The following is a 102656-nucleotide window of genomic DNA, read 5'->3' on the forward strand; positions in this document are numbered from 1 at the left end:
GGCCCTCGTACTGGTCATGAAAACGTCGATCCGAATCTCGCCCCGCGTCAGGCCGATTTGCTGTGAACCGGTGGACTCAACTCAGCCTGACACGCGGGGCCAGTGCAACACGGACCGGTACCACCTCGACAAGCACGGGCACGGATTTGTCGCTGACCCTGAGAATGTTAGTGATCTGCGCCGACGGTGCCTCATCTGTCGGCAGCGCAAGGAATCGACGCCGCAGTTCTGCCCGCAGGGGCATGAATACACCCCCGAGAACAAGCGAATCGGCACGGATGGCAAACGATATTGCCAGCAATGTATCTGGGACCGAACACACCTCCCGCAATTCGGGCACTCATTTGTGCCAGACCCGTCCGGCCCGGTCAAGAAACGACGTTGCCTCACCTGTCGCAAGTTGAACCCGCCGCCGACGCATTGCGTCAACGGCCACAAATTCACTAAGGCAACAACGGAATACTCCGCAAAGGAATGGCGCAAGTGTGTGCTATGCCGCCTCAATGCTGACCACGTTCTGAAGCATGGGCACGAGTATGTGATTGACACGAGCAATCCGACGACGGTGCGCCGGTGTCGAGTGTGTGTCCAAGCGAAATATGCAGAGGCGAGGTTTTGTCCGTATGGGCATGAGTTCACGCCCGAGAACACGAGACTCAAGAATGGGTGGCGGAACTGTCGATCATGTGAACGGAATAGAGGTCACCGCAAGCTGTTTGACCACGATTTCGTTGCAAACCCAAATAGCGGCAAACAGGCGCGCTGCCTGACTTGTGCCCAAGCCCGTACGGCCCGCTAGAGACTCCCGCGCGGCGGGATTTTTCGCCGTTCCAGCGCTCGCACGATGAGCGCGCGGGCGGCGTCGTTGTAGGCGGCCCGGTCGGCCAGCAGGGCGAAGGTCTTCTCGTGCAACGCGATCTCCGAGGGCTGGGTGATGGTCAGCTCGGCGCTCACGGTCTCGGTGATGACCTGGGCGCGGTCGTACATGACGAAGTTCGTCGCCGGGGCGCGGTATTCGGCGTCCAGCGGGATCACGCCGAGCCGAACGTTTGGGCGGTCCAGTTCGCCGAGTAGGTGTTCGAGCTGCGCCGCCATCACCGCGCTGTCCCCAACGGTTCGGTGTAGCCCGGCCTCGGCGATGAGGATGTGGAAGCGGTGCCCGCCGCGCTGGAGGACGCGCTGTCGGACCATCCGCATAGCGACGGCCTCGTCCAGGTCGTCACGGCCTCCAGTGATGGCGATGCAGGCGCGCAGGATGGCGCGGGCGTAGTCCTCGGTCTGCAACAGACCGGGCAGGGTATCGGGGGCGAACCAGCGGATGAGCCGGGCCTGGCCTTCGAGCTTGATCGACTGGCGCTGTCGGTGCGCGTGTCCGGCGGCCACGGTGCGCTGCCACTCCAGGTACATAGCGCGCAGGTTGCGCAGGCTCGCTACCAGGTCATCCAGGACGTTGATAGCGCCGCACGCCTCGCACCAGACGGCGAGGTCGGCTTCGGACGGCGCTTGCTTCCCGCGCTCGATGCGGCTGATCTTGCTGGAGTGCCATCCGCACCGAGCGGCGAGATCGACGCCGGACAGGTGGGCGGCCCGGCGCAGCTCCCGAAGGCGTGCGCCGAGCGCGGCCCGTGCGTCATCGACAGCTCTCACGGCGCGTTCGCGTGCTCACTGTCGGCGTACCGAGATCGCTCAGCTAGACCGCATGTAGCTGGTATTGGCCCGTGAGGTTGCCGTGGCTTGTGTCGCTGGTGACCTCGGTTTCTTGAGCGGTTCGCAGTTCGGCGCCGAACGTCAGCGCATGGACGTCGCCGACGGGGAGATTCAACTCGTTGGCGACTATCCGGGCGCTGACCTTCGAACTCGATCGGTTGAACACTTGCGGGAACACCCGAGACATCTCGTAGTTCGGCATCCCGCCGGGCTCCGATGATCGGAATCCTCGGGTGGACAACTCGATACAGATCTGACGGTAATTCCAGTCGCTGATCCAGCCGGTTTTGTGTGCCGCCATCGCCAGCGCCATCGCCGATACCTTGAACTGGTCGCGCACCGTCAAGATGTCGGTGACCGACGGGTTCGACGGCAGATATTCAACGATGCTCGCGGCTGGTACCAAGAACTCCGAGGCGAATGCGTCGGCCTCCCGCTCGATGGCAGCTGTTTCGCACGGCTCGCCGTCGTGCAGGACGAGGTGGCCGATCTCGTGGGCGAGGTCGAACCTTATTCGTTCTGGGGATTTGCGGCGTGCCAGGAACACATACGGGGTTCCGGATCGCCACATCGAGTATGCGTCGACCGCATCGGCGAATGGCGGCAGGCTGTAGACACGGACACCACGAGATTCGCACAGCTGGACAAGGTTGGGCAGGGGCTTGGTTCCCAGTCCCCAGACGCCGCGCAGCAGTTGCGCGGCCGTCTCCGGGGCATTGCCGGCCAGCGGGGGCAGCGTCATCTCGGGGAGAAGGAACCGTTTGGAGATCCAACGGTCGATCTCCACTCCCGATATCCCGGCTGCGACTGCGGCGTCGCATTCCCGAGCGCTGGCTCGCCGCGCAGCGCGGAAACGAACCTCGTTCGAGTCGAACACCGGCGCACCACCGCGATCGAAGTAGCCGACCGGGAAATCCAAGGCGCCCGCGAGCGCTGCGGCCACATGCTGCGGCGCTTCGCCTGCCTCATACCGGGCGATCGTGCGGGGAATGACCGACAGCTGTCGCGCTAGTTCGGCTTTGGTCATTCCCCTACGCATCCGTGCGATCCGGATCCTGTCCGGGTTAAGGTAGGCCTCAGCCGACTTCGACGACCTTGAAGTTGACGTCTTGTCCTCCGACGTCGCGCGGCCTCGCGCTGTCACTGTCCGGCCTCCATTCATCGAGGATCACTCGCACATTCCAGCCTGTGAACTGGCCGTCTTCGAACCCGAGCGGCAGTGATATTTCCATACGCACAGCGTTGGTGTCTCGGTGGTACACAAGGAACCACGGTCCCTGTGGCGGCTGCTTGCGCACGTCACTTTCATCAGCGCGGGTGCCGCCGCGAAGTGCCTGGACCGTGATCAGCGGCACCATGTCGTTCACAGCCTCTTCAGTGGCTTTGCCTCTGCGGCGTGCCGCAGACGGGCCTCTCAGATTGTCGATGACGCCGGTAATCTCGTTGCCGCCGACCACGGACAGCGTGTATGAGCCGTCCGTTCGTTGGGAGATGGGACGATTCTTCGGATCGTCACCAACCCACAGCTTCGTTACGGCCAGTCGTTCACGCATCGTGCCCACGACATAGATCCACCGCATGAGGCCCGCCGCCGTGACCGGATGGTGCGTGGTCATGTTTCGGGCCGAGATATCGCCCGCCTGGATGGCGGATGTGACGTCCGGCACGGTGATACCCATGTGGCTGAGATACTCGGGGGCGTCCGGAGGTTCGATCACGATTGGATGATGAAACGGCATTGGCTGGTTCATGGCGGTGATACCTCCGTGGCGCCTCAATTTTCTGTTGAAAACCGGTCAATGACCAGGTCACACGCAGATTAGCACGCGCGTCTTAGTGTTCGTGGGCTATCAGAGCCATTGACGCGTCACGGAGATGCGAACATTGGAGCGCCTGACGAAAGCCCGAATCCCGTCGCCCCGGACTGATCCGATCCGATGCGAGGCAAGGGGCGATTGCTGTTGGGACGCCGCCGAGGAAGGCGGAGGCGCGCTGAATTGGCGCGTTTTTCGGGGGGATTTCGTGGCGAATTCGCGGGGGAAATTCGCACCCCCACTGCGCCCTGCTCTGGGGCGTTTCACCACTTCATGCCGCTGGACGATGGAAGGCCGCGCAGCTGCGGATCTTGCTGCAGATCGCCTATGGCGGCCCGCCTTGTGTCGGCGGGCACGGCGATGGCCGACTGAATGTCGCGGTGCTGGTAACAGGCTGGGCTTAGTCCACCGATTGCAAGTCATGGCAACGTCAGATGGTTCCGATTGCACAGTGAGTGACGGACCACACGAGGGTGTGTTTTGGCACCCAGACACCCCGCAGCGCCGCCGAAACGGTCGACTGAGCTATGTCCGAGGAGAGGACGCTGTGCTCACCCTGGCCGGACCGGTGGTTGATGAAGCTGGGATTACCTATGAGTTCAAACCGAACGAGATTTCGATCCGCATCGGGGGCAGCGCGGAAGAGAGAGTCTCTGCATGGGAGCCGATCACACTTCACGGTGTACTCGGAGACGGAACGTTAGCAACAGTCCTATACGCGCAGGGTGGCTATGACCAGAGCGCCGGCACCCTTGGGCAGCGGTATCAGAGTCGGTTCGTTGTTCACGGCGATCACGTGCCTGGACCGGATCAGCTCTATGACTCCGTGCGCTACCAGATTGGCGGTTGGCGTTGGTGGGATGGGATCGACGTTGGCGATACTGTTCCGGCCGGGGAGGGATCGACGCTGACCGTAGAGGAGAGTGCGGGAGCCGTCTGGCTCCGCTACATCCCGAGTGGACCAAGGACGCTGAGGGGGCTGCTGAATACGGCTGTTACGGGCTGCCAGGCGCTCGCTGCGCTGGTGGTCGACGAGACTCCAAGCGTTGTAAGAGTTCAAATACGCCTTGACGCGACGAGCCCATGGCTGGAGATAGTCGGTTCTCGAACCCGTGACAATCTCGAGACCACGAACGCGAGCAAGCTGATGCCCTGGGCTGTGCTTACCGCTGACAGGTTGGGGAGATGGATTCAGCTCAACGCGCACTTGGACGGTCTTGCGTGGGGCGTAATTGAACCGCCTGAGGGGCCAATTCAGGTCGAACTACTCACGGTAGCTTCGGTTGCGGAAGGACTGCATCGCCGCTTGCGGCCAACGCAGCGGAAGCGATTCGAACTCTCCAACGGGGCGATCGATCGGATTCGTAGGGCAGCTCGGGACGCTGGCGTTGAACGCTTTGCCCTTGAGGGCTTCGCAGACCGTGTACGGGCTGCGGAGGTGTTGAACGAGGAACTCGCACACATCAACGAGATTTCGTTTCGTCAACGTATCAGCGAGCTGGTCGAAATCGCTATCGGCGTAGTGCCGGAGACTATCGAATCCTTCCCCGATTACACCAGCCAGCTGGTCCAAGCTCGAAACGAGCTGGCACACCACTTGTTGCCGAAGGGGGACGAGACGCTGGACGTCCGAGTGCTCCGGTGGGCGACGTTGTCACGTGCCGTGCCCTGGGTGCTCCGGATTGTCCTACTCACGGAGGCCGGAATACCAGCCGCCGAGATACGCGAGAGCGTACTCATGAGCAGTCGTTTCAAGTTTCACCGAGCGAACTCGCGCCAGATGGCTCGCGAGCTTGGGTGGGACTTTACCGATCCCGCGACTGCCGCGGTCTGTGGTTGACAGTCGGGTTGCGCGCGGCGGCTCCGTCTGCGGGGGTGACATCGCTCGATGCGCTGCGGGGCATTGCCGGAGTAGAGCGGGCTCGTAGCGACGCTACTTGTTGGCGGTGCCCCATGTTTGCCCCACAGCGTCCGTCGCCTCAATGTGGCTGCCCCACGGAAAGCGGCGTCTACCTCAATGTTCAGTTGTGGGCGCAGAGGGGTTCGAACCCCCGACCGCTGGTGTGTAAAACCAGAGCTCTACCACTGAGCTATACGCCCGGGATCCGTCGGTGGGTGACCGACGGGCCGGTTTAGGACTTTAGCGCGGCGAGCGCTTTCTCCCAAGCCGCCTGGTCACGGGGCTCTCCGGGGCCGTTCATTTCGGCGAAGCGGATGATGCCGTCGCGGTCGACGACGAAGGTGCCGCGGTTCGGGTAGCCGGATTTCTCGTTGAAGACGCCGTAGGACTGGGCGATGGCGCCGTGTGGCCAGAAGTCGGACAGCAGCGGGAAGATGTAGCCCTGTTCGGCGGCCCAGATCTTGTGGGTGGGCGGCGGGCCGACCGAGATAGCGAGGATCTCCGCGTCGTCGTTCTGGAATTTGGGTAATTCGTCGCGGACCTTGCACAGCTCGCCCTGGCAGATTCCGGTAAAGGCGAGGGGATAGAACACGAGCAGCACGTTCTTCTTGCCGCGGTAATCCGAGAGCGTGACGTCCTGGTTGTTCTGATCCCTGAGTGTGAAATCCGGCGCGAGCGTGCCGACTTCCAGCGGGCCAACCTCGACTGGCATCACTGATCCTCCATCGTGTCGGGCTACACCGGGCGGTGGAGTACCGCCCGGCGAAACCATAGCGAAAGCGGTCAGCGCTGTTTCGAGGGTGCCTTGGGCTGCACGAGGCGGCTGCCCGACCAGGCACCGAGGCTGATCGCCGAGGTTTGCGTCAGACCCGCGGTGGGTGCCGCTTCGGCGATATCGCTCGGATCGACATGACCAGGTTGTCCGGTCTTGGGAGTGAGGACCCAGATGAAGCCTTCGTCGGCCAGCGGGCTGATGATCTCCATCAGCTCATCCGCCAGATCGCCGTCGCCTTCTCGCCACCACAGCAGGACAGCGTCGACTACCTCGTCGGAGTCTTCGTCGACCATCTCCCCGCCGCTGGCCTCTTCGACATCGGCCCGCAGGTCGTCGTCGGTGTCCTCGTCCCAGCCCAACTCCTGGACAACCATGCCGTGTGTAATGCCAAGCTTCTGAGCGTAGTTCTGCGCGTCCGCCGCGGCGACCACGGTGGTGTCCTCCTCAACTCCAGACAATAGGTATTGCAAGCGAACATGGTTATCGCCTCGAGCGCAAGCTGATCGGACGAAAAACCGATGGAATGTCGCGTGACAACCTCGCGCCATTGACCGATTTTCGCCACTCACCCCCGATTCATGGGACGAATTCAGCGTTTCGGGCAGGTGTCTTTGACCGCATTGCGCGCGTCGTTGACCCGCTTGCTCGCATCGTTGAGCGCGCCGACCGGGGCGGTGTAGGTCATCCTGCGGGTCTCCGCGGCGAGCTGGCGTGCGGCGGCGACGTATTCGGCGAACTCCGCCTGTAGCTCCGCGGGCAGCGCGCCGTTGGCGTTGCTCACCCCGGTGTCGACCTTGTTCGCGGCGTCCTCGAGGGTCTTGGCGGCGGTATCGCGCTTGGTGCTGTAGTCGGCTGCGTTCGCATCGTGCGCATCTACGAATTCGTTGTACTTCGAAACGCCGACACCCGTAGTTGTGGGGAATTGACCACAGTTGTCGCTGATCGCCTGCGTCTGGGCCGCGGCCTTGCGCGAGGAGGTCGCCGCGGCGGAAGATGAAGCCGCCTCGGTCTTGTAGGCGGCTAGTTCCGAGGCATTCGGATTGGCAACGCCGTCAACGTGTTTCGCGCAGCCGGCGATGGTCAGCCCGACTACGACCGCCGCTGCCGCGCACACCGCTGCGAACCCGCGTGGGTCCAGCACCTTCATCGTCCTCCGCGCCTCTCTGTGTCGCCGGCGGTCCTCGACTCACGTTCCCTGCGGAACCGTACTGCAGATGCCCCTGACATGATGACCTGGGCCACAACTTCCGCAAGGATGGAGGTGCGCCCCAACCTTTCGTAAAACGGGTGGTCCGCCGACCAAGTGTGCCGCCCGGGGAAACAGACGCCTATCAGCTTGTCCACCCCTGTACGAGGAGCAGATTTGACCGACCTGATCCACTCTTCCGCGCCAGTGAAATCCGCTGGCACCGACTCCGCGCCACGCGATCCGAGCGGATCGCACGTGCCGCCAACCGGCGAGCGGGTGCGGGTTATCCGCGAAGGGGTGGCGTCCTACCTACCGGACATCGACCCGGAGGAGACCTCCGAATGGCTCGAATCGTTCGATGACATGCTCGACCGGGAAGGTCCGGGCCGTGCGCGTTACCTCATGCTCCGGCTGTTGGAACGCGCCGGTGAGCGTAGGGTCGCCATTCCTTCCCTGACCTCTACCGACTACGTCAACACCATCCCCACCGAGAACGAGCCGTGGTTCCCCGGCGACGAAGAGGTGGAGCGACGCTACCGTGCCTGGATCCGCTGGAACGCGGCGATCATGGTGCACCGGGCCCAGCGTCCCGGCATCGGTGTCGGCGGTCATATCTCGACCTATGCGTCCTCGGCGGCGCTCTACGAGGTCGGCTTCAACCACTTCTTCCGCGGTAAGGACCATGCCGGCGGCGGCGATTCGATCTTCATCCAGGGTCACGCCTCGCCGGGCATCTACGCCCGTGCCTTCCTCGAGGGCCGGTTGAGCACCGACCAGATGGATGGCTTCCGGCAGGAATACAGCCACGGCGGTCCGGGCCATGGCCTGCCGTCGTACCCGCATCCGCGGCTGCTGAACAACTTCTGGGAGTTCCCCACGGTGTCGATGGGCCTGGGCCCGATGAACGCCATCTACCAGGCGCGGTTCAACCACTATTTGCACGACCGCGGCATCAAGGACACCTCCGATCAGCACGTCTGGGCCTTCCTCGGCGATGGTGAGATGGACGAGCCGGAGTCGCGCGGCCTGATCCAGGTGGCGGCGAACGAGGGTCTGGACAACCTCACCTTCGTGATCAACTGCAACCTGCAGCGTCTCGACGGCCCGGTGCGCGGTAACGGCAAGATCATCCAGGAGCTCGAGTCGTTCTTCCGCGGCGCGGGCTGGAACGTCATCAAGGTCATCTGGGGCCGCGAGTGGGACGCGCTGCTCGGCGCCGACCGCGACGGCGCGCTGGTGAACCTGATGAACAGCACCCCCGACGGCGATTACCAGACCTACAAGGCCAATGACGGCGCCTACGTCCGCGACCACTTCTTCGGCCGCGACCCGCGCACCAAGGCCCTGGTCCAGGACCTCTCGGATCAGGAGATCTGGAACCTCAAGCGCGGCGGTCACGACTACCGCAAGGTCTACGCCGCCTATGCGGCCGCGATGGCGCACAAGGGCCAGCCGACGGTGATCCTGGCCAAGACCATCAAGGGCTACACCCTCGGCAAGCATTTCGAGGGCCGCAATGCCACGCACCAGATGAAGAAGCTGACCCTGCAGGACCTCAAGGACTTCCGTGACCTGCAGCGGATTCCGATCTCCGATGCCGAACTGGAGAAGGACCCCTACCTGCCTCCGTACTACCACCCGGGCATGGAGGCGCGCGAGATCCAGTACATGCTCGATCGCCGCAAGGCACTCGGCGGCTTCCTGCCCGAACGGCGGACCGCGGCAAAGCCGCTGCAACTGCCCGGCGACGACGCGTACAAGTCGGTGCGCAAGGGTTCCGGCAAGCAGAACGTGGCCACCACCATGGCCCTGGTTCGGCTCATGAAGGAGCTGCTGCGGGATAAGGAGATCGGCAAGCGGATCGTGCCGATCATTCCGGACGAGGCCCGTACCTTCGGTATGGACTCGTGGTTCCCTTCGTTGAAGATCTACAACCGCAACGGGCAGTTGTACACGTCTGTCGACGCGGAATTGATGCTTGCATACAAAGAGAGTGTCGTCGGGCAGATTCTGCACGAGGGCATCAACGAGGCCGGATCGACCGCATCGTTCACCGCCGCGGGCACCTCGTACGCCACCCACGGCGAGCCGATGATCCCGCTGTACATCTTCTACTCGATGTTCGGCTTCCAGCGCACCGGCGACGGATTGTGGGCGGCGGCGGATCAATTGGCCCGCGGCTTCGTGCTCGGAGCGACCGCCGGGCGAACAACGCTGACCGGTGAGGGGCTGCAGCACAACGACGGCCACTCGCTGCTGCTGGCATCTACCAACCCGGCGGTGGTCACCTACGATCCGGCGTTCTCCTTCGAGATCGCGCACATCGTGCGAGATGGTCTGCGTCGCATGTACGGCGGCGGAACGCCGCAGCCCGGTCCCGGCGCACTGCCCGGCACGCATCCGCACGGATCGGCGGGCGAGTTCGGCGGCGAGGACATCTTCTACTACATCACCCTCTACAACGAGCCGTATGTACAGCCCGCCGAGCCCGACGATCTCGATATCGCCGGACTGCTGAAGGGCATCTATCTGTACAAGCGCGGCGGCGAGGGCACTGTGCGTGCCCAGATCCTGGTCTCGGGCGTCACGGTGCCCGACGGTGTGCGCGCCCAGGCGCTGCTCGCCGAGGAGTGGGGTGTGCAGGCCGATGTGTGGTCGGTGACCTCGTGGGGTGAGCTCCGCAAGGAGGCGCTCGACAAGGAGATCGCCCAGCTGCGCAATCCGGGCACCGATGCGGGCGTTCCGTACGTCACCCAGGCGCTGGCCCGGGTCGAGGGTCCCTATGTGGCCGCGACGGACTGGATGCGTGCGGTGCCGGATCAGGTCCGCAAGTGGGTGCCCGGCGACTTCACCACGCTCGGCACGGACGGTTTCGGTTTCTCCGATACCCGCCCCGCCGCGCGTCGCGTCTACAACGTCGACGCGCAGTCGATCGTGGTCGCGGCCCTGGCCGCACTCGGCCGCACCGGCAAGATCGATCCGGCCAAGGCCGTCGAGGCGGCGGCCAAATATCGCATCGATGATGTCGCCGCCGCGCCGAAGTCGGCGCCCGGCACCGAAGACGAACTCGCATAGCGGACGATTGGATGGTGGAACGTAAACCGCCGCGGCCGCGTCGGATCTCCGAAGGCTCTTCCGAGCATGAGGTGTATCTGCCGACGGGCGCACTCTCCCCGAACCGGCAAACCCGCGACCCACTGCCGGACACGCTGCTGAAACGCGTGAAGCAGTTCTCCGGACGGCTCTCCACCGAGGCGGTCGGGTCGATGCAGGATCGGTTGCCGTTCTTCACCGATCTGGACGCCGCGCAGCGCGCGGGCGTCCAGATGCTGGTGCAGACCGCGGTGGTGAACTTCCTGGAATGGCTACAGGATCCCGATAGCGATATCCGGTTCAGTCTGGACGCCTTCCAAGTCATCCCGCAGGATCTGGCGCGGCGGCTCACGCTGCGCCAGACCGTGGACATGGTCCGCGTGGCCATGGAGTTCTTCGAACAATGGCTGCCCGCGCTCGCGCGCAACGACCGGCAGCTGGTCGCACTCACCGAGGCGGTGTTGCGCTACGGGCGCGAGCTCGGATTCGCCGCCGCCTCGGTGTACGCGAGCGCCGCGGAATCCCGCGGCGCATGGGATACCCGGCTCGAGGCACTGGTCGTGGACGCCGTCGTCCGCGGCGATACCGGCCCGGACATGCTGTCGCGGGCCGCGACCCTGAACTGGGACGCCACCGCGCCGGCGACGGTGTTGGTCGGCACGCCACCGGGGGATCAGGGTGTTTCGATGGTCGGCTCGGTGCACTCCATCGCCGCGCGGCACGGTCGCGCGGCGCTGGCCGTCGTCCAGGGTTCGCGGCTGGTGATGGTGGTCAGTGGGAATCTGGGCGATACCTCCTATGCCTCACCATTTCTCGCGGATCTACTGGCCGAGGTGTTCTCCGACGGTCCGGTGGTGATCGGCCCGACCATGCGCACCCTCGGCGCGGCGCATGCCAGCGCGGTGGAGGCATTGGCCGGAATGGAGGCCGTTGTCGGCTGGCGCGGTGCCCCTCGACCGGTGCACGCTGCGGAATTGTTACCCGAGCGAGCCCTGTTGGGTGACCGAGCTGCAATCGACGCGTTGAACGAGTATCTTGTCCTTCCGTTGGCCGCCGCGGGGTCCGCGCTTGCCGACACTCTCGAGGCCTATCTGGATTGCGGTGGCGCGGTCGAGACGTGCGCACGTCAGCTGTACGTTCATCCAAATACCGTTCGCTATCGCCTCAAGCGGATCGCCGAGATCACGGGGCGTGATCCGATGAATCCGCGGGATGCCTACGTGCTTCGGATCGCCGCGACAGTGGGTCGTTTGACACGAACCCGTAACGAATCGTCAACTCCCACCCCAGAAGTCACTCAATTCTCGGTGGGTCACGAAAGCCTGTAACGGATCCGGCGAAACGGTCGATCAGGACAACTCACATGCGCTTTTGTGGAACCCCCACAAAAGCGCTGCGCAAGGTTCATTCGCGTCGACATCTCGGGCGGCGCACCTCACAGTGTTTTCTTAGAGATGTGATCGCGTTGTTCGCCCCTGGACAGGGGTCCCAGACACCCGGCATGCTCGCGCCTTGGCTCGACCTTCCCGGCGCGACTGAACGCCTCGCCCTCTGGTCCAAGGCCTCCGGCCTGGATCTGATTCGGCTCGGCACCATCGCGACGGCGGAGGAGATCACCGATACTGCCGTTACCCAGCCGCTTGTGGTCGCCGCCGCACTGCTGGCTTTCGCGGAAATCAAGCCGGATGCACTTCCGGCTACTACTATCGTTGCCGGGCATTCGGTCGGTGAGCTCGCCGCCGCCGCAGTCGCCGGAGTCATCTCCGCCGACGATGCGGTGCGGCTGGCCGCCATCCGCGGTGCGGAGATGGCCAAGGCGTGCGCGCTCGAGCCGACCGGCATGTCCGCGGTGCTCGGTGGTGATGAGGCCGCCGTGCTCGCACGTCTCGAAGAGCTCGACCTCGTCCCGGCCAACCGCAATGCCGCGGGTCAGATCGTGGCCGCCGGACGATTGACCGCCCTCGCGGAACTCGCCGCCAACCCGCCTGAGAAAGCGCGGGTGCGTGCGCTGCCCGTCGCGGGTGCCTTCCACACCGCGTTCATGGCTCCGGCCCAGGATGCTGTGACCGAAGCCATAGCCACGATCGCGCCGAACGAGCCGACGCGGACCCTGCTTTCGAACTTCGACGGCAAGCCGGTTACCTCCGGAGTCGATGCGGTCGCTAAGCTCGCGGCGCAGGTCACCCGGCCCGTCCGGTGGGACCTGTGCACCGAGACCGTCCGGCAAGCGGCGGTCTCGGTAGTGGCGGAGCTGCCGCCGGCGGGCACGCTCGTCGGCATCGCAAAACGGGAACTGAAGGGCACGCCAACATTGGCCCTGAAGACCCCTGAAGACCTCCCCGCGTTGGCCGGGCTCACCATTTCCGGCTAGCTTTCCCCCGGCGATTGTGTAACCCAATGCACGATCGTGACCGAGCAGGCGGTAACCATCGGCTCGCTCGATTCGAAAACAACAGTGAAGCCCTACAAAGTAGATAAGAAGGGAGCCACGAAGTGGCCGCTCTGACCCAGGAACAAATCGTCGAGGAACTCGGCAAGATCATCGAAGAGGTGACCGGTATCGAGCCCTCCGAAGTGACGCTCGAGAAGTCCTTTGTCGATGACCTGGACATCGACTCGCTGTCCATGGTCGAGATCGCGGTTCAGACCGAGGACAAGTACGGCGTGAAGATCCCGGACGAGGATCTGGCCAGCCTGAAGACGGTCGGCGACGCCGTCGCCTACATCCAGAAGCTCGAGGCCGAGAACGCTGACGCGGCCGCGGAGCTCAAGGCCAAGTTCGACGCCGAGTAGGGCCGACACTGTGACCACTCCTTCCACCTTGAACGGGAACTTCCCCAACGTCGTCGTTACAAGCTTGGCGGCGACCACGTCGATCGCTGGTGATGTCGATGCGACGTGGAAGGGACTCCTCAACGGCGAGAGCGGAATCGACGTACTGGAGGATTCCTTCGTCGAGGAGTACGAGCTTCCGGTCCGCATCGGCGGTCACCTGAAGGTTCGGCCCGATACCCTGCTGAGCCGTGTCGAATGTCGGCGCATGGCCTACGTCGAGCAGCTCGCGACCGTTCTCGGTCGTGAGGTCTGGCAGAACGCGGGCAGCCCCGAGGTCGACCCGGACCGTCTGGGTGTGGCGATCGGCACCGGGCTCGGTGGCGGTGACGCGCTCATCGACTCGGTCGACAAGCTGAAGAACGGTGGCTATCGCAAGATTTCGCCGCTGGCTGTTCAGATGGTCATGCCGAATGGTCCGTCGGCTGTGGTCGGTCTCGAACTGAAGGCCAGGGCAGGAGTGGTCACTCCGGTCTCGGCATGCTCATCGGGCTCCGAGGCCATCGCCAATGCATGGCGAATGATCGTCATGGGTGACGCCGATATGGTCGTCACCGGTGGCGTGGAGGGTTTCATCGACGCGGTGCCGATCGCGGCGTTCACCATGATGCGCGCGATGAGTACCCGCAATGACGACCCGAAGGGCGCCTCGCGTCCGTTCGACAAGGATCGCGACGGTTTCGTCTTCGGCGAGGCCGGTGCGCTGATGGTCATCGAGACCGAGGAGCACGCCAAGGCTCGTGGCGCGACGATCCACGCGCGCCTGCTGGGCGCCGGTATCACCTCCGATGGCTTCCACTTGGTCGCACCCGATCCCACTGGTGACGGTGCCGCCCGGGCGATGACGCGGGCGATGCAGACCGCGGGTCTTACGCCCAAGGACATCACCCACATCAATGCGCACGCGACTGCCACCCCGATCGGCGACACGGCCGAGGCGAACGCGATCAACAAGGCCGTGGGCAACCACGCCTCGGTGTACGCGCCGAAGTCGGCACTCGGTCACTCGATCGGCGCCGTCGGTGCGCTCGAATCTGTGCTCACCGTGCTCAGCATCCGGGACGGCATCGTCCCGCCGACGCTGAACCTGGACAACCAGGATCCGGAGATCGATCTGGATGTGGTGCACGGCGAGGCCCGCCGCCAGGAGATCGAGTACGCGATCAACAACTCGTTCGGGTTCGGTGGGCACAATGTCGCGCTCGCCTTCGGTCGGGCATAGCCGCGCGGTATCCGATTCGGTCTGTGCGTAGCTTCCGTGGTTACGCATGCTGCCCCTCCGGGCTCGAGCGCACAGGCCGGGCAGACTGCACAACGATCCCCGGTGGGGTCGACCGACGCCAAAGTCGGTCGACCCCACCGGTGTTCGACATACCCAGCCGCGGGTAGCGGCGCACTTGCATGAGGTGAGGAGAAAACGCGATGACAGTTGTGGCTCCCGCGTTTCGACCAGACACTGCGACCGATCCGCGTGATCCACTCGGGCGGCTGCAACGCTTTTTCGACCCCGGAACTGCGCTGCCGCTGCACCCGCGCGACAAGTCCGGTGTGTTGGCCGCGATCGGCGAGGTGGACGGTGTTCGCACCGTTGCCTACTGCTCCGATGCCACCGTCATGGGCGGCGCGATGGGCGTGGAGGGCTGCAAGCACATCGTCGACGCGATCGATACCGCTATTGATTCCTCGATTCCGGTGGTCGGCATCTGGCACTCCGGCGGCGCCCGCCTGGCCGAGGGGGTCGAGGCACTGCACGCGGTCGGCCTGGTCTTCGAGGCCATGGTCCGCGCGTCCGGTCTGGTACCGCAGATCTCGGTGGTGCTCGGCTTCGCGGCCGGTGGCGCCGCCTACGGGCCCGCGCTGACCGATATCGTGATCATGGCGCCGGAGGGCCGGGTCTTCGTGACCGGTCCCGATGTGGTGCGCAGCGTGACCGGCGAACAGGTCGATATGGCCACCCTGGGTGGTCCGGAGACGCACGGTAAGAAGTCCGGTGTCGCGCACATCGTCGCCAACGACGAGGCCGATGCGCTGCACCGTGGTCGGCGCCTGGTGTCGATGTTCGCCGAACAGGGCGAATTCGATCTGGTCGCGGCCGCACACGGCGATGTCGATCTCAAGGCGATGATGCCGGAATCGGCGAAGCGTGCCTACGACGTCAAGCCGATCATCCACGAGCTGCTCGACAATGTCGACGGTGAGTCCTCGTTCGAGGAGCTGCAGGGTGGTTACGCGCGCAGCATAGTCACCGGTCTCGGACGGCTCGGCGGGCGCACGGTTGGTGTGCTCGCCAATAACCCGATCCGCCTCGGTGGCTGCCTGAATTCCGAAAGTGCCGAGAAGGCAGCGCGTTTCGTTCGGTTGTGCGACGCGTTCGGCATTCCGCTTGTGGTGCTCACCGATGTGCCCGGGTACCTGCCCGGTGTCAGCATGGAGTGGGAGGGTGTGGTGCGGCGTGGTGCGAAGCTGTTGCACGCATTCGCCGAGGCGCGGGTGCCGCGGGTCACGTTGGTCACCCGCAAGATCTACGGTGGCGCCTACATCGCGATGAACGCCCGTTCGCTGGGTGCGACCGCGGTGTACGCCTGGCCCGGTTCCGAGGTCGCCGTCATGGGCGCCAAGGCCGCGGTCGGCATCCTGCACAAGAAGGCTCTCGCCGCCGCGCCGGAAGATGAGCGTGAGGCGCTGCACGAGCGGCTGACTATCGAGCACGAGCGCATCGCCGGTGGTGTCGAGCGAGCCATGGCGATCGGTGTCGTGGACGAGGTCATCGACCCGGCCAAGACCCGCAGCACCATTGCCGCGGCATTGGCGGCGGCGCCGGTGCGCAAGAGTCATCACAAGAACATTCCGCTGTAAATTCGGTGGTTAGAGCGGGCCTCGGGATTTCCGAGGCCCGCTTTCATTCGTATTGTTCTCGGTGCACCGGATCCGATGCTGCGGCGGTTTCGATCGTCACGCTCATGCGCCAACATACGAGCCATTCGTATCGCCAAGGTTCGATCGGGTTCCGGGCGGCAATAGATCGCAAAAGCCTTGGTGCCGCTCGCTATTCCTGCAACTGCTGGTGGCGATAGTGGCCGGAATTCTGGTCGGCAATATGGTGCAGCCGGGTACGGGCTGTATTTGTTCTATCTGCGTGCTGTTCTTGGCGCATGCGCTCCGGGTGGATCTGAGTCTCGGCGAACAGATCACGGCGGTCGGCATGCTGATGTTGACCTCGAAAGGTACGGCGGGCGTGCCGGGTTGGTCATTCCCGGCGCTGTCGGCGACGATCAGTGCGATCGGACACGGTCTGGTTTCGGAACTGGCGAGTTGGGAGGCCGCTTCCTTACGTTCATGCTGCGTCGCGTTCGTGGAACCGGTCGGGTGCATGCGTATTGACCAGGCACGATAGCGAAGTCGATTGGCTCACTGCGGGTTACGCCGCACGTCGGATGTCGGCGGTGCGGGCTCGGGTGATCGGGCCAATTCGGTGAAAGACCCCATACGGGTCCGATCCGGCTTGTAGTCTCCGACTAGAGTGAAATGTTTGTGTTCCTGATTTTGGGAGGGGGATGTGTTGAAGGTTTGTCTTGCAACAGTGTTCGCCTGCGGTGCAGTGCTTCTCGGTGTCACCGGATGTGGTGGCGGGACCGATTCGCGCGGCGATCACACCCCCGCCAGTGCGCCGGTTCAGACCAGTGCACCGGTGCCGACCAGCGCCGCGGCTCAGTCGAGCAGCGCACCCGAAGCCCCGGTTCCGCCCTCGCCGGAAGCGACATCGGTAGCACCGCCGCCTGCCGCGGCGCCGGAACCGCAGGCGCCACCGGCCGCGTCGGCGCCGCAGCCCGAACCCGTCAAGCCCGCACCGACATTGACCGCACCCGGATTCGAACCGCGCGCGGGCTACTGACAGCGGAGGGAACCACCGTGACCAGCAAGCTCGCTCGCCGTTGTGCCCGGTGGCTCGGGGCGGTGACGACGACCGTGGCGGCTCTGGCCGGGGTGCCCGCGGCACAGGCTGCCCCGCCCGCCGCGCCGGGTAGCACCCTGGTGGTGCTCGGGGATTCGTTCGCCGCCAATGGTTTTCGATGGGAAGCCGATGCGAAGGAGTGTCTGCGCGGACCGACCTCATGGCCGACGCAGCTGAGCCGATTGATGGGTGTCGTGGGTGGCTCCGACTTCGTCGACGTATCGTGCTCCGGCGCGGCGATCGAGACCGATCGGGGCTATTCGCTGGTACAGGAGGCGATCAATGCCGATAAGGCGGGGGCATTCGGTCCGCGAACCACATTGATCGCAGTGCAATTCGGACTCAACGACGTCTGGGGTGCGAATCCGACCACACTGTGGACCTCGCTGATCCCATGCGTGTTCAATCTTGCCGAAGGGTGTGGTTTGGAGGCCGCCGAACAGGGGCGGATCACCGACTATCGGGGCGTATCGGGTGCGCTCTACGCCGAACGCATTCGCGCGGTCGTCGAATATCTGCGGTACTACGCGCCGCAAGCGAAGGTTGTGCTGGTGGGCTATCCGGAACTGTTCCCGGCCGGGCAGAGTTTCGCCTGTTTCAGTGTGCTCGGCATCGGGCAATACGTGCAGCCACGGGCTGCCGGGCTGGTCGAATATCTGGACCGCATCGATGCGGCGCAGCGGGACGCGGCGGCGCGGCTCGGAATCGAGTTCTTCGACTCCAGGGCGCGGACGGCCGGGCACGGATTGTGTTCGGAGCAGCCGTGGTTGAACGGTGCGCTCGATCCGCGCGCGGATCTGGTCGGAATTCCGTTTCATCCATCGGCGCACGGCGATTCGATGATCGCGGAAGCGTTGTACGAGCGGTACGGCAAGTGACGGCCGAGCGCGCGGCGGATCCCGAGGCACGGCCCGCACTGCCGTCACTGACCGGGGCGCGGTGGTGGGCCGCGTTCGCGGTATTCGTCTTGCACGCCTTGGTATTTCTGCCGGTCTATCCGTTTCAGAAGTCCGAGTTGTTCCGGCATATCCACCAGGTAGTGCCGATGCAGTTGGGGGCGGCGGGGGTCACGTTCTTCTTCGTCTTGTCCGGGTTCATCATCTATTGGTCGTTCCGGCCCGGGAATTCGGTGCCGTGGTTCTACTGGCGGCGGGTGTTGAAGATCTATCCGACGCATCTGGTGGCGACGGTGGCCTTCATCGTGGTCGCGAGCGTGCCGCTCTCGCGGTTGGTTGTGTGGGCGCCGAATGTGCTGTTGATCCACACCTGGGTGCCGAAGTGGACAACGGTCGGTGGGCTCAATGTGCCGTCCTGGTCGCTGGGCGCGGAAATGCTTTTCTACCTGAGCTTTCCGCTCGCACTGCCGTTGGTGCGACGCATTCGCGGGGAGCGGGTGTGGTGGGTGCTGGCCGGATTGCTCGTGCTGATCCTCGCGCTGCACACGGCGTACTTCCTGTGGGTGCCCGGCCCGAAGGGCATCGCGAATGCCTTTGCGCCACGGCTCGTTCCGGGGGATGTGTCGCCGTACTTCGAGCTACACGCATCACCGGCCTGGTTCGCACAGCCGGATATCCCGGTGGCGCCGTCCTATTGGCTCAGCTACACGTTTCCGGCGTCGCGGCTGCCCGAGTTCTTCCTCGGCGTGTTCGCCGCGCGGCTGGTGCTGGAGGGGCGCTGGCGCAATACCCGGCTGGACTTGCCGCTGCTGGCGTTGGCCGTCGCCTTCGCGGCCACCTGGGTCGTACCGGTGAACTACAAGATGTCGGCTCTGCTTCTCGCGCCGATGACCGCGGTGGTCGCGACCCTCGCGACGCGGGATCTGGCTGGTCTGCACGGCCTGAACGCCGCGCCGAGGATGGTGTGGCTCGGCAATATTTCCTACGCCTTCTATCTGATCCAATTCCCGGTAATGGTGCTGATCACCCGGCTGTTCATCGGCGGCCGACAGTTCGGTCTACTCGGCTGGCTCGGGTTCGCCGGGCTGAGCCTGATCGTCGCGGTAGCGGCGGCGGCCGGGATCTACCGGTGGGTCGACGAACCGCTCATGCGTCGCTTCGCGGGCCGCCGCGCCGTGCGTCAGGTCGCGACGACGCGCGATCCGGTCGACCGCATTACCGCCGCGATGGCGCCGTGACGAGGCAGAATTCCAAACATGAATCGCGGCGAGCGTGACCGCAAACGGCACGGTAGGCACTACACGCCACCCGCCCTGGCGCGCTTTCTCGCGCAGCGGTTGCTCGAACATGCGCCGGGCGGTGCGGTGTTGCGGGTGCTCGATCCGGCTTGTGGTGATGGTGAATTGCTGCTTGCCGTGGATGGGGTGGTGCGGGAGTTATCGCCGGGGGTGCGGGTCGAGTTGGTCGGGTACGACCTGGATGCGGCCGGGGTGGCGGTGGCGCGGGAGCGTGCGGTGGTTGCGGGGGTCGCGGTCGAATGGCATGTCGGAGATTTTCTGACCGAATCGGCGGGGATCGCGGCGGGGTCGTTCGATGCGATCATTACCAATCCGCCGTATGTGCGGACGCAGCAGTTGGGTGGGCCGACCGCGCAGTTGCTCAGCAAGCAGTTCGGATTGCAGGGGCGGATCGATCTCACCCATCCATTCGTCGCGGTGGCGCCGCGGCTGCTGCGCTCGGGCGGGGTGCTCGGGTTGCTGTGTGCCAACCGGTTTCTCACCACCAAGGCCGGTGCGAACATTCGGAGCCTGCTGCGCACCGAGTTGGCTCCGGTCGAACTGTACGATCTCGGCGATACGAAATTGTTCGAGGCGGCGGTGCTGCCCGCGGTCACCATCGCCACCCGCACGGCGGCACGCGCGGTCTGCCGCTATGTTTCGGCCTACGAGGTGGACACGGACGAAATCATCGGCGGGACAGATCTTTTCGAGGCGCTGGCGGCCGAACAGAGTCACTGCGTCGAGCACTGTGGGCGCACTTTCGCGGTCGAGGTCGGTACGTTGGCGACCGGAGATCGGGCGGTGATCCGTTGGGCGCCCGGCGCTCGAGCGGCGACGCCAGGTAGTCGAGCGGTGCGCGGCGATCCGGTGCTGCCGGGACAGGCGGGTTCGGCGGCTGCGTGGGGCGGCGTATCGGGTCGGGATGACGAGATGGGCGCGCGGTCCTCGGAAACCGATGTCGACGCGGACGGGGACGGCGGCGCTTGGCGCATGTCCCGCCCGGAGGTCGACAGATGGTTGGCGGAGGTGGAGGCAGGGACCTGGCGGACATTCGGTGCCGTGGGGCGGATTCGAGTGGGGATCAAGACAACTGCGGATCGGGTATTCATTTCCGATCGGTGGGCGCAGGTGCGGCCACGGCCGGAGGGGGAGTTGCTATTCGATTTGATTACCCACCAGGATGTCGATCCGTGGCGGATCTCGCGAGAGCGCGACGTGCGGGTGCTGTATCCGTATGACACGGCGGTACCCGCGCGGATGCCGGTTGACCTGCGGGAATATCCGAGGGCCGCGGCATATTTGGAGACGCATCGGGAGATGTTGGCCGGCCGGAAATATCTCACCGACAGCGGCCGGGAGTGGTTCGAGATCTGGGTGCCGCAACGGCCGCATCTGTGGCGGGTGCCGAAGGTGGTCTTTCCCGATATCAGTGAGCGGCCGCGATTCGCCCTGGATCGGTCCGGGGCGGTCGTGAACGGCGACTGCTATTGGATATCGCTGGCCGATCTCGGGCTGGACGGCGCCGCGGAATGGCTGGCGTATTTGCTGATGGGCGTGGCGAATTCGGCGCTGGGGCTGCGGTTCTACGATGCGGTGTGCGGGAATCGGCTGTATTCGGGCAGGCGGCGGTGGATCACCCAATATGTGTCGCGACTGCCGCTGCCGGATCCGACCACGATGCGGGCGGGTGGCGTCGTCGAGCTGGTACGGGACTTTGTCGACGGCGGCAGGGTGCCCGACCCGAACTCGCTACGGCTGCTCGACGAATGGGTGGCGGCCGCATTCGGCACCCGGTTATTCGACATGCGTTGAACTCGCAGATCGCTATGCGGTAGCGCGGACACCGACCATGGGCAGCAGCGTGCGTCGCGCGAAATCCCGACCCGCTGCCACATCATCGATCGGAATGAGCCCGTCGGGCGTCAATGCCAGCGACAGTGCCAGTCGCGCCATGATCTCGGCGACGAGTTCGAAGTCGAAGCCGTCATCGGCACCGCTGCGCAGTTCGCGCAGTTTCTCCGCCAGATAGGTGCGCCCGACCGCGATGATCGGTCCGGCCTCGGTGGTCAGCCGGGGCAGGATGAGATCGGGTTCGGTGCGCAGCAGCCGCCGCAACAGCTCGTTACCCGCGATCTCGGTGATGACCGCGACGAAGATCTCGATCAGCTGTTCCTCGCCGCCCTCGACCTTCTGCACCCGCTTATCGATCTCGGCGACGAAACGCTGTGCCTCACGGACGCTCACCGCCTCGACCAGGTCGTTCTTCGATTCGAAGCGGCGATACAGGGTGGCCGGGCTGATTCCGGCGCGGCGGGCGATCTCGCCCATGCTGGTGCGTTTGATGCCGAAATCCAGAAATGCCGACAGCGCGCTCTCCAGCAGCTTCTCGCCATCGCTGACGGGCTTTTCCAGAATGCGCTGGAGGATGGGCGGAACGGTCGGCATCGAGGCTCCAGTCGGATCGGCTCGGGACGCCGATGGTGCCTGGGCGTCGCGGCGGTGCGGGTGCGTGCCGTTCATTATTTCACCGGGTCGCGGCGGTTCGCCCGCGGATCGGCACCGGAGCGCGACGGACGGCAGGCAGGCGCGCATCAGGTGCGCGGCAGATCCAATTCAGCCATCTCTTTTTCGATCGCATTGGCGGCGAAATCCACTCCACTGGAGCGCAACTCGTGCACTCGCCGCTGAAGCGCCTCGATCCCACCCGGCTGGGCCGCGATATCGGCCACACTGATCCGCCCCGACGGCCGGTGCATACCCTGCTGCACGTACGCCATCGTGATACCTCCTACTTGCACGCTCGGCGGCCACCGATCCCGGTTGGCTCGTCGTCCGCGTTGCTGATCACTCGACAGCTGTGTCGGCGGGAGACCCCGGGGCACCGGGCACGCTGGCAAAATGCTATCAGCGATTTAGTTTGGTCAATTGATCAGTGTGCGCGGTCTCACACCCGCTTCGCGTCTCGGTGGTTGGCCATGTTGTGCAGGTACACAGCACCGTTCAGCCGGATGCGGTCCAGCTCGGCCTCGCTCAGTTCCCGGCGCACCTTGCCTGGCACGCCCGCGACCAGCGAGCCGGGCGGAATCTGCGCACCCTCCGGAATCAGGGCATTGGCGGCGATCAGACTGCCCGCGCCGATGACCGCCCCGTTGAGGACCGTGGCGCCCATGCCGACGAGCACATCGTCACCGACGGTGCAGCCATGCAGGATCGCATTGTGCCCCACCGAAACTCCGGTGCCGACGGTGAGCGGGAAGCCCGGATCGGCGTGCAGCACGCAGCCGTCCTGAATATTCGTGCGCGCGCCGACGCTGATCGCTTCGAGGTCGCCGCGCAGTACCGCGCTGTACCAAATGCTCACCTCGGCGGCAAGTCGCACACGTCCGATTACTGTGGCGTTCGGTGCGATCCACGCGGTTTCGTCGATTTCGGGCATATGTCCGCTTATCTCGATCCTCATGCCGGAAATCTACGGGGATGGACACTGGCGAAGATGGTGGGGTGGGGGCGCGGGGACCGGCGTGCCCGCAAACAGCGCGCGGTGCGCGGCCGGGCTGGTGCCGAGGATGCGATGGAAATGGTGGCGCAGGCTCACCGCGGTGCCGAAGCCGGTTTCGGCGGCAATGCGATCCATGGTGTCGGTGGTGGATTCCAGGAGTAGCCGGGCGCGGTCGGTGCGTTGGTGCAGTAGCCATTGCTGCGGACTGTTTCCGGTGCGTTCACGGAAGCGGCGGGTGAAGGTGCGTCGGGACATGAGGGCGATGCGAGCCCAACCGTCCAGGGCGATCGGCTCGCCGAGGTTCGTTCGCGCCCAGACCATTGCGCGTTCGATCGGATCGTCGTCGACGGCTTCGGGTACGGCCACCGGAATGTACTGGGCCTGGGATCCGCTGCGGTGCGGTGCGGTCACGAGCGATCTGGCAAGTTCGGTGGCGGCCCGGCTGCCGAGGTCGTCGCGGACCAGGTGCAGGCAGCAGTCGAGTGCGGCGGCGGAGCCCGCGGAGGTGACGATATCGCCGAGGTCGGTCCAGAGGGTGTCGGCGCGGACCCGGACCTTCGGATAGGCCGCGGCCAACTCGGTGGCCGCGGCCCAGTGGGTGGTGATTTCCCGGCCGTCGGCCAGACCACTCGCCGCCACCGCGAAGGAACCGAGACACAGGCCGACGATCCGGGCACCCCTGGCGTGTGCTCGATGCAGCGCGTCGCGCAGTTCCGCCGAGATTCCCATATCGCGCTGCCAACTCGGGATCACCACCAGGTCGGCGCGCTCGAAGGCGTCGAGTCCGGTGTTCACGACGATGTCGAACCCGGCCGGGGTTCGCAGCGTGCCGGGCCGTTCGGCGCACACCTCGACGTGATAGTCGGGTGTGCCCTCGGTGCCGACCCGGCCGAAGACCAGCGTCGGAACCGACAAATGGAAGGGGATGACCCCATCGAAGGCCAGCGCAGCGACGGAACGCATGGCCTGATCTTATCGATACACGGCTCGCGGGCCACTTATTGATCGGATATCGCGGCGATGAGTATTGGTCCCATGACCGAGACAATTGCACGCACCACCATCGAAGCCCTGCATATCGGCGGGCCCACCCTGCGCTTCCGGTACGGCACCCTGACCTGGCTGACCGATCCGACCTTCGACGCCCCGGGGGACTACCCCGGCCCGATCACGCTGCACAAGCTCACCGGCCCGGCCGTTTCGGTGGACCAGGTGGGACCGGTGGACGTCGTGCTGTTGTCGCACGATCAGCACGAGGACAATCTCGACAACTCCGGCCGCGAATACCTGTCGACCGTGCCGACCGTCTTGTCGACGCCGGATGCGGCCGATCGCATCGAAGGTGTTCGGGGACTTGCGAATTGGGAGACCGTCACGGTGGGCGACGTGCGGGTGACGGCTGTGCCCGCACTGCACGGGCCCGAGGGATGCGAGCCGCAGACCGGCGTGGTCACCGGATTCGTCTTGCAGGCCGAGGGGCTGCCGACCGTGTACGTGTCGGGTGACAATGCCTCGGTCGAACTCGTCGAACAGATCGTTGCGCGGATCGACCGGATCGACATCGCCATCCTGTTCGTCGGTGCCGCGAATGTCGGCCGGTTCGGCGATATCGATCTCACGCTGAACGCCCGCACCGCGGTACAGGCCGCCGAAGCGTTGGGCGATGCGGTGATCGTGCCGGTACATGCCGAGGGGTGGGCGCATTTCAGTGAGACGCTCGAGCGCCTGGAACGGAATTTCGGGTACGCCGGGCGGGGCGACCAGCTCCGGATTCCGAAGCTGGGTGAGACGTTCGCGGTGTGAGCGCCCGCGGAAACCGACGGTGCGCTCAGCGTGGCGGTCATGGCGCCGGGACCGTTGGAGGTCCACGATGGCGATATGAAGATCGCGGTTCCGCGGGAGGTCAAGGAGCAGGAGTTTCGGGTGGCGCTGACCCCGGCCGGCGTCGGGGAACTGGTGCGGCACGGGCATGAGGTGCTGATCCAGGCCGGTGCGGGGGTGGCGTCGGGATTTTCCGATGCGGACTATGTCGCCGCTGGGGCTCGGCTGGTGCCCGCCGTCGAGCAGGTGTGGTGGGAGGGCGAGCTCGTCCTGAAGGTCAAGGAGCCGATCGCCGTCGAGTATCCGCGGATGCGGCGGGAGCAGGTGCTGTTCACCTATCTGCATCTGGCCGCGTCGCGCGAGTGCACCGATGCGATTCTGCGGTCCGGAATCACCGCGATCGCCTATGAGATGGTGCGGGCGGCGGATGGGTCGCTGCCGCTGCTCGCACCGATGAGCGAGGTCGCGGGCAAGCTCGGACCGCAGGTCGGCGCGTACCACCTGATGGCGCCGCTCGGCGGTGCCGGGCTATTGCTCGGCGGCGTACCGGGGGTGCTGCCGGCCGATGTGGTGGTGCTCGGCGGCGGTGTCGCGGGGACGAACGCGGCCACGATCGCCGCCGGGATGGGGGCGAAAGTCACTGTGCTGGATACGAATTCGACGCGACTGCGCGAGCTCGACGCGCAGTTCGAAGGGCGCGTGTCGACGGTGGCATCCAATGCATACGAAATCGCGCGGGCTGTGCTGGGGGCGGATCTCGTCATCGGTTCGGTACTGATTCCGGGTGCGCGGGCGCCGAAGCTGGTATCCGAGGAACTGGTTCGCGGTATGCGGCCCGGGTCGGTGCTGGTGGATATCGCCATCGATCAGGGCGGGTGTTTCGCTGGTTCACATCCGACAACACATGCGAATCCCACTTTCCGCGTAGCCGATTCGCTGTACTACTGTGTGGCGAATATGCCGGGTGCCGTACCGCACACCGCGACCGTTGCGCTCACCAATGCCACCCTGCCGTATGTGCGAGTGATCGCCGATCACGGGTGGCGGCAGGCGTGCACGGCGCATCCCGATCTCGCACACGGGGTCACCGCGGATATGGGACGGCTGCTATCGGCAGAGGTTGCGGCGGCGCACGGATATTCCATACCCGAACGGGTTGGGCTGGCGGGGTGACGTGGTGCGATGGTGGTTCCGGTGCGGACCCGCGGATGCGTGATGAGAAGGGCGAAAGCGGTGACTGCGCAATATCTGCGGCGGGCAGTGGTAATCGCATTATTCCTGGTGCTGTTTCCGTCGGTCGGTGCGGCGGTTGCGGCACCGGCGGCGGAGGGTGTCGATCCGGCGGTCGTGGATCGATATATGTCGGAATACCTTTCCCGGACCCGATTGCCTGGGGCTTCGGTCGCCATCACCCACGGGGATCAGGTGGTGCACGTCGCGGGGTACGGGCACGATTCGAGCGGTGCGGCGATCACCGCCACGACGCGCATGCCGATCGCCTCGGTGAGCAAATCCATGACGGCGTTGGCCGTGATGCAGTTGGTCGATGCGGGAAAGGTAGTGCTCGACGCACCAGTGCGGCAGTACGTCACGGACTTTCGGTTGGCCGATTCGCGCGGTGATCGGATCACGGTGCGGGAGTTGTTGAATCAGACGTCCGGGATGTCGGATACCGCTTTTCCCGATCTGCGGCGGCCGCAGGCGGATTCGCTGGCCCGGGCGGTCGAGCGACTACATGCGGCGAAACTGGCCGCCGATCCGGGGACGGAATTCCACTATCACAACCCCAACTATCAGGTGGCCGCTCGGTTGGTGGAGGTGGTCAGTGGCGAACCGTTCGCCGACTATATGCGGCGAAATGTATTCGGACCCATCGGGATGCGCGACAGCACGACGGTGGATTCGGCGCGCGCCGCCGAGAATGTGACGCACGGATATATTCGGGCATACGGCTTCGCGATACCGGTTGCCGAGCCCGATTGGTTCGTCGGCGGTAGCCACGGCGTGATCACCACGGCCGCCGATCTGGCCGCCTGGCTGATTACCCAGAACAACAACGGTGTGGCCCCGGACGGGCACCGGGTGGTGTCCGCGGCGGCGGTGACCGAGATGCGCAAACCCGCCGGAGTCGGCGACGACGAGTACGGAATGGGTTGGCAGCGTGAACAATCCGATCAGATCTCGCACAACGGCGACTGGTTCACCTATACCGCCGCACAGGTCCTGGTGCCCGACACCGGATACGGAATCGCTGTCATTGCCGATACCGGCATGGCACTCGAGGACGATCCCAGGATTATCGCGCAAGCCTTGGTCGACCTGACCCGGGGCGAGTCACCGGATGTGCATCGCCCGTGGGGCATCTACGCCGACTGGGGTATGGCGCTGCTGACGCTCGCGACTTTCGCTCTCGGGGTGGTCTGCCTGGTGCGATCGCGCCGCTGGGCCGATAAGCAGACCGCTCGCCCCGCATGGTTGATCGCCTTGCGTCAGTTGCCCTATCTCGCGCCGATCCCGATCCTGATCGCATTGCCGCAGCTCGCGGGTCTGGTGTTCCGCGGCCGAGCCGGAACCTTTCGCCAGGTGGTCTACGTTTGGCCTGCTCTCGTGGTGTTTCTCGGCATTGCCGCGATCGGGGGCGTGTGCGTTGTTCTCACCCGCGCCGTGTGGCTCATTATGGTGCGGCGCGATCGATCCCGGGTGGATGTCGAGGCAGCAGCGCCGGTGGCCCAAACGCCTGCCTAGCCGCAGGTGCAGGAGCTGGACCTGTTCGCCGAGGGGCGGCCCGCATATCGAAATGTGCGGGCCGCGTGGGTTACTCGGCGTTCGGGCCCATATACCAGTCGGGGGCGCCTTCGGTGGGGAGGTCGTGCAGCTTATCCGGGTTGCGCACGACGTTGATGGCGACGATGCGGCCGTTATCGATGGTGAAGGCGAAGACACCGGGGTGGGTGCCGTCGAAGACGACCAGACCGGGAGCGCCGTTGACCAGGACCGCGCGTCCCCAAGCGCCCGATGCGGACGGTGCGTGGTACCAGCCGAGCAGCATCTTCGCGATGAGTTCGGCGCCGCGCACGGGCTGGCGGATGGCGGGAACCTTGCCGCCGCCGTCAGCGGTGAGGCTGACGTTCGCGTCGAGCACACCGAGCAGCGCGCTCAGGTCACCGGAGCGCCACGCGACCGCGAAGGCGGAGACGACCTTCTCCTGCTCGTCGGCTGAGGCGGGGAAGCGGGGCGTGCCGTCCTCGACGCGCTTGCGTGCGCGCGAGGCGAGCTGTCGCACGGCGGCCGGTGTGCGCCCGACGACCTCGGCGACCTCGGGACCACTCATACCGAACACATCCTGCAGCACGAATGCGGTGCGCTCGGCGGGCGAGAGGGATTCCAGCACGACCAGCAGTGCCGTGGTGACGCGCTCGTCCTGGGTGATCCGGTCGGCCGGGTCATCCCAGGTGGTGATCTCGGGCTCCGGCAACCATTCACCGACGTACTGCTCACGCCGGGCGCGGGCCGAACCGAGCTGATCGAGGGCCAGACGCCCGGTGACCGTGGACAGCCAGGCCCGCAGATTCTCGATGTCGCCCGCGGTCCCGGCCTCGTATTGGCGCTGCAGCCGCAGCCACGCCTCCTGCACCACATCGTCGGCATCGGTGAGACTGCCGAGCGTGCTGTAGGCGAGCCTGCGCAGATACGGCCGGTGCTCCTCGAAACGCCGAGCCAGTTCGGCCTGGTCGATGGGCGCGGAGGATGGCTGGTCTGTTGTCACTGGTCTCGCCGTTTCGGTCGTGCGGCCCCGTCGGGGGCGAGCTTATGCGTCGTCATCGTGATGACGACGCAGGGCAAGCGAGTGTGACATCTCGGCGCCCAAGGCGCGCTGGCGGGTTGCTGGCGGCGACGGCTACCCTCGCCGGGTGCAAACGGGGACTTCGACGGCGGCCGGGCTGGTGCTCGGGTTCGCGCTCGATCGCGTATTCGGTGATCCACGCCGGTGGCATCCGGTGGCCGGATTCGGTACGGCGGCCACCGTGCTGGAGCGGGTGACCTACGCCGATCGGCGTTCGGCGGGAGCAGTGCACGAACTGGTGTTGGTCAGTGCGACAACGGCGTTCGGGTTCGGGCTACGGCGCGGCGGGGTAGTCGCGACCGCGCTGGCGACGTGGACGGTGCTCGGCGGGCGCAGCCTGGCGCGCACCGGGCGGGAGATGGCCGACCGGCTCGAGTCCGGTGATGTGGCGGGCGCGCGGGCGCTGCTGCCCGCGCTGTGCGGGCGGGATCCGGAGGTACTCGACGCGGACGGATTGGCCCGTGCCGCAGTGGAATCCATCGCCGAGAACACCTCGGATGCGACGGTCGCGCCGTTGCTGTGGGGTGCGATCGCCGGGACACCCGGACTGCTCGGATATCGCGCGATCAACACGCTCGACGCGATGATCGGCTACCGCAACGACCGATACCTGCGGTTCGGTTGGGCCGCCGCCCGCGTCGACGATCTGGCGAATCTGTTGCCCGCGCGCGTGACCGGCCTGCTCACAGCTGCTCTGGCCCCCGCAGTCGGCGGCCGTCCGGCCGATGCGCTCCACGCATGGCGACGAGACGCGTCTGAACACCCCAGCCCGAATGCCGGGGTCGTGGAGGCCGCGATGGCGGGTGCGCTCGGCGTCCGCCTAGGCGGGCGGACCCAATACCGTCATGGCATCGAACTGCGGCCGACACTCGGCGACGGGCCCGCACCACAGGTCGCGGATCTCCGTCGTGCGGTACGCATATCGGAGGCGGTCCAGTTGGGAGCAGTCCTGACCGCCGCGGTCTGGTCGATCCTGCGCCGCTGAGTTCGCTCACGGTCGATTCGGTTCTTGGCGGTGCACTGTTCTCTCGGCGGAAATCGCCTCATCGGCTGTGAATTTGCCGGCTCGGACCCCTTGTCCGGTACAGATTCCATACCGCAGTGCTGACGATCCGATCCCGAGATCCCGTCTCAGCAGTGTGCGGTGAGTATCAGCGAGTACCGCCGTAGCGGTCGGCCAAGCGCTGCTCGTTGGTGGATACCGGTGCCGGAGTCGGGGTTTCGGTCTTGACCGGTTTCGGGGCGGCAGTGGACTTTTCCTTGCGGCGCTCGCGAATCTCGGCGTAGATGAAGTAGCCGAGGCCGAGGGGAGCCATGATGCCGAAGGCCAGCCATTGCAGGCCGTAGGAGAGATAGGGACCCGCATCGAGTTGCGGGAGGGGCGTGGGGGTGAAGGCGCCGGGCTGATTTTCGCTGAGTTGCAGGTAGCCGCCGCGTTCGCCGGTGGGGATTACGGTGAGCGGCGCCTGCAAGACGGCCATTTCCTGGGTGGTGTCCACCGAATACACCTGGCGGTAGCCGTCCTGGGTCATCGGGTCCTTACCGGGGGTGATGCCCTCGGACGCCCGGATTCGCGCTTCGATCCGTTGCGGCCCGGTCGGCGGCTCCGGAATCTGCGGCGGGCGGGAGCCGTCGACGGCCGCGACGAGACCGCGATCGACGAGCAGGATGCGGCCGTCGTCGAGTTTGAAGGCGGCAAGTACCGAGTAGCCGGGCGCGCCGTCGAGATGGCGCAGCCGGACCAGCACGGTCGAGTTCGGCAGGTAGCTGCCGGTCGCCGTGACGCGCCGCCATTCGGTGTGGGAATCGGTGCGCTGATCGTCCAGGACGGTGGCGATATCGATCGGGGCGGCGTCCACCGAATCGGCGATCAGCTGGTTGCGGTGCGAGGTGCTGGTGTTCTTGCCGAGCTGCCAGGGTGCGAGCACGGAGAAACAGAGGTAGGCGAAGGCCGCCACGAGTACGGCCAGGATCAGCCAGCTCGGGCGCAGCAGGAAGGTCAGTCGGCGCATCACGGGCGTCCGTCGGGGACGGGTTCGTAAGAGACTGTTTGGTCTGGTTTGCGTCCGGGCTCATCGGCAGTGCTCGTGCCGGAGCTGTCCGTACGCGTGGCGACGTGCTGGGGCGTGCCGCCCGTGTCCCCATCGCGCGCGGCCAGGGCGGTGCGGACCCAGTTCAACAACCCCGGGATGGCGGCTTCGATCTGGTCGTGGACCAGGTCGAAGCCGGCGGTGTCGCCGTAGTACGGGTCGGGGACGTCGAGGGTGTGGGCATCGGGGTCGAAGCTGCGCAGCAGGCGGCGGCGGTTCGACGGGATGCCGAGCGTGGCGAGGCGGCGTTCATGGCCGGAGTCGAGGGCGACCAGCAGGTCGGCGTCGCGGTGTTGGTCGCCGAATTTCGCGGCGATATGGCCGGTCGGGTAGCCGTGGCGGCGCAGGGTCGCATTGGTGCGGGAGTCGGCGTCCTTGCCGACGTGCCAGCCTTCGGTGCCCGCGCTGCTGACGCGCACGCGGTCGGCGAGTCCCTCGCGGTACAGGTGTACCGCGAACATCTTCTCCGCCATCGGCGATCGACAAATGTTGCCGGTACAGACGAACGACACGTGCAACTCACCCACGACAGCCATTCTGGCCGGTCGCTCCGATGGACCGCCACGTAGGGTGTTTTCTCGTGTCAGCCGAGAGTGTCGATCACGCGAAACTGCGTCATCACGGTGACGTCGACGCGCGACCCGGCATGCTCGATTTCGCGGTGAATGTGCAGGGCAGCGCGCCACCGGACTGGCTGCGGAACCGACTGGCCGCGCGACTCGATGACCTCGGCAAATATCCGAGCGCGGCCGATGAACTCGCCGCACGCGCCGCCGTGGCGGCCCGCCACGGCCGCACCACCGACCAAGTGCTGCTGCTGGCCGGCGCGGCCGAGGGGTTCGCGATGCTGCCCCGACTCACGCCGCGATTGGCCGCGGTACTGCACCCCTCGTTCACCGAACCCGAACTGGCGCTGCGCGCGGCCGATATCCCGGTGGCTCGCGTCGTACTCGAACCGCCGTACACCATCGACCCGAGGCTCGTTCCCGACGCGGCCGACCTGGTTGTCCTCGGCAACCCGACCAATCCCACCTCGGTCCTGCACCCCGCCGACACCATTCGCGCGCTGCGCCGACCGGGCCGCATCATCGTGGTCGACGAGGCCTTCGCCGATGCGATACCCGGCGAACCAGGGTCACTGGCCGCTTCGCCCACTCCGGACATCCTCGTCTTGCGCAGCCTTACCAAAACCTGGGCGTTGGCCGGCCTGCGCTGCGGCTACTTCCTCGGCACACCCGAACTGCTGGCCCGCTTGAATCACGGCCGCGCGCACTGGCCGCTCGGCACACTGCAACTGGAGGCGATCACCGCGACTGCCGAGCCGAAGGCGGTCGGCGCGGCGCAACAGCGGGCACACACGATCGCCGCGGAACGCGATTCGATGATCGAACGACTGACCGCGCTGGGCGTACACGTCCACACCCCCGCCGACGGCCCCTTCCTGCTGCTGCGCGTTCCGGACGGTGAGCTATTGCGAAAGCACCTGGCAGACCAGGGAATTGCGGTCCGCCGCGCCGACACTTTCCCGGGCCTCGGGCCGGACTACGTGCGCGTTGCCGTCCGCGGTTGCGCCGAGGTCGATCGGTTGGTGGCCGGAATTCGGGCGGCAGGAGTTTGATGCCGGTCCAGACGGGTCGCACTTGTGTCGGGTGCGTCATGTGGGCGCGGTGCGAGCGATCCGGACCGGGTGGCGTGCCGGATTCGTGTGGTCGGCTTGGTTTCGGCGGCGATCCCCAGCGCCGCAGCGGAGTACGCCGCCGACCCTGGAGTCGGGGAGCACGGCGGTCCGGTGTGTGCGCCAGGCGTGGTGGGACGAAGCGCGTTGCGGGCCGTCGGGCTGGCCGGTGACATGGTGTGGTCGAGAAATGGAGGTAGGCGAATGGTGACGACGCTGGCGGATCTCATCGGCGTGCTCGACGCGGCTTATCCGCCGAAGTTGGCGGAGTCCTGGGATTCGGTGGGGTTGATATGCGGTGACCCGGGCGATGAGGTGACTCGGGTGCTGTTCGCGGTGGACGCCACCGCGGCCGTGGTAGATGAAGCGATCGATTGGCGGGCGCAGGCTTTGGTGGTGCACCATCCGCTGCTGTTGCGTGGCGTAGACACTGTCGCCGCCGATACGCCCAAAGGCGCTCTGCTGCATCGGCTCATCCGGTCCGGATGTGCGTTGTTCGCGGCGCATACCAATGCGGACTCCGCCGATCCGGGAGTTTCCGATGCGCTGGCTGATGCGCTCGGGCTCACGGTTACCGGCGCATTGGACTCGAAACCGCAGGCCGCCGTGGATAATTGGGTTGTGCAGGTGCCGCGTTCGCATGCGGATGCGGTGTTGGCGGCGCTGTTCGCGGCCGGTGCCGGTGGCAGCGGAGCCTACCGTGACTGCGCTTTACGGGTGCCGGGAGTGGGGCAGTTTCGTCCGGTCGAAGGGGCGAATCCGGCGATCGGTGCCATCGGGGAATTGCAGCAGGTCGACGAGGACCGCCTCGAAGTGATCGCACCGCCCTCGGCGCGCACGGCCGTGCTGGCGGCGCTGCGCTCGGCCCATCCCTACGAAGATCCCGCCTATCACGTCACCGAGCGCGCGGCGCTGCCATCGGGGCTCGGCATCGGCAGGGTCGGCACGCTGCCCGAACCGGAGTCCTTGCGTGAGTTCACCGCTCGGGTCGCTGCCGCGTTGCCCGCGACCACGTGGGGCGTCCGCGCGGCCGGTGACCCGGACCGCATGATCCGGACCGTCGCGGTATGTGGCGGCGCGGGCGACTCTCATCTGAGTACGGCTGCCCGTCTCGGTGTCGACGCCTACGTCACCTCCGATCTGCGCCACCACCCGGTCGACGAGCACCTGCGTCGCGGCGGCCCCGCCGTGATCGATGCCGCCCATTGGGCAACCGAATTCCCTTGGTGCGCACAGGCTCAGACGGTGGTTCGCACCGCCCTGCCCGACCTCGACACCCGAGTCAGCACCCTGCGCACCGATCCATGGACGATCAGCGCCACCGCGTGACCTCTCCGGCACATGTGTTGTGAACTCCGTTGGTCAGTGCGGAGATCGGCACATCCGGTACCGAGTGTGCAGTTCACGCAACCGGTCTGGGGCGCAGGCACGGTCTTCTGAGCGGCGGCACCGGTTGCGGTGAAAGCGACCGCAGCACCGAACCATCCAGTGCGACGGCGTGTTCGGGGCGTGTCGTGCTTCTTGCCGTCGGGGTATGTGGTTCAGGTGAGTTGACGCGTTCGCTCGGGGTACAACTACCGCATGGATTTCCCGGTGGACTTCGGGATCGTGCAGATCGGTCTAATGCTGATCATCCTGGTCGCGGTCGCGTTGCTGATATCGGCGCTCGTCATGGTGCGCAAGGTCGGATTGCGGGTTCTGATCGGGCGCGGCGCGGGCGGATTGGCGTTGCTGATCGTCGCGGTACTGCTGCTGTGGGTGGTGACGCTCACACAGACCTTCCTCGGACTGAGCGGGGAGATCAAGGCGGCGCACGTGGTGGTGAATCAGATCAAGGGCCAAGATCATCGGCTAGAGGTCGACCTCACCCTCTACGGTGACGACCACCATCCAGACAAGCACGAGAAATATCAGGTCGAAGGTGACCTGTGAGTGCTGCAGGCCAATATCGTCGAGTTGGAGCCGTGGGTGAACGCCCTCGGCTTCCACTCCGGCTACCAGGTCACCCGCCTCTACGGCCAGCGTCTCGATGGCGTCGCCACCACTCAGAACCAGATCTTCGTCAACGGCGACGACCAGGACTTCTTCAACGATATGCGCAACCACGAATGGTGGACCGACCCCTTCGTCCGCTCCGCCTACGGCAACGCCGTGATCTCCACCCCCGGCACCTACGACGTCTTCATCTCCCGCGACGCCATCAAAGCCCGCGCCCCCGGCAGCTGACCGCGGAAGTGTCGAGGACCTGTGCGTCGAGGCTCTCGCCCGCACTCGGCTCGCCATGCGCGCGTATGACGCGGGTTGGCGCATATTCACCCGCATGTTGACGTAGAACGCGGGTGCGGGCGCAGCTTCGCCCAGGTGCACCGATTCTTTCCGTCAGCCAGCCGTGTTCGGCATGTGGCCGGGCCGATGGCAAGAACCCGCTATCCGTCCGAGCGTCGCAGTGTCTACGTGGTGCGCCTCGGTTCCACGCGCGTTGGCCGCCTGCCCCCGTGGCCTGGACCGAATCACCGACCATTCGGGGTACGGTTGAAGACTGGCATCGCCACCTCTCGCGGTTCGCGTGCCCCCATCCGTCCACAGCGTCCAGGAGTTTGTCCGCGTTGAATGTCGAACTATCTGTCCAGGCCAAGCTGCTCCAGCTCGCCGCCGTCGACGCCGAACTGACGCGGATCGCGCATCGGCGCACCGTGCTGCCCGAGCAGCAGGAGGTGGTGCGGCTCGAGGGCGAGCGGAATGCGCACAAGGATGCGGCGGTGGCGGTCGAGATCATGCTCGACGATCTCGACCGCGATATCCGCAAGCTGGAGGGCGAGGTCGAGGCGGTGCGCAAGCGCGAGGAGCGCGACCGCGACATTTTGACCGCTGGTTCGGTGGGTGCCAAACAGCTTTCCGAAATTCAGCACGAGCTGGGGAGCCTGGAGCGGCGCCGTTCGGTGCTCGAGGACGAGCTGCTCGAGGTGATGGAACGCCGTGAGGCGTCGGCGTCCGATCATGATCACGCGGGTGCGCGGCTGAGCAAGACCGAGCAGGTGTTGGCCGATGCCCAGCGCCTGCGCGACGAGGCGCTGGCGGATCTCGATGTGGCGCAGGGCCGGTGCGATTCCGATCGCAAGGAGCTGGTCGCGCTGTTCCCGGACGAACTGCTGAGCATTTACGACCGGCAGCGCACCCAGCACGGCGTCGGCGCCGCATTGCTGCAGGCGCGCCGGTGCGGCGCGTGCCGGATCGAACTGGACCGCGGTGAGATCGCGCGGATAGCCAAGACCGCCCCGGATGTGATCGCGCGGTGTCCAGAATGCGGTGCGATCCTGGTGCGCACCAAAGAGTCGGGTTTGTGAGCTTTCCGATGCGGGTATCAGTACTCGCGTCGGTCCGCTCCCAGCGACGGATGGTCGGCTGTCGAAGAGGACGAGGGAAACAATGACCGAGCGCGAGGTGATCGTCGAGGCCGACGGCGGTTCCCGGGGCAATCCGGGCCCGGCCGGTTACGGTGCGGTCGTCTTCGGCGCCGATCACATCCGAATCCTCGCGGAACGCCGGGAATACGTCGGCATCACCACCAACAATGTCGCCGAATACCGTGGGCTCATCGCGGGTTTGGAGGCGGCGGCGGAGTTGGGCGCGCGGGTGGTGTCGGTGCGCATGGATTCCAAGCTGGTCGTCGAGCAGATGTCCGGGCGCTGGAAGGTCAAGCACGCGTCCATGATTCCGCTGGCGGACCGGGCGCGCAGGCTGGTCGCCGGGTTCGACAGCGTGACGTTCACCTGGATTCCGCGCGCCGAGAACTCCCGTGCCGACCGGCTGGCAAATGAGGCGATGGATGACGCCACCCTGATCGGCGAGGTGCATGCCGCCGAGCGGCAGTTGCTCGATGCGGGCGCGCCCGCCGCCACCGTGGCGGAGGAGGTGCGCGAGGCCGAGGAACACCTGCTCAGCTGGACCAGCGAACCCTCGCGCGGCACCGACGAGCAGCCGCCGAGCTGGATCGACGAATTCAGGGACGCGCAGTCGACCGTCGCCGATTCCGGAGTCGCCGAAGGCCCGACACCGACCGCCGCCGAAAAGGCGCCCGGCTGGACCGGTGCGACCGGCCGCCCGACCCGCTTCCTGCTGCTGCGTCATGGCCAGACCGAGCTCTCACTCGAGCGCCGCTACTCCGGCCGCGGCAACCCGCCGCTCACCGATCACGGCCGCGAGCAGGCCGCCCGCGCCGCGAAAATGCTCGCCGCGAAGGGCGGTATCGCCGCCGTGGTCACCTCCCCACTCGGCCGTGCCCGCGAGACGGCCGAAGCCGCCGCCACTGCGCTCGATGTGCCGATGCGTGTCATCGACGGCCTCATCGAAACCGACTTCGGCGCGTGGGAGGGCTGCACCTTCCTGGAAGCGGCACAACGAGATCCGCACCTCCATGCCCGCTGGCTCGGCGATCCCTCGACTGCCGCGCCGAACGGCGAGAGTTTCGACCAGGTCCGGGAACGAGTCGAGGCGGCTCGACGCGATCTGGTGGCCCGGTATCCTGGCCAGAACATCGTCGTGGTCAGCCATGTGACTCCCATCAAGACCCTGCTGCAACTGGCGCTCGGCGTCGGTCCGGCGCTGCTGTATCGCCTGCATTTGGACCTGGCATCGCTGTCGATCGCGGAGTTCTATCCGGACGGCGGTTCGTCGGTTCGCTTGGTCAACGACACGTCCTACCTCTGAGGATTTTGGGCATCCGACTATCCCTATGCTTTCGCAAACCGTGAATTATGGCGTATAGCAAGGGATTCGACCTGTCGAATCGGCCCCTTTGGGGAGAATCTCACACGGTAACGTTTCAGACACGGTAGTAGCGGTAGGCTTCGGATCGGTCAGGCACAGGCATCCCGCCCAGCCTGCCTGGTCGGGGATGACGTAGGTCTTCGAGCAGTGCTGCTCCGGGGGGATGAGAGCTGGCGAGCAGTGTCGCTCGGCGATCACTTCGAAAGATGAAGGCGCCCTGTGCTGCAGAGTGGGTAGATGGAAGCGCAGGTTCGAATGAGTGGTCCGATCAAGGTTATCGTGCTCGGTGCGGGAATTGGAGGGCTCACGACGGCCGCCGCGCTGCGGCAGGCGGGCTTCGCGGCCGAACTCTACGAGGCCGCACCCGAACTGCGTGGCCAGGGATTCGGACTTTCGGTGCAGGCCAATGGGATCAAGGCACTGCGCGCAATCGGTCTCGGCATCGAGGAGGAACTGTTCGAGCGCGGCGGCAAGGTCGAGACCTTCCGCTTCAACAACCCGGACGGCACCCCCATCCGGGTGCTTCCGGTGCACCGCCAGGACGACCGGCTCGGCGCACCGAGCGTCGCCCTGCACCGCAAGGATCTGCACGCGATCCTGCTGCGCGCGATCGGCGACACCCCGACTCATGTTGGCGCACAAGCGACTCGGTTCATCGATGACGGTGAGCACGTGCGCGTCGAATTCGCCGACGGCCGCATCGCCGAGGGCGATCTGCTGATCGGCGCCGACGGTATCCACTCCATGGTGCGCGCCCAGTTGCACGGCCGCGCCGAACCGCGCCCTGGCAATTTCATTGCCTGGCTGGCCTGTATCCCGTTCGAACATCCCGCGGTGCCGCGCGGCTATTCCGCCCACTACTGGGGCACCGGAATGCGTTTCGGCATCCACGATATCGGCCACGGCCGGGTGTACTGGTGGGGCACCATGACCATGCCGGGCGACGAGGCCGCCAATTGGCAGGGCACCAAGGAAGATCTGCGGCGGCTCTATGCCGACTGGGCGCCGGAGGTGCGTGCCTGCATCGATCAGACCGAATGGTCCGATGTGCTCGCTGTGCCCTGTCAAGACCGTCCGCCGTTGACGGGTTGGGGTCGTGGCCGGGTCACCCTGCTCGGTGATGCCGCGCATCCCATGCTGCCCAGTCTCGGTCAGGGCGCCAATGCGGCCATCGAGGACGCGGTCGTGCTCGCCCATACGCTGAAGACCTCGCTGGATCCCGTTGCGGGCCTGCGTCGTTACGAACAGGTGCGTGCCGAGCGCACCGCCATGTTCGTCAATGGTTCGTGGTCGCTCGGCAAGATCGAGCAGACGACCGATCCCAAGCTGGTGCAGGTGCGCGACACCTACTTCCGGTACGCGCCTACGGAATTCTTCCTGCGCGAATTGGGCAAGCCGATGTCGTTCCCGCCGCTGGAGGGACCGACCGCGCGGCTGCCGCGCCAGCTGTCCCCGGTGGAGCGCTGGCACTGGATTGCCGATCAGCTTGCACCGCTGCATATTCTGGCCCGCGTGCGGGTGCATGGTCCGATTACCGCGGAGCAGGTGCGCAGCGGCCTGGACGAAGTGCAACAGCGGCATCCGCTGCTCGGTGTCGCGGTGGCGGCGGAACCCGATGGCACCGCGCCGCGTTTCGTGCCCGTGCCGACGCCGATTCCGCTGCGCGTCGTCGAATCCGCCGATCCGGATGCCTGGCTGACCGAGGTCGACGACGTCGAACTGCGCGAACCCTTCGACTGGCACTCCGGTCCGCTCGCGCGCGCCGTGCTCATCACGGATGCGACCGGTGCGACCAGCGATCTGATCATCACCCTGCACTACGCGATCGCCGACGGCGAGAGCGCGATGTCGGTGGCCAAGCAGGTGCTGCAGGTCGCCGCGGGCGATGATACCGATCTCGAACCCGCCCCGGTCCGGCCAGGGCCGGAGGAGCTGTTCCCGGCAAAGTTCCAGGGCGCCAAGGGATTCGGGCGCACCGTGGGATCGCTGCTGCGCGACCAGAAGTCGCAGCTGACGCGCCCGCACCGACTGGAGCCGACCAGACTTGCCCCGCCGTCGCAGCGCCGCAGCCGGGTTGTGCACCGCAGCTTGGACGCCGATCAACTCGACGCATTGACCGCGGGCTGCGAAGGCCACGGCGTCGGTCTGCAGGCCGCGCTTTCCGCGGCGCTGCTCATCGCGGCCGCCCGCGAGTCGGGCACCTACACCGAATCCTGGTACACCGTCGGCAGTTCGGTGAACTTCCGCGGCCATCTCGACGGTGCGGTCGCCGATACCGAGGTCGGGACCTACCAGGGCATGATCGCGACCCCGGCGAAGTACGCGCCGTGGTCCTCGCTGTGGCAGATCGCCGGCGAAATCGAGCGTGAGTACAGCGCCCGGATGGACCGTCGCGACCATCTCGCGGCATTGAGCCTGCTGAAGGTGGCCGCGCCGAAATCGGTCGCCGCCAGTGCATCCACGGTCAAGCTGATGGACACCCGCGGTCCGGGTCACCTGTGTATGACCTACTTGGGGCGCTATGCGTTCCCGGACAAGATCGGTGCGTGGCAGCTCTCGGGCGCGCAATTCGTCTCGGGTATGTCGGTGAGCGGCTTCACCATGGCCACCGCCAACGCCACGCACGGCGAATTGTCGTTCAACCTCGGCTATGTCGAGCCCGCGGTGTCCCGCGAGCGTGCCGAGCGCCTTGCGGATGAGAGTGTGCGCGCGTTGCTGTCGGTGCTCTGACCGGCCGGGCGGTAGCGACTGCTCGCAGGTCGCTCGAAACGGTCAGCACCCATAGCCGCGCGCGAGATCCGGCATCGATGTCGATGCCGGTAATTCGCGCTACCTGAAAACTGGATACGAGTGGTAACAGCTTTGCGTGTCGGCGTCGTCAGGGGTGAGTCCTGGACAGTTCGCGCACGGTCTGTGCCGCGACTGTCGCGATAGGAGTGACTGTGACGTCGGAAACCAGGACGAATCCCGAAAGAACCAGCGAGGCATGGCCGGTCAGCGCATATCAGCGCGACGTACTCGGCCTGGCATTCCGGCTGGCACCGGAACCCGTTGCGCAGCAGACCTATAGCCTGCGCGTGGATGAGCCATTGGATATCGAACGGCTGCAGGCGTGCTGGCAGCGGGCTCTGATGGGCGATGATGCATTGCGCCTGCGTTTCGCCTTCGAGGACGGCGAGTTCCGCCAATGGATTTCGAATGAGATTCCGCCGGTCGAGGTCATCGACCTGACCGATGCGCCGGATCCCGAGGCCGCGACCCAGGAGTGGCTGTGGCGCGAGGTCGGAGCGCCGGAGCGGCCGGATCGGCCCGCACGGCTGGCCGCGGTGGTGGACCGGCCGGATCGGTTCTTCCTGCTCATCTCGGTCCATCACGCGCTGGCCGACGGCTATGGCATGAATACGGTCATCGCCACGCTCGATACCGGCTACAAGATGAAAGACGTTCCGCTCGAACAACTTGCGGTACCCGAGCCCGCCAATGAGCACACCGATCGTTCCGTGGCCACCTATCGGCGGATCACCGAGGACGACGAGACGTACCGCGCCTCCGAACAGTATTCGGCGGACCGCGACGGTCTGCTCGCCGCACTCGACGGTGTCGAACCGGCGCTGTTTCCCAACCGGACCAGCTCGCCGAGAATCGCCCGCGGACACTACAACACGATGATCTCGGGGGAGTACCTCGATCGCGTCCGCGCCACCGGAGTCACTGTCTTCGCGTATCTGACCGCCGCGCTGGCAACGTATCTGGCGACCATCCACCGCACCGATCAGGTGGTGATCGGCGTCCCGATGTTGAACCGGCACTCCGCGGAGACCTATCGCACACAGGGCCATCGTGCCAATGTCGTCCCACTGCCGGTGCGCGTCGATCGCGATGTGCCGCTCTCGCGGATCGCGGAGCAGGTGACCCAGCAGATCCGAAAGCTCAAGAAGCATCAGCGTTTCCCGTACGGCGAGCTGACCCGGGCGCTGAATCCGGATCCGGCCGCGCCGCCGCTGTACGATGTCGCCTTCTCCCACACCAAGCTGCCGGATGCCGATTACGTCCACGAGCTGCTCTCCGAAAGGGGATGGACGGTACACAATCCGGGTTCGGTGACCAACGCGCTGACCATCGTCACCGCGGAAAACGGCCGCGATGGCTCGTTCAGCCTCCAGCTGTTCTACGACAAAGACATTTTCGACGCGAGCTTCCCGATCGAAGCGGCGCTGCGCAGCTTCGGCGAAATGGTCACCGCTTCGCTGGACCATCCGGAGACGCCGGTGAGCGGGCTGCCACTGCTTTCGAAGCGGGCGAGTGCCGAAGTCGCGGCCTTCGAGGCGGGGCCGCGCGTCGAGTTCCCCTACACCACCATTGATCGGCTCTTCACCGAAAAGGCCGCTGATCACCCGGACCGGGTGGCGGTCGTATCCGCCGACTCCGGCGAACTGACCTACGCCCGATTGTCCGGTCTGGTAGACGGTTTCGCAGCTCGGCTGCATGAACTCGGTGCCACCGGCAACGAGTGCATTCCGGTGGTGCTGTCTCGTTCGACCGATATGCTCATCGCGGTGCTCGGCATCCTGCGTGCCGGATGCGCCTACGTGCCGCTCGACCCGGAATACCCGGCGGCGCGCATCGAAACGGTTCTCACGGACTGCGAAGCGCGTTTCGTGGTCGCCGGAAGTGAACATGCGCGGGTCTACCGGGACCTCGGCGTCACCCACGTCACGGTCGTCGATGCCTTGTCGGGCACCGTCGAAAACGTCTCGCATCCACATGATTTGAGCTATCTCATCTACACCTCGGGTTCGACCGGTGTGCCCAAGGGGGTGATGGTCGAGCACCGCTCGGTGGTCAACCGGCTGACCTGGATGCAGCGCCGCTACCCGCTGTTCGCCGATGATGTGATTCTGCAGAAGACGCCCGTCACCTTCGACGTTTCGGTGTGGGAGTTGTTCTGGTGGGCCATCGCCGGAGCCAAGGTCGCGCTACTCGAGGTCGGCAGTGAGCGCGATCCGCGCCGCATCGCCGAGGCCATCGAGACGAATGCGGTGACCGTTGTGCACTTCGTACCGTCCATGCTGGCGGCCTTCGTCGACGAGTTGGAGGCCGATCGGACCATCGTGGCGCGCATCGCGAGCCTGCGCCGGGTGTTCTGCAGCGGCGAGGCGCTGCCGCCCGCGCTGGTCCGCCGCTTCCACGCGGTCTTCAGCGCGGTCGGGCAGCAGCCGCCGCAGTTGGTCAACCTCTACGGACCCACTGAGGCCACCGTCGATGTCTCGTATTTCGATTGCCCGGCCGCTAGCGACGGCTCGCAGGTCGCTCGAAAGAGCCAGGACGATTCGCTCGATCTGGTGCCCATCGGCCGTCCGATCGACAATATCGATCTGCTGGTACTCGACGAATCCGGTCGTCGCATGCCCATCGGTGTGCCCGGCGAACTCAATATCGCCGGAGCCGGTCTCGCGCGTGGCTACCGCGGCCGCCCGGACCTGACCGCGGCCGCATTCGTCGACGATCTGACCGTGCTCGGCCGTCGCCGGTACCGCACCGGTGACCTGGCGCGCTGGCTGGCCGACGGCACCCTGGAATACTTGGGCCGATTCGACGATCAGGTCAAGATCCGCGGTAACCGGATCACCCTCGGTGAGGTGCAGAATGCAATCCTCGACTGCACGGGGGTGCGCGCCGCGGTTGTCGTCGATGAGCAGTCCGAGACGCATGGATTGCATCTGGCCGGTTATTTCGTCGGCGATGCGGTGACCGGTGACGAGATCGCCGAACAGCTCGTGATTCGCCTTCCGCGCTACATGATTCCGACCCGGCTGCTGCGGGTCGACCGGATTCCGTTGACGCCCAACGGAAAAACCGATCGCAAGGCATTGGCGCGCGCGGCGGTGGTTTCGGAGCGTGCGGACGTCGTCGGCGTGCCGATCGAACCGCGGACACCGGTCGAGGCCGAGCTGGCACAGGTCTGGCGGACCGTGCTCGGTATCGACTCCATCGGTGTATACGACAACTTCTTCACCCACGGCGGCGATTCCATCCTCGCGCTATCGGTACGCACCGCCGCCGAACGCGCCGGACTGTTCTTCGATGTGGATGCCTTCTATGAGCATCCGACCATTGCCGAATTGGCCCAGATCGTCTCGGATGGCCCGGACGGCAACCGGATTCGCATTGCCGATCCCTTGGCGACGGTGCCGCTGATCGACCGCGCCGCCCTGCACCGGGCCGAGGATGCCTTCCCGGCTACCGCGCTGCAGCTCGGCATGCTCTTCCACAGCATCGAGCGCACCGATTCGGTGACCTACAAGGACGTATTCCGCTATCGGCTGGAAATGCCGTGGGATGCCGCGCAATTCCGTGCCGCATTCGACCGATTGGTGCGTCGGCAGCCGGCATTGCGGTCCTCGTTCGAGCTGAGCAAGTATTCGATCCCGCTGCAGGTCGTGCACACCGGGATCGAATACGAACTGGAGATCATAGATATCTCCGACCTCGATCCGGTGCTGGCCGATCAGGACGTCGAGGACTACACCCAGGAGCGCAGGCACGCCCAGTACGACTTCACCCGGGCTCCGCTGCATGCCGTCCGGGTATTCCTGCGGCCATCCGAAAGTGCCCTTCAGACTATCGATCTGGTGCTCAGTTTTCATCATGCGATCCTCGACGGCTGGAGTGTCGCGACCTCGGTGCTCGAGCTGCTGGTCGACTACCTCGACAAGGTGGGACTGATCGAAACCGGCATCGATGACACGCCGCATACGGCCACCGTCCTCGCCGAATACGCTCAGTCCGAAATCGCTGCGGTGCATGATGATTCGGCCCGCGAATTCTGGCGCGCGGCGCTGTCCGGAGCCGAGCCGACCGCGCTGACCACCCTGGGGGTCCATGAGGGTGCGGGTGCGGAGGAACCACAGGCCGCCGCGGTGGTGCCGCGTCGGCTCGCCGAGCGGGTCACCGCGTTCGCGGCCCGGCACCAGGTGCCCGAGAAGGCGGTCTACCTGGCGGCGCACTGCCTGACGCTGCGGACGGTGACCGGTCGCGCCGATATCACCACCGGTGTGGTCAGTCACGGCCGACCGGATCGGGCGGGCGCGGAAAGCATTGCGGGCCTGTTTCTGAACACGCTGCCGATGCGGCTGGACGATACCGCCACCACCTGGCGCGCCGCGGTCGAACAGATAGCGCGCCGGGATCGCGATGCCTACCCGCACCGACGCTATCCGCTGCGGTCGATCCTGGCCGATGGCGGGCCTGCCTTCGAGACGGCATTCAACTTCATCAACTATCACGTCTTCGCTCCGATTCTCGGTGCGGACCGGGTCACCCTGTGCGAGTTCGACGTTCGCGAGGACACCAATTTCCAGCTGTTGGTGACGGTCGCCAATGATCCGCGCGACGGCCGCGTGTGGGTGCGGGTCAATGGCGATCACACGCTGACCAAGGATCAGTGCGAGACGGTCGCGGTGACTCAGCTGCGCATGTTGGCGGCGATCGTCGCGGATCCGGATGCGGCGATCGATCGTGGCACCGGCCCGGCGACCGCGCGCGATGTCGGCACCTTGGTCGCTGACGCGGCCGCGCTCAATCCGCAGACCATCGCCGTCCAAGGCGACGAATCCAGCATCACCTACGACGACCTGATCGAGCGTAGCGAGCGACTCGCGCGGCGGCTCGGCGGTTTGGGCGTCCGGCCCGGCGACCGGATCGGCATCCTGATGAGTCGTCGGCCGGAATTGGTGCTGCTGGTATTGGCACTTATGCGGATGGGCGCTGCTTGCGTGCCGCTCGATGTCAGCTATCCGCGGGCCCGGCTGAATCTCATGATCGACCACGCCCGCCCGCACTGGGTGATCGCCGATGCCGGCTATGCCGAGATCGTCGACAATATTCGACTGGTGCTGGACACCGCGGAGCTGTTCGATCCGACCGACGATAGCGATACGGAATTCGCTGTCCCTGATGTCATTTCGCCCGACGCGGTCGCCTACGTACTGTTCACCTCCGGCTCCACCGGCGAGCCCAAGGGCGTCGCCATGCCGCACCGCGGCCTGACCACACTCGTGGACTGGCAGAATCGCACCCCATCGGGTCTGAACCTGGCCAGCACCTTGCAGTTGGCGCCATTGAGCTTCGACGTGTCGTTCCAGGAAATCTTCACGACCCTGGCGGCGGGTTCCACGCTGCGGGTGAGTTCGGCGGACTTGCGTGCCAATGTCGAAGAATTGCTGAATACCGTTGTCGACGAGGGCATCGAGCGACTATTTCTGCCCTATGTTGCACTGCAGGCCTTCGCGGAGGCCGTGGTCGCCCGGCGCATGTTCCCGGTCGACCTCAAAGTGCTCGCATCCTCCGGTGAGCAATTGCGCATCACCGACGAGATTCGCGCATTGTGCAAGGTGGTGCCGGGCCTGCTCTTGGAAAACCAATACGGCCCAACGGAATCCCACGTCGCGACCATATTCACGCTCACGGGCTCACCCGACGACTATCCGGCGCTGCCACCCATCGGCCGCCCGGTCGACGGCGATGCCGTCGAACTGCTCGACAGCGCACTGCGCCCGGTGACCGATGGTGTTATCGGTGAGATCTACCTCGGCGGCCGTTCCGTCGCCCGTGGCTACCAGGGCCGTGCGGCACTGACCGCGCAGCGCTTCGTGGCTACCCACGGCGGTGGCATCCTTTACCGCACGGGCGATCTCGGTGTGCGGCTGGCCTCCGGCGATCTCGTCTGCCTCGGCCGCAGTGACAGTCAGGTGAAGATCCGCGGCTTCCGGGTGGAGCCGGCCGAGGTGGAGCTCTGCATCCTCGGACTGGTCGAGAAGTATCCGGCCATCACCGAAGCGGCCGTGGTGGCACGGGGCTTCGGCGGCATCGACGGTGCGCTGATCGCCTTCCTGGTCGGCGACGCCGAGCCGGCCGATCTGGCCGCGCTGCGCCACGATCTGCGCGCCGTACTGCCCATGCATATGGTGCCGTCCCGATTCGTCCTCCTCGACGAACTGCCCCGCACACCCAGCGGTAAGCGCGACGACGGCGCATTGCGCTCGATGGTCGAATCGGCATCGGAATCGGATACCGCGCAGCGAGAACCGGCCGACGAATACGAGCACTCCGCGGTCGAACTACTCGCCGAATACGCCGGACTGCGCTCGATCGGTCTCGACGACGATTTCTTCGCCGCGGGTGGCACCTCCATCGGCGCCATGCGCGTAGTGATGGGGTTGTCTCGGCGCTTCGGCGTCGAAGTGCCGCTGGACTCGTTCATCGGCGCTCCGACGGCCGCCCAAATCGCCGCGCTGATCCGGTCCGGAAATACCCGGCGCACGTTCGACCCGCTGGTGCCGATCACCGTCGGCGGGCATAAGCCGCCGCTGTTCCTGGTGCATCCGATCGGCGGAAACGTGCTGTGCTATTTGGCGCTTGCCCGCTACCTCGATCCGGATCGCGCGATCTACGGCCTGCAGGCCGCGGGCGCCGATGCGGGCAGTACACCGGAGAAGACGATCGTCGGGATGGCCGAGTCCTATCTGGCGGCGGTGCGTCGAGTCCATCCAGAGGGGCCATACCACCTGGCCGGCTGGTCCTTCGGTGGCAATGTCGCGCTCGAGATGGCGCGGCAACTGCCCGAGCGGGAGGTGGCCAGTGTGACGCTGCTGGACACCATGGCCTTGCGCCAGCAGGCTCGCGAACCCATTGCCGAGGAGCAGCTCATTCGCTGGTTCTTCCTCGAATTGCTGTGGTACGCCCGCGGAAATCAGGCCGCGCTCGTCGATTTCGAACCCGACGTGCACGGATCCGAAGAGCTCTTCGATGCGATGCTCGCGGAGGCCATTCGGTCCGGCATCCTGCCCGCTGATAGTTCACCGCAGACGATCCGGCGGCTCTACGAGGTGTTCAACGCCAACTACACAGCGTTGCTGGATTACCAGCTCGAACCCTACGACCGCGATATCACCCTGTTGCGCGCCGAAGAGAAGCTGCCACCGGGTGTGGATCTGGCGCACTCCGTCGTCGGCAGCATGTTCGACAGCGCGAACAACGGGTGGCAGCAGTACGCGGCCCGGCGCTTCACGCTGGTCCCGGTGCCCGGCGACCACCTGCACATGATGACCGAACCGCACGTTCGCGAGGTCGCGGTGCAGTTGGATTCGGCGCTCGCGGCGACCGATCCGGATCCGGACCGGGAGCTGGGCGCCGAAATGCTCGACGCGTGATGGATCTGGTTCACCTGGTCTGATCCGCCGACGAGCTGTTCACCGCCGCGAGTCCGCGCAGGGCCGCGGCGGTGAATTCGTCGAGTGGGTAGAACAATTCGATCGCGAGTTCGGACAGCGTGACATCGGCGGGTGCGCCGAAGGTGGCCATGGTGCTGAACATGCGCATTTCGCCGAACGGTGTGCGGATGCGCAATGGGACCTCGAACGGACTCGGTTGTGCCGCATCGTCATCGGGTGCATCGATGAAATCCGGCGGCAGGGGATAGGCGGCGACCTCGTCGTGGAGTGTCCGGAGTTCGGCGTCGCCGGTGGCATTGACCTGGCGAGACAGCCGCTCCAGGAACAACTCTCGCACCTGGGTCAGGTTGGCGAGGCGGGCTGCGAGACCGTCGGGGTGCAGCACCAACCGGTAGACATTCGGTCGCGGCAACATTAGCGCTTCGGGGATATCGGACATGAACAGGCCCATGGCGTTATTGCCGGTGACCATATTCCACAGGCGGTCCACCACGACCGCCGGATAGGGCTCGTGCGCGGTCAGCATGATGTCGAGTGCGGAGCGGACCGAGGCCAGGTGTGTATCGTCGAGACTGCTCTCCCGATAGGCGGGTGCGTAGTCGGCGGCCAGCAACAGGGTGTTGCGCTCCCGCAGTGGCACCTCCAGCGCATCGCAGAGCCGCAGGACCATGGCTCGGCTGGGTTTGGCCCGTCCGGTCTCCATATAGGAGATGTGGCGCGCGGAGCTGTCCGCGGCCAGCGCCAGGTCGAGCTGGCTGAGCCTGCGCCGCTGCCGCCAGTCGCGCAGCAGTGCGCCGACCCGCGATTCCGTCTGATATATCGCCACCTGGGCAGGTTAATCAGCGGCCTGAGCGCGCGGCCATGACCTCGGAGGTTATTGAGACCTTCACCTCAGGCCCGGCATGGTCGGTCTCGGGAGCCGATCGGCTGCCGGATCGATAGGAGAAGAAGATGAGCGCACTCGTCGCGCGTACCGATACCGACTACCTGCGTACCGTCTTGCGCCTGGACGGCTGGGGTACCGGGGTATTCGGCATCATCATGCTCGCCGCCGCAGCGGCGCTGAGCGGTCCGTTGGGGCTGCCGACCGCCTGGTCCATCCCATTCGGTGTCGCAATGATCGGCGGCGGACTGGCGCTACTGCTCATTGCCGGGTACCCGGATCTCGTGCCGAGCCATGCGGTCGCTGTGATCGGGGTGAATGTGGTCTCGGCGCTGGCCCTGATGGTGTTGGCGTTCTCGGGTCTGCTCGAGTTGACCGGGCTCGGAGTCGCGTTCCTGCTGATCGGCGCGGTGTGGGTTGCGGTGTTCGCGGCGCTGCAGATCAACGGGGTACGACGAGCCGGGTTGTCGACGTCACCGCGATGAACGTCTCCTGCTCCAGCCGCTGATCATGCTCGCCGCAGCGCTGTCGGCGCCCGGTGCAGGCGGCCGGACTCTCATCTGGCGATGGTGCACCGACACCACCAGCGCGCGCAATCCCGCGCTGCCGATCAGTCGCCCGACTTGCCGGTCGGTATCGTAGGTGGCCGAAATGCTGCACGGTTGTCCGGCAGTCTTGGCTGGAGGGCCGATCCGGAACGATACGCGCTGAGTCGTCGGCTCAGCGTAGTCGTCCGCGACGAGTCGTCAGTCGTCCGTCGTGCATCGCTTGGTCGTGCAGCGACTCGGTTGTCTCGGTGTCGCGTTCGTGGGCGAGATCCAGCATGGTGAGCCCGGTTTCGCGGATCAGTCCATCCAGATCATCGAGCATTGCGGCAATCGCATCGCTGGCCGTCCGAAGTTCGGCGGGGCTCGGATCCGGGCGATCGAAAACCATGCGGAGTTTATGCAGCCGCAGTCCGGTATCGAAGAGGCGCCGCACCAGCCGATCGCTGGAATCGGTGAACGCGGTTGCGGTTCCGGATAGTTCCCTGTTGGGGCCGAAGGATCGTCGCGGCGTACGCCATGAGCCTCGGCTGCTGCCCACGCGGGCGCCGGTCCGGGAGCTCGACCGCACATCGTCGGGCATCAGAAATCCTCCTGAGTCGTTGATTCGTATTGGTGGCCACGTTTCGGGACCCCGGAGACGTGGCCACTCTACGCGCGCGATTTCGGCGGCAACGGACGGCTCCTTCGGAAACCGATACCTGTATATCCTTCGTACCGCGTAATTGCTTGGTAGGCAACAGGATCACAACCTATCCGAGGTGAGGCGATCGGTGGGGGCTGCTGCGCGTGGCGAAGGGATGGACAGCAGGGGATGGCAGTAGATGGTGTGCGGGAGTCGCGCGAACTGTCGATCGATACGTCGATCGGTAGTTGCTCACAGCTCCGGAATCCTTTCGGGGAGTAGCGGTTCGAGTTTCGCGAGGAAGCGCGCGAAATGCGGATCGGCGTCGGTGCGGTCGAACGTGTCGATTTCCCACCAGCGCGCCTCGCCGAATTCGATCGGGTCCAAGGTGTATTCGCAGGTGCGGTCGCCACGGATGACGTACCAGAGGCTGACATCCTGGTGACCGCTATCGGTTCCGACCGTCGTCGTGACGGTGAGGAACAGCGGTTCGGTCCCGATGACGGTGAATTCGGGATCGATGCCCAGTTCCTCCTCCGCCTCGCGTGCCGCGGCGGCCAGCGGATGTTCTCCCGGCGCGATATGCCCGCCCGTCGGCAGCCACAGCCCGGCGCGGAGGTGTCGGCCGAGCAGCACGCTGCGTGCTCGTGGGTCGACGAGCACCACATACGACACCAGATGCCGTGGGGGAGTGTCGGGTTTGACGCGACGGAACACATCATCGGTCGAGGCCAGCCAGGCCCGGGTGTCCTCGATATGCTGCCGCTCCAGTGTATCGAGCGGCGTGATCCCGTCGAGGATATCGGCGACGGCGGCGGTCGCGCGCTTCATGGGAGCGACTGTAGCCGCACGCACCGACAGGTTTGCGCAGCACGGATCAGTCGAGGACGACCTGGCGTAGCCGGGTGGTGTAAATACCGGCGCGATCGAGCGCATCGGTGGCGGCGTCGGGTGCGATCATGGTCTCCTCGAAGACTTCTGGTACCCCGGCGATGCAGTAGGCCAGGGTCGTGAGTGCCCCGATCCCCTGGGTATCGACCAATATTCTCGAGGCCTGCAACAAACCGTAATCGGCATCGAGCTCGGTCAATTCCCGGCGTAGCTCCCGCAGCCGATGAGACAGCTGCTGCTGCCGCCGAATCTCCAGCGCCAATGGATCGGTCATCGCACGTTCTCACTTCCGGCCGTCGATGTGGCCGTGTGCCGAGCTAGGGCCGCAGCACCGACACCAGGAACTCGGTCTGGTCGTACACCGTCTGCTCGAAGACATCGTCGAAGTAGACATCGAAATGCCCCACCGGATAACGCTTTACGATCGCATGCTTGGTGCGTTCGGCCGCGCGCAGTGTCGGCTTCGGCGGTGTGATGGTGTCGTTATCGGCGACCGCGTAGAAGACCGGCATCTTCAATGCCTTGGCCCGGCGGCCGGGGGAGTCGAACAGTGTCGAGAATGCCACGCGGGCAGCGACTTTCGGCTCGTAGGTCTCGCTCTCATCGGCGAGCCTGCCGTAACCCTCCGGTGCGTCCGGTGCGCTCATCAGCGCCGCGGAACGCTTACGGCCGGCCAGCCGGATGCGAACGGGTTTGCGCCGGATCGGACCGACGAGCAGATCGGTGGCCGCGATGGTGGCCACTTTGGTCAGGCTGGTCGGGCCCTTCGCCATGGCCGAGGCCCAGCCGCTGGTGAACGGAACCTGGGCGACGACGGCCGCGATGTAGTCGTCGTCGGGCGCGACCGACAGCACATGGCCGCCGCCGAAAGAGGTGCCCCACAGCGCGATTCGGGTCGCGTCGAAGCCACGCAGTGTGCGCGCGTAAGCGATGGCCGAGCGCCAGTCCTCGCGTTGCCTGGCGATATGTAGTAGCTGACGCGGCGCACCCTGACTTGCCCCGAAATGCCGGTAATCGAATACCAACACACCCATTCCGGCGGCGGCGAAGCGCCGGGCGTACCTATCCAGCCCCATCTCCCGATTCGCGCCGAGACCGTGCCCCATGACGACGAGCGGACGGGGCTTGGGGATGCCGGCGGGCGGATACAGCCAGGCAGCGCAATGCTCGCTCCCCGAGGGAAAACTGACCTCGACACGTTCCATGGCACCTCACCGTACTGTTTCGGTCCGAACTATTGCCCCCCGACCGGTCGCAAGGTCAGGCCAGTCAACAAGGTACCCCGTGATCGAAGTAGGCTAAACGCTGCGGACGAGTTGGCCGGGCGGCCGCGGTGATGGGAACGGGCGCATGAGTGCCGCAGCCCGTCGCCGAGGAAAGTCCGGACTCCACAGAGCAGGGCGGTTGCTAACGGCAACCCGGGGTGACCCGCGGGAAAGTGCCACAGAAAACAGACCGCCCATGATCCCTCGGGATCATGCGGTGAGGGTGAAACGGTGCGGTAAGAGCGCACCAGCGCCCCGGGTGACCGGGGCGGCTAGGTAAACCCCGCCCGGAGCAAGGTTGAAGGTCGCATCGTTCGCGGTGCGGCTGCGCAGGTGTTCGAGGGTTGCTCACCCGAGCCTGCGGGTGGACCGCTCGAGGCACCCGGCAACGGTGTGTCCAGATGGATGGCCGTCACCCGGTGTGAACCGGGGACAGGATCCGGCTTACAGGCCAACTCGTCCGCCCCTGCAATCCGGTGCTCGCCGGTGCCATGATGGAAGGTGACCGCTGAGCCGGAATTCGGTGCGGTCAGGCACTTCGCACGGGGTGTAGCCATGGATATTCTTACCGTTATCGGGGCGATTTTCGGGGTGGGTGCGATCGCGGGCGGCGTGCTCTCCGCGCTGAGCGCGCGTGTGGTCAGCCAATACGAGAAGGGGCTGGTGTTCCGGTTCGGCAGGGTGGTCGGCACCCGAGATCCCGGACTGCGCATGCTGATTCCGTTCGTCGACCGGATGCGTAAGGTCTCCACCCAGATCGTCACCATGCCGGTGCCCGCACAGGACGGCATCACCCGCGACAACGTGACGGTGCGCGTCGACGCGGTGGTCTATTTCCGGGTGATCGATCCGGTCTGTGCGGTAGTGGAGGTGCAGAACTATCTGTTCGCGGTGGGGCAGGTGGCGCAGACGTCCTTGCGTTCGATTATCGGAAAAAGTGATCTGGACAGCCTGTTGTCCAATCGCGAGGAGTTGAACAAGGGGCTGGAGATCATGATCGATAGCCCGGCGCTCAGCTGGGGTATTCATATCGATCGGGTGGAGATCAAGGATGTGTCGATACCGGATTCGCTGAAGCGCTCGATGTCGCGGCAGGCCGAGGCGGAGCGGGAACGGCGGGCGCGGGTGATTTCCGCCGAGGGCGAATGGCAGGCGTCGAAGATGTTGGCGCAGGCGGGCGCGCAGATGTCAGAATCGCCGGCGGCGCTGCAGTTGCGGTTGCTGGAGACCGTGGTTCAGGTTGCGGCGGAAAAGAATTCGACATTGGTGCTGCCGTTCCCGGTGGAATTGCTGCGGTTCCTGGAGCGCGGTACGCCAGCCGAGGTGACCGCCACCGATACTGCGGCCGAGTCCACCCCGACCGCGCCCGAATCCACACCGGAGATCGCCCCACTCGAGCCGACACCGGCGCTCGGTCAGGGCGACACGCCAGCGGCCGAACAAGACGGTATACGCCCGTAACGCAACGGGCGTATACCGATACGGGTACGGCCGACCATTTCGAGCGACCGGCAAGCAGTCGCCGATTGCGCCGTACGACCGCATCGGTAGTACAACGTAAGGAAACCGGGCCGATGTCCATACTGATTCCCGTGATCGCGATCATCGTCATGATCACCGTGGGGTATGTGTTGAAATACCTGCCCAGTTATTTGCCGTGGCCGAAGGATTGACGGGTTCCGCTCAGCAGAGCATCTTCGCCATCTGATAGATGGCCTGGGCCTCTTCCTTGGAGGCCTCGATGGTGCCCTTGGTGCGCTTGATGACAGCCTGGACGACCTCGTCCTCGCTCTTGCCGTCCTTGATGTCCTTGCAGGTTGCGACCAGGATGTCGCGGATCTTGGTGTCGTCTTTGCCCTCGGCGAGCTTGGGGAAGGCGCTGCGGTAACTGACGACGAACGTCCCCGCCTTGACGTTGTCCAACGTTTCGCTGCCGGCGGTCTCGGCCGCCGAAGTCGTCGCGGCAGCGGGCGCGGCGGAAGAGTTTTTGTCATCGCCACAACCGGCAAGGAAGAGGGCGAAGACGGTAAAGCTGGCCGCGATCGCGGCGGTAGTTCTGGTCACGCAGCGGGATGTTAGCGGTACTTGGCAAACGTCGCCTCCCGTGTGGTTAACGGAAGGCGACGAAGACCGCATCGATGACGGTGAGGTCAGCGCGGGTTGACCACGAACACCTGAGCCCAATAAGACGCCTGCTCGGGACCGAGCAGCGGCATCAGGTAATCGAAAAGAATCGTTGACATCAGTGGCTAACTCCCAGATTGTCGCCGTACGGGTTACTTGCGAATGTGCGGGAAAAATTCGACCCCGCCACGCCGGGGAACCATAGCAGTCGGTGTGTGACGTCGCCGGGCTCGGCGTGTCCGGCATGGCGAATCGGGTGAACTGGCCTAGAACGTGAGCGACGTCATAGAGTAGGCGCCGTTGGCAAGACCCGTTGCCGGTCCGCCACGAAACTCACATTCTTCGATCACGGAAGCAGGTCACAACTCTATGCGGATTGTTCGTTCACTGGTCGCCGGTGCGCTGATCGCCGGGGCCGCATCGGTTTTCGCCATGCTGGGCACCGGATCCGCCTCGGCGGTCGCGGTCACCCCGCTGGCGGGTGGGGTCCAGGTCGACCTCAACCCGGCCGACACCGCCTGGGTGCACCAGAACCACATCGGGCAGGCCATCGCCGGTCTGCCGCATCCGTCGGCGGCGTCGTTCGGCGGGGCGCTGGACGCGGCGGCGGACGTTTCCGCCAGCGTTCCGGGTGGACGGGTGACCTTTACCGTGTACGGCCCGTTGAATGAATTGAACGGCACCATGTTGGCGCTGCAGTAGAGACCGACTGCGCCAGCGTGGAATTCCACCAGCGGATCGTGTCGGCGCCGGTCGATTTCGGCGCCATTCGATCCGAATTCGGATTGGCCTCGGCGTATCCCGCCGAGGCGACCGCGGCGGCCCGCGACGCGATCGACGCGTTCGCGGGCATTCGCGCTGATCGCACCGATATTCCATTCGTCACGATCGACCCGCCCGGTGCCATGGATCTGGACCAGGCGGTGCATATCGAACGCACCTCGTCCGGTTTCACCGTCCATTACGCGATTGCCGATGTCGGCGCCGTAGTCGATCCCGCCGGTCCGCTGGCCAGGGAAGCGGGCGCGCGCGGGCAGACCTTCTACCTCCCCGACGGCATCGTGCCACTGCACCCGCCGATCCTTTCGGAGAATTCCGCGAGCCTGCTGCCCGACCAGACCAGGCCCGTCGCCTTGTGGACCATCGAGTGCGACGAGCACGCGGAGCCGCACCGATTCTCGGTGATCCGAGCCACCGTGCGCTCGCGGGCCCGACTCGACTACGCGAGCGTCCAAGCCGACGCCGACGCGAACCGCCTGCACCCCTCGATCGCGGCCCTGCCGGAATTCGGCATGCGGCGCATCGAGGCCGGGCTGGCACGCGGTGCGATCGGGCTGCGCTTGCCTGCCCAGAGTGTTATCCGTGACGACAAGGCCGTCGGGCACTGGCGTCTGGTGGTGGAACCACGCACCGCGGCCGATGACTGGAACGAGCAGGTTTCCCTGCTGACCGGTATGTGCGCGGCGCGAATCATGTTGAACGGCGGTGGATCCGACGGTGCGCCCAGTGTCGGTGAGCGCATCGCATTGTTGCGGACGATGCCGCCGCCCGCCGATTCGGCGATCGATTCGATGCGCAGGACGGCTGTCGCGTTGGGGGTTGACTGGCCTGCGGATCGGTCGGTCGGCCAAATGTTGGCGGGGCTCGATCCGACTGCGCCGGCGACATTGGTGCTGATGTCCGAAGCGACCGGGTTGCTGCGTGGGGCGGGATATACCGTGCTCGATGGGGTGGTTGCCGCAGGGGCGAATGGTTCCGGGGTGGCGGGTTCTCGGTCGGCGGGCGGTGTGGAGCCCGAGGCCGGTGTGCGATCGGCACCGGCTGCCGAGTCGCCGGTCGGCGCGGGCTCGGTTGGCGGTGCGGGGCCGGTCGGCGGTGCAGGTCCGGTCGGTGGCCCGCGTTCAGTGGGCGATCCGGGTTCGGTGGGCGGCGGGCGGACCGGTGCCAAGCCTGCGAGCAACCATCAGACCATGAACAACCTGCAGCACAGCGCAATCGGCGCGCCCTACGCGCACGTCACCGCACCGCTGCGCCGTCTCGCCGACCGTTTCGCCACCGAGATCTGCCTGGCTCGCTGCGCCGGCACCGAAGTGCCGCAATGGGTTCGCGATGGCCTGGTCCCCACCGCCGAGTCGATGAAGCGCAGCGACAGCCTCGCGGGCAAGGTGGAACGCGCCTGCATCGACCTCACCGAAGCCACCCTGCTCGCCCAACGCGGCGGCTCGATCTTCGAAGCCGTAGTTGTACACGAAGCCAACGGCACTCGCCCCGCCGAGGTCTTCATCGCCGACCCACCGGTAGTCGGCCCCTGCATCGGCGCACCCCCGGAAGGCGCCCAGGTCCAGGTGCGCCTGGTCGCCGCCGACCCCGCCACCCGCAAGATCAGCTTCGGCTACCCCATCTGACAACCCGACACCGAAACACTCGGCCTGGCCCGCAGCACAGAGCTATTTGTCACGGCAGGGCTCATCATCACGCAGCCGCAGAGATCGCGCTGGACGGGCGGCGCATTCGATATCCTTGCCGGGCAGTCGGATACCGGTGCAGCCGCTAGAACGTTGATCAGGACAGCTCTCGACCTGAGGCGAGGAGAGCCTCAGTAATGCGGAGAGCCGGTCAACCCGATACGAACGCGGCGGCAGCGGGGTATTTGGCCAGTGCTTCGCCCGCGGCGATTTCTTCGGCGTCGGCCAATAGTTCGTAGATGGTGGCGTCGACGCCGGTATCGTGGGCTTCGGCGGCGCGGGCCAGGATGGCTATGCGGGAATCGACGGCGTCGCGGTGGTCGCCGAGTACGGTTTGCAGGTGTTTCGCCTCGGTGCCGAGATCCTTTGCGGCACTGCCGAGTACGTCGGTCGCCGCCTCGCATGAGTAGCGCAGGCGCTTGGCGGCCTTGCGGATATCGTGCAGCAGGTCGACGCGTTCGGCAGGTGAGACGGTGGGTTCGGCGTAGACCAATCGCCGTAACCGCTTGCGGTCCCGGCGCAGGATGCGCTCGAAGACCTCGGCGGCGGGCTGCTTCGACTGCTCCGGGTCGAGCGGCGGATCGGTGCGCCAGGCCGAAAGACGGTGGCGCAGTGTGTGATAGCGATGATGGTCGAGGGCGGCGAGGATCTCCGCATGCGCGTTCCGGTACCGTTCGCGTTCCGCGTCGACCAGTTCGGTGCGGACATACTCCGTGGTACTGGGCGCATAGCCGTTGCCCGCCGCCTTCGGCGCGGTCGATTTCGCTGCGAGTCGGGCGAATTCGTCCTGCGGCGCGTGTGCGGCCAGCAGTGCCGTGAACCGTTCCGCCCGCACCTCGGCATCGCGGGCGACACCGAGCAGGCCGGCCAGCCATTTCAGCTCCTGCTGCATCTCGGCGATCGGCGTGGCCTCGAAGAGCGTGCGGTACGAGCGCAGCACACTGCGCAGTCTGCGCGTCGCGACTCGCATCTGGTGCACCGAATCCCAGGCGTCGGCGCGGACGTCCGGTTCGGCGGCCAGCAGCCGGTCGATGTCGTCGCGCAGTGCGGCGACGACAGCGGTTCCGGCCCTGACCATGATCAGCTCACTTTCGCGAATCCGTCGGTCGCCTCGACGAGATGGTGGGTGATTCCCGGTTCCGCCGCGGCATGTCCGGCGTCGTCCACGATATGTAGTACCGAACCCGGCCACGCGCGATGCAGTTCCCACGCGCTGGTCGCCGGGCAGACGACATCGTGGCGACCCTGCACGATGACGACCGGGATATGCGCGATCTTGTGGATATCGCGCAATAGTTGTCCCTCGTCGAGGAATCCGCCGTTGACGAAGTAGTGGTTCTCGATCCTGGCGAATGCCAGCGCGAACCGCGGTTCGGCGCTGTCCTGCACCCGATCCGGGTGTGGCAGTAGCGAACTCGTCGCACCCTCCCAGGTGGACCAGGCGATGGCGGCCGCTTCGGCGGCCTTCTCGTCGGGGGAGTGCAGTAGCCGGTGATACACCTGCACGAGATCGCTGTCGCGCTCGTCCGCTGGCACCGGGGCGAGGAACTTCTCCCACTCATCGGGGTAGATGTTGCCCGCGGCGCCGTTGTAGTACCAGTCGATTTCCTTGCGCCGCAACAGGAATATTCCGCGCAGCACCAGTTCGGTAACACGATCCGGATACTGTTGCGCATAGGCGAGCGCGAGCGTCGAACCCCAGGAGCCGCCGAATACCTGCCAGCGGTCGATGCCGAGGTGAAGGCGCAGCGCTTCGATATCGGCGATCAGGTGGTCGGTGGTATTGGTCTGCAGACTCGCCCCGTCCGCGATGTGCGGGGTGGACCGTCCGCAGCCGCGCTGATCCAACAGCACGATCTTGTATGCGGCCGGATCGAAGAACTGCCGGTGGAACGGTTCGGTGCCGCCGCCGGGTCCGCCGTGCAGGAACACCACGGGTTTTCCGTCCGGATTGCCGCTGACCTCCCAGTACACGGATTGGCCCGCACCGACATCGAGCATGCCGGTTTCGTACGGTTGGATCGCCGGGTAGAGAGTGCGCATCAGAAGGCAAGCCCCGAAGCCAGATCGGGCAGTTCCAGCGCCTCGACCGCCTGCTGGTGCACATCGGCGCAGCTCTTGGTGGTGACCCGGTCGATCATCGCCTTATCGGCGAGGACGTGGCCGTTGATGCCACCATTGCGCAGCGCCCATTCGTGCACAAGCGCATTGAGCCCGATCCGGCCTAGTGTCGGGCCCTGCACCCGCCAATTCGACAACTCCGGGCGGATCATGTCGCACAGCTGGGTGGCCGACGCGTCGGAGATCTCCAGGGGCGTCGTCGGTGCGCTGGTGGTCTTGCCCGCGCTGGTGGCCGTCGCCGATCCGGTGGTCGAGCTCGAACTGCCGGTGGGTGTGGGGCTCGAGTTTCCGCAGGCGGTGAGCGCCGCCGCAGCGAATACGCCCGCCACCAGTAGCGTGCAGCGTGAAATCCAACGGGGTTGCGGCATCGGTACCTCTGCTCGTGTCGGCGTTGTCGGCATCGAGTCTGCCATTATTTGCCGCGTGTGGCCCGCACAAGTTCGCCGGGCGTCGCCGATCAAACCTGGTCAAAGCAGTCGAGCATCGGTTGCGCAGGTTGGCCGAGCAGTGCTTACCCACCCCGCCGGCTTCGCCGGCGGCCATCCGCAAGTGCCGCTGGTGCGTGCACCGCTCGGCCGATCAAGCTGCAGCTCAGAAGCTGTGCTCGGGACCGGGGAAGGTCCCTCGACGCACCTCGTCTGCGTAAGCGGCGGCGGCGGAACGCAATTCATCGCCGATCCGGCCGAACCGCTTGACGAACTTGGCGGTCTTGCCACTGGTGTAGCCCGCCATGTCCTGCCAGACCAGCACCTGCGCATCGCATTCGGCGCCGGCGCCGATACCGATGGTCGGGATGGTCAGTTTGCGGGTCACCTGGCCGGCCAGTTCGGCGGGCACCATCTCCATCACCACGGAGAACGCACCGGCCTCCTGAACCGCGATGGCATCGGCGATGAGCTGCTCGGCGCCGTCGCCGCGTCCCTGCACCCGGAAACCGCCGAGGGTATTGACGCTCTGCGGGGTGAAGCCGATATGCGCCATGACCGGAATACCGGCGGAGGTGATCAGCGCGATCTGCTCGGCGACCCGCTCGCCGCCCTCCAGCTTGACCGCGTGCGCACCGCCCTCCTTCATGAACCGGGTCGCGGTGGCCAGCGCCTGCTGCGGCGAGGATTCGTAGGTGCCGAAGGGCAGATCGGCCACCACCAGCGCATGCGGTGCACCACGGACCACACCGCGCACCAGCGGGATGAGCTCGTCGATGGTGATCGGCACGGTGGTGTCGTAGCCGTAGACGACGTTGGCGGCGGAGTCACCCACCAGTAGGACCGGAATACCGGCTTCTTCGAAGATGCGCGCGGTGGAATAGTCATAGGCGGTCAACATCGACCATTTCTCACCATCGGCCTTCATCTGCTGCAGATGAGGTACCCGCGTCTTGCGCTTGGTCGGCTTGGTCGCCGCCCGGGCAGCGCCGTAGGCAGGGGTTTCCGATTCGGATACGGACATCATCGTCCCTTTCGTGGTTGTCGCCTCGAGGCCCGTCCGGGTCCCCGGGTTTGTATGACGAATTCAGTGTGCACCCTCTGCCCGGCTCGCTTAAGGTCGTGAGCGGTGCAATTGGTCACATCACAATCCCCAGCGCAACGACTGATTTCGCCAATTGTCGGTCCGGCGACCAAGGCTTGACGTACTCCCAACCGGTATGGGTTTCGGGGCGGCGGGTGGCCATGCCAGGATCTTCCATATGTCAGTGGTGCGCAGTGGGTCACGTCGGGTGCTGATCGCGGTGGCGTTGGCGGTGGTGGCGGCCGGATGCAGCGCATCCAAGGAGGAGTCGGGCAACCCGCTACCCACACCGCCCGCGGGCCTCGAGAAGTTCTACAGCCAGACCGCGAACTGGGGTCCCTGCGCCGGTTTCGGTTCCCCGGACGAGCGCACCCCGCCGAATACCGAATGCACCCGCATCACCGTGCCTGTCGACTACGCCAAGCCCGACGGCGCGACCGCGCAGATCGCGCTGTCCCGAATTCCGGCCAGCGGCAAGCGGATCGGCTCACTGCTGCTCAACCCGGGCGGGCCAGGAGTATCGGGTCTGTCGATGGTGGGGATCGCGGGCAAGACGCCGCTGGCCGAGCGGTTCGACCGGGTCGGCTTCGATCCGCGCGGTGTCGGCTCGTCGACCCCGACCATCGCCTGTCTGACCTCGCAGCAGAACGACGCCGAACGCGCCAAACCGCCGACCGGCAACACCCCGGAGGGCATCGCCGAAACCGAGGACGATAACCGTCAGTTCGTCGGCCACTGCGTCGAGCGCACCGGCACCGAATTCCTGGCCCATGTCGGCACCCGCGAGGTGGTACAGGATATGGACGTGATCCGGGCCGTCCTCGGCGATCCGAAGCTCAGCTACCTCGGCTATTCCTACGGCACCAAGCTCGGCTCGGCCTACGCCGAGAAGTTCCCGAACAATGTGCGCGCACTGGTACTCGACGGTGCGGTGGACTCCTCGCAGGATCCGGTACAGGAATCGCTGCGGCAGGCGGCGGGCTTCCAGCAGGCTTTCGACGCCTACGCCGCCCAATGCGCCAAGCAGGCGGACTGCCCGCTCGGCACCGATCCGGTCCAGGCGGTCGCGAAGTTCCGCGCGCTGGTGAATCCGCTGGAGACCAAACCGGCCGCGACCACCGATCCGCGCGGACTCAGCTACGGCGACGCCATCACCGGCGTGCAGCAGGCGCTCTACTCCGACGACTTCTGGAAGGTGCTCACCCTCGGCCTGTCCGAATTGCGGGACGGGCGTGGCGACATGCTGCTGAAGCTCTCCGATCTGTACGACGGTCGCCGCGACGATGGCAACTACGACAACACGCAGGAGGCGTTCAACGCCATCCGCTGCGTCGACGATCCGCCGATCAACGATCGTGCGGTGGCGGGCCGACAGGACGCCGAATATCGCAAGGCGGCACCGTTCCTGGACGACGGCCGCGGCACCGGTGCCGCACCGCTGGAGGTGTGCGCGGTCTGGCCGGTGCCGAACACCAGCACACCGCACAAGGTTTCGGCACCGGGTCTGCCGAAGACGGTGGTGGTCTCGACTACCGAGGATCCCGCGACGCCGTATCAGGCCGGTGTCGATCTGGCCAACCAGCTGGGCGCCGCACTGATCACCTACCGGGGTACCCGACACACCGCGGCACTGGTCGCCGGTGATCAGTGCCTGGACGACGCGGTGATCTCCTACCTCGTCGATCTGAAGGTCCCGGAGGCCGCTCTGACCTGCTGAATCCTCTGACTACAAGACGACCTTGTGTCCCGTGCGAATCATTCGGAATGACGAGATTGCAATCCCTGAGCGCGGATGTAACACGGATTTAACGCCGGATGCTTACGCTCGGCGACATGGATCGCCAGAAGGAATTCGTGCTGCGGACGCTCGAAGAACGGGATATCCGCTTCGTGCGTCTCTGGTTCACCGATGTGCTGGGCTATCTGAAGTCCGTTGCCATCGCTCCGGCGGAGCTAGAGGGTGCCTTCGAAGAGGGCATCGGCTTCGACGGCTCGGCCATCGAGGGCTTCGCCCGGGTGTCCGAGGCCGATATGGTGGCGCGGCCGGATCCCTCGACCTTCCAGGTGCTGCCGTGGTCGACGAGTAAGGGCCACCAGCACTCCGCACGCATGTTCTGCGATATCACCATGCCCGAGGGTTCGCCGTCCTGGGCCGACCCGCGCCACGTGCTGCGGCGTCAGCTCAACAAGGCCGGTGACGTCGGGTTCAGTTGCTACGTGCATCCGGAGATCGAATTCTTCCTGCTGGAGAACGGCCCGCAGGACGGCTCCATGCCGACCCCGGCCGATTCCGGCGGCTTCTTCGATCAGGCCGTGCACAATTCGGCACCCAACTTCCGTCGCCACGCCATCGACGCGCTCGAGTCGATGGGCATCTCGGTGGAATTCAGCCACCACGAGGGCGCTCCGGGGCAGCAGGAGATCGATCTGCGCTACGCCGACGCGCTGTCCATGGCCGACAACGTGATGACCTTCCGCTACCTGATCAAGGAAGTGGCCATCGACGAGGGCGTGCGTGCGACCTTCATGCCCAAGCCGTTCGCCCAATACCCGGGCTCGGCCATGCACACCCATATGAGCCTGTTCGAGGGTGAGGCCAACGCCTTCCACGACCCGGACGATCCGATCAACCTCTCGGAGACCGCGCGGGCGTTCATCGCGGGCATCCTGGAGCACGCCTCGGAGATCAGCGCGATCACCAACCAGTGGGTGAACTCCTACAAGCGCCTCATCCACGGCGGCGAGGCGCCGACCGCGGCCTCGTGGGGCCGGTCCAACCGCTCCGCTCTGGTGCGGGTGCCGATGTACACCCCGAACAAGGCATCCTCGCGTCGCGTCGAGATCCGCAGCCCAGATTCGGCCTGCAACCCCTACCTGGCCTTCGCCGTGCTGCTCGCGGCCGGTCTGCGTGGCATCGAGAAGGGCTACACGCTGCCGCCGGAGGCCGAGGACGACGTGTGGTCGCTGACCGCTGCCGAGCGGCGCGCCATGGGCTTCCGCGAGTTGCCCGGCACGCTCGACGAGGCGCTGCAGTCGATGGAGCGCTCGGAGCTGGTCGCCGAGACGCTCGGTGAGCACGTCTTCGACTTCTTCCTGCGCAATAAGCGCCGGGAATGGGCGGACTACCGCAGTCAGGTGACTCCGTTCGAGCTGAAGGAGTACCTCGGCCTCTAGTCGGTTAAACCGGCGCGTCGGCTACATTTACGACTCTTTCCACCCTGCCCGGGTGGAAACGGAAGATCGGCCAACTAAGTTGGACTTATGGTTCGGCCGCCGTCTGCTCGTTCAGCTGTCCCCGGTGTCGGTCGGCTCGGCTTGCTCGAGCCGACCGCCGCCGCCTCGTTACGAGAGTTGGCCTGGGACAATATCGACAGCATTCCGGTGCTGTGGGCGCTGTCTCGCGCGCCCGATGCCGACCTCGCACTGCTGACGCTGACGCGGTTGCAAGCCGTGCTGGGCGAGGGCTGGTCCGAGCTCGATTCGACGCTGCGGGGCGATACCGCCTTGCGCGGTAGGCTTTTCGCGCTCATCGGATCGTCGAGCGCGTTCGCTGATCATCTGGTCGCCGACCCGGCCGCGTGGCGAATTCTGCTGCGGGACAAGCTACCCGCGCGCGAGGAGCTGATCGCGGACCTGTTGGCGGCGGTGCGGGCCGTACCGGCCGAGAGTCCACACGCGGATGCCGTGCTGTACCGGGCAGAGCTATCCGGTCCTGACGCAATTGCGCTGCTGCGCAAGCGATATCGCGATCAGCTGATGCTCTTGGCCGCGCTGGATCTGGCGGCCACCGTGGAGAACGAGCCGGTACTGCCGTATCAGGTGGTCGGCCGCCATTTGACGGATCTCGCCGACGCCGCGTTGACCGCCGCGCTGGCGGTGGCGGTGGCCCGGGTCTGCAAGGACGTGCCGGTGCCGGTACGGCTCGCCGTGCTCGCCATGGGGAAGAGCGGTGCGTGCGAACTCAACTACGTCAGCGATGTCGATGTCGTCTTCGTGGCCGAGCCGGCCGATGCCACCGCCACCCGGTTGGCCGCCGAGATGATGAGCGTGGGCAGCGCGGCCTTCTTCGAGGTCGATGCGGCGCTGCGGCCCGAGGGCAAGGCAGGCGCGCTGGTGCGCACCTTGGATTCGCATATGGCGTACTACAAGCGCTGGGCCAGAACCTGGGAGTTCCAGGCACTGCTCAAGGCGCGGCCGATGACCGGCGATCTGGCGCTGGGGGACCAATATCGCGCCGCGCTGATGCCGATGGTGTGGACCGCCTCCGAGCGCCCCGACTTCGTCGCCGATGTACAGGCGATGCGGCGTCGGGTGGAGGATCTGGTACCCGCCGATCTGCGCGAGCGCGAACTCAAACTCGGCCACGGCAGCCTGCGCGATGTCGAATTCGCCGTGCAGCTCCTGCAATTGGTGCACGGTCGGGTGGATGAGACGCTGCATGTGCAGGGCACCGTGGAAGCGTTGACGGCATTGGCCGCGGGCGGGTACGTCGGTCGCGACGATGCCGCGAACCTCACCGCCTCCTACGAATTCCTGCGCCTGCTCGAACACCGGCTGCAATTGCAGCGGCTCAAGCGCACCCACACCCTGCCCGCCGCCGATGACGAGGAGGGCATGCGCTGGTTGGCCCGTGCGGCCCATATCCGCCCGGACGGACGGCAGGACGCGGTCGGCGTGCTGCGCACCGAGATTCGCCGGAATGCCGTGCGGGTGCGGCGATTACACGCCAAACTCTTCTATCGGCCACTGCTCGAATCGGTGGTCAAGATGGATCCCGACGCGCTGCGGCTGAGCCCGGACGCGGCGATCCGGCAGTTGGCGGCGCTGGGCTATGCGGCGCCGGAAAACGCGCTCGGCCATCTGAAAGCGCTCACCGGCGGGGTATCGCGCAAGGGCCGAATTCAGGCGCTGTTGTTGCCGACGCTGCTCGAATGGCTCGGGGACACACCGAATCCCGATGCCGGACTGCTCGCCTACCGGCGGGTCTCGGAGGGGCTGGCCGATCAGATCTGGTTCCTGCGCGAATTGCGCGACGAGGGCGCGATCGCACAGCGGTTGATGATCGTGCTCGGCTCCTCGGAATATCTGCCGGATCTGCTGATCAATGCGCCGGACACGATTCGGATGTATGCCGACGGTCCGGGCGGGCCGCAATTGCTCAGCCCGCAGCCGGAAGACGTCGCGCGCGGGATCCTCACCGCCGCGGCGCGTTATGACGATCCGAAACGTGCTGTAGCCGCAGCCCGTTCGCTGCGCAGGCACGAATTGGCGCGGGTGGCCTCAGCCGATCTGCTCGGCATGCTGGACGTGCCGCAGGTGTGCCGGGCGCTGTCCACGGTATGGGTCGCGGTGCTGGAAGCCGCACTGCGCGCGGTGATCCGGGCGAGTGAGGCCGAGCTGGGGGCACCGGCACCGGCCGATTTCGCCGTGATCGGCATGGGTCGATTGGGCGGTTTGGAACTCGGCTACGGCTCCGATGCCGATGTGCTCTTCGTCTGCGATCCGCGTCCCGGCGTGGACGAGACCAAGGCTGTGAAGTGGGCGGTCGGCATCGCCGAAAAGGTGCAGCGGTTGCTCGGTGCACCGAGTACCGATCCGCCGCTGCAGGTCGACGCGGGGTTGCGTCCGGAGGGCCGCAACGGCGCGCTGGTACGCACGCTGGCCGCCTATGCCGCCTACTACGAGCAGTGGGCGCAGCCGTGGGAGGTGCAGGCTTTGTTGCGCGCGCATCAGGTGGCCGGGGACCAGGACCTCGGCGTCCGGTTCCTGCACATCATCGATAAGGTGCGTTATCCCGAGGGCGGGGTATCGGCCGAGGCGGTGCGCGAAATCCGCCGGATCAAGGCCAGGGTGGATGCCGAACGCCTGCCGCGCGGTGCGAATCCGGCGACTCACACCAAACTCGGGCGCGGTGGCCTCGCCGATATCGAATGGACCGTGCAGCTGCTGCAGCTGCGCCACGCCCACGATGTGCGCGCACTGCACAACACCTCGACGCTGCAATCCCTTGATGTCATCGAGCAGACCAAATTGCTTGCGGTCGAAGATGTTTCGCTTTTGCGCGAAGCCTGGATCGCCGCGACAAAGGCGCGCAACGCGCTGGTGCTCGTGCGTGGCAAACCGGCCGATCAACTACCTGGCCCTGGCCGTCTACTATCGGCCGTCGCGCGGGTCGCGGGGTGGCCGAATGATGACGGCAGCGAGTTCCTGGACAACTACATGCGCGTCACGCGGCGGGCGAAAGCGGTGGTGGAGCGTGTCTTCGGGGGCTGAGGTCGTTCAGGGCAGCGTGATACCGGCGCGGTCGGCGCGTTTCTGTCCCCATTCGTAGAGGGCGGTGAGGACCGGGACCAGGCTCCAGCCTTCCTCGGTCAGGTCGTATTCGCGGCGACACCACTCGATATCGCCCTGCGCGACGTGGGTATCGACACCTTCGCCATCGCCGGCATCGCCATGGAGGTCGGCATCGAACCCACCGTCCGGCACAGCCTGGACCTGGGCTATCTGCCCATTGTGGTGACCGACGCGTGCGGCGCCGGCCATCCGGCCGTGGCCGAACGATCCTTGGCCACACTGGCTTTCGCTGGTGGTTCGCTCACCACGGACGCCGCCGTACTCGTCGAGCGGATACACCGCCACTGAGCGGGAGCCGCGCCGGACCGACCCCCGTCAGCACCTGGAACCGGCGCACGAATTCCCGCAGCGCAGTGCGGTCCTCATCGTCGGGCGGTCGGTACCCCCGCTCGGCGGTGACCGATACCGTGCTCCCCGCGCGCACTCGCAATTCATCCCAACACCACGGCAGAACTGGTGTCAGCACGGTGTGCCCATTGCAGGTCACGGTGATCCGCGAGGTGAACCGGCCCGCGGTGTGGGCGAGATCTTCGGCGGCGTCGGCGGTGAGCGCACCCGGCGACGTGAACTCCTCCACATACATAGCGACCACCTCCACTGTCTTCCGTCCAGTGTAGGAGGGCCGCGCTATCCGCACAGGATCTGCACAATCGCCGCACCTGGTCTCCATGGCCGCCGGATAGGGTCGGCGCATGCGTAAATGGGTGGACCGGGTGCTATTCGGGTTGGGGTGGTGTGCCCTCGGAGCGGGCGTGCTCGGGATCGTGCTGCATTTCGGGACGTGGCGGCGGCAGGTTTTGGTGCTGTTGGCGACTGGAGCGTCGTATTTGATGCTCGGGGCGGTGCTGGGGCTGGTGTTGTTCCTGATCGCACGGGGCTGGAAGAGTGCGGCGGCGGCCGGGGTGATCGTCGCTGCGGTGTTGTGGACGCAGGTACCGATGTTCGTGCCGGAACGGCAGGCGGCGAGTGGGCCGGAAGTTTCGGTGATGCAGTCGAATCTGTTGATCGGGGAGGCGGATGCGGCGGCGGTGGTTCGGGCCGTGCGGGAGCACGATGTCGAGGTGCTCACCGTTGACGAGTTGACGCCGCAGGTCGAGCAGCGACTCGCGGCAGCCGGGATCGAAGAGTTGCTGCCACATCAGTTCCTCCAGGCCCGTGGGAACGCTAACGGCACCGGGATCTACAGCCGATATCCGTTGCGGGACACCAAGAAATACGACGACTTCTGGATGAACAATCTGTCCGCCACCATGGACCATCCACAGCGCGGACCGGTCGCGGTGTTCGCATTCCATCCGGTGCCGCCCTCGGTCGACTTCCTGGCGTGGAGTTCGGAACTCGACCGGATTCGCGAAATACTGGACGCGCAACAGGGTCCCGCGATCGTCGGCGCGGATTTCAATGCCACCCGCGATCATTCGGCATTCCGTGCGCTGCTGCGCGGACGGTTCGTCGCCGCGGCGGATCAGGCGGGTGCGGGGCCGCTGCTCACCTATCCCGCGGACCGCCGGTGGGGTCCGGTGATCGGCATCGACCACATTCTGGTCGCCGACGGCACGGCGGCGGAGGTCCGCTCGCTGAGCATTCCCGGATCGGACCATCGCGCGTTACTGGCACAGGTGCGCTTGAACGCCTGACGGAGCGAATGCGCTCAGACGTATACGTGCGCAGGGGTTTCTGCTGATCGCTCGACGGGCAGACCAGACGAGGCGCGCACCCATCGGGTCGGGTTCGCCGAGGACGTCGGCTCCCGGGCAAGGACTCCCGAACATCGCCGAGCTAGCCCTGATCCCATCACCTGTGCACACCGTGCAGCACCCCCGACGTACAGATACAGATCGCGCCAACGTCGCCGGAGCGGGCGGTTTCCCTTCGCACGGTCATATCGGACGACCGCGGGAGAGCCGTAGTGGCCGCAGCAGCGGTGCTTCGCGCGGGCATTGGAAACCAGTCGGACTCCTGAGATATCAACTACCCATTCCTGGGACTACAATCGGGGAAACTGTCGAATGGCTGTACTAGCGTTCCTGGAGTCGCGACGCTTGCGACAGGCCGGAGTTGGAAGTAGTCGAAGGGAAAGTCATGGGCCAGCCGTTGCGTGCGTTGATGCTCGCCGCCATTGCCGGATTGGGAACGATCGCTGTCAGCTCTTGCGGCACCGTCGAGCCGACCCACAGCGAGGACAGCGCCACCTTGCCGCAGCAGATCGCCTCGATTCGGTTGGATATGGACGCCGGGGGCGTCACCGTCGAGGGCCGTGCGGACGCGGGCCCGGTCGCGCTGAAGCGGAATTTCAGCTACCACGGCGCAAAACCGTCCGATGTCACCTATCGGGTAGACAACGGGCAGTTGGTGCTCGGCGGCTGCGGCCAGGACTGCGCGGTGACCTACACGCTGACGGTACCCGCGAACCTGCCGGTGAGCGGCACCACCACCACCGGCGTGATCACACTGTCGAATGTGGGCAGCGTCGATGTGTCCACCCACGACGGCCAGGTGCGGCTGGACACCGTCGCCGGCCCGGTCAAGGTCGAGACGACCAATGGCCGGATCCAGGGACAGGCGATCAACGGCAGCAAGGTCGAGGCGAAGACCAGCAATGGCAGCATCGATCTCACCCTGGCGGCGGCGCAGGACGTGCGGGCCGAAACCACCAACGGGTCCATCGATCTGGTCGTGCCGAATGGCAGCTACCAGGTATCAGCCGAAACCACCAACGGCCGCAAGAACGTTGACGTTCCTAGCACCCCGGCGGGCCGATATCACCTCGACATGCGCACCTCGAACGGTCAAATCACGGTCAAATCGGCCTGATTCGCGTGACACCGAAAGGTCGAGGCCTCGACCTTTCGGTACCATCCCTCAGCCACGGGGCCGAGTTGCCGCTGAGCGTGACTGTCCCCGCCACTGGACCGCACGGACCGAGTCCTCGACGGCGAGCAGACCTGCCTGACGAAATACCGCTAGCGCGGCTCAGTCGTCCGCTACGTGGGCCTGCAGCCATTCCACGACATCGGAGAGCACCTTGTCCTGTTCGGGTTCATTGAAGACCTCGTGGTAGAGGCCCTCGTAGCGGATCACCGTGAGGTCCTTCGAGCCCGCGGCGCGCTCGATCAGATCGGTGCTCGACGGTGCGGCGATGGCATCGGCGGTGCCATGCAGCACCAGCAGCGGCACGGTCAGCTTGTCCAGACGGCTCTTGACGAATTCGGTGGCGCTGAGTATCTCCATACCGGTGCGGGCCGGGAGCTTGCCGCGGAAGACCAGCGGATCATTGTCGTAGGCGCGGATCACGTCGGGATCGCGGCTGATCATCGACGAATCCAGTTTCAGCACACCGAGATTCGGCGCGAACCGGGACAGTAGCGGGCCCGCCAGGCGCTGCAGCGGATTGCCGACGGCGATATCCAGCGGCGGTGCCGACAAGACGATGCCGTCGACGTCGATGGGCGCCCGGACCGCAAGATACACCGTGATCAGGCTGCCCATCGAATGCGCGAGCAGGAACCGCGGCACATCCGGATGTTCGCGGCTCGCGATCTTCAGCATCTCCGCGACATTGTCGGCCGCACCCGCCATCGAACCGATATTCGCATTATTGCCCGCCGACTTGCCGTGGCCGAGATGGTCGAGTGCATAGACGGCGAAACCGTTGTCCGCCAGGCGCTTTCCAACATGGGCATAGCGACCGGAATGTTCGGCGACGCCGTGCACGAGCACGATCACCGCGCGCGCGGTGGTGCCGGGAAGCCATGCGCGCCAAGCGATTCGGCTGCCGATGCCATCGAATTCACCCGTGGTGCCCGGGGTCGGCTCGGGGGACTCGCCGGCCTTCGGATCGGTTGTCATGCATCGGCTCCTCGGGTATGTGGCGGCGCCGCGAGCTGATCGATCAGCCGCCGATTGAACTCGATGAGCCGAGCGTAGTTCACCAGGGAGATGCGCTCGTCGGTTCCATGGATCGTTTCCACATCGGCCTGACTCAGCAGGATGGGGGCGAAATTGCAGCGGGTCGCGGCGAGATCGTCGTAGTGTCGGGAATCGGTGGCGCCGGGGACGATGCCGGTGGTCACCGCGATGCCCGGGACGACGGACTTGGCCAGGCCCGCGATCATGTCGAACGCCGGGCCGGGTGGTTTGCCGGGGGAGGGCTCGGAGGTCATGCCGACGAGTTCGATCCGCACCTGTGCATCGCGCACCACTGTGCGGCAGTGTTCGAGCACCGATGCGACCGAATCGCCGGGCAGGATGCGGAAATTCACCAGGGCCTCGGCCTGCTGTGGCAGCACGTTGGGTTTGATGCCGCCGCGGATGACCGTCGGCGCGGTCGTGGTGCGCACCAGCGCCTCGGTTTGCGGACGGGCCGCGAGTATCCGGGTGATCACCGGCGTGGCCAGTCCGGCGAATCGGAGCAGGCGGCGGCGATAGTCGGGCATGACTTGCCGCAACCTGGTGACCATGTCGGACACCACCGGTGTCAGCCGCAGCGGCATCGGATGGTCCTGAATCCGGCCCACCGCGCGGGCGATCTGTCCGACCGCGGTCTGTGCGCCGGGCATGGAGGAATGTCCGCCCACCGCTGACACCGAAAGGCGAACGGTCGCATAGCCTTTCTCGCCCACCATGATCGAGGCCACCGGCCGGTCGATATCCTCGGCGATGCCGTCGAGAATGACACCGCCCTCGTCGAGCAGGAGATCCGCGTGCACACCGGATTCGCGCAACCGCCGCGCCATGTGCACCGCGCCGTGATCCCCGAACACCTCCTCGTCGTGTCCGAATGCCAGATAGATGGTGTGCCGGGGGCGAATTCCCGCGGCGAGTGCGGATTCGACCGCCTCCAGAATCGCGATCAACCGACTCTTGTCATCGATTGCCCCGCGGCCCCAGATGAATTCGTCATCCACCACGCCCGCGAACGGAGGATGCGTCCACCGCTGCAGATCATCGACCGGCACGACATCCTGATGGGCGAGCAGAATCGCCGACACCCGATCCGGTTCGACGCCCGGCCAGCGATAGAGCCTGCTGTGCCCGAACCGTTCCAATTCCAGTTCGGCGTGGACCAGGGGGAACGACTGTTCCAGGTGCGCGCCGAGCCGGACGAATTCGGCATCGCTGGGTTCGGTATCGCTGGCTGCGGGCTCGGCGGTATCCGGTGGCTCGTGGGAAATCGTCGCGCAGCGCAGGGCCTGTGCGAGGCGTTCGGCGACGTGCGTGTCGACGACCACCGGCGTGGTGTGGGTCGGCGCGGCGTTACCTGTCATCATCGCGGACCGGTCTCATTCGGCAAATTCATCGGCATCACTGCATTGTTCAACACGTCGGGCCCGAGTGCGCGGACCTTCTGGTCACGCCACTTCGACCAGGCCTCGCTGGTGCCGCCGGTGAGGTCGGGGGTACGCGCGGTGCCGAGCAGGGGTAGGTCGAGGCGGGCGGCGAGGACATTGACCTGGGCATTTGCGGCGGCATGGGACCAGACATCGTCGACGACATCGGTGATCCGGACGCCGAGGCGGTGTCCGGCGTTGATCGGCCAGTCCTGCGCCAGCATTCTGATATCGGCGGTGTCGGCGACCGGAGCGATGCCGCGGGTAATGATGGTTCCGCGGCCGTCGGGAGCGATATCGAACAGTTCGACCGCGACCGTCGCGGTCGGCGGACCGGACAGGCGCATCGTTGCCGTCGGAATTCCGGAGATGTGCGCAGTGGTGCTCAGCGGTTCGGAAATGGACCAGATCTCGCGATCGGGTCCGGGAAGCAGGCCGCGATCGGTATAGGTGCCGGTGCGCAGGTCGATCGGAATGCGGCGCGAATCCGTTGGCGGCCAGGCGGTTTCGGAGCGCCAGCCGCCATCGAACTGACCGACCGTGATGCGCGGGCCTGGCACCTCGATATCGCGCCCGGCGACATGCTTATCGAAGTAGGCGAGTAGTTGGGTATCGAAATCCGGTGCGCCGCAGTTGCTGTCGCAATCGCTGTGACCCCATTGGCCGAACCAGGCCCGGTGATCGCCGGGGCCGAGCGCATTCCAGACGTCGAAAATGCGGTACGCCCTGGTGTTGTTATCGAGAAAGCCCTGGCCGACGAATAGCGGAATGGTATTGCCGCGCAGCTGTTCGGTGAGATCGCGTTCGCGCCAGAAGGGGGTGGTCCGGTCATGATTGGTGGTGTTCGCCGCGAGTTGCTCGTAGCACTCGGTCGATATCTGAACGGCGTTGGACTGGTATTCGGGGGAGTCGTCGAGGCGGCCGGGTGTGGAGGCGATGAGCAGATGTTCGAAACCCGTCATTTCGGCTGGGCGAATGCCCTGGTCGGTAACCGGTTTGCCGGAAAACTTCCAGGCAACACCCTGCATGTACATATACGAGTACGGGTCGACATCCGGTCCGAATGCCGCGACGGCGGCCAGGCCCGCGGGTTTGGCGGCCAGCGCCATCATCCCGGTCCATGCCTCGTAGGAGGTGCCGATCATGCCGACCCGGCCGGTCGACCACGGCTGCCCCGCTGCCCACTCCACGGCGGTGGCCGCATCCGAGCGTTCGCCAGGTCCGCCGAAATCCGGACATCCGGACGAGCCGCCGTAGCCGCGCAGATCCACGATGACGTAGGTATAACCCGCGTTCAGGAACATCGCGACGTGCAGGTCGTCCGTGGACGGCCCGTCCTCGATCCGCGGCATGCTCAGATAAGCGGTATGTGAGCGATACGGGCTCACGGTCAGTACCACCGGAGTGCGAGTATCCGCGGAGATGCCCGGTGGCCGCAGGATATCGGCGTGCAGCCGGGTGCCGTCCGGCGCGGTGATGAAGCTCTGCGACCACTGGAACGGCACACCGACCGGCTCTGCTGCCGTCACCGGCGCCAGCACCCCGAGCACCAGCAGAACCCCGGCCAACCCACGCAACAGCGCCGAACCCACAGTCACCCGAGAACTATCGACCGCTGCTGGGCGATTGTCCAGCCCCCGGAACCGGGGGTGTTGCTCAGCGTTCCGCGGTCGAACCGAGGACCGGCTTCAGATCCAGCACCGGAGTGCCGTCGATCGCTTCCAAACCGTGCACAGTAAGCGTGGCCCCAGCAATATCGGCGATCGTGACCCGATGCAGCCCGATCGGATTCGGCCGATGCGGGGCGCGGGTCGCGAACACCCCCGTGACCTGGCGGCTACGATCGCCCCGCGGATGCACCGCGAGCACCTCCCGATCCGCCTGGTGCAACCTGGTGAACACCAATACCTGATCGCCGGGCCGCAAACCCGCCGTGCCCGCGGCGACGTCGGGGTCGAGCACGATCTCGGCGGGCGGTGCGCCTTCGTCGCCTTGCTTCGGCGCATCCGCCGGATCGGTCAGCGGCGAACGCACCCGGCCGATCGGGCGCACGTCATAGGTTTCGGAAGACATGGGTCGATCCTCGCAAGTCGCCTCGATGACGGCTGTATGAGGCCGAACACATTCCCGTCGGTGTGCTCGACCGTTGCGATCCGCTTCCACCGCCGACCTTCGTCGGGCTGCCGGGTCACTTCGGCATCGGCCTCGACCAGGGTGCTCAGCCACTTCTCGTGTCCTCGACGGTCCGGTCGCCGACTCGGCCGGTCATACCTTTTCGTCGCCATTCGGGTCGGGCCGGGGTTGCCACCCGATAGCCGATTCGAGGAGCACCGCACGCATCGGCTCGCGTATCGCATGCTCGGCTCCGGCAGTGCGGCCGATGACGCAGCCGAGAGACCTGGCTGCGGCTCAGCTGCGAGATTGCACGCCCGCATGCGGCGGGCGCCCGTTGCTCGCGAGGTGGCGGGCTATTCGTGTTTGCTCTCGACAGGGCGAAGGTTGTACTAGGCCAATAAGATTCGACTGGTGTCGCAGGCGGCGCGGCGAATGATCTGGTCAGTGCAAGTCCCCGGGGGGAATACGAGCGAGCCGGCCACCCGACGTGCCACTATTCTGTGAGCATGGCAGTAGGCAAGGGCGGCACGCCGTCGAAGGAAGCGAAGGCCGCGGCGAAGGCGGCCCGCAAGCAGCAGTCGAAAGAACGCCGCCAGCAGCTCTGGCAGGCGTTCCAGATGCAGCGCAAGGAAGACAAGCTGCTGCTGCCCTTGATGATCGGCGCCGTCGTCGGCATCACGGTCGTATTCCTGGTGGTCGGCCTGATCTTCGGGCTGCAGTGGTTCCTGCTGCCGCTCGGTCTGCTGCTCGGCGTGCTCGTCGCGTTCATCATCTTCGGTCGCCGCGTGCAGCGGAATGTCTATGCCAAGGCCGAGGGCCAGGCGGGTGCGGCGGCCTGGGTGCTGGACAACCTGCAGGGCAAGTGGCGGGTCAGCAGTGGCATCGCCGCGACCACCCAGCTGGACGCGGTGCATCGGGTGATCGGCCTGCCCGGCGTCATCCTGATCGGCGAGGGTTCCCCGCAGCGGCTGAAATCGCTACTGGCACAGGAGAAGAAGCGTACCGCGCGACTCATCGGCGACACCCCGATCTACGACATCGTCATCGGTAACGACGAGGGGCAGATTCCGCTGAAGGAGCTGCAGAAGCACCTCACCAAGCTGCCCCGCAATATCGATACCAAGCGCATGGATCTCATCGAAGGCCGGTTGACCGCGCTGAGTTCGCGCAGTGGTCCCGCACTGCCCAAGGGGCCGATGCCCGCGGGCGCCAAGATGCGCGGGGTGCAGCGCAGCCTCCGCAGGCGCTGACACCGGGCTGCCGAAAGGCCCGTATCCCACATCGTGGGATACGGGCCTTTCGTTATTTCTGGCTGACTTCCAGGTATCGCCGCAGGTTACCGTGGGATTTACGGCATGGGCGCCGAATTTGTCGGAAAGAAATTTCCGTAAGTGGGAACAGGATCGCCGCTTCTAACCTTTAAAAGATCGATGAGCAGTTATAACTGCTCGCCGAACAAGACGAATAGGGAGAGACACCATGACCGCCGTACGCCACAACACTGTCGAGATCCAGGGCCAACGCGTCTTCTATCGAGAGGCGGGCGATCCGGCCAAGCCGGCCCTCGTGCTACTGCACGGCTTCCCGAGCAGCTCCGCCATGTTCCGCAACCTGCTGCCCTCGTTGGCCGAGGACTGCCACCTGATCGCACCCGACCACATCGGATTCGGCCAGTCGGCCATGCCCGCGCTCGACGAATTCGAGTACACCTTCGACAAACTCACCGAGATCACCCTCGAACTGCTCGACACCCTCGGACTCGACCGGTTCGCGCTCTACATTCAGGACTACGGCGCACCCATCGGCCTGCGCATCGCCTCGCGCCAGCCCGAACGCGTCACCGCGATCATCACGCAGAGCGGCAACGCCTACCTGGAGGGCTTTACCCCGTTCTGGGATGTGCTCTTCGCGCACGCCAGCGATCGCGTCACCCACGAACCGGCGGTACGCGAACTGCTCACCGCCGAGGCCACGAAATGGCAGTACACGCACGGTGTGCCTGCCGACCGCCTCGCACTCGTGAGCCCCGACACCTGGACCCTGGATCAGCACTACCTGGACCGGCCGGGCAACAAGGAGATCCAGCTCGAACTGTTCTACGACTACAAGAACAATCTGGACGGCTATCCCGCCGTCCAGAAATACTTCGCCGAGCACCGTCCGCCGGTGCTGATCACCTGGGGTGAGCACGACGAGATCTTCGGCGCCGAAGGGGCGCGCGCCTACCTGCGCGATCTTCCTGATGCCGAACTGCACCTGCTCGACGCAGGGCATTTCGCGCTGGAAACCCACGGCGCGGAGATCGCGGCGCCGATCCGCGACTTCCTCGCTCGTACGCTCGGCTGATCCGAGCCTCCGAACACGAACGCCGCGCCCAGGTCATACCACCCCGGGCGCGGCGTTCGTGTTCCGGAGCGGCTCGCGAATCAGCGCGCGCGGACGACCGCAGTGCCGGTGGCGCGGTCGTGCATGCCGCGGCCGTCGGCATCGGTGAACAAGGCGGGTACCACGAATACCAGCAGGACTTGACGGGCCAGAGCGCGGACGAAACCGACCGCGACGGGCGCGTCGACACGCACCACGCGCAGCCGCAGGAAGTACTGGCCGGGCGTGTACCCGAACAACGACACCGCGACGACCCCGATCACGAACCAGACGAGCAGGTTGGGAGTCGTGAGTGCACTCACAATCGCCTCGAAATTCGAGGGGCGCGGCTCCCCGGCCGGAATATGCATCCCGCCGATGATCTTGTCCGGGTTCGGCCGCACAATGATCGCGGTCACACCGAGCGAGATGAACCAGTCCACCACGAGTGCGACGATGCGCCGTAACATGCCGACCAGCGACCCTGCACCCGAGCGCGGCAGACCCAGGTGCTGACCGGGGAACTCGGGGGTTGCCGGATCGCCCGGGTCCGCCGGAGGTCCGGAGAGCCAGGATCCGCTGATGCGCGCCATGACCCCCAGGATAGGCCGCTACGACCGGTCGTAGGACATCGCATTAACCGAGCTGACCTCGACGGGCGCTGCTGCGGACGGCACGATTACCATGCTGTTCGAGCCCAGGTGGCCTTCGCCACCCGCCCAGCCGCACGTGTAACACGGGTGAAACACAGCCTTGATAGCTGGGAAACACCGCGTCCATACCGTCTGGACGCGACGAGCCCATGCAATCGACACTGGCTGGGAACCGATCCGTAAGGAGAACAAGTGACGTTCAGCACGGCCGACGAGGTCATCAAGCACATGAAGGAAGAGGATGTCGAATACGTCGACATCCGCTTCAGCGATCTTCCTGGTGTGCAGCAGCACTTCTCGATCCCCGCGAAGGCTTTCACCGCTGACCTCGCTGAGGAAGGGCTAGCGTTCGACGGCTCATCCGTCCGTGGCTTCCAGTCCATCGACGAGTCGGACATGCTGCTGCTCCCCGACTTCAGCACGGCTCGGCTGGACCCGTTCCGCGCGGCCAAGACGCTGAACCTCAACTTCTTCGTGCACGACCCGTTCACCCTGGAGGCCTACAGCCGCGACCCGCGTAACGTCGCGCGCAAGGCGGAGGAGTACCTGCGCTCGACCGGCGTCGCCGACACCGCGTACTTCGGCGCCGAGGCGGAGTTCTACATCTTCGACTCGATCCGCTACGACTCGGCCATGAACGGCGCCTTCTACGAGATCGAGTCGATCTCGGGCTCCTGGAACACCGGCAAGCAGTTCAACCCGGACGGCACCCCCAACCGCGGCTACAAGGTCCGCAACAAGGGCGGCTACTTCCCGGTCGCGCCGTACGACCACTACGTCGACCTGCGCGACAAGATCTCGACCAACCTGCAGAACGCGGGCTTCGAACTCGAGCGCGGCCACCACGAGGTCGGTACCGCCGGTCAGGCCGAGATCAACTACAAGTTCAACACCCTGCTGCACGCGGCCGACGATCTGCAGCTGTTCAAGTACATCGTCAAGAACACCGCGTGGGCCGAGGGCAAGACCGTTACCTTCATGCCGAAGCCGCTGTTCGGCGACAACGGCTCGGGCATGCACGTGCACCAGTCGCTGTGGAAGGACGGCAAGCCGCTGTTCCACGACGAGGCCGGTTACGCGGGCCTGTCGGACCTGGCGCGCCACTACATCGGCGGCATCCTGCACCATGCGCCGTCGCTGCTGGCGTTCACCAACCCGACCGTGAACTCCTACCACCGCCTGGTCCCGGGCTACGAGGCCCCGATCAACCTGGTGTACTCGCAGCGCAACCGCTCCGCCGCGGTCCGCATCCCGGTCACCGGCAACAACCCGAAGGCCAAGCGCATCGAGTTCCGCGCGCCCGACTCCTCGGGTAACCCGTACCTGGCCTTCGCCGCCATGATGATGGCCGGCCTGGACGGCATCAAGAAGAAGATCGAGCCGAAGGCTCCGGTCGACAAGGACCTCTACGAGCTCCCGCCGGAGGAGGCCAAGGGCATCCCGCAGGCCCCCACCAGCCTGGCCTCGGTCATCGACCGCCTCGAGCAGGACCACGACTACCTGACCGAAGGCAATGTCTTCACCCCGGACCTCATCGAGACCTGGATCAACCTCAAGCGCGAAAACGAAATCGCGCCGGTGAACCTGCGCCCGCACCCGTACGAGTTCGAGCTGTACTTCGACGTGTAAGTCGTTGTAATGCTCTGACCTGCGCACGAAGGTCTATCCGACACCTTCCGTCCGCAGTAGTTGTCAGCGAGTCCATCCGTTCCGCGATCAGCACCGATCGCGGTCCGGGTGGACTTGTCTGTGTGCGGCCACAGATGCCCGTAGGTGTCGAGTGAACCGCCCCGATTTTTTGCTGGTTTGGGCCAATTCGTCAATCAGAGTCGGACCCAAAGGCAGTCGATAGGGACGGCGGTGACATTCACGTTCCTCTGGTGATTCGCTGAATCTTTTCGAGGCGTTCTCGCACGGCTCGCTCGTTCCCGCGATCAGTGGGCTGGTAGTAGTTACGCCCTGCTAGTTCGTCCGGGAGGTGCTGTTGTTGCAGGACGCCTCGGGGATCGTTGTGTGGCGACTTGTAGCCGCGGCCGAGTCCGAACAGCCTGGCTCCACGGTTGTGCGAGTGGCGCAGGTGCTGAGGGACGACACCGACGTTGCCGCGCCGAACGTCCGTGATTGCCGCGTCGATCGCGGCGATGACCGCGTTGGACTTGGGAGCGGTGGCGATGTAGATAGTGGCCTCTGCCAACGGGATTCTGGCCTCGGGGAATCCGACGAGTTGCGCTGCTTCCGCTGCGGCTACGGCGATCGGTAGGGCCTGCGGGTCAGCCATGCCAACGTCCTCCGCGGCGTGGATGACGAGCCTGCGAGCGATGAAGCGAGGGTCTTCTCCAGCTTCGATCATGCGGGCGAGGTAGTGGATCGCCGCGTCGGGGTCGGAGCCGCGCATCGACTTGATAAATGCGCTGACGACATTGTGGTGTTCGTCGCCGTCCCGGTCGTAGCGAAGCAGCGCACGATCAACGGAAGCCGACACGATCTCAGCCGTCACCAGGGGCTTGTCGTCGACATCGCGGTTCTGAGTGTTGATTCCCGCGAGGGCTGAGGCGGCAGCGGCTTCCAGCCCTATCAGTGCTCGTCGCGCGTCGCCGGAGGCAAGTTGCACGAGGGCTTCGAGCCCATCGTCGGCGAGCTCGACAGTGCTGTCGAGCCCGCGTGGATCGACGGCCGCCCGGGCCAGCAGTGTGCGTAGATCGTCGTCGGTGAGCGGTTCCAGCACCAGCAAGAGGGACCGAGACAGCAGCGGACTGACAACCGAGAACGCGGGGTTCTCGGTTGTGGCTGCGACGAAGGTTATCCAGCCGTTCTCGACCCCGGGCAGCAGTGTGTCCTGCTGCGCCTTGGTGAAGCGGTGGATCTCGTCGAGGAAAAGAACGGTTGAGACGCCGTGAAGTTCGCGGTCGCCCCGCGCCCGCTCCATGATCGTACGGACCTCCTTGACGCCCGCGGTCACGGCCGAGAGCTCAACGAACTTTCGTCCGCTGGAGTGCGTGATCGTCTGCGCCAGCGTGGTTTTGCCCGTACCTGGCGGCCCCCACATAATCACCGACACCGCGCCGGCTGCTCCCTTGGTAGCGAGCACTCGGAGCGGCGATCCAGGACGGAGCAAGTGCTTCTGCCCGACCACCTCGTCAAGAGTGTGTGGGCGCATGCGTACCGCGAGCGGAGCGGCGACTGTGCCAGGGGCCGGGCTTCTCATGACGTGCGTTACCTCTCTGATGGGTGGATGCTTCCAGCGCCGCAGATCGAGGCGCGCGCATGGCTGCACAGGGCGTCGGAACAGACGCCGAATGTTTACGGCGGAGGATCCTGGGGAGCGTATTGCCTTGTGATCCATCGGCAGATCGCCTCGACGACGTACGCTTGCTCGGCTGCATCGAGCGGGCGACCGGCAGCGATGCCGTGCCAGCGTTCCAGGCAAGTGCGGCAGCAGGTTGCGGTGGCGTGCTGCGCTACGAACACGGGATGCCCCCGGTAGGGCGTCTGGCGGCCGTCGTTACGCGGTTCGGTCGGGGCGAGCCTGCTTTCGATCAGTTCCTGAGCGTGTCTGCGCACGGTGGCGATCCCGCGCGCGTCAACGATCGCCCGATCCCGGCCACGCAGCCGGAACTTGGCGCGGAAGTGGTGTTGGCCGATCCGCTGCAACCGTGCGTCCAGCTCGTCCATCCTCACCGGCGCAGGTGCTCGATGGTGAGACCGTGCCGCGCTGCCAGTCGCCGATCCTGGTTGAACCCCATCTCCAGCGACCATGTCACCGGGTTGACTGCTGTTCGCTCCATTGCCACTCCGATCGTTGCGACTGTGTGCGCCCGGCGGCTCGGTAGCCGCCGTCCTTGACGTCGCAAAACAAGCCTTTCAACAAATCACGACACCTTGTGTCATGTTTTTTGATTGGCCGCCGAGGAACTCCCCGAACCCGGCCCAGGTCGACCTCGACCGAACTGGGCCGGACGCAGTGCACAGTTCCTCTCGGAGAACCACATCCTGTGTCGGTTGGGGTCAAGTCCACGCGACGGGAAGAACTGCTGAACACCGCACAGGCCGTCCGTGCCGAGGAACCCGAAACAGACGGTTGGGTTCGCCTGGACGTGACCTTCGAGGACCTGCGGCACGCGGTAGGCGATATGGCAACTCGACACCGACGCCGAAGTCCTCGCCCCCGACTCGTTGCGCGCCGGGCTGCGCGACCGCGCCGCCACCCTTGCCGCCCGCTACAACGGATCTCGAGATCGAGTCACGCCCAGCCGACCCACCGACACTCTGCATGGGCCGACCTACTCGGTGTATTCGGCGGCGGACTTCGGGAGCGCGAGCATTACCAGCGCGGTGCAGAGGTAGAGGCCCGCGGAGACGAGCAGGACGATACTGAGCGCGTTGCTGTAGTCGATCAGGGCCGGTGGGCCGTTCGTTGATCCGGTGGCGGTGGTGAAGAAGATCGTGCCGAGGACGGCGATGCCGACCGCGCCGCCGATCTGGTTGACGGTGGAGAGCACGCCGCCTGCGGCTCCCGCGTTCCGTCCGGGAACTCCGGCGAGGACGACGCTGACCAGGATCGGCGCGGCAAGACCGAGGCCGAGGCCGCCGATGAACAGCGCGAGCGCGAGCAACCAGTAGCCGGGGTCGCTGCCGTCCTTGACGATGAGCCAGAGCACGAGCTGAGAGACCGCGATGGCGAGCGCGCCGGCAATCAGCAGGACTCGGCCGGCCTTGGCCGCGAGGGCGACGCCAAGGCCGGAAGTGATGATCGACCCGAGCGCGTAGGGCAGGATCACTAGGCCGGTCTCCCAGGCGGGGCGGCCCGTTCCGTTCTGCAAGTACACGGAGAGGGTCAGGAAGAAGGAGCCGATGCCTCCGAAGAAGAGCACCGAGGCGCTGAGGCCGCCCGCGAAGGCTCGGATTTTCAGGAGCGCCGGGTCGAAGACGGGCTCGTTCCCGCGAGCGGCCAGACGGCGCTCGTAGGTGATGAACGCCGCAAGAACGAGGATTCCCGCAGCCAGCAGAACGTAGCTCACCCATGTCCAGCCCCACGTCTCGGTCTGGATGATCGGCAGCAGTAACAGCAGGATGCTCGAGGCCGCGAGGACGGCGCCCAAGAGGTCGAGTCGTGCGCTCGACGCGGCGCGAGATTCCGGCAAGACCTTCGCGCCGATGATGAGCGCCAGGATCGAGACGGGTACGTTGATCCAGAAGATCGTGCGCCAGCCGAGACCGAACAGGTCTGCGTCCACAAGCAGCCCACCCAGCAGGGGGCCGGCGATCGATGCGAGCCCTTGGACGGCTCCGTAGGCGCCGAACGCCTTGGCACGCTCGCCCGGAGCGAAGGAGGCGCGGATGATGCCGAACACCTGGGGAACCATGGCGCCGGCTGCGAGCCCTTGGGCGGCGCGCATACCGATGAGCATTCCTGGATCAGCGGCCAGCGCACACAGCGCGGAGGTGACCATGAACCCGGCCAACCCGATCATGAACAACCGCTTGCGACCGGACTGGTCACCCAGTCGCCCGCCGGTAATCAGACCCGCACCCAGCGCGAGGACGTAGGCCGCGATCGTCCACTGAATCTGAGCGTCGCTCGCTTCCAGGTCTTGGACGATGGCAGGGGCGGCGATGGTGACGATCGTCGCGTCGAGCAGGTCCATGAACGAGGCGAAGAGCACTACGAGCAGCGCGACGCTCGCGCCCGTTCCGGCGACGAGTGTTGGGGACGGTTGAGGGACTGTCATGCCCTCTGGGGGTTTCTGTGCAGTGGTCACGCGGGCAACAATGACAGATATAGTTGCCACCGAGTGACCACTTTATGAGAGGGATCGAGTATGGCCGACACCTCCGCACGGACCCTCAAACTGCTATCCATCTTCGGGACCGGCGCGACCCGGACAGCCGAGGAGCTGGCCTCGCGCGTCCGAGTCTCGCTACGAACGGTCCGGCGCGACATCGACACCCTCAGAGACCTCGGCTATGACATCGAGGCCGTGCGTGGTGCGGGAGGCGGCTACCGGCTCGGCCTCGCCACTCGACTCCCTCCTGTCGTCTTCGATGAGGACCAGGCCGTAGCGGCCGCAGTCGCTCTCCAAACGGTTCCGACGATCCTGTCCGGCATCCGGGAGAACGCGACTCGGGCGCTCACCACCTTGCATCAGGCGATGCCAGCACGGAGCCGCCTGCACGCCGAAGCGTTCACGGTCTCGTCGGCCCGGAACTACTGGGAGTTCCCGGCGCCGCCCATCGACGCTGAGATAGTCCGCACCATCGGCACCGCAATCAGCAGACGCCATCGCGTCCAGGTGGAGTACACCGGCGATGGCGAAGCGGTCACGCTCACTCTCGAACCACACGACCTCGTGGTCTGGGCAGCACGTTGGTATCTGGTCGCCTTCGACCCCGCAGCGGACCGATGGCGGGCCATGCGCCTCGACCGCCTCACGCTAGGCGCGCCCACGCATAAGCCCTTCGAGCGTCGCTCCGTCCCGCACGGAGACCCCGTGAACTTCGTGATGACCACGCACGACCGCGGCGATGTCGCGGCCGAATGGCAATGTCGCGGATCCGCACTGATCGCGCTACCCGCATCCCTCGTTGCGCGATTCGCCCCCGGCGGCTCCACAGTCGAGCACCACACGGACGACAGTTGTCGGCTCACACTGGGCGCTTGGTCCTGGGCAGGCATGGCAGGACTGTTTCTGACCTTCGACGCAGACATCACCGAGGTCGAGCCGATCGAACTTCGCCAGGCCATGCGTTCCATCCGCGACCGGATCAACCTGGGCGTCGGAGACGGCCCGAGCGACTGACCCACCACACTGTTGGCGCCAAGGGTGCAAAGCGATGCGCAGAGCGCATCTGGCCACTGAAGCGGCCCCTCCCGAGTCCGCTTGGGTTCTAGGGATCGTTGCAACACCGCGGCTAGACGCACCGCGCCATGAAGATTTCGCTTGTTGCGCTAATTGGTTCTGTACTAATGACTTTCGCGTTGACCGTTACCGGGCGTCTCCGATTGTGACGGCCTAGCCGACGGTGGAGATCGCCGCGCCGCGGATCGATTCGCGGGGGCGGTCGATGTTCGGGATATCGGCAAGGCAACCTAGCCCGAATCGTGCAGCGGCAGCCGAAATTCAGATCGGGAGCACCATATGGACGATCTCCCGGAGCGAGACACCACCGGAGCCGAATGCCACCACCAGCGCATACGCGATGAGCGCGTCCTCCAAGGTGGGCTGGCGAACAATTGCCCCGTGATCGCGCGAGGTGAACGGCAATGTCCACACCACCTCGATGTGGTGCGTTCCCGTCAGTGTGAATTCGCCGAGCGCATGATCGGCCTGATGTTTTTGGCCCAGCAGCACTGTACTGGAGTGCAGATTCGTCGGCAGGAGCCGCAGGATCTTGCCATCCACCTCGGCGAGCGCACGATAGGACCACCGGTGGTAGAAATACCCGCGCCCGACCGTCAACCTGATGGGGCGGTCGTTGATCGATGCCCGCAGCCGCTTGGCGTTGCGCGTACCGATAGGCACCCGCTGACGAGTGCGTGGACCGATGCGCTCGATGGTCACCACCATGGCATCGTCGAATACCGGTGTGGTGACCACTCTTTCGTCGGTCCGCGTGATCACGATCTTGCCGAAATGTTCGGTATCGACAACGAAACGTTCTGGATTGACCACCCGGCTCCTTCTCAGCCCGACTTCTTGGCCTGTTCGCGGACCGCGCCCGCCAAGGCATTCGGCATCGGCTCGTGCCGGATATACGACCGCGTGAAATCACCCGTGCCATGTGAGAGCGAGCGCAGATCTATTGCGTACCGGGTGAGTTCGAGTTCGGGCACCTCGGCGTGGATGCGGGTGCGGCCGGTGCCGTGCGGTTCGGTACCGAGGACGCGTCCGCGGCGTCCGGACAGATCGCCGAGAGCCGGACCGACGTAATCGTCGGTTACCACGATCCATACTTCGGCGATCGGTTCGAGTAGGTCGATACCGGCCGTGGTCGCGGCCTCGCGCAATGCGAGCGCACCCGCGGTCTGGAATGCGGCATCGGAGGAGTCGACCGAATGCGCCTTGCCGTCGAAGAGTGTCACGCGCATATCGACCAGCGGGTACCCGGCCGCCACCCCGCGCGCGGCCTGGGCGCGCACACCCTTCTCCACCGACGCAATGAACTGGCGCGGTACGACCCCGCCCACTACCCGGTCGACGAATTCGATGCCCGAACCACCCGACAGCGGTTCCACGTCGATCTCGCAGACCGCGTACTGTCCGTGCCCGCCCGACTGTTTGACGTGCCTGCCCTTACCGGTTGCCTTGCCCGCGAACGTTTCCCGCAGCGCGACCTTGTGATCGACCACGTCGACCTGTACGCCGAACCTGGTGCGCAGACGCTCCAGCGCGACGTCGCGGTGCGCCTCACCCAGACACCACAGCACGATCTGATGGGTATCCGGATTCTGTTCCAGCCGAACCGCGGGATCCTCGGCCACCAGCCGGGCCAAACCGCTGGAGAGCTTGTCCTCATCCGCCTTGCTGTGTGCGCGAATGGCGATGGGCAGCAGCGGATCCGGCATCTGCCAGGGTTCGATCAGTAGCGGTGCGGCGGTGCCGGACAGGGTGTCGCCGGTTTCCGCGCGACTCAGTTTGGTGACATAGGCGATATCACCGGCGATGGCCTGGCCGAGTGGGCGCTGCTGTTTGCCGAACGGTGCGGTGATGGCACCGATGCGCTCGTCCACATCGTGGCTTTCGTGGCCGCGGTCCTCCATCCCGTGACCGCAGACGTGCACGGTGTCATCGGGGCGCAGGGTGCCGGAGAAGACGCGGACCAGCGAGACGCGCCCGACATATGGATCCGACGCCGTGCGGATCACCTCGGCGGCCAACGCGCCGTCGGGATCGCAGTGCAGCGGTGTCGGCGCCGCACCGTCGGAGGTGGTGATCGCCGAGACCGCGTGTTCTGATGGCGTGGGAAATCCGCCGGTGATCAGCTCCAACAGTTCGATCGTGCCGAGGCCCTGCTTGGCGCCCTCGGGGGCGGGCGCGCCGAACAGCACGGGATGGAAGCTGCCACGGGCGACCGCGCGTTCCAGGTCCTCGACCAGCGCCGCCAACTCGATCTCCTCGCCGCCGAGATAGCGTTCCATGAGGGTTTCGTCTTCGCTCTCGGCGATGATGCCCTCGATCAGCCGGTTGCGCGCCTCCTCGAGCCGCGGGAGCTGCTCGGCGGAGGGTTCGCGCTGGACCTCCTCCCCGGAGGAGTAGTCCGCGACGCAGTGCGGCAGCAGCTCGACCAATCCGGTCACCGGGCGATGACCGTCCGGACTCTTCGGCCCGTACACCGGAAGATGCAGCGGCAGAACGTTTTCCGAGGATACGCCGCCGAATACCAGTCGGCAGGTCTCGGTCATCTCCTCGAAATCGGCGCGTGCGGTATCGAGGTGGGTGATCACGATCGCCCGCGGCATCCCGACCGCCGCACACTCCTCCCACAGCGCGCGAGTCGCACCGCTCACGGCCTCCGCACCCTCGGCCGCGGATATGACGAACAGGGCCGCATCCGCCGCTCGCAGACCCGCGCGCAACTCACCGACGAAATCGGCGTATCCGGGGGTATCCAGCAGATTGATCTTGATTCCGCGCCACACCATCGGCACCACCGACAGCTGCACCGATCTGTGCTGGCGATGTTCGATCTCGTCGTAATCCGATAGCGACGTCCCGTCCTCCACCCGGCCCGCGCGATTCACCGCGCCGGCCGTGAACGCCAACGCCTCCACCAACGTGGTCTTACCCGACCCGCTGTGCCCGACCAGCACCACATTCCGGATGTCCTCCGGCCGCTGCGCCGCACCCTTACCGTTGGTCCCTGCGGACGCACTCGCTTTCTCGACCATGTGTCTCGCTTTCTCGGTCGACACTTACGGTCCTTCGAGCTTCCCACCAGCGGTCCCGTCGCGTGTGCAGATCGGGCGATCCGGTGTGTTCAGGTGTGCGTGGGGTGGCGTGCACGTGCGGTTCAGCTCGGAGTTATGCGGATAACCGTGTGTCGGACATGGGCAGGTGCCGTTTCAGCTCTAGCGGGGATGCTCGCGCGGCACGGGGTGTCGTCACGATTCACTGGCGGCGCGGGTAGCGGTGGAGTCCGCGCGTCGGATTGTCCAGGGGGACAGGGCTATTGCTGTGCCGTTGCCGACATCGGATGGAACCGACCGGCCCGCTGGTGCATCAGTTACACCCTGGGTGGACCTCGGATACGGGGCCTGCGGATACCCGTGGTTCCAGTGGCCAAGGGCAGCCGACGCCGGTCTTCTACGGCACGGCGGCGACGGCCCGGGCGGTCGGTGCAATCGGTCCGCAACCGCCGCGGTGGCTTGGTCTGCTCTGGATGAAGTTCTCTTCGATGGTCACCGTCGTGTTGATCGGACTGGTGCTTTTCGGCGTACTGAAGAACGTCCTCGGCTGATTCGAGGGGGCGGTGGTCCATCGACATCGTCGGCGAGCCAAATCGAAGTTGGTCCGCAACGACGTGGTGCCCTGCCGAGCGGAAACCGTGGAAGGAATGACAAAGGTCCCCGCACACCCAGCAGAAGGTGTGCGGGGACCTCTAGTCGTGGTCTAGCTGCCGAAGCGCGCCAGCACCGAGCTGGCCTCCTGGGAGGCGGTGCCCTCCTCGGCGAGATGTGCCATGGCAGGGGAGATTTCGCGGCCGTGGTGGGCCATTGCCTGCGCGTAGAGGCGGCCCGCGCGGTAGGAGGAGCGGACCAGCGGTCCGGCCATGACACCGGCGAAGCCGATTTCCTCGGCCATACGCGAGTGCTCGACGAATTCCTCCGGCTTGACCCAGCGGTCGACCGGGTGGTGCCGCGGGGACGGGCGCAGGTACTGGGTGATGGTGAGGACGTCGCAGCCCGCCTCGTGCAGGTCGCGCATGGCCTGGGTGACTTCCTCGGGGGTTTCGCCCATGCCGAGAATCAGGTTCGACTTGGTGACCAGGCCGTCTTCGCGGGCGGCGGTCAGCACGGCAAGGGAGCGCTCGTAGCGGAATGCTGGGCGGATCCGCTTGAAGATGCGCGGCACCGTCTCCAGGTTGTGCGCGAGCACCTCAGGGCGCGTGGAGAAGACCTCGGCGAGCCGCTCCGGGACCGCATTGAAGTCCGGGATGAGCAGTTCGACGCCGGTGTTCGGGTTCAAAGCCTTGATGGCGCGGACGGTTTCGGCGTAGAGCCAGGCGCCGCCGTCCTCGAGATCGTCGCGGGCAACGCCGGTGATGGTGGAGTAGCGCAGGCCCATCGCCTGCACGCTTTCGGCTACCCGGCGCGGCTCGTCGCGATCGAGTGCGGCGGGTTTGCCGGTGTCGATCTGGCAGAAGTCGCAGCGGCGGGTGCACTGTTCGCCGCCGACCAGGAAGGTGGCCTCACGGTCTTCCCAGCATTCGAAGATATTGGGACAGCCCGCCTCCTCGCACACCGTGTGCAGGCCTTCGCGTTTCACCAAGCCCTTGAGTTCGGTGTACTCGGGGCCCATCTTGGCTCGGGTCCGGATCCATTGAGGCTTGCGCTCGATCGGGGTCTCCGCGTTGCGCGCCTCGATGCGTAGCAGTTTGCGTCCTGCCGGTGCTGAAGCTGAGGTCACTCGATCGACCTTACGCCTGCCGTGCGCCGCCGTTGGATGCAGTCCGTCACTGTCGCGCACAGGGCCGGGCGATGTGACAGCAGTCGACTCATCCGGCTTTCGCAGGCCCCACAACCGGTGCGGCGCGGACGATATCGCGCGCGGTGACCGGGAGTTCGCCATTGAGCGCGCGCGTGATCGCATCGGCGACGAGCGGCTTGACTTCGGCCACTGTCACCTCACGGCCGAGTTCACGCGTCAGCGTGGTGACACCGGCGTCGCGGATGCCGCACGGGACGATCGCCTGGAAGCCGTCGAGCGCCGAATTGCAGTTGAGCGAGATGCCGTGCAGTGCGACGCCCTGCTGTACTCGCACGCCGATCTGGGCGACCTTGCGCTCGGAGTAGAGCTCGGTGGCGGGCAGCCAGACCCCGGAGCGGCCCTCGACCCGGCCGCAGTCGAGCCCGAGATCCGTACACACGGTGATCAGGGCTTCTTCGAGCCGGCGCACGTACTGGACCACATCCACCGGCTCGGCCAGCCGCACGATCGGATAGCCGACGAGCTGGCCCGGCCCATGCCAGGTGATCTTGCCGCCGCGATCGACCTGCACCACCGGACTGCCATCGATCGGCAGATCGTCGGCCTCGGTGCGACGGCCTGCGGTGTAGACAGATGGATGCTCGAGGAGGAGCAGATGGTCTGCTCCTTGGCCTTGGGCCCGCTGCGCGGCGATCGACCGCTGCAGGTCCCAGGCGCTGTGGTAGTCGATGAGTCCGAGATCCTCGACCACGATCGGGGTGGTATCGAATCTCGCGGACCAGGTGGTGCGCGTGTCGTTCACGTCCATGACGGTACGCTGAATGTGTCGATTCGATAAACAAACCTGATGTGGGCGATGCCACAGGGTTGCCAGGTTTGGTATCGAGGGCCGGTGTGCGCGCTGGTTCGCGAGGTGCGACCAGATACAAGCACTGTCTCCGGTAAGCGGGCTCCAGCCCCGTGAACCGCTTCAATTCGGTATGGGGCAGGTAACCACGGCTCAGTCGGCTTCGATCGGCAGGGTCAACTGCATCAGCGTCAGATCCATCCACCGACCGAATTTGCGGCCGACCTCCGGCAGTTCCCCGACGGTGCGGAAATCGAATCGCTCGTGCAGCGCGATCGAACCGGTATTGCCGGATTCGATGGCGGCGACCATGGCGTGCACGGTGCCCGCCTGGCGGGCGCGCTCGATCAGCGCGGTGAGCAGGGCGCTGGCGATACCGCGGCGGTGGAAATGGTCGGCGACGTAGACCGAATTCTCCACGGTGAAGCGGTAACCCGATCGGGTCCGCCACGGGCCGTAGCTGGCGTAACCGGCGACCTCACCGCCGATATCGGCGACCAGAACGGGCAGCCCGGCGGCGGTGCGCTCGCGGAACCAGGCGAGCCGATTGTCGAGATCGACCAGCTCGTGATCCCAGATGGCGGTCGAGGTGGCGATATTCGTGTTGTGGATGATCAGGATCTCGGGCAGATCGCCCTCGTGCGCGTCACGAATGACGGTGGCAGGGCGGGTATCCAGCTCGGTCATCGATCTTCTCCGTGTGGGTCTTCGGGGGCCGCGTCAATGGTCGTGATCGCGGCCGAGGGCGGCCGCCAGCGCCGCTCCGATCGTCTGGTGCTGGAACTGATAACCCGCCTCTTCCAGCGCCGTCGGAATCGCGCGCGGTCCGTTCAGGATCGCCTCTTCGGCGAATTCGCCGATCAGCGCGCGTAATGCGAACGCGGGCACCACAAATGGGGTCGGCCGGTGCAGCACGCGGCCGAGTGCCCGATTGAATTCGGCATTGGTGACCGGTGCCGGACCGACCGAGTTGATCGGCCCGGCAAGGTTGTCATGGGTCAGCGCGAAGATGATCGTGCCGACCTCGTCGGCCATCGAGATCCACGGCGTGTATTGCCGTCCATCGCCCAGTCGGCCGCCGAGCCCCAGCGAATACAGCGGGTGCAGCATGCTGAGCATGCCGCCGTGCTGGGACAGCACCACGGCACTGCGCAGCAGCACCGTGCGCACGCCCGCATCGACGGCGGGTCTGGTCGCGGCCTCCCAGTCCCGGCAGAGCGTCGCGAGGAAACCCGTTCCCGCGGGGGTGGTTTCGTCCACGACCCGATTGCCGGTGGCGCCGCCGTAGTAGTGCACGCCGCTGGCATTCACCAGCACCGCAACACCAGCGGCGGCGACCGCATTGGCCAGGACATCGGTCGGGGTCAGTCGGCTGTCGCGCAGCTCCTGTTTGTAGCTGCCGTTCCAGCGCCGCCTGCCGATGCTGGCCCCGCAGAGATTGACCACGGCATCGGCGCCCCGCAGGGCCCGCTCGTCCAGATCGGCGTGAGCGGGATCCCAGCGGTATTCGTCCGGCGCGTTGGGTGAGCGGCGTACCAACCGGGCGACTTCGTGCCCCTCACGGCGCAGAGCCGCGACGAGTGCTGTCCCGATCAGCCCGGACGAACCGGCGATCACCACCTTCATGCGCGACAGACGACCCTTTCCGATTACAGACCGAGGTCCGCCTCGAACGCCGCTTCCTCGAGCCGGTGCCGGATCGTGGTCAGGAAGCGACCGGCGTCGGCGCCATCGATGAGGCGGTGATCGTAGGTGAGCGGCAGGTAGCACATCGACCGGACGCCGATGGACTCGTTGCCGGTCTCATCGGTGACTACCACCGGACGCTTGACGATCGCGCCTGTGCCGAGCATGCCCGCCTGCGGCGGAAGCAGGATCGGGGTGTCGAACAGCGCGCCCTGGCTGCCGATATTGGTGATGGTGAACGTGCCACCGGCCAGCTCGTCCGGCTTGAGGCCGCCGGTGCGGGCGCGGTTGGCGATATCGGCGATAGCGCGGGCCAGTCCGGCCAGCGACAGGTCGCTGGCGTTGTGGATCACCGGAGACAGCAGACCGTGCTCGGTGTCGACGGCGATGCCGAGGTGCACCGAGGCGTGGTAGGTGATCTCCTTGGTGGTCTCGTCGTAGCTGGCGTTCACATTCGGGTGTACGCCGAGCGCCTCGACGACTGCCTTGGCGAAGAACGGCAGGAACGTCAGGTTGACGCCCTCGCGGTCCTTGAACGCGGCCTTGGCCTGGCTGCGCAGTGCCGCGATCTTGGTGACATCCGCCTCATGCACCTGGGTCAGCTGCGCGGTGGTCTGCAGCGATTCCCGGGTCTTGGTCGCGGTGATCTGGCGGATGCGGCTCGCCTTCTGCACGGTGCCGCGCAGATGCGCAAGCTGCGACGGAGCCACGGCGGGCGCCTTCGTGGCCGGTGCGGCTGCCGCGGGGGCGGCTGCGGCCGGAGCCGGTGCCTTCTTGGCCTCGACGGCGGCGAGCACATCCTGCTTGCGGATGCGTCCGCCGACACCGGAGCCGGAGATGGTGGCGAGGTTGACGCTGTTCTCCTCGGCCAGCTTGCGGACCAGCGGAGTGACGTAGGGGGTCGCGCCGTTGCCGGAGGTCTCCTCGGTCGGCGCCGGAGCCGTGGCGGCCGGAGCCGGAGCAGGCTTGGGAGCCGGAGCTGCCGGGGCCGGTGCGGGGGCGGCAGGTGCCGGAGCCGTGGCCGCGGGAGCCAGCGCAGGGGCCGGAGCAGGTGCGGGTACCGGAGCTGCCGGGGCCGGTGCGGGGGCGGCGGGTGCCGGAGCGGCGGCCGCGGGGGCACCGCTGCCGATCACGCCGAGCTGTCCACCGACGGCAACCACATCGTCTTCCTGCGCGGAGATTTCCAGCAGGGTGCCGGCGACGGGCGAGGGGATCTCGGTGTCGACCTTATCGGTGGAGACCTCGAGTAGCGGCTCGTCGACGGCGACCTGGTCACCGACCTGCTTGAGCCAGCGGGTGACGGTGCCCTCGGTGACCGACTCACCGAGTTCCGGCATCTTGACCGAGGTGCCCGACGCGGCGGCGGGGGCGGCGGCCGGAGCCGCGGGTGCGGGGGCCGCAGCGGCGGCGGCCGGCGCGGGGGCCGGTGCCGGGGCGGGTGCCGGGGCGGGTGCGGCTTCAGGTGCGGGTGCGGCGGCCGGCGCGGGCGCTTCGCCGGCTTCGCTGATCACACCGAGCTCACCGCCGACCTCGACGACGTCATCCTCGGCTGCGACGATCTTCGACAACACACCCGCCGCCGGCGACGGGATCTCGGTGTCGACCTTATCGGTGGAGACCTCGAGCAGTGGCTCGTCGACCTCGACCGTGTCTCCTTCCTGCTTCAGCCACCTGGTCACCGTTCCCTCGGTGACGCTCTCACCAAGAGCCGGCATCTGGACGGAGAAGGCCATGTCCGTTGACTCCTCTGACTGCTCGACGGGTTCTACAACAGTTGATCTCACTGCGGACACCCACCGCGGGTCGCGATGGGTGTCCGAAAGCCACCGATCATTGTGCGTGGCACCGGAGATCTGTGTGGTTCTTGTACCGCGATCCATCCTTGCACTCGCGCACGAGAGGTGTAGCACAGGGCAGCGAACTACCCGGGGCTGGCAATATGGAATGGCCGGTGCCGAGCATTCGGTCTGGTGGAAGGAGGTCGGCGTCGTTGGGTTTGCTGGATCGTTTCCGAGGCGGCGCGGCCCGGGGTGGCGGCGGTTTACGTGCGGGTTCGGGTAGCGGTGACGATGCCCGCTATCTCGCCGAGTGGGTGCGCACCCACACCGGGGTGGAAGGCTATGTGGAGCCCAAGACAACCGTGACGGATGTCACTGTCGTCTTGATCGCGGCTGACGGCGAATGGACCCGTCGGGTCGTCGGCGAACGCGGCGCGCGGCGGCTAGCCGGAGATTTGCGGATTCCCGTTTACGATGTCCGCAAAACCGGTTATCCGCAACGGATGCGCGACTTCGACGCCCGCAAGCGGGTCGAGCGCCAGCGGGCGCTGGAACATGATTTGGGCGACTGGTAGGGCTGTTCTTTTCGTTCAATTTGTTCGCGGACCGCGGTGCGACGCCCGGGAATCCGGACGCCGCACCGACATTCGGTTACTCCGCGCCGGACGGTTCTTCGTGCGCGATGTCCTCGATCACCGAGATCAGGGTGCGGACCGGAACGCCGGTGCCGCCCTTGCCGATGTAGCCGAACGGTCCGCCGGTGTTGTAGGCCGGACCCGCAACGTCCAGGTGCGCCCACTGCACGCCCTCCGGGACGAACTCCTCGAGGAAGATCGCGGCCGAGAGCATCCCGCCCCAGCGGTGCGGTGCGACATTCGCCAGATCGGCGACCTTGGAATTCAGATCGGCGCGCAATTCGGTGGGCAGCGGCATGGCCCAGCCGTTTTCACCGGCCAGCCGGGACAGTCGTGCGACGCGGTCGCGGAAATCGTCGGTGCCCATTACGCCCGGGGTGCGGGTGCCGAGCGCGACCATCTGCGCACCGGTGAGGGTGGCGACGTCGATGAGGTACTCGGGATCGTCCTCGCTCGCGCGCACGATCGCGTCGGCCAGGATGAGGCGGCCCTCGGCGTCGGTGTTCAGCACCTCGACGGTCTTACCGCCGTACTGGGTGAGCACATCGCCGGGGCGCTGTGCGGTGGCCGAGGGCATGTTCTCCGCCATCGGCACGGTCGCGATCACGGTGACCGGTAGCTCCAGCTCGGCGGCGGCGATGGTTGCGGCGATGACCGCGGCGGCGCCCGCCATATCCGAGGTCATATTTTCCATATTCGCGGCGGGCTTGATGGAGATGCCCCCGGTGTCGAAGGTGATGCCCTTGCCGATGAGCGCGATCTTCTTGTCGCCGCCGTTGTAGGTCAGGCGCACCAAACGGGGCTGGCGCGAGGAGCCCTTGCCGACGCCGAGCACGCCGCCGTAGCCGCCGTCGGCGAGCGCCTGCTCGTCGAGCACCTCCACCCGGAGGCCCGCTGCCTCGGCCAAAGCCTTTGCGCGGGTGGCGAATTCGGCCGGATACAGGTGACTGGGTGGGGTATTGACGAAATCGCGTGCGGTTGCGATGGATTCGGCGATCACCCGGTCGTGGTCGAAGCCCTTGCGGTAGGACGCGCTCGGGTCGCCGACCAGCAGTTCGACCTTGCGCACCGGCTGCTCGTCCGGCTTGTCGTCGGCATTCTCGGATTTGAACGCGGTGAAGGTGTACGCGCCGAGGAAGAACCCTTCGGCGGCGGGGCCGATGCCGCCCTCGAGACCCGACAGCGTGGTCACGGCCCGGCCGACACCGGTCAGCGCACGGCCGGCGACACCGGCCGAGCGGCGGATCTGTTCGGCATCGATCTTGTCGGCGGCGCCGAGTCCGACGGCGAGCACGCTTTTCACGCCGAGGCCCGTAGGCGCGGGAATCCTGGTGAGCTCCTCGCTCTTACCCTTCGCGCCGACGGCGCGCAGCTGTTCCTGCAGCGCCGCGCGGACATCCGGGGCGAGGATGTTGTCGACGAATTCGTCCTCCATGGTGGCGATCTTCGGGCCGTCGTCACCGGACACCAGGCCGATCACCAATACATCGGTGTCGGCGCTGATGGTGTCGACCAGGTCCAGGTCCGGTCCGAGCGAGCGATCTGCAACATCGGTCATGGGCCCAGGCTATTCGGTCTGCTCCGGGTGGCGCATCGCGACGTCATCTGATAAACGCTGTCGCGGGCGTCCATCGGTACCCGGCGAGGCCCAGCAAGGTCGGGCTGTGCTTACCCACCCCGTCGGCTCCGCCGACTGCCATCCCCTAGGCTCGGCGGGTGACCGATGCGAACCTGCTGCAAGGACCGATCCATGCCGTCCACGTCGAACTCGGGGCGAAGTTCGCGCCGTTCGGCGGATGGGAGATGCCGGTCTCATACGCGGGGACCGTCGGTGAACATCAGGCGGTTCGCACGACCGTCGGGCTGTTCGATGTGAGTCACCTCGGCAAGGCCACCATCCGCGGCGCGGGGGCGGCGGAGTTCGCGAACTCGGCGCTCACCAACGACCTCGGTCGGATCCGGCCGGGCAAGGCGCAGTACACCCTGTGCTGTGCGCCCGACGGTGGTGTGATCGACGATCTGATCGCCTATTACGTCAGCGATGACGAGATCTTCCTGGTGCCCAATGCCGCCAATACCGCGGCGGTGGTCGCGCAACTGCGGAAGGTCGCGCCGGAGGGCATCACGGTGACCGATGAGCATCGCGAGTACGGGGTATTCGCGGTGCAGGGACCCCGCGCGACAGCGGTGCTCACCGCACTCGGCTTGCCGACCGATATGGAGTACATGGCCTACGCCGACGCCGATTGGGACGGCCGCCGGATTCGGGTCTGCCGCACCGGATATACCGGTGAACACGGCTACGAACTGCTGCCCCGGTGGGCCGATGCCGAACCGCTGTTCCGCGCGCTCGTCGAGCAGGTCCGCGCGCACGATGGGCAGTCCGCCGGGCTCGGCGCTCGCGATACGTTGCGCACCGAGATGGGTTATCCGCTGCACGGACATGAACTGTCGCTGGAGATTTCGCCCGTGCAGGCGCGGTGCGGGTGGGCGATCGGCTGGAAGAAGCCCGAATTCTGGGGCAAAGCCGCGCTGGAGCAGGAGAAGTCGGCGGGTCCGCGTCGAATCCTGTTGGGACTGAAGGCACTTGATCGCGGTGTGCTGCGTCAGGGCCAGACCGTGCTGCGTGACGGTGCGCCCGTCGGCGAAACCACTTCCGGCACCTTCTCGCCGACGCTGCAGATCGGCATCGCCCTGGCCCTGCTCGATACCGACGCGGAGATCGAACCCGGCGCCGAGGTCGAGGTCGATGTCCGTGGGCGACGGTTGCGGTGCGAGGTCGTGCGCCCGCCGTTCGTCGACACCAAGACCAAGTAGTCGCAGACCCGCCTGCACGGCGGAATCTCGGTCGGCGGCGCGTGTATGCCCGCGGCGCGCCGACACGCGCACCGCGGCGAACCGGCGCCGGATAGGATCAGCCTCATGACCGTCGCCGCACAGTTCACTCGTGTTCCGCACCCCGCGCCCACCCCGGCGCAGCGGGTACAGGAAATTCTGGCGGCACCAGGATTCGGGCGGTTCTTCACCGACCACATGGTCTCCATCGACTACACCGAAGGTGCAGGCTGGAGCAATGCCCGGGTCGAGCCCTATGGGCCGTTGGCGATGGATCCGGCGACGATGGTGTTCCACTACGGCCAGGCCATCTTCGAGGGACTGAAGGCGTACCGGCAGAGCGACGGCAGCATCTCCTGCTTCCGCATCGACGCGAATGCGGCGCGCTTCCGCAAGTCCGCGCGCCGGATGGCGATGGCGGAACTGCCCGAGGAGCTATTCATCGAATCCGTGCGTCAACTGCTCGAGGTCGACAGCAGCTGGGTGCCGGCAGCCGGTGGTGAGGAGTCGCTGTACCTGCGGCCGTTCATGATCGCCACCGAGGCCGGGCTCGGCGTGAAGCCCGCCTCCGCCTACAAATACCTGCTGCTGGGATCGCCTGCGGGTGCCTACTTCCCGCGCGGTGTGAAGCCGGTGCGGGTCTGGCTGTCGACCGAATACGTGCGGGCGGCACCGGGCGGCACCGGTGAGGCGAAGGTTGCCGGTAACTACGCGGCCTCGCTGCTCGCCCAGGCACAGGCCTCCGAGAAGGGCTGCGATCAGGTCGTCTGGCTCGATGCCTGTGAGCGCCGCTACGTCGAGGAGATGGGTACCAACAACCTGTTCTTCGTCTTCGGCTCCGGTTCCGAGGCGCGGCTGGTCACCCCGGAACTGTCCGGATCGCTGTTGCCCGGTGTCACTCGTGATTCGCTGCTCACCCTCGCCGCCGATTCGGGCTATGTGGTTGAGGAGCGCAAGATTTCGGTCGAGGAGTGGCGCAAGGGCGCCGAATCCGGCGAGATCACCGAGGTTTTCGCCTGCGGCACCGCCGCCGTGATCACGCCCGTCGGCTGGGTTCGCTCCGCCGATGGTGAGTTCGCCGTCGGCGGTGGCGAACCCGGCGAGGTCACCATGGCGCTGCGCGACACCCTGACCGGAATCCAGCGCGGCACCTTCGCCGATATCCACGGGTGGATGCGCGGCATGTGACTGCGGCGAAATGCCGCGGCCGGGCGCCGCTCGTGGGGTCAGCTGGGCATGAAGGTGCGCCATTGCTCCAGGGTTTGCGGGCGCATGACGTAGTTGGCGTCCTTGACCGTGGACAGCGCGGCGAACGGCTCCTGTGAATACCAGTGGCCGGGGTAGACGACCGGGTCGCCGGATAGATCGGCCAGGTAGCGCAGGCTGCGGAACATGGCGTCGGAGTCGCCGCCGGGAAAGTCGGTGCGGCCGCAGCCATCGATGAAGAGGGTGTCGCCGGCGATCAGCCGATTGTCGAACAGGAAGCACTGGCTGCCCGGGGTGTGGCCAGGGGTGTGCAGCAGTTCGATATCGAAGGCGCCGACGCTGACCTTGTCGCAGTGTTCATGTCCGGTGAGTTCGCTCGGCGCGATGCCGGTGACATTGGCGACCCAGGACAGCTCCTCGGCGTTGACGTGCACCGGGACGCTCGTCTTTTCGAGCAGTTCCCGCACCCCGTGCAGGGTGAATCCCAGCATCGTGCCGCCGACATGGTCCGGGTGGTGGTGGGTGGCGAGCACCCCGGTCAGCCGCAGCCCATCGGCCTCGGCGATATCCACCAGATCACCCGCCGCATACGCCGGATCCACCACCACACACTCGCCGGTCTCCCGATCGCCGATCAGATACGCGAAATTTCGCATCTGAGTCCCGATCGGATCCCCCACAGCAAAATCTCGACCGGACAGCAGTTGACGAAAATACAGACGCTCGGAAGACATACCGTTCACTGTATTGCCTGACCCAGACAATGCGCGCACCGTGCCAGCTATCTCGGGTGCGAAGAACTGGCGATGCTGTGGTACGGCTGGCCGCGTCAGGCGCCCAGGGATAGTCCGGCGGCGGTGATGGCGACGGATATCTCGAGCGTCGCGCCGAGGACGTCGCCGGAGATTCCGCCGAAGCGGCGGATGCAATGTCGGACCAGTAGGGCGGAAATACCCAGGGCGACAAGGACAACGAGTGGACCGAGCCAGCGTTGCTCCGGCACGGCGAGTGCGCCCGCGATAATGGCGAGTGCGCACCAGAGTGCGATGGTGATCGGGTGCTGGGTCCCGGCGACCAGGGCGCCGAAGCCGGTGTCGGGCGCGGCGGAGATGCCGCGCCGACACGCGAGGACCACCACCACTCGGCCGACGGCTACCGCGAGCAGCACCGCGAACCAACGTTCGGCCTGTGCCAGCGCGGCTAACGAAAACGCTTGGGTCCCAACGGCGAACACAATCGCCGCCACCCCGAACGGTCCCGCGCCGCCACTCTTCATGATCTCTCTGGCCCGCTCTGGCGAACCATAGGATCCCAACCCGTCCATCGTGTCGGCCAACCCATCCAGATGCATCCCCCGAGTGACCAGCGCCAACCCGGCAATCGTCACCAGGCCCGCAACCGCCACACTCGCCCCACACCACACCAGCACCCACAACGCTGCGACCCCGCCAACGCCGAGACCCACACCCACCAACGGTGCCAACCCGATCGCCCGTCCCGCCGCATCCTGGTCGACGCTGTTCGGTCCCCGCACCGGCAAAACCGTCAGCCAGGACACCGCGAGCCGCACACCGTTCATCCTCGCCGTCCGGAGTGGGGAGTAATCGCTCGACCGTGGCCAGCGGCGGAGCCGGGGGACGAAGCCGCTGTGGGCATCGCGAGCCGCGCACCGTTCATGCTGAGGGCTCCGTCAGCTCGGAGTGCCAGGCTCGCTGGTCGCCGGCTGCGTGTGTTGCTACTGGTCGGCAACGACGCGCTGGTCGGAATTGTCGGCTGCTGACGGCGATTGTCGAGGCGCTTCGAACCGAGAGCACGGTCCGCTGGCCGGGAGCGCACGGCTCGACCGTCCCTGACGGCGTGTGCGCCCACTGTCTATTTCCGTAGGTCCGGTTGCACGGTCGCCTCGTCGGCGATGTCGGTCCCGGCTTCGGCTTCGGCTTCGGCGGCCGAATCGGCTGTACTCACACCGGCTTCCGCGAAGGTGGCCATTTCGGCGAGGGTGGCTACGGCGGCACGGAGGATCGGGAGGGCCGTCAGGGCGCCGGAGCCTTCGCCGAGACGCATGTCCAAGTCGAGAAGGGGGTCGAGGCGGAGGTGGCGCAGGGCGAGGGCGTGCCCGGGTTCGCTGGAGCGGTGGCCCGCGAGCCACCAAGCACTGGCACCGGCGGCCAGGTCATCGGCGACCAAGGCGGCCGCGGTGACGATCGCGCCGTCGAGGATGACCGGAGTCCGGCGGATCGCGGCTTGGGCGAGGAAGCCCGCCATGGCGGCGAAGTCGGCACCGGCAGCTACCCGCAGCAGTTCGACCGGGTCCTTGGCGACCGGTCGGGCGCGGCGCATGGCGTCGCGGATCGCGGCGACCTTGCGAATCCAGCCGGCATCGTCCACGCCGGTACCCCGGCCGACAGCGGCGATCGGTTCGGTATCGGTAAGGGTCGCGATGAGGACGGTGGCGGGGGTTGTATTGCCGATGCCCATATCGCCCGCGATGAGCAGGTCGGCGCCCGTATCGATCTCCTCGTCGGCGATCGCCTTGCCCGCGGCGAGCGCGGCCTGGATCTCCTCCGCGCTGAGCGCGTCTTCGCGATCGATCGCCCCGCTCGAGCGCCGCACCTTGTACTTGGCGACCTGCGGATCGGTATCGGCATCGACGGATATATCGACGACCCGTACGGTCGCGCCCGCCACTGCGGCCAGCGTATTCACCGCCGCGCCGCCGCCGCGGAAATTGGCGACCATCTGCGCGGTCACCTCACTCGGATATGCCGAAACACCGTGGCGCGCAATGCCGTGGTCCCCGGCGAACACCACCACCCGCGCCCGCTCGAACTGCTTCGGCGGGCACACACCTTGACATGCCGACACCCAATTTCCGAGCGTCTCGAGCCGCCCGAGTGCCCCACCGGGTTTGGTCAGCCGCGCCTGCCGCTGCTCTGCCGCCGCCCGAACCCCCGCATCGGGTGGCACAACCGGTCCGAATCCGTCTGTCACTATCGAGCCTTTCCGGGTCGGGGCAATTCATTCCTACACCGCGCAGTCCATATCCGGCCCAATCTTGCCGCCACCCTCGCCCATCCGCACCACCCACCCCGGATCAGCGCGCGGCTACTTCAGGCGGAGGGGAAGACCGGCGACTATCAGAAAGGCTTCGTCGCAAGCTTGCGCGAGGCGTTGGTTGAGAGTGCCGATCTCATCGCGGAAGAGGCGGCCGGAGTGGGTGGCGGGGATGACGCCCATGCCTACCTCTGGGGTGACGATCACCAAACGGCCGGGATAGTCGGCGACGGCGGCGACCAAGGCGTCGGCATCGGGGGCGGTGGTGCCGCGCGGTGCTTCCCAGGCGTCTCGGGCGTCGATAGTGGCGGTGAGCCAGGTGCCGATATCGTCGATCAGTGTGGTTCCGGCCGGGGGAGCGGCGGTGAGAGCCATTGCCGGATCGGCGCTTTCGAATACCTCCCAGTCCGCGGGCCTGCGATCCCGGTGGCGGGCGATGCGCTCCGCGAAGTCCAGATCGGCCGGATCGGGTACTGCGGTGGCGATATAACGCACCGGGCCGACCTCGGCCGCCAACACCTCCGCGAACGCCGACTTACCCGATCGCGCGCCGCCGAGCACGAGAATGCGGTGCGCGCGGCTGCTGGTGAATGAGCGGTCCGACACGGCAGCACCGTATCAATCCGCCGGACTCAGGCCCGCTGCTCGGTCGCCTCAGCGCCCCCGAACCGGCGGCGATACTCGCTCGGTGCGATACCGACGACCTTCTGGAAGTGATGCCGCAGCAGCGCACCGGACCCGAAGCCCGCTTGGGCGGCGAGCTGTTCCAGGCCCTCGTCGGTGTCCTCCAGCAGATGTTTCGCGTACAGCACCCGCTGATTGGTCAGCCATTTCACCGGTGTGGTTCCGGTTTCGGCGGCGAAGCGGCGGGCGAAGGTGCGGGTGGACATCATCGAGCGGGCGGCCAGATCGTCGATGGTGTGCGGCAGGTCGAGGTTTTCGTTCATCCACTGCAATGTGGAGCTGAGACTGTCGGAGGTGCATTCGGGCACCGGACGCTCGATGAATTGGCGTTGCCCACCGTCGCGCTGCGGCGGCACCACCATCCGCCGCGCGATCGCATTCGCGACGGAACTGCCGATCTCCCGGCGCACCAGATGCAGGCAGGCATCGATCCCCGCGGCCGTCCCCGCTGAGGTGATCAGATTGCCCTCATCGACGAACAAAACGTTGGGATCGACCGTGGCCTGCGGAAACAGCTCCGCCAATCGATCGACATGGCGCCAATGCGTCGTACATGTGCGACCGTTGAGCAATCCGGCCGCCCCGGCCAGGAACGCACCGGAACACACGGTGAGCACGATCGCCCCACCATCCGCCGCCGCCCGGATCGCGTCGACGACCCGCGGATCAAGACCCTGCTCGACGGCGGATATGGGAAAGGCCGGAATCGCCACCAGATCGGCCTTCGCCAACTCCTCCAGCCCGTACTCCGGCGTGACGGTGATACCGGGAGTCGCGGACGGCAGCGGCTTCCCCGGCTCGGCCCCGCATACCTTGAAGTCGAACCCGGGCAGTCCGTCCGCGGTCCGGTCTAGCCCGAAAACCTCACAGACCACGCCGAATTCGAACATGGACAGGCGCTCGGAGAGCACCACCGCGACCTTGGACAGCATGCAGTCAGCGTATCTGGCTGAATCTTTACGGACAATGTCAGAACAGCCACTTTCGGCGGTAAATTACCGAGCGAAAAATTACTGCCATGATTATTTTTCTGGTAAGCATGGCGATTGTGGTGGGTTTCGCGGTCGCCATCACGCGAGGCGACGCTCACGCAGGATCAGTGAATGTCATCGATCGCGACGCCCAGCGCCTACGGTCCGATCTGTCCGCCATCCTCGACCGCGCCCATCACCACTGAATGGAGTGCAATGGGCTGTGGGCTCGTCCCCGCCCTCGTTGCCACCACGGAGCGAGTCTTACGAGCGACCCGTTCGCGGCCCGTCTCGCGTCCGTGCGAAGGCGCGGCCATCGACTCAGCCGAGTCGTCGAAGCACGGTCGCGAATCTCGACACTTGCGCACCAGGTGCCGAACGAACCCGCCCTAACCGGCCACCACGGAGCGAGTCTTACGAGCGACCCGTCCCCGGCCCGTCGCACGTCCGAGCCGTCAAAGCGCATGCGCCACACGCGCGGGACTCGACCATCGGGCGCGCGTGCACTCGGTGCTGAACCATCCGCACATCGCCGACCACAACGGAGCGAGTCTTACGAGCGACCCGTTCGCGGTCCGTCTCGCGTCCGAGGGTGGCGAACCATGGGCCAGGTGCTCACCGCCGGTGCGGGGCAGATCCCGGCTCGGCAGGCTGCCGTGGCCGCGGGTCACCAGTTGCGGTTTCGCCGAAGCCGTCCGCAAGGCC

At 66.0% G+C, this 102656-nt stretch carries 86 protein-coding genes, 1 tRNA gene, 1 other RNA gene and 3 pseudogenes; 43 read left to right on the plus strand and 48 right to left on the minus strand.

Translation table 11 applies throughout. From position 1 onward, the window contains the following. Positions 1–795: 795 nt before the first annotated feature. The 3 genes from AB0J29_RS23395 to AB0J29_RS23405 are packed head-to-tail and all read right to left on the minus strand — an operon-like array spanning position 796 to position 3458. Positions 796–1647, minus strand: a complete 852-nt coding sequence (locus AB0J29_RS23395) for a helix-turn-helix transcriptional regulator (protein WP_364789892.1) — start codon at positions 1645–1647, stop codon at positions 796–798. A 43-nt stretch (positions 1648–1690) separates the two neighbouring features. Then, positions 1691–2869 (minus strand): XRE family transcriptional regulator, encoded by a 1179-nt coding sequence (locus AB0J29_RS23400; RefSeq protein WP_364789895.1) that lies wholly within the window; start codon positions 2867–2869, stop codon positions 1691–1693. Beyond that, entirely contained in the window at positions 2784–3458 is a 675-nt protein-coding gene (locus AB0J29_RS23405) for a hypothetical protein (RefSeq protein ID WP_364789897.1), read from the minus strand. Before AB0J29_RS23405 ends, AB0J29_RS23400 begins: the two co-directional genes overlap by 86 nt. 484 nt (positions 3459–3942) lie before the next feature. Between AB0J29_RS23405 and AB0J29_RS23410 the strand changes: the two genes are divergently transcribed. Beyond that, positions 3943–5361, plus strand: coding sequence for a HEPN domain-containing protein (locus AB0J29_RS23410; RefSeq protein ID WP_364789899.1), 1419 nt, complete (start codon positions 3943–3945; stop codon positions 5359–5361). A gap of 188 nt (positions 5362–5549) precedes the next feature. Here the strand turns inward: AB0J29_RS23410 and AB0J29_RS23415 are convergent. From AB0J29_RS23415 to AB0J29_RS23430, 4 genes are all read right to left on the minus strand, one after another. After that, a tRNA-Val gene (locus AB0J29_RS23415) sits at positions 5550–5621 on the minus strand. A gap of 32 nt (positions 5622–5653) precedes the next feature. Continuing rightward, complete coding sequence (locus AB0J29_RS23420) at positions 5654–6133, minus strand: peroxiredoxin (RefSeq protein ID WP_364789902.1); 480 nt, start codon at positions 6131–6133, stop codon at positions 5654–5656. A gap of 71 nt (positions 6134–6204) precedes the next feature. Continuing rightward, entirely contained in the window at positions 6205–6627 is a 423-nt protein-coding gene (locus AB0J29_RS23425; RefSeq protein ID WP_364390159.1) for a DUF3052 domain-containing protein, read from the minus strand. A gap of 158 nt (positions 6628–6785) precedes the next feature. Then, a complete protein-coding gene (locus AB0J29_RS23430; protein WP_364789905.1) occupies positions 6786–7343 on the minus strand; it encodes a hypothetical protein in 558 nt (185 codons plus the stop codon). A 216-nt stretch (positions 7344–7559) separates the two neighbouring features. Here AB0J29_RS23430 and aceE point away from each other — a divergent pair, with 216 nt between their 5' ends. The 7 genes and pseudogenes from aceE to AB0J29_RS23465 form a co-directional block, all read left to right on the plus strand. Continuing rightward, positions 7560–10460, plus strand: a complete 2901-nt coding sequence (gene aceE, locus AB0J29_RS23435) for a pyruvate dehydrogenase (acetyl-transferring), homodimeric type (protein WP_364789908.1) — start codon at positions 7560–7562, stop codon at positions 10458–10460. Positions 10461–10471: 11 nt separating this feature from the next. Then, positions 10472–11806 (plus strand): helix-turn-helix domain-containing protein, encoded by a 1335-nt coding sequence (locus AB0J29_RS23440; RefSeq protein ID WP_364789911.1) that lies wholly within the window; start codon positions 10472–10474, stop codon positions 11804–11806. Positions 11807–11934: 128 nt separating this feature from the next. Continuing rightward, positions 11935–12849, plus strand: coding sequence for an ACP S-malonyltransferase (locus AB0J29_RS23445; RefSeq protein WP_364789914.1), 915 nt, complete (start codon positions 11935–11937; stop codon positions 12847–12849). Between the two features lie 122 nt (positions 12850–12971). Beyond that, on the plus strand, positions 12972–13271 hold the full coding sequence (gene acpM, locus AB0J29_RS23450; RefSeq protein WP_011208147.1) for a meromycolate extension acyl carrier protein AcpM: 300 nt from the start codon (positions 12972–12974) through the stop codon (positions 13269–13271). A gap of 10 nt (positions 13272–13281) precedes the next feature. Further along, positions 13282–14532, plus strand: coding sequence for a KasA/KasB family beta-ketoacyl-ACP synthase (locus AB0J29_RS23455; protein ID WP_364789917.1), 1251 nt, complete (start codon positions 13282–13284; stop codon positions 14530–14532). Between the two features lie 200 nt (positions 14533–14732). Next, on the plus strand, positions 14733–16166 hold the full coding sequence (locus AB0J29_RS23460) for a carboxyl transferase domain-containing protein (RefSeq protein ID WP_364789920.1): 1434 nt from the start codon (positions 14733–14735) through the stop codon (positions 16164–16166). Between the two features lie 261 nt (positions 16167–16427). Then, a pseudogene (locus AB0J29_RS23465) lies at positions 16428–16689 on the plus strand (cation:dicarboxylase symporter family transporter); the annotation flags it as partial. 329 nt (positions 16690–17018) lie between these two features. Here AB0J29_RS23465 and AB0J29_RS23470 read toward each other — a convergent pair. Continuing rightward, positions 17019–17150, minus strand: coding sequence for a hypothetical protein (locus AB0J29_RS23470; protein WP_364789923.1), 132 nt, complete (start codon positions 17148–17150; stop codon positions 17019–17021). A 69-nt stretch (positions 17151–17219) separates the two neighbouring features. Between AB0J29_RS23470 and AB0J29_RS23475 the strand changes: the two genes are divergently transcribed. The 3 genes from AB0J29_RS23475 to AB0J29_RS23485 are packed head-to-tail and all read left to right on the plus strand — an operon-like array spanning position 17220 to position 21250. Further along, positions 17220–18140: an SGNH/GDSL hydrolase family protein gene (locus AB0J29_RS23475; protein WP_364789926.1), complete on the plus strand. Its 921-nt coding sequence runs from the start codon at positions 17220–17222 to the stop codon at positions 18138–18140. Then, positions 18137–19396 carry an acyltransferase gene (locus AB0J29_RS23480; RefSeq protein WP_364789929.1) on the plus strand — a complete coding sequence of 420 codons (1260 nt, stop codon included), beginning with the start codon at positions 18137–18139 and terminating at the stop codon, positions 19394–19396. The genes AB0J29_RS23475 and AB0J29_RS23480 overlap by 4 nt, the downstream gene beginning before the upstream one ends. An 18-nt stretch (positions 19397–19414) precedes the next feature. Next, positions 19415–21250 carry an N-6 DNA methylase gene (locus AB0J29_RS23485; RefSeq protein ID WP_364789932.1) on the plus strand — a complete coding sequence of 612 codons (1836 nt, stop codon included), beginning with the start codon at positions 19415–19417 and terminating at the stop codon, positions 21248–21250. A 12-nt stretch (positions 21251–21262) separates the two neighbouring features. Here AB0J29_RS23485 and AB0J29_RS23490 read toward each other — a convergent pair whose 3' ends face one another. The 4 genes from AB0J29_RS23490 to AB0J29_RS23505 form a co-directional block, all read right to left on the minus strand. Further along, complete coding sequence (locus AB0J29_RS23490) at positions 21263–21883, minus strand: TetR/AcrR family transcriptional regulator (protein ID WP_364789935.1); 621 nt, start codon at positions 21881–21883, stop codon at positions 21263–21265. Between the two features lie 146 nt (positions 21884–22029). Further along, positions 22030–22215 (minus strand): hypothetical protein, encoded by a 186-nt coding sequence (locus AB0J29_RS23495; RefSeq protein WP_364789938.1) that lies wholly within the window; start codon positions 22213–22215, stop codon positions 22030–22032. A gap of 167 nt (positions 22216–22382) precedes the next feature. Then, positions 22383–22898 carry a gamma carbonic anhydrase family protein gene (locus tag AB0J29_RS23500; protein WP_364789941.1) on the minus strand — a complete coding sequence of 172 codons (516 nt, stop codon included), beginning with the start codon at positions 22896–22898 and terminating at the stop codon, positions 22383–22385. A gap of 9 nt (positions 22899–22907) precedes the next feature. Next, positions 22908–23900 carry a helix-turn-helix domain-containing protein gene (locus AB0J29_RS23505; protein ID WP_364789944.1) on the minus strand — a complete coding sequence of 331 codons (993 nt, stop codon included), beginning with the start codon at positions 23898–23900 and terminating at the stop codon, positions 22908–22910. A gap of 72 nt (positions 23901–23972) precedes the next feature. Here AB0J29_RS23505 and AB0J29_RS23510 point away from each other — a divergent pair, with 72 nt between their 5' ends. The 3 genes from AB0J29_RS23510 to AB0J29_RS23520 all read left to right on the plus strand — a co-directional run bounded on the left by AB0J29_RS23510 (position 23973) and on the right by AB0J29_RS23520 (position 27503). Continuing rightward, positions 23973–24740 (plus strand): MBL fold metallo-hydrolase, encoded by a 768-nt coding sequence (locus AB0J29_RS23510; RefSeq protein WP_364789947.1) that lies wholly within the window; start codon positions 23973–23975, stop codon positions 24738–24740. 75 nt (positions 24741–24815) lie between these two features. Continuing rightward, positions 24816–25931 carry an alanine dehydrogenase gene (gene ald / locus AB0J29_RS23515; protein WP_364790132.1) on the plus strand — a complete coding sequence of 372 codons (1116 nt, stop codon included), beginning with the start codon at positions 24816–24818 and terminating at the stop codon, positions 25929–25931. 60 nt (positions 25932–25991) lie between these two features. Beyond that, a complete protein-coding gene (locus AB0J29_RS23520; protein WP_364789950.1) occupies positions 25992–27503 on the plus strand; it encodes a serine hydrolase domain-containing protein in 1512 nt (503 codons plus the stop codon). 70 nt (positions 27504–27573) lie between these two features. Here AB0J29_RS23520 and sigJ read toward each other — a convergent pair whose 3' ends face one another. After that, complete coding sequence (sigJ, locus tag AB0J29_RS23525; protein ID WP_364789953.1) at positions 27574–28524, minus strand: RNA polymerase sigma factor SigJ; 951 nt, start codon at positions 28522–28524, stop codon at positions 27574–27576. 145 nt (positions 28525–28669) lie between these two features. Here sigJ and AB0J29_RS23530 point away from each other — a divergent pair, with 145 nt between their 5' ends. Beyond that, positions 28670–29587, plus strand: a complete 918-nt coding sequence (locus tag AB0J29_RS23530) for a cobalamin biosynthesis protein (protein ID WP_364789956.1) — start codon at positions 28670–28672, stop codon at positions 29585–29587. Positions 29588–29753: 166 nt separating this feature from the next. Here AB0J29_RS23530 and AB0J29_RS23535 read toward each other — a convergent pair whose 3' ends face one another. Next, on the minus strand, positions 29754–30614 hold the full coding sequence (locus AB0J29_RS23535) for an SURF1 family protein (RefSeq protein WP_364789959.1): 861 nt from the start codon (positions 30612–30614) through the stop codon (positions 29754–29756). A 152-nt stretch (positions 30615–30766) separates the two neighbouring features. Continuing rightward, positions 30767–31228: pseudogene (locus AB0J29_RS23540) on the minus strand (low molecular weight protein-tyrosine-phosphatase); the annotation flags it as partial. 44 nt (positions 31229–31272) lie between these two features. On the opposite strand from AB0J29_RS23540, the gene cobC reads away from it, so the two are divergent. The 8 genes from cobC (at position 31273) to AB0J29_RS23580 (ending at position 47345) form a co-directional block, all read left to right on the plus strand. After that, complete coding sequence (gene cobC / locus AB0J29_RS23545) at positions 31273–32310, plus strand: Rv2231c family pyridoxal phosphate-dependent protein CobC (protein ID WP_364789962.1); 1038 nt, start codon at positions 31273–31275, stop codon at positions 32308–32310. 261 nt (positions 32311–32571) lie between these two features. After that, a complete protein-coding gene (locus AB0J29_RS23550) occupies positions 32572–33696 on the plus strand; it encodes a Nif3-like dinuclear metal center hexameric protein (RefSeq protein ID WP_364789965.1) in 1125 nt (374 codons plus the stop codon). Positions 33697–33948: 252 nt separating this feature from the next. Further along, positions 33949–34299, plus strand: a complete 351-nt coding sequence (locus AB0J29_RS23555) for a hypothetical protein (RefSeq protein WP_364789968.1) — start codon at positions 33949–33951, stop codon at positions 34297–34299. Beyond that, positions 34300–34593 carry a hypothetical protein gene (locus AB0J29_RS23560; protein WP_364789971.1) on the plus strand — a complete coding sequence of 98 codons (294 nt, stop codon included), beginning with the start codon at positions 34300–34302 and terminating at the stop codon, positions 34591–34593. 380 nt (positions 34594–34973) lie between these two features. Continuing rightward, positions 34974–35711, plus strand: a complete 738-nt coding sequence (locus tag AB0J29_RS23565; protein WP_364790135.1) for a C4-type zinc ribbon domain-containing protein — start codon at positions 34974–34976, stop codon at positions 35709–35711. Positions 35712–35793: 82 nt separating this feature from the next. Continuing rightward, positions 35794–37074 (plus strand): bifunctional RNase H/acid phosphatase, encoded by a 1281-nt coding sequence (locus AB0J29_RS23570; protein ID WP_364789974.1) that lies wholly within the window; start codon positions 35794–35796, stop codon positions 37072–37074. 315 nt (positions 37075–37389) lie between these two features. Then, positions 37390–39864: an FAD-dependent monooxygenase gene (locus AB0J29_RS23575; RefSeq protein WP_364789977.1), complete on the plus strand. Its 2475-nt coding sequence runs from the start codon at positions 37390–37392 to the stop codon at positions 39862–39864. Positions 39865–40076: 212 nt separating this feature from the next. Then, complete coding sequence (locus AB0J29_RS23580; protein ID WP_364789980.1) at positions 40077–47345, plus strand: amino acid adenylation domain-containing protein; 7269 nt, start codon at positions 40077–40079, stop codon at positions 47343–47345. 10 nt (positions 47346–47355) lie between these two features. Here the strand turns inward: AB0J29_RS23580 and AB0J29_RS23585 are convergent, their stop codons facing one another. Beyond that, positions 47356–48192, minus strand: a complete 837-nt coding sequence (locus AB0J29_RS23585) for a helix-turn-helix transcriptional regulator (RefSeq protein WP_364789983.1) — start codon at positions 48190–48192, stop codon at positions 47356–47358. 125 nt (positions 48193–48317) lie between these two features. Here AB0J29_RS23585 and AB0J29_RS23590 point away from each other — a divergent pair, with 125 nt between their 5' ends. Continuing rightward, complete coding sequence (locus AB0J29_RS23590) at positions 48318–48734, plus strand: hypothetical protein (RefSeq protein WP_364789986.1); 417 nt, start codon at positions 48318–48320, stop codon at positions 48732–48734. A 235-nt stretch (positions 48735–48969) separates the two neighbouring features. Here the strand turns inward: AB0J29_RS23590 and AB0J29_RS23595 are convergent, their stop codons facing one another. The 4 genes from AB0J29_RS23595 to AB0J29_RS23610 all read right to left on the minus strand — a co-directional run bounded on the left by AB0J29_RS23595 (position 48970) and on the right by AB0J29_RS23610 (position 51515). Next, a complete protein-coding gene (locus AB0J29_RS23595; protein WP_364789989.1) occupies positions 48970–49377 on the minus strand; it encodes a hypothetical protein in 408 nt (135 codons plus the stop codon). 294 nt (positions 49378–49671) lie between these two features. After that, on the minus strand, positions 49672–50250 hold the full coding sequence (locus AB0J29_RS23600; protein ID WP_364789992.1) for an NUDIX domain-containing protein: 579 nt from the start codon (positions 50248–50250) through the stop codon (positions 49672–49674). Between the two features lie 46 nt (positions 50251–50296). Further along, complete coding sequence (locus AB0J29_RS23605) at positions 50297–50584, minus strand: hypothetical protein (RefSeq protein ID WP_364789995.1); 288 nt, start codon at positions 50582–50584, stop codon at positions 50297–50299. A 43-nt stretch (positions 50585–50627) separates the two neighbouring features. After that, the gene (locus tag AB0J29_RS23610) at positions 50628–51515 is read right to left on the minus strand and encodes an alpha/beta fold hydrolase (RefSeq protein WP_364789998.1); all 888 of its coding nucleotides are present in this window, start codon (positions 51513–51515) and stop codon (positions 50628–50630) included. 107 nt (positions 51516–51622) lie between these two features. Here AB0J29_RS23610 and rnpB point away from each other — a divergent pair. Both rnpB and AB0J29_RS23620 read left to right on the plus strand, forming a co-directional pair. After that, an RNA gene (rnpB, locus tag AB0J29_RS23615) (RNase P RNA component class A) lies at positions 51623–52038 on the plus strand. A 92-nt stretch (positions 52039–52130) separates the two neighbouring features. Beyond that, positions 52131–53036, plus strand: coding sequence for a slipin family protein (locus tag AB0J29_RS23620; protein ID WP_364790001.1), 906 nt, complete (start codon positions 52131–52133; stop codon positions 53034–53036). 222 nt (positions 53037–53258) lie between these two features. Here AB0J29_RS23620 and AB0J29_RS23625 read toward each other — a convergent pair whose 3' ends face one another. Then, positions 53259–53639 (minus strand): hypothetical protein, encoded by a 381-nt coding sequence (locus AB0J29_RS23625; RefSeq protein ID WP_364790004.1) that lies wholly within the window; start codon positions 53637–53639, stop codon positions 53259–53261. 429 nt (positions 53640–54068) lie between these two features. On the opposite strand from AB0J29_RS23625, the gene AB0J29_RS23630 reads away from it, so the two are divergent. After that, positions 54069–54401 carry a hypothetical protein gene (locus AB0J29_RS23630; protein ID WP_364505283.1) on the plus strand — a complete coding sequence of 111 codons (333 nt, stop codon included), beginning with the start codon at positions 54069–54071 and terminating at the stop codon, positions 54399–54401. 17 nt (positions 54402–54418) lie between these two features. Continuing rightward, positions 54419–56104 carry an RNB domain-containing ribonuclease gene (locus tag AB0J29_RS23635; RefSeq protein WP_364790007.1) on the plus strand — a complete coding sequence of 562 codons (1686 nt, stop codon included), beginning with the start codon at positions 54419–54421 and terminating at the stop codon, positions 56102–56104. A gap of 211 nt (positions 56105–56315) precedes the next feature. Here AB0J29_RS23635 and AB0J29_RS23640 read toward each other — a convergent pair whose 3' ends face one another. The 4 genes from AB0J29_RS23640 to panB all read right to left on the minus strand — a co-directional run bounded on the left by AB0J29_RS23640 (position 56316) and on the right by panB (position 59734). Beyond that, the gene (locus AB0J29_RS23640; protein WP_364790010.1) at positions 56316–57242 is read right to left on the minus strand and encodes a CHAD domain-containing protein; all 927 of its coding nucleotides are present in this window, start codon (positions 57240–57242) and stop codon (positions 56316–56318) included. A 2-nt stretch (positions 57243–57244) separates the two neighbouring features. Continuing rightward, the gene (gene pip / locus AB0J29_RS23645; protein ID WP_364790013.1) at positions 57245–58207 is read right to left on the minus strand and encodes a prolyl aminopeptidase; all 963 of its coding nucleotides are present in this window, start codon (positions 58205–58207) and stop codon (positions 57245–57247) included. After that, positions 58207–58653, minus strand: a complete 447-nt coding sequence (locus AB0J29_RS23650; RefSeq protein WP_364790016.1) for a hypothetical protein — start codon at positions 58651–58653, stop codon at positions 58207–58209. The genes pip and AB0J29_RS23650 overlap by 1 nt, the downstream gene beginning before the upstream one ends. 223 nt (positions 58654–58876) lie before the next feature. After that, on the minus strand, positions 58877–59734 hold the full coding sequence (gene panB, locus AB0J29_RS23655) for a 3-methyl-2-oxobutanoate hydroxymethyltransferase (protein WP_364790138.1): 858 nt from the start codon (positions 59732–59734) through the stop codon (positions 58877–58879). A gap of 238 nt (positions 59735–59972) precedes the next feature. Between panB and AB0J29_RS23660 the strand changes: the two genes are divergently transcribed. From AB0J29_RS23660 to AB0J29_RS23670, 3 genes are all read left to right on the plus strand, one after another. Then, complete coding sequence (locus AB0J29_RS23660; RefSeq protein WP_364790019.1) at positions 59973–61511, plus strand: alpha/beta hydrolase; 1539 nt, start codon at positions 59973–59975, stop codon at positions 61509–61511. A gap of 116 nt (positions 61512–61627) precedes the next feature. After that, on the plus strand, positions 61628–62968 hold the full coding sequence (locus AB0J29_RS23665; protein ID WP_364790022.1) for a glutamine synthetase family protein: 1341 nt from the start codon (positions 61628–61630) through the stop codon (positions 62966–62968). Between the two features lie 87 nt (positions 62969–63055). Further along, on the plus strand, positions 63056–66067 hold the full coding sequence (locus AB0J29_RS23670) for a bifunctional [glutamine synthetase] adenylyltransferase/[glutamine synthetase]-adenylyl-L-tyrosine phosphorylase (RefSeq protein ID WP_364790025.1): 3012 nt from the start codon (positions 63056–63058) through the stop codon (positions 66065–66067). Positions 66068–66073: 6 nt separating this feature from the next. Here AB0J29_RS23670 and AB0J29_RS23675 read toward each other — a convergent pair whose 3' ends face one another. Then, the gene (locus AB0J29_RS23675; RefSeq protein WP_364790028.1) at positions 66074–66280 is read right to left on the minus strand and encodes a winged helix-turn-helix transcriptional regulator; all 207 of its coding nucleotides are present in this window, start codon (positions 66278–66280) and stop codon (positions 66074–66076) included. Between AB0J29_RS23675 and AB0J29_RS23680 the strand changes: the two genes are divergently transcribed. After that, positions 66212–66436 (plus strand): isochorismatase family protein, encoded by a 225-nt coding sequence (locus AB0J29_RS23680; RefSeq protein WP_364790031.1) that lies wholly within the window; start codon positions 66212–66214, stop codon positions 66434–66436. The genes AB0J29_RS23675 and AB0J29_RS23680 overlap by 69 nt on opposite strands. Here AB0J29_RS23680 and AB0J29_RS23685 read toward each other — a convergent pair. After that, the gene (locus AB0J29_RS23685; protein ID WP_364790034.1) at positions 66390–66731 is read right to left on the minus strand and encodes a hypothetical protein; all 342 of its coding nucleotides are present in this window, start codon (positions 66729–66731) and stop codon (positions 66390–66392) included. The two genes, AB0J29_RS23680 and AB0J29_RS23685, sit on opposite strands and share 47 nt — an antisense overlap. A gap of 109 nt (positions 66732–66840) precedes the next feature. On the opposite strand from AB0J29_RS23685, the gene AB0J29_RS23690 reads away from it, so the two are divergent. Both AB0J29_RS23690 and AB0J29_RS23695 read left to right on the plus strand, forming a co-directional pair. Then, positions 66841–67785, plus strand: a complete 945-nt coding sequence (locus AB0J29_RS23690; protein ID WP_364790037.1) for an endonuclease/exonuclease/phosphatase family protein — start codon at positions 66841–66843, stop codon at positions 67783–67785. 445 nt (positions 67786–68230) lie between these two features. Then, the gene (locus tag AB0J29_RS23695; RefSeq protein ID WP_364790040.1) at positions 68231–68962 is read left to right on the plus strand and encodes a DUF4097 family beta strand repeat-containing protein; all 732 of its coding nucleotides are present in this window, start codon (positions 68231–68233) and stop codon (positions 68960–68962) included. 159 nt (positions 68963–69121) lie between these two features. On the opposite strand, the gene AB0J29_RS23700 is transcribed toward AB0J29_RS23695, so the two are convergent. From AB0J29_RS23700 to tsaA, 4 genes are read right to left on the minus strand one after another with little or no spacing between them, the layout of a single operon-like run. Then, on the minus strand, positions 69122–69997 hold the full coding sequence (locus AB0J29_RS23700) for a lysophospholipase (protein ID WP_364790043.1): 876 nt from the start codon (positions 69995–69997) through the stop codon (positions 69122–69124). Next, a complete protein-coding gene (locus AB0J29_RS23705) occupies positions 69994–71418 on the minus strand; it encodes a M20/M25/M40 family metallo-hydrolase (RefSeq protein WP_364790046.1) in 1425 nt (474 codons plus the stop codon). Before AB0J29_RS23705 ends, AB0J29_RS23700 begins: the two co-directional genes overlap by 4 nt. After that, a complete protein-coding gene (locus AB0J29_RS23710) occupies positions 71415–73076 on the minus strand; it encodes a CocE/NonD family hydrolase (protein WP_364790049.1) in 1662 nt (553 codons plus the stop codon). The genes AB0J29_RS23705 and AB0J29_RS23710 overlap by 4 nt, the downstream gene beginning before the upstream one ends. Before the next feature lie 58 nt (positions 73077–73134). After that, complete coding sequence (tsaA, locus tag AB0J29_RS23715) at positions 73135–73551, minus strand: tRNA (N6-threonylcarbamoyladenosine(37)-N6)-methyltransferase TrmO (protein ID WP_364790052.1); 417 nt, start codon at positions 73549–73551, stop codon at positions 73135–73137. A gap of 548 nt (positions 73552–74099) precedes the next feature. Between tsaA and AB0J29_RS23720 the strand changes: the two genes are divergently transcribed. Together AB0J29_RS23720 and AB0J29_RS23725 are read left to right on the plus strand one after the other, a co-directional pair. Further along, a complete protein-coding gene (locus AB0J29_RS23720; protein WP_364790055.1) occupies positions 74100–74843 on the plus strand; it encodes a DUF4191 domain-containing protein in 744 nt (247 codons plus the stop codon). 229 nt (positions 74844–75072) lie between these two features. Continuing rightward, positions 75073–75939, plus strand: coding sequence for an alpha/beta hydrolase (locus AB0J29_RS23725; RefSeq protein ID WP_364790058.1), 867 nt, complete (start codon positions 75073–75075; stop codon positions 75937–75939). Positions 75940–76019: 80 nt separating this feature from the next. Here AB0J29_RS23725 and AB0J29_RS23730 read toward each other — a convergent pair whose 3' ends face one another. Next, positions 76020–76550 carry an RDD family protein gene (locus AB0J29_RS23730; RefSeq protein WP_364790061.1) on the minus strand — a complete coding sequence of 177 codons (531 nt, stop codon included), beginning with the start codon at positions 76548–76550 and terminating at the stop codon, positions 76020–76022. Positions 76551–76802: 252 nt separating this feature from the next. Between AB0J29_RS23730 and glnA the strand changes: the two genes are divergently transcribed. Further along, the gene (glnA, locus tag AB0J29_RS23735; protein WP_364790065.1) at positions 76803–78239 is read left to right on the plus strand and encodes a type I glutamate--ammonia ligase; all 1437 of its coding nucleotides are present in this window, start codon (positions 76803–76805) and stop codon (positions 78237–78239) included. Between the two features lie 238 nt (positions 78240–78477). On the opposite strand, the pseudogene AB0J29_RS23740 reads toward glnA, so the two are convergent. From AB0J29_RS23740 to AB0J29_RS23750, 3 genes and pseudogenes are all read right to left on the minus strand, one after another. Continuing rightward, positions 78478–79785 (minus strand): annotated as a pseudogene (locus AB0J29_RS23740) (replication-associated recombination protein A); the annotation flags it as partial. 125 nt (positions 79786–79910) lie between these two features. Beyond that, positions 79911–80282 (minus strand): DUF4186 domain-containing protein, encoded by a 372-nt coding sequence (locus tag AB0J29_RS23745; RefSeq protein ID WP_364790069.1) that lies wholly within the window; start codon positions 80280–80282, stop codon positions 79911–79913. 608 nt (positions 80283–80890) lie between these two features. Continuing rightward, entirely contained in the window at positions 80891–82369 is a 1479-nt protein-coding gene (locus AB0J29_RS23750; protein ID WP_364790072.1) for an MFS transporter, read from the minus strand. A 60-nt stretch (positions 82370–82429) separates the two neighbouring features. On the opposite strand from AB0J29_RS23750, the gene AB0J29_RS23755 reads away from it, so the two are divergent. Continuing rightward, a complete protein-coding gene (locus tag AB0J29_RS23755; RefSeq protein WP_364790075.1) occupies positions 82430–83407 on the plus strand; it encodes a WYL domain-containing protein in 978 nt (325 codons plus the stop codon). A 321-nt stretch (positions 83408–83728) separates the two neighbouring features. Here AB0J29_RS23755 and AB0J29_RS23760 read toward each other — a convergent pair whose 3' ends face one another. Both AB0J29_RS23760 and AB0J29_RS23765 read right to left on the minus strand, forming a co-directional pair. After that, a complete protein-coding gene (locus tag AB0J29_RS23760; RefSeq protein WP_364790078.1) occupies positions 83729–84280 on the minus strand; it encodes a hypothetical protein in 552 nt (183 codons plus the stop codon). 11 nt (positions 84281–84291) lie between these two features. Next, positions 84292–86496: an elongation factor G-like protein EF-G2 gene (locus AB0J29_RS23765; RefSeq protein WP_364790081.1), complete on the minus strand. Its 2205-nt coding sequence runs from the start codon at positions 86494–86496 to the stop codon at positions 84292–84294. Positions 86497–86801: 305 nt separating this feature from the next. Here AB0J29_RS23765 and AB0J29_RS23770 point away from each other — a divergent pair, with 305 nt between their 5' ends. After that, positions 86802–87065, plus strand: a complete 264-nt coding sequence (locus AB0J29_RS23770; RefSeq protein ID WP_364790084.1) for a hypothetical protein — start codon at positions 86802–86804, stop codon at positions 87063–87065. A 152-nt stretch (positions 87066–87217) separates the two neighbouring features. Here AB0J29_RS23770 and lipA read toward each other — a convergent pair whose 3' ends face one another. From lipA to sucB, 5 genes are all read right to left on the minus strand, one after another. Further along, positions 87218–88234 (minus strand): lipoyl synthase, encoded by a 1017-nt coding sequence (gene lipA, locus AB0J29_RS23775; RefSeq protein ID WP_364790087.1) that lies wholly within the window; start codon positions 88232–88234, stop codon positions 87218–87220. 88 nt (positions 88235–88322) lie between these two features. Continuing rightward, entirely contained in the window at positions 88323–89063 is a 741-nt protein-coding gene (gene lipB / locus AB0J29_RS23780; RefSeq protein WP_364790090.1) for a lipoyl(octanoyl) transferase LipB, read from the minus strand. A 192-nt stretch (positions 89064–89255) separates the two neighbouring features. Then, positions 89256–89789, minus strand: coding sequence for an N-acetyltransferase family protein (locus tag AB0J29_RS23785; RefSeq protein WP_364790093.1), 534 nt, complete (start codon positions 89787–89789; stop codon positions 89256–89258). A gap of 33 nt (positions 89790–89822) precedes the next feature. Then, positions 89823–90728, minus strand: a complete 906-nt coding sequence (locus tag AB0J29_RS23790; protein WP_364790096.1) for a TIGR01777 family oxidoreductase — start codon at positions 90726–90728, stop codon at positions 89823–89825. Between the two features lie 23 nt (positions 90729–90751). Next, positions 90752–92521 carry a 2-oxoglutarate dehydrogenase, E2 component, dihydrolipoamide succinyltransferase gene (sucB, locus tag AB0J29_RS23795; RefSeq protein WP_364790099.1) on the minus strand — a complete coding sequence of 590 codons (1770 nt, stop codon included), beginning with the start codon at positions 92519–92521 and terminating at the stop codon, positions 90752–90754. A 257-nt stretch (positions 92522–92778) separates the two neighbouring features. Between sucB and AB0J29_RS23800 the strand changes: the two genes are divergently transcribed. Continuing rightward, a complete protein-coding gene (locus AB0J29_RS23800) occupies positions 92779–93141 on the plus strand; it encodes an oxidoreductase (RefSeq protein ID WP_364790102.1) in 363 nt (120 codons plus the stop codon). Between the two features lie 76 nt (positions 93142–93217). Here the strand turns inward: AB0J29_RS23800 and AB0J29_RS23805 are convergent, their stop codons facing one another. Continuing rightward, on the minus strand, positions 93218–94759 hold the full coding sequence (locus tag AB0J29_RS23805; protein WP_364790105.1) for a leucyl aminopeptidase: 1542 nt from the start codon (positions 94757–94759) through the stop codon (positions 93218–93220). A gap of 158 nt (positions 94760–94917) precedes the next feature. Here AB0J29_RS23805 and gcvT point away from each other — a divergent pair, with 158 nt between their 5' ends. Then, positions 94918–96018 (plus strand): glycine cleavage system aminomethyltransferase GcvT, encoded by a 1101-nt coding sequence (gcvT, locus tag AB0J29_RS23810; protein ID WP_364790108.1) that lies wholly within the window; start codon positions 94918–94920, stop codon positions 96016–96018. Between the two features lie 105 nt (positions 96019–96123). Further along, the gene (locus AB0J29_RS23815) at positions 96124–97224 is read left to right on the plus strand and encodes a branched-chain amino acid aminotransferase (protein WP_364790111.1); all 1101 of its coding nucleotides are present in this window, start codon (positions 96124–96126) and stop codon (positions 97222–97224) included. Positions 97225–97262: 38 nt separating this feature from the next. On the opposite strand, the gene AB0J29_RS23820 is transcribed toward AB0J29_RS23815, so the two are convergent. The 5 genes from AB0J29_RS23820 to AB0J29_RS23840 all read right to left on the minus strand — a co-directional run bounded on the left by AB0J29_RS23820 (position 97263) and on the right by AB0J29_RS23840 (position 101912). Beyond that, positions 97263–97976 (minus strand): MBL fold metallo-hydrolase, encoded by a 714-nt coding sequence (locus tag AB0J29_RS23820; protein ID WP_364790114.1) that lies wholly within the window; start codon positions 97974–97976, stop codon positions 97263–97265. Between the two features lie 95 nt (positions 97977–98071). Continuing rightward, positions 98072–98821 (minus strand): adenosylcobinamide-GDP ribazoletransferase, encoded by a 750-nt coding sequence (locus AB0J29_RS23825; RefSeq protein ID WP_364790117.1) that lies wholly within the window; start codon positions 98819–98821, stop codon positions 98072–98074. 293 nt (positions 98822–99114) lie between these two features. Beyond that, entirely contained in the window at positions 99115–100233 is a 1119-nt protein-coding gene (gene cobT / locus AB0J29_RS23830; protein WP_364790120.1) for a nicotinate-nucleotide--dimethylbenzimidazole phosphoribosyltransferase, read from the minus strand. 114 nt (positions 100234–100347) lie between these two features. Beyond that, a complete protein-coding gene (gene cobU, locus AB0J29_RS23835) occupies positions 100348–100902 on the minus strand; it encodes a bifunctional adenosylcobinamide kinase/adenosylcobinamide-phosphate guanylyltransferase (protein ID WP_364790123.1) in 555 nt (184 codons plus the stop codon). 26 nt (positions 100903–100928) lie between these two features. After that, the gene (locus tag AB0J29_RS23840; RefSeq protein ID WP_364790126.1) at positions 100929–101912 is read right to left on the minus strand and encodes a helix-turn-helix domain-containing protein; all 984 of its coding nucleotides are present in this window, start codon (positions 101910–101912) and stop codon (positions 100929–100931) included. A gap of 107 nt (positions 101913–102019) precedes the next feature. Between AB0J29_RS23840 and AB0J29_RS23845 the strand changes: the two genes are divergently transcribed. Continuing rightward, positions 102020–102157 carry a hypothetical protein gene (locus tag AB0J29_RS23845; protein ID WP_364790129.1) on the plus strand — a complete coding sequence of 46 codons (138 nt, stop codon included), beginning with the start codon at positions 102020–102022 and terminating at the stop codon, positions 102155–102157. Positions 102158–102656 lie beyond the last annotated feature (499 nt).

It is taken from the genome of Nocardia sp. NPDC049707 (genome assembly GCF_040674855.1).
Taxonomy (GTDB): Bacteria; Actinomycetota; Actinomycetes; order Mycobacteriales; family Mycobacteriaceae; genus Nocardia.

Coding starts and splice junctions, on each gene's coding strand:
- AB0J29_RS23510 (WP_364789947.1), top strand. CDS start 23,973: ATGACCGAGACAATTGCACGCACCACCATCGAAGCCCTGCATATCGGC.
- AB0J29_RS23485 (WP_364789932.1), top strand. CDS start 19,415: ATGAATCGCGGCGAGCGTGACCGCAAACGGCACGGTAGGCACTACACG.
- AB0J29_RS23610 (WP_364789998.1), bottom strand. CDS start 51,515: ATGGAACGTGTCGAGGTCAGTTTTCCCTCGGGGAGCGAGCATTGCGCT.
- AB0J29_RS23440 (WP_364789911.1), top strand. CDS start 10,472: ATGGTGGAACGTAAACCGCCGCGGCCGCGTCGGATCTCCGAAGGCTCT.
- sucB (WP_364790099.1), bottom strand. CDS start 92,521: ATGGCCTTCTCCGTCCAGATGCCGGCTCTTGGTGAGAGCGTCACCGAG.
- panB (WP_364790138.1), bottom strand. CDS start 59,734: ATGTCCGTATCCGAATCGGAAACCCCTGCCTACGGCGCTGCCCGGGCG.
- AB0J29_RS23685 (WP_364790034.1), bottom strand. CDS start 66,731: ATGTATGTGGAGGAGTTCACGTCGCCGGGTGCGCTCACCGCCGACGCC.
- AB0J29_RS23805 (WP_364790105.1), bottom strand. CDS start 94,759: ATGACCGATGTTGCAGATCGCTCGCTCGGACCGGACCTGGACCTGGTC.
- AB0J29_RS23790 (WP_364790096.1), bottom strand. CDS start 90,728: ATGAAGGTGGTGATCGCCGGTTCGTCCGGGCTGATCGGGACAGCACTC.
- AB0J29_RS23555 (WP_364789968.1), top strand. CDS start 33,949: ATGGATTTCCCGGTGGACTTCGGGATCGTGCAGATCGGTCTAATGCTG.
- AB0J29_RS23500 (WP_364789941.1), bottom strand. CDS start 22,898: ATGAGGATCGAGATAAGCGGACATATGCCCGAAATCGACGAAACCGCG.
- AB0J29_RS23725 (WP_364790058.1), top strand. CDS start 75,073: ATGACCGCCGTACGCCACAACACTGTCGAGATCCAGGGCCAACGCGTC.
- AB0J29_RS23660 (WP_364790019.1), top strand. CDS start 59,973: ATGTCAGTGGTGCGCAGTGGGTCACGTCGGGTGCTGATCGCGGTGGCG.
- AB0J29_RS23600 (WP_364789992.1), bottom strand. CDS start 50,250: ATGAAGCGCGCGACCGCCGCCGTCGCCGATATCCTCGACGGGATCACG.
- AB0J29_RS23745 (WP_364790069.1), bottom strand. CDS start 80,282: ATGGACGAGCTGGACGCACGGTTGCAGCGGATCGGCCAACACCACTTC.
- AB0J29_RS23490 (WP_364789935.1), bottom strand. CDS start 21,883: ATGCCGACCGTTCCGCCCATCCTCCAGCGCATTCTGGAAAAGCCCGTC.
- AB0J29_RS23720 (WP_364790055.1), top strand. CDS start 74,100: ATGGCAGTAGGCAAGGGCGGCACGCCGTCGAAGGAAGCGAAGGCCGCG.
- AB0J29_RS23535 (WP_364789959.1), bottom strand. CDS start 30,614: ATGCGCCGACTGACCTTCCTGCTGCGCCCGAGCTGGCTGATCCTGGCC.
- AB0J29_RS23840 (WP_364790126.1), bottom strand. CDS start 101,912: ATGCTGTCCAAGGTCGCGGTGGTGCTCTCCGAGCGCCTGTCCATGTTC.
- AB0J29_RS23700 (WP_364790043.1), bottom strand. CDS start 69,997: ATGACAACCGATCCGAAGGCCGGCGAGTCCCCCGAGCCGACCCCGGGC.
- AB0J29_RS23505 (WP_364789944.1), bottom strand. CDS start 23,900: ATGCGTTCCGTCGCTGCGCTGGCCTTCGATGGGGTCATCCCCTTCCAT.
- AB0J29_RS23765 (WP_364790081.1), bottom strand. CDS start 86,496: ATGGTCGAGAAAGCGAGTGCGTCCGCAGGGACCAACGGTAAGGGTGCG.
- AB0J29_RS23405 (WP_364789897.1), bottom strand. CDS start 3,458: ATGAACCAGCCAATGCCGTTTCATCATCCAATCGTGATCGAACCTCCG.
- AB0J29_RS23825 (WP_364790117.1), bottom strand. CDS start 98,821: ATGAACGGTGTGCGGCTCGCGGTGTCCTGGCTGACGGTTTTGCCGGTG.
- AB0J29_RS23695 (WP_364790040.1), top strand. CDS start 68,231: ATGGGCCAGCCGTTGCGTGCGTTGATGCTCGCCGCCATTGCCGGATTG.
- pip (WP_364790013.1), bottom strand. CDS start 58,207: ATGCGCACTCTCTACCCGGCGATCCAACCGTACGAAACCGGCATGCTC.
- AB0J29_RS23705 (WP_364790046.1), bottom strand. CDS start 71,418: ATGATGACAGGTAACGCCGCGCCGACCCACACCACGCCGGTGGTCGTC.
- AB0J29_RS23650 (WP_364790016.1), bottom strand. CDS start 58,653: ATGCCGCAACCCCGTTGGATTTCACGCTGCACGCTACTGGTGGCGGGC.
- AB0J29_RS23400 (WP_364789895.1), bottom strand. CDS start 2,869: ATGAATGGAGGCCGGACAGTGACAGCGCGAGGCCGCGCGACGTCGGAG.
- AB0J29_RS23755 (WP_364790075.1), top strand. CDS start 82,430: ATGGCCGACACCTCCGCACGGACCCTCAAACTGCTATCCATCTTCGGG.
- AB0J29_RS23595 (WP_364789989.1), bottom strand. CDS start 49,377: ATGCCCGACGATGTGCGGTCGAGCTCCCGGACCGGCGCCCGCGTGGGC.
- lipB (WP_364790090.1), bottom strand. CDS start 89,063: ATGGACGTGAACGACACGCGCACCACCTGGTCCGCGAGATTCGATACC.
- AB0J29_RS23640 (WP_364790010.1), bottom strand. CDS start 57,242: ATGGTCAGGGCCGGAACCGCTGTCGTCGCCGCACTGCGCGACGACATC.
- AB0J29_RS23570 (WP_364789974.1), top strand. CDS start 35,794: ATGACCGAGCGCGAGGTGATCGTCGAGGCCGACGGCGGTTCCCGGGGC.
- ald (WP_364790132.1), top strand. CDS start 24,816: ATGAAGATCGCGGTTCCGCGGGAGGTCAAGGAGCAGGAGTTTCGGGTG.
- AB0J29_RS23785 (WP_364790093.1), bottom strand. CDS start 89,789: ATGACCGAGCTGGATACCCGCCCTGCCACCGTCATTCGTGACGCGCAC.
- AB0J29_RS23410 (WP_364789899.1), top strand. CDS start 3,943: ATGGCAACGTCAGATGGTTCCGATTGCACAGTGAGTGACGGACCACAC.
- AB0J29_RS23665 (WP_364790022.1), top strand. CDS start 61,628: ATGGATCGCCAGAAGGAATTCGTGCTGCGGACGCTCGAAGAACGGGAT.
- AB0J29_RS23590 (WP_364789986.1), top strand. CDS start 48,318: ATGAGCGCACTCGTCGCGCGTACCGATACCGACTACCTGCGTACCGTC.
- AB0J29_RS23420 (WP_364789902.1), bottom strand. CDS start 6,133: ATGCCAGTCGAGGTTGGCCCGCTGGAAGTCGGCACGCTCGCGCCGGAT.
- AB0J29_RS23550 (WP_364789965.1), top strand. CDS start 32,572: ATGGTGACGACGCTGGCGGATCTCATCGGCGTGCTCGACGCGGCTTAT.
- AB0J29_RS23670 (WP_364790025.1), top strand. CDS start 63,056: ATGGTTCGGCCGCCGTCTGCTCGTTCAGCTGTCCCCGGTGTCGGTCGG.
- AB0J29_RS23630 (WP_364505283.1), top strand. CDS start 54,069: ATGCGGATTGTTCGTTCACTGGTCGCCGGTGCGCTGATCGCCGGGGCC.
- AB0J29_RS23620 (WP_364790001.1), top strand. CDS start 52,131: ATGGATATTCTTACCGTTATCGGGGCGATTTTCGGGGTGGGTGCGATC.
- AB0J29_RS23730 (WP_364790061.1), bottom strand. CDS start 76,550: ATGGCGCGCATCAGCGGATCCTGGCTCTCCGGACCTCCGGCGGACCCG.
- AB0J29_RS23845 (WP_364790129.1), top strand. CDS start 102,020: ATGGCGATTGTGGTGGGTTTCGCGGTCGCCATCACGCGAGGCGACGCT.
- AB0J29_RS23820 (WP_364790114.1), bottom strand. CDS start 97,976: ATGTCTTCCGAGCGTCTGTATTTTCGTCAACTGCTGTCCGGTCGAGAT.
- AB0J29_RS23460 (WP_364789920.1), top strand. CDS start 14,733: ATGACAGTTGTGGCTCCCGCGTTTCGACCAGACACTGCGACCGATCCG.
- AB0J29_RS23605 (WP_364789995.1), bottom strand. CDS start 50,584: ATGACCGATCCATTGGCGCTGGAGATTCGGCGGCAGCAGCAGCTGTCT.
- AB0J29_RS23495 (WP_364789938.1), bottom strand. CDS start 22,215: ATGGCGTACGTGCAGCAGGGTATGCACCGGCCGTCGGGGCGGATCAGT.
- AB0J29_RS23770 (WP_364790084.1), top strand. CDS start 86,802: ATGGAACCGACCGGCCCGCTGGTGCATCAGTTACACCCTGGGTGGACC.
- AB0J29_RS23430 (WP_364789905.1), bottom strand. CDS start 7,343: ATGAAGGTGCTGGACCCACGCGGGTTCGCAGCGGTGTGCGCGGCAGCG.
- AB0J29_RS23575 (WP_364789977.1), top strand. CDS start 37,390: ATGAGTGGTCCGATCAAGGTTATCGTGCTCGGTGCGGGAATTGGAGGG.
- tsaA (WP_364790052.1), bottom strand. CDS start 73,551: ATGTCTTCCGAAACCTATGACGTGCGCCCGATCGGCCGGGTGCGTTCG.
- AB0J29_RS23690 (WP_364790037.1), top strand. CDS start 66,841: ATGCGTAAATGGGTGGACCGGGTGCTATTCGGGTTGGGGTGGTGTGCC.
- AB0J29_RS23815 (WP_364790111.1), top strand. CDS start 96,124: ATGACCGTCGCCGCACAGTTCACTCGTGTTCCGCACCCCGCGCCCACC.